At 42.3% G+C, this 115,343-nt stretch carries 98 protein-coding genes, 1 other RNA gene, 1 pseudogene and 1 other annotated feature (2 of these 101 running past the window's edge); of the genes and pseudogenes, 12 read left to right on the top strand and 88 right to left on the bottom strand.

Features of this window, described 5'->3' with window-relative positions; translation table 11 throughout:
• The 14 genes from ilvA to DXB15_RS03105 form a co-directional block, all read right to left on the bottom strand.
• Window positions 1-568, bottom strand: partial view of a threonine ammonia-lyase gene (ilvA, locus tag DXB15_RS03170; protein ID WP_109216129.1) — the beginning only. It extends 644 nt beyond the left edge of the window; only the first 568 of its 1,212 coding nucleotides appear in the window; its start codon is at window positions 566-568; its stop codon lies off the left edge, out of view.
• 1 nt (window position 569) lies between these two features.
• The gene (ftsY, locus tag DXB15_RS03165) at window positions 570-1,517 is read right to left on the bottom strand and encodes a signal recognition particle-docking protein FtsY (RefSeq protein ID WP_109216117.1); all 948 of its coding nucleotides are present in this window, start codon (window positions 1,515-1,517) and stop codon (window positions 570-572) included.
• A gap of 152 nt (window positions 1,518-1,669) precedes the next feature.
• A complete protein-coding gene (gene smc / locus DXB15_RS03160) occupies window positions 1,670-5,239 on the bottom strand; it encodes a chromosome segregation protein SMC (RefSeq protein WP_118702000.1) in 3,570 nt (1,189 codons plus the stop codon).
• Window positions 5,240-5,301: 62 nt separating this feature from the next.
• Window positions 5,302-5,994, bottom strand: a complete 693-nt coding sequence (gene rnc / locus DXB15_RS03155) for a ribonuclease III (RefSeq protein ID WP_118701999.1) — start codon at window positions 5,992-5,994, stop codon at window positions 5,302-5,304.
• An 85-nt stretch (window positions 5,995-6,079) separates the two neighbouring features.
• A complete protein-coding gene (gene acpP / locus DXB15_RS03150) occupies window positions 6,080-6,307 on the bottom strand; it encodes an acyl carrier protein (RefSeq protein ID WP_109216114.1) in 228 nt (75 codons plus the stop codon).
• 21 nt (window positions 6,308-6,328) lie between these two features.
• Window positions 6,329-7,339, bottom strand: a complete 1,011-nt coding sequence (gene plsX, locus DXB15_RS03145) for a phosphate acyltransferase PlsX (RefSeq protein WP_118701998.1) — start codon at window positions 7,337-7,339, stop codon at window positions 6,329-6,331.
• Window positions 7,340-7,453: 114 nt separating this feature from the next.
• Window positions 7,454-8,311 carry a patatin-like phospholipase family protein gene (locus DXB15_RS03140; RefSeq protein WP_118701997.1) on the bottom strand — a complete coding sequence of 286 codons (858 nt, stop codon included), beginning with the start codon at window positions 8,309-8,311 and terminating at the stop codon, window positions 7,454-7,456.
• Window positions 8,312-8,483: 172 nt separating this feature from the next.
• Complete coding sequence (locus tag DXB15_RS03135) at window positions 8,484-8,741, bottom strand: hypothetical protein (RefSeq protein WP_118701996.1); 258 nt, start codon at window positions 8,739-8,741, stop codon at window positions 8,484-8,486.
• Complete coding sequence (locus tag DXB15_RS03130) at window positions 8,738-9,055, bottom strand: hypothetical protein (RefSeq protein ID WP_187119638.1); 318 nt, start codon at window positions 9,053-9,055, stop codon at window positions 8,738-8,740. The genes DXB15_RS03135 and DXB15_RS03130 overlap by 4 nt, the downstream gene beginning before the upstream one ends.
• Window positions 9,056-9,147: 92 nt before the next feature.
• Window positions 9,148-9,420, bottom strand: a complete 273-nt coding sequence (locus tag DXB15_RS03125) for a helix-turn-helix domain-containing protein (protein ID WP_118701995.1) — start codon at window positions 9,418-9,420, stop codon at window positions 9,148-9,150.
• Window positions 9,421-9,589: 169 nt separating this feature from the next.
• The gene (locus DXB15_RS03120) at window positions 9,590-9,799 is read right to left on the bottom strand and encodes a hypothetical protein (RefSeq protein WP_118701994.1); all 210 of its coding nucleotides are present in this window, start codon (window positions 9,797-9,799) and stop codon (window positions 9,590-9,592) included.
• An 18-nt stretch (window positions 9,800-9,817) separates the two neighbouring features.
• A complete protein-coding gene (locus DXB15_RS03115) occupies window positions 9,818-11,167 on the bottom strand; it encodes an NUMOD1 domain-containing DNA-binding protein (protein ID WP_118701993.1) in 1,350 nt (449 codons plus the stop codon).
• Between the two features lie 348 nt (window positions 11,168-11,515).
• Window positions 11,516-11,695: a 50S ribosomal protein L32 gene (rpmF, locus tag DXB15_RS03110; RefSeq protein WP_109216099.1), complete on the bottom strand. Its 180-nt coding sequence runs from the start codon at window positions 11,693-11,695 to the stop codon at window positions 11,516-11,518.
• A gap of 281 nt (window positions 11,696-11,976) precedes the next feature.
• Window positions 11,977-13,167, bottom strand: coding sequence for an acetate/propionate family kinase (locus tag DXB15_RS03105; RefSeq protein ID WP_118701992.1), 1,191 nt, complete (start codon window positions 13,165-13,167; stop codon window positions 11,977-11,979).
• Between the two features lie 358 nt (window positions 13,168-13,525).
• Between DXB15_RS03105 and DXB15_RS03100 the strand changes: the two genes are divergently transcribed.
• Both DXB15_RS03100 and DXB15_RS03095 read left to right on the top strand, forming a co-directional pair.
• Window positions 13,526-14,830 (top strand): tRNA(Met) cytidine acetate ligase, encoded by a 1,305-nt coding sequence (locus DXB15_RS03100; RefSeq protein WP_118701991.1) that lies wholly within the window; start codon window positions 13,526-13,528, stop codon window positions 14,828-14,830.
• A 437-nt stretch (window positions 14,831-15,267) separates the two neighbouring features.
• Window positions 15,268-18,732, top strand: coding sequence for a pyruvate carboxylase (locus DXB15_RS03095; protein ID WP_118701990.1), 3,465 nt, complete (start codon window positions 15,268-15,270; stop codon window positions 18,730-18,732).
• Between the two features lie 491 nt (window positions 18,733-19,223).
• On the opposite strand, the gene DXB15_RS03090 is transcribed toward DXB15_RS03095, so the two are convergent.
• The 6 genes and pseudogenes from DXB15_RS03090 to DXB15_RS03065 form a co-directional block, all read right to left on the bottom strand.
• Entirely contained in the window at window positions 19,224-20,486 is a 1,263-nt protein-coding gene (locus DXB15_RS03090; protein WP_243115590.1) for a DNA polymerase Y family protein, read from the bottom strand.
• 146 nt (window positions 20,487-20,632) lie between these two features.
• A pseudogene (locus DXB15_RS17835) lies at window positions 20,633-20,812 on the bottom strand (AlbA family DNA-binding domain-containing protein); the annotation flags it as partial.
• Between the two features lie 25 nt (window positions 20,813-20,837).
• Window positions 20,838-22,325 (bottom strand): hypothetical protein, encoded by a 1,488-nt coding sequence (locus DXB15_RS03080; RefSeq protein WP_118701989.1) that lies wholly within the window; start codon window positions 22,323-22,325, stop codon window positions 20,838-20,840.
• A 125-nt stretch (window positions 22,326-22,450) separates the two neighbouring features.
• Window positions 22,451-23,443 carry an aldo/keto reductase gene (locus tag DXB15_RS03075; protein ID WP_118701988.1) on the bottom strand — a complete coding sequence of 331 codons (993 nt, stop codon included), beginning with the start codon at window positions 23,441-23,443 and terminating at the stop codon, window positions 22,451-22,453.
• A gap of 31 nt (window positions 23,444-23,474) precedes the next feature.
• On the bottom strand, window positions 23,475-23,705 hold the full coding sequence (locus DXB15_RS03070; RefSeq protein WP_147404753.1) for a hypothetical protein: 231 nt from the start codon (window positions 23,703-23,705) through the stop codon (window positions 23,475-23,477).
• The gene (locus DXB15_RS03065; RefSeq protein WP_118701986.1) at window positions 23,666-23,860 is read right to left on the bottom strand and encodes a hypothetical protein; all 195 of its coding nucleotides are present in this window, start codon (window positions 23,858-23,860) and stop codon (window positions 23,666-23,668) included. The genes DXB15_RS03070 and DXB15_RS03065 overlap by 40 nt, the downstream gene beginning before the upstream one ends.
• A gap of 271 nt (window positions 23,861-24,131) precedes the next feature.
• Here DXB15_RS03065 and DXB15_RS03060 point away from each other — a divergent pair, with 271 nt between their 5' ends.
• Complete coding sequence (locus DXB15_RS03060; RefSeq protein WP_118701985.1) at window positions 24,132-24,500, top strand: PadR family transcriptional regulator; 369 nt, start codon at window positions 24,132-24,134, stop codon at window positions 24,498-24,500.
• A 2-nt stretch (window positions 24,501-24,502) separates the two neighbouring features.
• Entirely contained in the window at window positions 24,503-25,822 is a 1,320-nt protein-coding gene (locus tag DXB15_RS03055; protein WP_118701984.1) for an FtsW/RodA/SpoVE family cell cycle protein, read from the top strand.
• A gap of 157 nt (window positions 25,823-25,979) precedes the next feature.
• Here the strand turns inward: DXB15_RS03055 and DXB15_RS03050 are convergent, their stop codons facing one another.
• The 16 genes from DXB15_RS03050 to DXB15_RS02975 all read right to left on the bottom strand — a co-directional run bounded on the left by DXB15_RS03050 (window position 25,980) and on the right by DXB15_RS02975 (window position 44,281).
• Entirely contained in the window at window positions 25,980-27,158 is a 1,179-nt protein-coding gene (locus DXB15_RS03050; protein WP_118701983.1) for a phosphoribosylaminoimidazolecarboxamide formyltransferase, read from the bottom strand.
• 20 nt (window positions 27,159-27,178) lie between these two features.
• Window positions 27,179-27,895, bottom strand: a complete 717-nt coding sequence (locus DXB15_RS03045) for an IMP cyclohydrolase (RefSeq protein ID WP_109214726.1) — start codon at window positions 27,893-27,895, stop codon at window positions 27,179-27,181.
• Between the two features lie 405 nt (window positions 27,896-28,300).
• Window positions 28,301-29,665: a PFL family protein gene (locus tag DXB15_RS03040; RefSeq protein WP_021737672.1), complete on the bottom strand. Its 1,365-nt coding sequence runs from the start codon at window positions 29,663-29,665 to the stop codon at window positions 28,301-28,303.
• A 114-nt stretch (window positions 29,666-29,779) separates the two neighbouring features.
• Entirely contained in the window at window positions 29,780-30,064 is a 285-nt protein-coding gene (locus DXB15_RS03035) for an ACT domain-containing protein (RefSeq protein WP_109214737.1), read from the bottom strand.
• A gap of 133 nt (window positions 30,065-30,197) precedes the next feature.
• The gene (locus tag DXB15_RS03030; protein WP_118701982.1) at window positions 30,198-30,995 is read right to left on the bottom strand and encodes an MBL fold metallo-hydrolase; all 798 of its coding nucleotides are present in this window, start codon (window positions 30,993-30,995) and stop codon (window positions 30,198-30,200) included.
• Between the two features lie 71 nt (window positions 30,996-31,066).
• Window positions 31,067-31,729: a dephospho-CoA kinase gene (gene coaE / locus DXB15_RS03025; RefSeq protein WP_330427450.1), complete on the bottom strand. Its 663-nt coding sequence runs from the start codon at window positions 31,727-31,729 to the stop codon at window positions 31,067-31,069.
• Between the two features lie 378 nt (window positions 31,730-32,107).
• Window positions 32,108-34,741 (bottom strand): DNA polymerase I, encoded by a 2,634-nt coding sequence (gene polA, locus DXB15_RS03020; protein ID WP_118701981.1) that lies wholly within the window; start codon window positions 34,739-34,741, stop codon window positions 32,108-32,110.
• 1 nt (window position 34,742) lies between these two features.
• Window positions 34,743-36,536 carry an aminopeptidase P family protein gene (locus DXB15_RS03015; RefSeq protein WP_109214719.1) on the bottom strand — a complete coding sequence of 598 codons (1,794 nt, stop codon included), beginning with the start codon at window positions 36,534-36,536 and terminating at the stop codon, window positions 34,743-34,745.
• A gap of 150 nt (window positions 36,537-36,686) precedes the next feature.
• A complete protein-coding gene (yqeC, locus tag DXB15_RS03010; RefSeq protein WP_109214718.1) occupies window positions 36,687-37,292 on the bottom strand; it encodes a selenium cofactor biosynthesis protein YqeC in 606 nt (201 codons plus the stop codon).
• 245 nt (window positions 37,293-37,537) lie between these two features.
• Window positions 37,538-38,641, bottom strand: a complete 1,104-nt coding sequence (tnpB, locus tag DXB15_RS03005) for an IS200/IS605 family element RNA-guided endonuclease TnpB (protein WP_118701980.1) — start codon at window positions 38,639-38,641, stop codon at window positions 37,538-37,540.
• Window positions 38,642-38,658: 17 nt separating this feature from the next.
• Entirely contained in the window at window positions 38,659-39,063 is a 405-nt protein-coding gene (tnpA, locus tag DXB15_RS17665) for an IS200/IS605 family transposase (RefSeq protein WP_109214716.1), read from the bottom strand.
• Window positions 39,064-39,173: 110 nt separating this feature from the next.
• Entirely contained in the window at window positions 39,174-39,992 is an 819-nt protein-coding gene (gene yqeB / locus DXB15_RS02995) for a selenium-dependent molybdenum cofactor biosynthesis protein YqeB (protein ID WP_118701979.1), read from the bottom strand.
• Window positions 39,993-40,132: 140 nt separating this feature from the next.
• Window positions 40,133-41,092: a trigger factor gene (gene tig, locus DXB15_RS02990; protein ID WP_022035704.1), complete on the bottom strand. Its 960-nt coding sequence runs from the start codon at window positions 41,090-41,092 to the stop codon at window positions 40,133-40,135.
• 241 nt (window positions 41,093-41,333) lie between these two features.
• Window positions 41,334-42,014, bottom strand: coding sequence for a YoaK family protein (locus tag DXB15_RS02985; RefSeq protein ID WP_021737662.1), 681 nt, complete (start codon window positions 42,012-42,014; stop codon window positions 41,334-41,336).
• Window positions 42,015-42,073: 59 nt separating this feature from the next.
• The gene (locus DXB15_RS02980; protein WP_118701978.1) at window positions 42,074-43,414 is read right to left on the bottom strand and encodes a threonine/serine ThrE exporter family protein; all 1,341 of its coding nucleotides are present in this window, start codon (window positions 43,412-43,414) and stop codon (window positions 42,074-42,076) included.
• Between the two features lie 69 nt (window positions 43,415-43,483).
• Window positions 43,484-44,281: a DUF4866 domain-containing protein gene (locus DXB15_RS02975; protein WP_021737660.1), complete on the bottom strand. Its 798-nt coding sequence runs from the start codon at window positions 44,279-44,281 to the stop codon at window positions 43,484-43,486.
• 162 nt (window positions 44,282-44,443) lie between these two features.
• On the opposite strand from DXB15_RS02975, the gene DXB15_RS02970 reads away from it, so the two are divergent.
• A complete protein-coding gene (locus tag DXB15_RS02970) occupies window positions 44,444-45,337 on the top strand; it encodes a LysR family transcriptional regulator (RefSeq protein ID WP_021737659.1) in 894 nt (297 codons plus the stop codon).
• A gap of 140 nt (window positions 45,338-45,477) precedes the next feature.
• Here DXB15_RS02970 and DXB15_RS02965 read toward each other — a convergent pair whose 3' ends face one another.
• The 9 genes from DXB15_RS02965 to DXB15_RS02925 all read right to left on the bottom strand — a co-directional run bounded on the left by DXB15_RS02965 (window position 45,478) and on the right by DXB15_RS02925 (window position 55,818).
• Window positions 45,478-47,235 (bottom strand): ammonium transporter, encoded by a 1,758-nt coding sequence (locus tag DXB15_RS02965; RefSeq protein WP_109214712.1) that lies wholly within the window; start codon window positions 47,233-47,235, stop codon window positions 45,478-45,480.
• A 439-nt stretch (window positions 47,236-47,674) separates the two neighbouring features.
• Complete coding sequence (locus tag DXB15_RS02960; protein WP_118701977.1) at window positions 47,675-48,562, bottom strand: LysR family transcriptional regulator; 888 nt, start codon at window positions 48,560-48,562, stop codon at window positions 47,675-47,677.
• A gap of 18 nt (window positions 48,563-48,580) precedes the next feature.
• Entirely contained in the window at window positions 48,581-49,522 is a 942-nt protein-coding gene (locus DXB15_RS02955; protein WP_118701976.1) for a thiamine pyrophosphate-dependent enzyme, read from the bottom strand.
• A gap of 11 nt (window positions 49,523-49,533) precedes the next feature.
• Window positions 49,534-50,715 carry a transketolase C-terminal domain-containing protein gene (locus DXB15_RS02950; RefSeq protein ID WP_118701975.1) on the bottom strand — a complete coding sequence of 394 codons (1,182 nt, stop codon included), beginning with the start codon at window positions 50,713-50,715 and terminating at the stop codon, window positions 49,534-49,536.
• Entirely contained in the window at window positions 50,715-51,020 is a 306-nt protein-coding gene (locus tag DXB15_RS02945) for a 4Fe-4S dicluster domain-containing protein (RefSeq protein WP_109214708.1), read from the bottom strand. Before DXB15_RS02945 ends, DXB15_RS02950 begins: the two co-directional genes overlap by 1 nt.
• 12 nt (window positions 51,021-51,032) lie before the next feature.
• Window positions 51,033-51,611, bottom strand: a complete 579-nt coding sequence (locus tag DXB15_RS02940) for a 2-oxoacid:acceptor oxidoreductase family protein (protein ID WP_022035698.1) — start codon at window positions 51,609-51,611, stop codon at window positions 51,033-51,035.
• A gap of 381 nt (window positions 51,612-51,992) precedes the next feature.
• On the bottom strand, window positions 51,993-54,179 hold the full coding sequence (locus DXB15_RS02935; protein WP_118701974.1) for a DNA topoisomerase III: 2,187 nt from the start codon (window positions 54,177-54,179) through the stop codon (window positions 51,993-51,995).
• A gap of 61 nt (window positions 54,180-54,240) precedes the next feature.
• Entirely contained in the window at window positions 54,241-54,717 is a 477-nt protein-coding gene (locus tag DXB15_RS02930) for an LURP-one-related/scramblase family protein (RefSeq protein ID WP_021737650.1), read from the bottom strand.
• Window positions 54,718-54,909: 192 nt separating this feature from the next.
• Entirely contained in the window at window positions 54,910-55,818 is a 909-nt protein-coding gene (locus DXB15_RS02925; protein ID WP_118701973.1) for an AraC family transcriptional regulator, read from the bottom strand.
• Between the two features lie 110 nt (window positions 55,819-55,928).
• On the opposite strand from DXB15_RS02925, the gene DXB15_RS02920 reads away from it, so the two are divergent.
• The gene (locus tag DXB15_RS02920) at window positions 55,929-56,516 is read left to right on the top strand and encodes a DUF1349 domain-containing protein (RefSeq protein ID WP_118701972.1); all 588 of its coding nucleotides are present in this window, start codon (window positions 55,929-55,931) and stop codon (window positions 56,514-56,516) included.
• A gap of 54 nt (window positions 56,517-56,570) precedes the next feature.
• Entirely contained in the window at window positions 56,571-57,719 is a 1,149-nt protein-coding gene (locus tag DXB15_RS02915; protein WP_118702041.1) for an MFS transporter, read from the top strand.
• 67 nt (window positions 57,720-57,786) lie between these two features.
• On the opposite strand, the gene queA is transcribed toward DXB15_RS02915, so the two are convergent.
• The 16 genes from queA to DXB15_RS02835 form a co-directional block, all read right to left on the bottom strand.
• Window positions 57,787-58,812 (bottom strand): tRNA preQ1(34) S-adenosylmethionine ribosyltransferase-isomerase QueA, encoded by a 1,026-nt coding sequence (gene queA, locus DXB15_RS02910; protein ID WP_118702040.1) that lies wholly within the window; start codon window positions 58,810-58,812, stop codon window positions 57,787-57,789.
• Between the two features lie 31 nt (window positions 58,813-58,843).
• A complete protein-coding gene (pheT, locus tag DXB15_RS02905; protein ID WP_118701971.1) occupies window positions 58,844-61,261 on the bottom strand; it encodes a phenylalanine--tRNA ligase subunit beta in 2,418 nt (805 codons plus the stop codon).
• A gap of 74 nt (window positions 61,262-61,335) precedes the next feature.
• Window positions 61,336-62,355, bottom strand: coding sequence for a phenylalanine--tRNA ligase subunit alpha (gene pheS / locus DXB15_RS02900; RefSeq protein ID WP_118701970.1), 1,020 nt, complete (start codon window positions 62,353-62,355; stop codon window positions 61,336-61,338).
• Window positions 62,356-62,475: 120 nt separating this feature from the next.
• Window positions 62,476-62,701: a binding site (T-box leader), on the bottom strand.
• Window positions 62,702-62,797: 96 nt separating this feature from the next.
• Complete coding sequence (locus DXB15_RS02895) at window positions 62,798-63,664, bottom strand: YihY/virulence factor BrkB family protein (protein WP_109214702.1); 867 nt, start codon at window positions 63,662-63,664, stop codon at window positions 62,798-62,800.
• Between the two features lie 139 nt (window positions 63,665-63,803).
• A complete protein-coding gene (locus tag DXB15_RS02890) occupies window positions 63,804-65,756 on the bottom strand; it encodes a SpoIID/LytB domain-containing protein (RefSeq protein WP_158582182.1) in 1,953 nt (650 codons plus the stop codon).
• A 481-nt stretch (window positions 65,757-66,237) separates the two neighbouring features.
• Window positions 66,238-66,418, bottom strand: a non-coding RNA gene (ssrS, locus tag DXB15_RS02885) — 6S RNA.
• Between the two features lie 385 nt (window positions 66,419-66,803).
• Complete coding sequence (locus DXB15_RS02880) at window positions 66,804-67,259, bottom strand: cytidine deaminase (RefSeq protein ID WP_242979780.1); 456 nt, start codon at window positions 67,257-67,259, stop codon at window positions 66,804-66,806.
• Window positions 67,195-67,845 carry a deoxyribose-phosphate aldolase gene (gene deoC / locus DXB15_RS02875; RefSeq protein WP_118701967.1) on the bottom strand — a complete coding sequence of 217 codons (651 nt, stop codon included), beginning with the start codon at window positions 67,843-67,845 and terminating at the stop codon, window positions 67,195-67,197. Before deoC ends, DXB15_RS02880 begins: the two co-directional genes overlap by 65 nt.
• Before the next feature lie 354 nt (window positions 67,846-68,199).
• Window positions 68,200-68,562: a hypothetical protein gene (locus DXB15_RS02870; protein ID WP_109214698.1), complete on the bottom strand. Its 363-nt coding sequence runs from the start codon at window positions 68,560-68,562 to the stop codon at window positions 68,200-68,202.
• An 8-nt stretch (window positions 68,563-68,570) separates the two neighbouring features.
• The gene (gene thrC, locus DXB15_RS02865) at window positions 68,571-70,064 is read right to left on the bottom strand and encodes a threonine synthase (protein WP_118702039.1); all 1,494 of its coding nucleotides are present in this window, start codon (window positions 70,062-70,064) and stop codon (window positions 68,571-68,573) included.
• 129 nt (window positions 70,065-70,193) lie between these two features.
• Window positions 70,194-70,688, bottom strand: coding sequence for a 3-isopropylmalate dehydratase small subunit (locus DXB15_RS02860; RefSeq protein ID WP_118701966.1), 495 nt, complete (start codon window positions 70,686-70,688; stop codon window positions 70,194-70,196).
• Window positions 70,688-71,962, bottom strand: coding sequence for a 3-isopropylmalate dehydratase large subunit (gene leuC, locus DXB15_RS02855; RefSeq protein WP_118701965.1), 1,275 nt, complete (start codon window positions 71,960-71,962; stop codon window positions 70,688-70,690). Before leuC ends, DXB15_RS02860 begins: the two co-directional genes overlap by 1 nt.
• 310 nt (window positions 71,963-72,272) lie before the next feature.
• Window positions 72,273-73,295, bottom strand: a complete 1,023-nt coding sequence (gene ilvC / locus DXB15_RS02850; protein ID WP_022035425.1) for a ketol-acid reductoisomerase — start codon at window positions 73,293-73,295, stop codon at window positions 72,273-72,275.
• A gap of 29 nt (window positions 73,296-73,324) precedes the next feature.
• On the bottom strand, window positions 73,325-73,825 hold the full coding sequence (gene ilvN, locus DXB15_RS02845; RefSeq protein ID WP_021738992.1) for an acetolactate synthase small subunit: 501 nt from the start codon (window positions 73,823-73,825) through the stop codon (window positions 73,325-73,327).
• 100 nt (window positions 73,826-73,925) lie between these two features.
• Window positions 73,926-74,567, bottom strand: a complete 642-nt coding sequence (locus DXB15_RS02840) for an HAD family hydrolase (RefSeq protein ID WP_109214695.1) — start codon at window positions 74,565-74,567, stop codon at window positions 73,926-73,928.
• A gap of 60 nt (window positions 74,568-74,627) precedes the next feature.
• Window positions 74,628-75,962: a uracil-xanthine permease family protein gene (locus tag DXB15_RS02835; RefSeq protein ID WP_118701964.1), complete on the bottom strand. Its 1,335-nt coding sequence runs from the start codon at window positions 75,960-75,962 to the stop codon at window positions 74,628-74,630.
• A gap of 215 nt (window positions 75,963-76,177) precedes the next feature.
• Between DXB15_RS02835 and DXB15_RS02830 the strand changes: the two genes are divergently transcribed.
• The 3 genes from DXB15_RS02830 to DXB15_RS02820 all read left to right on the top strand — a co-directional run bounded on the left by DXB15_RS02830 (window position 76,178) and on the right by DXB15_RS02820 (window position 79,287).
• Window positions 76,178-76,942 carry an alpha/beta hydrolase gene (locus DXB15_RS02830; protein ID WP_118701963.1) on the top strand — a complete coding sequence of 255 codons (765 nt, stop codon included), beginning with the start codon at window positions 76,178-76,180 and terminating at the stop codon, window positions 76,940-76,942.
• Window positions 76,943-77,120: 178 nt separating this feature from the next.
• Window positions 77,121-77,882, top strand: coding sequence for an esterase family protein (locus DXB15_RS02825; RefSeq protein WP_118701962.1), 762 nt, complete (start codon window positions 77,121-77,123; stop codon window positions 77,880-77,882).
• A gap of 148 nt (window positions 77,883-78,030) precedes the next feature.
• Window positions 78,031-79,287 carry an ATP-grasp domain-containing protein gene (locus tag DXB15_RS02820; protein WP_199670974.1) on the top strand — a complete coding sequence of 419 codons (1,257 nt, stop codon included), beginning with the start codon at window positions 78,031-78,033 and terminating at the stop codon, window positions 79,285-79,287.
• A 266-nt stretch (window positions 79,288-79,553) separates the two neighbouring features.
• Here DXB15_RS02820 and DXB15_RS02815 read toward each other — a convergent pair whose 3' ends face one another.
• The 11 genes from DXB15_RS02815 to DXB15_RS02765 all read right to left on the bottom strand — a co-directional run bounded on the left by DXB15_RS02815 (window position 79,554) and on the right by DXB15_RS02765 (window position 91,815).
• Window positions 79,554-80,408: a hypothetical protein gene (locus tag DXB15_RS02815; protein ID WP_118701961.1), complete on the bottom strand. Its 855-nt coding sequence runs from the start codon at window positions 80,406-80,408 to the stop codon at window positions 79,554-79,556.
• Window positions 80,401-81,306, bottom strand: a complete 906-nt coding sequence (locus DXB15_RS02810; protein ID WP_118701960.1) for a hypothetical protein — start codon at window positions 81,304-81,306, stop codon at window positions 80,401-80,403. Before DXB15_RS02810 ends, DXB15_RS02815 begins: the two co-directional genes overlap by 8 nt.
• Before the next feature lie 14 nt (window positions 81,307-81,320).
• Window positions 81,321-82,598: a hypothetical protein gene (locus DXB15_RS02805; protein ID WP_118701959.1), complete on the bottom strand. Its 1,278-nt coding sequence runs from the start codon at window positions 82,596-82,598 to the stop codon at window positions 81,321-81,323.
• Between the two features lie 30 nt (window positions 82,599-82,628).
• Window positions 82,629-83,504, bottom strand: a complete 876-nt coding sequence (locus tag DXB15_RS02800; protein ID WP_118701958.1) for a hypothetical protein — start codon at window positions 83,502-83,504, stop codon at window positions 82,629-82,631.
• Between the two features lie 132 nt (window positions 83,505-83,636).
• Complete coding sequence (locus tag DXB15_RS02795; RefSeq protein WP_118701957.1) at window positions 83,637-84,965, bottom strand: hypothetical protein; 1,329 nt, start codon at window positions 84,963-84,965, stop codon at window positions 83,637-83,639.
• Between the two features lie 94 nt (window positions 84,966-85,059).
• A complete protein-coding gene (locus tag DXB15_RS02790; RefSeq protein WP_109214691.1) occupies window positions 85,060-85,683 on the bottom strand; it encodes an ABC transporter ATP-binding protein in 624 nt (207 codons plus the stop codon).
• Between the two features lie 357 nt (window positions 85,684-86,040).
• Window positions 86,041-86,865 carry a hypothetical protein gene (locus tag DXB15_RS02785; protein WP_118701956.1) on the bottom strand — a complete coding sequence of 275 codons (825 nt, stop codon included), beginning with the start codon at window positions 86,863-86,865 and terminating at the stop codon, window positions 86,041-86,043.
• Window positions 86,866-87,203: 338 nt separating this feature from the next.
• Window positions 87,204-88,664, bottom strand: a complete 1,461-nt coding sequence (pdxR, locus tag DXB15_RS02780) for a MocR-like pyridoxine biosynthesis transcription factor PdxR (RefSeq protein WP_118701955.1) — start codon at window positions 88,662-88,664, stop codon at window positions 87,204-87,206.
• 6 nt (window positions 88,665-88,670) lie between these two features.
• A complete protein-coding gene (locus DXB15_RS02775; protein WP_109214684.1) occupies window positions 88,671-90,341 on the bottom strand; it encodes a glutamine--tRNA ligase/YqeY domain fusion protein in 1,671 nt (556 codons plus the stop codon).
• Between the two features lie 126 nt (window positions 90,342-90,467).
• The gene (locus tag DXB15_RS02770) at window positions 90,468-91,298 is read right to left on the bottom strand and encodes a rhomboid family intramembrane serine protease (RefSeq protein WP_118701954.1); all 831 of its coding nucleotides are present in this window, start codon (window positions 91,296-91,298) and stop codon (window positions 90,468-90,470) included.
• Window positions 91,299-91,584: 286 nt separating this feature from the next.
• Window positions 91,585-91,815: a LysM peptidoglycan-binding domain-containing protein gene (locus DXB15_RS02765; RefSeq protein WP_109214682.1), complete on the bottom strand. Its 231-nt coding sequence runs from the start codon at window positions 91,813-91,815 to the stop codon at window positions 91,585-91,587.
• 258 nt (window positions 91,816-92,073) lie between these two features.
• Between DXB15_RS02765 and DXB15_RS02760 the strand changes: the two genes are divergently transcribed.
• Window positions 92,074-96,333 carry a 2-hydroxyacyl-CoA dehydratase gene (locus DXB15_RS02760; RefSeq protein WP_118701953.1) on the top strand — a complete coding sequence of 1,420 codons (4,260 nt, stop codon included), beginning with the start codon at window positions 92,074-92,076 and terminating at the stop codon, window positions 96,331-96,333.
• A gap of 308 nt (window positions 96,334-96,641) precedes the next feature.
• Here DXB15_RS02760 and DXB15_RS02755 read toward each other — a convergent pair whose 3' ends face one another.
• The 11 genes from DXB15_RS02755 to DXB15_RS02710 form a co-directional block, all read right to left on the bottom strand.
• Window positions 96,642-97,763 carry an aldo/keto reductase gene (locus DXB15_RS02755; RefSeq protein WP_109214680.1) on the bottom strand — a complete coding sequence of 374 codons (1,122 nt, stop codon included), beginning with the start codon at window positions 97,761-97,763 and terminating at the stop codon, window positions 96,642-96,644.
• Window positions 97,764-97,891: 128 nt separating this feature from the next.
• Window positions 97,892-98,491 carry a TetR/AcrR family transcriptional regulator gene (locus tag DXB15_RS02750; protein ID WP_199670973.1) on the bottom strand — a complete coding sequence of 200 codons (600 nt, stop codon included), beginning with the start codon at window positions 98,489-98,491 and terminating at the stop codon, window positions 97,892-97,894.
• 144 nt (window positions 98,492-98,635) lie between these two features.
• Window positions 98,636-98,794, bottom strand: coding sequence for a hypothetical protein (locus DXB15_RS16875; protein ID WP_158582181.1), 159 nt, complete (start codon window positions 98,792-98,794; stop codon window positions 98,636-98,638).
• A 248-nt stretch (window positions 98,795-99,042) separates the two neighbouring features.
• Window positions 99,043-99,474 (bottom strand): hypothetical protein, encoded by a 432-nt coding sequence (locus DXB15_RS02745; RefSeq protein ID WP_109214679.1) that lies wholly within the window; start codon window positions 99,472-99,474, stop codon window positions 99,043-99,045.
• A gap of 86 nt (window positions 99,475-99,560) precedes the next feature.
• Window positions 99,561-100,901, bottom strand: a complete 1,341-nt coding sequence (locus DXB15_RS02740) for a tripartite tricarboxylate transporter permease (protein ID WP_055288980.1) — start codon at window positions 100,899-100,901, stop codon at window positions 99,561-99,563.
• Between the two features lie 12 nt (window positions 100,902-100,913).
• Entirely contained in the window at window positions 100,914-101,396 is a 483-nt protein-coding gene (locus DXB15_RS02735; protein WP_118701952.1) for a hypothetical protein, read from the bottom strand.
• Window positions 101,397-101,443: 47 nt separating this feature from the next.
• Window positions 101,444-102,706: a hydroxymethylglutaryl-CoA reductase, degradative gene (locus DXB15_RS02730; protein ID WP_118701951.1), complete on the bottom strand. Its 1,263-nt coding sequence runs from the start codon at window positions 102,704-102,706 to the stop codon at window positions 101,444-101,446.
• 107 nt (window positions 102,707-102,813) lie between these two features.
• Complete coding sequence (locus tag DXB15_RS02725; RefSeq protein ID WP_118701950.1) at window positions 102,814-103,776, bottom strand: hydroxymethylglutaryl-CoA lyase; 963 nt, start codon at window positions 103,774-103,776, stop codon at window positions 102,814-102,816.
• 321 nt (window positions 103,777-104,097) lie between these two features.
• A complete protein-coding gene (locus tag DXB15_RS02720) occupies window positions 104,098-105,681 on the bottom strand; it encodes a sigma-54 interaction domain-containing protein (RefSeq protein WP_146190170.1) in 1,584 nt (527 codons plus the stop codon).
• 52 nt (window positions 105,682-105,733) lie between these two features.
• Window positions 105,734-106,912, bottom strand: a complete 1,179-nt coding sequence (locus DXB15_RS02715) for an aldo/keto reductase (protein WP_118701949.1) — start codon at window positions 106,910-106,912, stop codon at window positions 105,734-105,736.
• 141 nt (window positions 106,913-107,053) lie between these two features.
• A complete protein-coding gene (locus DXB15_RS02710) occupies window positions 107,054-108,052 on the bottom strand; it encodes an acyltransferase family protein (protein WP_118701948.1) in 999 nt (332 codons plus the stop codon).
• Window positions 108,053-108,588: 536 nt separating this feature from the next.
• Between DXB15_RS02710 and htpG the strand changes: the two genes are divergently transcribed.
• Window positions 108,589-110,646 (top strand): molecular chaperone HtpG, encoded by a 2,058-nt coding sequence (gene htpG / locus DXB15_RS02705; protein WP_118701947.1) that lies wholly within the window; start codon window positions 108,589-108,591, stop codon window positions 110,644-110,646.
• A 301-nt stretch (window positions 110,647-110,947) separates the two neighbouring features.
• Here the strand turns inward: htpG and DXB15_RS02700 are convergent, their stop codons facing one another.
• From DXB15_RS02700 to addA, 5 genes are all read right to left on the bottom strand, one after another.
• On the bottom strand, window positions 110,948-112,195 hold the full coding sequence (locus tag DXB15_RS02700) for a M23 family metallopeptidase (protein WP_118701946.1): 1,248 nt from the start codon (window positions 112,193-112,195) through the stop codon (window positions 110,948-110,950).
• Between the two features lie 27 nt (window positions 112,196-112,222).
• The gene (locus tag DXB15_RS02695; protein ID WP_147404752.1) at window positions 112,223-113,215 is read right to left on the bottom strand and encodes a peptidylprolyl isomerase; all 993 of its coding nucleotides are present in this window, start codon (window positions 113,213-113,215) and stop codon (window positions 112,223-112,225) included.
• A gap of 26 nt (window positions 113,216-113,241) precedes the next feature.
• The gene (locus DXB15_RS02690) at window positions 113,242-113,505 is read right to left on the bottom strand and encodes a glyoxalase (protein WP_109215151.1); all 264 of its coding nucleotides are present in this window, start codon (window positions 113,503-113,505) and stop codon (window positions 113,242-113,244) included.
• Between the two features lie 377 nt (window positions 113,506-113,882).
• The gene (locus DXB15_RS02685) at window positions 113,883-114,443 is read right to left on the bottom strand and encodes a Maf family protein (protein ID WP_109214930.1); all 561 of its coding nucleotides are present in this window, start codon (window positions 114,441-114,443) and stop codon (window positions 113,883-113,885) included.
• Between the two features lie 20 nt (window positions 114,444-114,463).
• On the bottom strand, window positions 114,464-115,343 hold the end of the coding sequence (addA, locus tag DXB15_RS02680) for a helicase-exonuclease AddAB subunit AddA (RefSeq protein ID WP_118701944.1). It continues 2,675 nt past the right edge of the window; only the last 880 of its 3,555 coding nucleotides appear in the window; its start codon lies off the right edge, out of view — the gene reads right to left on this strand; it ends in the stop codon at window positions 114,464-114,466.

The raw sequence follows: 115,343 nt of genomic DNA, 5'->3' as shown, positions 1-115,343 counted from the left end.
TTGCCAGTGTGGATACACCGGTTGCAAGTCCGCCGCCACCAATCGGCACCAGAATATACTCTACTAACGGAAGTTCCTGGAAAATCTCCATTGCGATAGTTCCCTGACCGGTTGCTACTGCCGGATCATCAAACGGATGGATGAATGTATATCCGTGCTCTTCTGCCAGCTCGTATGCTTTTGCACAAGCCTCATCGTATACATCTCCGTACAGAACGACCTCTGCACCATAGCTCTTAGTACGGTTTACTTTGATCAGCGGTGTTGTGGTCGGCATTACGATGGTTGCCTTTGCACCATAACGTTTTGCAGCATAAGCCACACCCTGTGCATGATTTCCTGCGGATGCAGTGATCAGACCACGCTGACGTTCTTCCTCTGACAGTGTGCTGATCTTGTAATAAGCACCACGTACTTTGTATGCGCCGGTAAACTGCATGTTTTCCGGTTTCAGATATACTTTATTGCCGGTCTGCTCACTTAAATACTCACTGTAAACCAGCTTTGTTTCCTGTGTTACTTTTTTGACGATTTCACTGGCTTCCTCAAAACGATCCAGTGTCAACATTTCACTCATTTACGCTCTCCTTCTGAAACAACGCATCTACAAACTGATCCGCATCAAATTTCTGCAGATCATCGATGCTCTCTCCTACACCAATATATTTTACCGGAATGCCAAGTTCGGAATGGATTGCAACGGCAATACCTCCCTTGGCAGTTCCGTCCATCTTGGTCAAAACAATACCTGTGATCTCGGCAGCTTCACTGAACTGCTTTGCCTGAACCAGCGCATTCTGTCCGGTGGTGGCATCCAAGACTACTAATGTCTCACGATATGCCTCCGGATATTCCTTTTCCAGAATACGGTTGATCTTCTTCAGCTCTTCCATCAGGTTTTTCTTGTTGTGCAGACGTCCTGCGGTATCACACAATAACACATCTGCTTTACGGGCTTTCGCTGCCTGTACCGCATCATATACGACAGATCCCGGATCAGATCCTTCCTGTCCACCAACGATTTCTACGCCAGCACGGTTTGCCCACTCAGTCAGCTGTTCTCCGGCTGCGGCACGGAAGGTATCAGCAGCACCCAAAATTACTTTTTTGCCCTGGTTTTTCAGTTTTCCGGCTAATTTTCCAATGGTTGTTGTCTTTCCAACACCATTTACACCGATTACCAGAACAACGGATTTTTCTTCTTCAAAACGATATGCAGTATCACCCACATACATCTGCTCTTTGATACTGTTGATCAGCAGCTCCCGGCAGTCTGCCGGTTCTTTGATGTGGTTTTCTTTTACTTTCTGCTTCAGATTTTCGATAATTTCCTCTGTGGCACGGATTCCGATATCACCCATGACAAGGATTTCTTCTAATTCCTCATAAAAATCGTCATCGATATGGGAAAATCCGCTAAAAATAGAATCAAATCCGGACACGATATTGTCACGGGTCTTAGTCAGTCCGCTGACTAAACGCTTAAAAAAGCCTTTTTTCTCTTTTCCTTCTGCCATACGTCTCTTCCTCCCTCAAATATAGTTGAAATCAAATTTTCTTTGTTCGTTCTTATAATAATTATCTGCAAATTATTTTCTCACAAAAAAAACAATCGTACTTTGCAATACTTCAAATCCAGAAATGCTCTTGACACTCTTACTTTGAATTCTTATGCATCCAATTCTTTTTCAATCAGGTTTACAGAAACCAGTGCAGACACACCTTTCTCCTGCATGGTGATACCATACAGACGGTCTGCCGCCGTCATTGTTCCACGTCGGTGGGTAATGACAATAAACTGTGTATTTTTTGTCAGCTTATGCAGATAATTTGCAAAACGGTCAACGTTGGAATCATCCAGCGCCGCCTCAATCTCATCCAACAGACAAAACGGTGACGGTTTTAAGTTCTGGATGGCAAAAAGCAGCGCAATGGCGGTCAGCGCTTTCTCTCCGCCGGAAAGCTGCATCATATTCTGCAGTTTCTTTCCAGGCGGCTGTGCAATGATTCGGATGCCGCATTCCAGAATATCCTTGGTTTCTTCCTCGCCGGTCAGTTCCAGAGAACCTTTTCCGCCGCCAAACAGCTCCTTAAAGGTTTTATCAAACGCTGTCTGAATATCCGCAAATTTCTCTGCAAACTGCTTACGCATTCCCTCATCCAGATCCGTAATGATCTTCTCCAGACTTGCTTTTGCTTCCTCCAGATCCGCATGCTGTGCATGTAAGAACTCATAACGCTCGGAAACTTCCTTGTACTCCTCAATGGCATTGACATTGACATTTCCAAGCTTGCGGATCTCGTTTCGGATCTCTGCGATCTGTTTTTTCAGATCCGATACATTGATCTCTTCCGGAACTTCCTGCTCTTTTGCCGCATGATAGGTGATCTCATATTCTTCCCACATGTAGTTATTCAGGGATTCCTGTGCATTTTCCGTCTTTTCTTTCTGCTGGTTCAGTCGGAACATCTCTTTGTCCAGATTGCTCATAATCTGGGAGAGTTCTTCCCGCTGGGTAAAGAAAGTTTTCTGTTCTGCCAGCATCGTCTCTTTTTCCCCACGGATAGCAGCTAACTTTTCATCCAGTTCTGTCTTCTGCTGAACGGTCTCTTCTGACTGCTCCTGCAGCTGTCTGATCTGGGCTTCCCGTTCTTCAATGACAGATTCACTGTTGGCACTGTCATGCAAAATCTGCGCTTTTTCCTGTTCCAGACGGCGGATTTCCTCCGCGATTCGCTGGATATTCTGCTGCTGGAAGGATTTCTGCTGCTGTTTTTGAGCAATCTCCAATAAAATCTCATTCAAATCCTGCGAAATACTCTCGATTTCCAAGTTTTTATTTTCTACCTGCTGTGACAGTTCTTTGTTCTGCTCATTGATATTTTTTTCCTGATCAACAGACAGCTGCATCTGCTCTGCCATCTGTTCCTGCTCTGCCGTCCATGATTTTTTGTCTGCATCAATTTTTGCGATTTCTTCATGAATACCGGTGTAAGCTGCTTCCTGTTTCTCCTGTTGCTCACGAATATGCCCGGTTTCCATTTCCAATGTATTTTTATGTAAATATGCCTGTTGCAGATTGACCTGCAGTTCCTCATAATCATCTTTTAAAAGCGCATTTGCAGTCTTGACATCTTCCATACGACTGCGGATTTCCTGCGCTCGTTCCTTACATTCTGCAATCTGTTTTTCCAGCACTTCAATCTCACGATTTCTTCCAAGCAGATTGCTGTTGTTACGGAACGCACCACCTGTCATGGAACCGCCCGGCTGCAGAGACTCACCCTCCAGCGTCACAATACGCAGAGAATAGCAAAATTTTCGTGCCACATTCACTGCATGCTCAATGGTATCCATTACCAGCACACGTCCAAGCAGATGTCCGGCAACGCCTTCGTACTGTGGCTCCGTATGCACCAGACTGCTTGCAATTCCGATAACCCCTGTTTCGCCAAGTGCTTTTTCCGCCTGCACATGTTCCGGTGCAGACACACTGGTCAATGGTAAAAATGTGGCACGGCCATAACGGTTCTTCTTCAGATATTCGATCATCTGGCGGGCCGTATCCTCGTTATCAGTTACGATATTTTGGATACTTCCGCCTAAAGCAGTTTCAATAGCTGTCTCATACCGCTTGTCCACCTTGATCAGATCAGCAATGACACCATGAATGCCCGGTGTATCCGCCTTGCGCTCCATAATGCGGCGAATACTGTTTCCATAGCCGTCATAACGTTCCGCAATATTGCGCAGGGATTCCAGTCTGGAACTATCCTTGTGGAACTCTTCCTTGCACTGATCCATCTTTCCGCGCAATTCCTCAAACTGCTGCCGCCAGTTGCTTCGTTTCTGCTCCATGGAAGCTTTTTCTTCTTCCATGGAAGCGATGTTTTCTTTTAATTCAGCCAGCTCTTTTTCCTGCTTTTGCAGCAAGCCACTGACATCATTTCCGCCGCTTTTCTGTTCCAGCAGTTCTTTATTTAACTGCGCCCGGCGGATGGAAGCCTGTTCCTGCATCGTTTTCAGACGCTGCTGCTCTGCTTTCATAGAAGCACGGGCATTCAACAGATGTAAAATCTCTGCTTTGCCATCTTCGATCTGCTGCTCCATAGCGGTCGTTTCTTTTCGCAGATTCTCCAGACGTTCCGTCAAAGTTGCCTTTTTCTGCTCCGTCTCCCGGATTTTTTCTTCCAGTTCTGCCTGTTTGCTGCTATATTCTTCACCGGATCTGCGCTGACGCTCCACGTCTGCTTCCAATGCTTCAATACGGCTCTTCACATGTTCTTCATTCTGCTGTGCCGTATGAATCTGCTCCCGCAGTACGTTGATCTGACCTTCCAGTTTTTCTCTGGAAACACCAGTCTCGTTCATGCGCTGCTGCAGTTCACCGATCCGTTCATCCGCTTTTGCAACATTTTCTTCCAGTTCTTCGTATCTGGTCTTTGCTTTTTCAAAATTCTGTGTCGTTTCCTTCTGCTGATGCTCCGTGATGCCACATTTCTGCTCTAATTTCCGCAGTTCGGTATTCATACGATCCATCTCAATCAAAAACAGGTTTCGATCACAGTCTTTTAATTCTTCTTTTTTCTTCAGATAAATTTTGGCATGTTCTGCCTGACGCTCCAGCGGTCCTACCTGACGTTCCAACTCTGATAAAATATCGTTGACACGCACCAGATTCTGCTGTTCGTCTTCCAGTTTTTTCAACGCCGTTGCTTTTCTGCGCTTGAATTTTACAATTCCTGCTGCCTCGTCAAACAATTCCCGACGTTCTTCCGGTTTTCCACTCAGGATTTTATCAATCTGTCCCTGACCGATGATGGAATACCCCTCTTTACCAATACCGGTATCATAAAAAAGCTCATTCACGTCCTTCAAACGACACTGTGTGCCGTTAATCAGGTACTCACTCTCACCGGAACGATATACCCGTCGTGCCACTGTCACTTCATTATAATCCAGCGGAAGTTTGTGATCGGAGTTGTCCAACGTAATTGCCACATAGGCAAAGCTAACCGGTTTGCGGTTCTCCGTTCCTGCAAAAATAACGTCCTGCATACTGGAACTTCGCAGCTGTTTTACTTTCTGCTCACCAAGCACCCAACGCACCGCATCCGCAACATTACTTTTTCCACTGCCGTTTGGCCCTACAATACCGGTGATTCCGTTATGAAACTCAAATACAATTTTATTGGCAAAGGATTTAAAACCGTGTACCTCGATTGATTTAAGATACATACATTCCTCCGTTTACTCTTTCGATACGTTCAAAATCTCACCTTTGATTCTGCGTGTATCCCTTACTTGTCCTTCTTTCTCAGCGCCAGAATTGCCTGATATGCAGCTTCCTGTTCTGCTGCTTTCTTTGTATGACCTTCCCCGCAGCCGTAGCTCTTATTTCCAATGCGGGCTTCCACGGTATAGTTCTTGTTGTGATCCGGACCACTCTCATCTACCAGCACATACTCCAGCTTTCCGCTATGCTCATCTCCCTGCACGATTTCCTGCAGGATAGTCTTGCTATCATAAAAGAGCTGCATATGCTCTACATTATTCAGCACAAAACGGTGAATAAACTCTTTTGCATTAGCAAAACCACCATCCAGATAAATAGCTCCGATAATTGCCTCAAATGCATCCGACAAAATAGATTTTCTCTTTCTGCCACCGGTCTGATCCTCACCTTTTCCAAGGAAAAGATAATCTCCCAGGTTCAGTGTTCTGGTACAAAAAGCCAATGTCTGCTCACATACAATGCTTGCACGCACTCTGGTCAGTTCTCCCTCCGGTACATCTGTATGCTCATGATATAAAAAGTCACTGGTTACAATTTCCAGTACTGCATCACCCAGAAACTCCAGACGCTCGTTGTCGGATAATTTCTTCATCCGATGCTCATTGGCATAGGAGCTGTGTGTCAAAGCCTGACGAAGCAAGCCTTCCTGCTGAAACTGATAACCGATTTTCTCCTGAAACTCTTTGATCTGTTCCATATTCTTCCTCCTGTTTAATCCACAAATGGATGCTGCTGCAAAAATACTCACTGCAACAGCATCCATTTTCCTGTTATACTGATTCTTACAATGCTTTCTTAATCTGCTCTACAGCATCGCCAACAGTTGTAATTTTTTCTGCTTCTTCTGTCGGAATCTCGATCTCAAATTCTTCCTCGATTGCCATAATAATCTGGAAAATATCCAAGGAATCTGCTCCAAGATCATCCACAAAAGTAGTCTCTTCTGTAATACCGTCAGCATCGATGCTTAACACTTCACTGATGATATTTTTAATTTTATCAAATTCCATGACGCAAATCCTCCCTCCCTGTTATTTTTCTACAATAATATGCTCTTTGATCTTACCATTAATGTCCTGCTGCTTGAAGGTCACACACTGAAGAATGGAATTCTTCACATCACTTGCCTTCGCACTGCCGTGTGTCTTGACCACCAGACCATTCAGTCCAAGCAGAGGAGCTCCACCGTACTGGGAGGCATCAAAGGACTTCAGTGTCTGTTTTAATGCAGGTTTAATCAAAAGTGCTCCAATTTTAGACCGGAGAGATGACATTAGTCCCTCTTTTACCTTGGAAAGTAACGTTGCTGCCACACCTTCGTACAGTTTCAGTACGATATTTCCCGCGAATGCCTCACAGACGATAACATCTGCGCCACCATGTGGAATCTCGCGTGCTTCGATACTTCCGATAAAATTAATACCAGGACATTCTTTCAGCAGTGGGAATGTCTCCTTCACCAGCTGATTGCCTTTTTCTTCTTCTGCTCCGATGTTCAGGATCGCCACTCTCGGATTCTTAATTCCGACAATGTTCTCCATATAAATAGATCCGATCTGGGCGAATTGCACCAGATGTGACGGACGCGCATCCACGTTTGCTCCACAGTCAATCAGAAGTGAAACTCCCTTCTCTGTCGGAACTAACGGCGCCAATGGCGGACGCTCAATGCCTTTAATTCTTCCAACCAGTACCTGACCTCCAACCAAAGTTGCTCCGGTACTTCCTGCGGTCACAATGGCATCTGCTTCCTGATGCTTAATCATATTCATTCCGATTACCAGAGATGACTGTTTCTTCTTACGAATCGCATTTACCGGCGGCTCTGCCATCTCAATGACTTCCTCGGCATGTACGACTTCGATTTTTTCCTTATCATATGTGTATTTCTCAAGTTCTGCATTGACAGCATCCTGTCTGCCTACCAGAAATACTTTGATATCATTTTCTGCCTGAACTGCTTCCACGGCACCTTTTACGATTTCTCCCGGTGCGTTATCGCCGCCCATGGCATCCACTACTACGCGGACTGTTTCGCTCATACTTTTTCCTCCGTCTCTTGTCCATCCACTAAAAAATATACACTATGTCTATGTATAAATCAACCGATTTTTCTTATCCAGATGTAAAACTTTTTCCCGTTTTTTCAGTAAATATTACACTGTAAGAAAAGTTTTCAACTGAGCCTCGCCATCATGAAAATCCTTCATTCCAAGATCATATAATTGCTGCTCTACTTCCCGATCCATGGTGTATGTACTCATTTTCGGTGGGTTGCTCGGTGCAAAAATAAATGCCTTGCCTTCCTTCTCCAGATCAAACAGCTGCTTCTGGCATTTGCCATACATGATATGACGGTTATCCAGCGCTTTTACTGTATTCGGGAATTTACGGCACATTCTGCTGTATAAGAAACGCATACCCTCCGGTTTTTTCACAAAACTTCTCGGTTTTGATAAAATCGCAACGATCTTGTCACAGCCGTCATCCAGGGCACGCTGTACCGGAATCGCATCCGTCACGCCGCCGTCATAATACAGTTTTCCATCGATTTCAATCGGTTTGCATGCTGCCGGCAATGCACAGGAAGCCATAATGCAGCGGTAATCATCCTGTTTCATGGCACTTCCCGGAAAATACACCGGTTTTCCGGTTGACGCGTCTGTCGCAACGATCCAGTATTCTGTCGGATTCGCACAGATTGCCGGAAAGTCAATCGGATCCACACCGGTAGAATTGGTCATATCGCCATAAATGTGCTGCAAGCCGAACAAATTCCCGGTTTTGATAAAACTCTTTATGCCAAAATATCCCGGATCTTTGATCCAATCCGTATAATATCGAAGATTACGACCACGCTGACCTGCCAAAAAAGATGCCACATTGGCAGACCCTGCTGATACACCGATTGCATAGTCAAATGTAATATCTTCATCTATAAAAGCATCCAGAATACCTGCACTGTAAGCGCATTTCATCCCACCGCCTTCTACAATTAATCCTATTTTGCTCATATGTTCTGTCACCTTTTCATTCTCTCAACATTTATAGAACGCTGCTTATAAAACAATTTTTAAGACACAACGCTTTGTTAATCTACCAGTCAATCGTTCTGTTAATCTATTGTGCCAGCATTCTATAAATCGGAAGTAAATTCACTTTGTGAATTAATTATTAATGTCTATCCTATTTTATCAGAGATAAAACAGATGTCAATGAACGATTTTCCATAAATGTTTTCATAAAAAAATCGACTGTATATCTATTTTCCGATAAACAGTCGATTTTTCGCATTTTTTCCTTATCCTTTTTTCGGTTGTATGCCTTTCCATTTGGCATTGTTCTGATTACAGGATTCAAACCATCCCAGGTGCGTCGAAATCCTGCGTAATATTTTTTCTGCGCCTTCTTGCTGCGCTTATCTAATGATATATATTTTTTCATGCTACGTTTTCCTCCATTCCATTTTGAATTACCCCTGTAATCTCTTTGCAAATATCCATATAATCGGTATGACCACATAAAAGCATTTTATCCGGTAATTTTTCTAATACTTTTTCAAATCTTACACATTCTTTCTTCCTAACTTTGCAAAAAACAATGCGATATGGGGTTCCCTCTTTCACCATTTCTTGCAAAAATCGCACCTGAATCTGTTCCTGTATAAATAATGCATCTGCCAGATAATCTTCATGATCAATGTATGCATACAAAACCGAAAATGGTCTGAAATCCTTCAATTTCCAAAAATTCGTCATGAATATACCTCCCAATCATTCCATACTTTTTATATGTGCTGATCTGATTGTCAGTATATCATCTGGGTAATTTTTGTCACTAAACTGTTAGTTTATATAAAAACAATGTAATAACTCCATAAACGAACAATATCCCCGTCAATGACGAGGATATCTTCTATATTGGTGTGCAATAATCTGCTTAAAATAATGAAATTGTCAATGCTTGGTAACGATCTGCCAGCCAGCCATTTGTATACAGCCTGTGGATTTTCAAATCCCATGGCTCCCTGAACATCTTTGACCGTGTAACCATTCTCTTTCAGTAATCTCTTGATACGATTACCTGTTTCTTTTTGTTGAATTGATACGTACATTGGTTGCATTTTTGATACCTCCGTAATCTTCTCCATCCCGAAACATGATGTTCTATTAGTGTAACACTTTTCTGGAAATAGTTCCAGATATTTTTTTCGATGAGGCTACACCTTTAACTTAATATATTATATATGGATAGGGCAAAAAATGCATTGAACCATCAGTTTAAAATCCTGTCTAATCTTTTAACAGCCATTCTCGAACTGCCTGCACATCTACTTTCAAAATTTGAGCAATCTTCTCCACAGGCATACTAGCGTTAGACAAACTTTTCGCTGTATCTTTCTTTTCAGCCAAACGTCCTTCCTCGACACCTTCATGACGGATTTCTTCCATTTCACGACACATCTGCTCCACTCCTTTTTCATTTTCTATTGCTTCATGCATTTATTAATACCATTCAATTTAAGATTCTAGTACATCTATCTTTGCTTTATTTGTTTGGTGATTTCCCTTTGTTTGATTATATCCATTATTAAAGGAATCAAAATGAGCTATATAATATGTTTCCGCATCATTTACATTAAATATGTCTATATCTTTCCACCCCACAACAATTTGCTCTACATAGAATTTAATACCTTTCAAATATGACTCATATATTCTATCTTTTGAAGTTCCATCAAAATGTTCTTTTATTCTACTATAATTATCTCTATTACTTTGCCCAACATACCTTCTCCCGTTTTCATCACATAACACATATACACACACTCCAGCGATTTCTTTCGTATCAACAAATGTTTTGATAAAATCGCCAATAGGCATCATGAAATGTACCCGCTTATCCAAAACAGGTTCTCTCCTTTGATATTGATGTTGCAATTCATAAATATCTTTTTTTAACGCTATGGTATCTATATAATATTTCTCATTGTTCTTTCTTAATTCTTCTACTTCATGCAGTAATTCATTATTTTTACACCTTAAATTCCGATTTTCCAAAGCGACAGAACAGGTCTCCGCCTCAGTTTTTTTACAACTATTCATACATGTTTTATCATCTCCCGTTGTTGCGCCAATTATTTCAAACGCAAAACCTGCAAATTTTCCACTTGGTTTACATTTTCCATTACACCAATTACTAACAGAAGTAGCGGAAATATTCAAAGCCCTTGCTACATCCTCATAAGTATCATATACCCCTATTTTATCTTTTTCTTGATTATATACTTTCACCTGTACTATTCTCTTTAAATAGTTTTTATAGGCATTTTCAAAAACTTTATCACAATAATCCACTTTAAAAAACAGAAAATACTTTGCATTTTGCGGAGGTACTTTTCTTTTACATGCTTTTGTTATAGTTGCATATGTGTACCCCAAATTTGTTTGAGCCTCTCCAATAGTTTGATATTCAGCAATTACTTTTCCATCAAATCCCACTTGTATAACTTTTTTTGCTGATCCATTACTTTTCAGCTCTGAAACTTCCACTTTTTCATCTGCAAAACGCCATTGAAATCCCTCAAATCGTGTTACTTTTCCATTACATGCCTCAATCACTTTCGCACGCATTTTCTTACTTTTCTTCGAATCAACCGGATAACATTCATATACATTTTTATAAATATGAACTAAATTCCCATGTACATCATACTTACACACTCCCCTCAAGAAATCAGAATTACGTATCCTATTTATGTTAATTTTTCGAATCTCTACATTACAAAATTTACATTGATTATCAACAATAATCATACGTTGTCCACATATCGGACACCGATTTTGATCCACAATACATATTTTTTCCACAATCGCCACCTCCGTATATTATTATAACATTTTTGATACCCCTGTCAATTTACAAGTATACAAACGAAAAAAGATGCCGCCGATATTAATTTTCTGACAACATCTTTTTCTTCTCTATTATTTTATTTTTTACAACACTCCCGTATCGCCTCCACCATCAGTTTCATCTGCAATATTTTCGGCAAATGTGTATTCATTCTCGCTTCCACACACCTTTTTGCATCTTCTTCATTTCTACATTTAAAGAATCCCCTAAACCAGATTAAAAGATGAATCATGTGTTATTTACACGAAAAAAAGGAGCTGAGATTTCTCTCAACTCCTTACTTTCATTACATATTTCGACAATTAGTCAACTGCGATGATCTCTTTTTTATTGTAAGAACCACAGGATTTGCATACTCTGTGTGGAACCATAAGTTCGCCACATTTGCTGCATTTTACTAAAGTCGGAGCAGACATTTTCCAGTTTGCTCTTCTTCTATCTCTTCTACCTTTGGAAGATTTATTTTTTGGACAAATAGACATTTCGTTACACCTCCAATTTATCTGAATCTAAGTGAATTGTTCTGAATCACACTCAGTTGATTATACACAGAACATCATCCTTTGTCAACAGATTTTTTGTATTTTGTGTAATAAAGTTTCAGTTCACACGCGCCATTCGCAAAACGCCCTTCGGGCTTCTCCGTAGCTACGCTCCTATTTTTGCTCATAAAAAGGCGCTCCCTTCATCACTATGTATTCAGGTAATTCCTCATGCAAGCATGATCATTACCTGAATACATGTGATGAGTGAACTGAAACAATTACTTTACTAATGCTACTGTCTCTCTTGCGATTGCAAGCTCTTCGTTTGTCGGGATGACACAAACTGTAACTTTGGAATCCGGAGTAGAGATTACGATGTCATCGCCTCTCTTGCCGTTTGCTTCCTCATCTACTGTAATTCCGAGGTATCCAAGGTATGCTAATACTTTAGAACGAACGATCGGAGCGTTCTCACCGATACCTGCTGTAAATGCGATCACGTCTACACCGTTCATTGCTGCTACATAAGAACCGATGTATTTTGCTACGCGGTAGCTGAATACTTCGATAGCTGCTGCTGCACGCTCATTTCCAGCTTCCATACCTTCCTCAAGGTCACGGAAATCACTGGAAAGTCCGGAAATACCCTGTACACCGGATTTTTTATTTAATACATTCATAACACCTGCGATATCAAGGTTCTCTTTTTTAGCGATGAACTCCATGATAGCCGGATCGATATCACCGGAACGTGTTCCCATTACAAGACCTTCCAATGGTGTAAGGCCCATGGATGTATCTACGCATTTGCCATTTAATACAGCACTGATGGAAGCACCATTTCCAAGGTGAGCAACGATGATCTTGGAATCGTTAAGATCTTTGCCAAGAAACTCAGCAACGTGTTTGGATACGAAGCTGTGGCTTGTTCCGTGGAAGCCGTATCTTCTTACTTTATATTTCTCATAGTACTCATATGGAAGTCCATAGAGATATGCTTTCTCTGGCATTGTCTGATGGAAAGCAGTATCAAATACACCTACCATCGGTACGCCTGGCATCAGATCCTGGCAAGCACGAATACCGATTAAGTTTGCCGGGTTGTGAAGCGGTGCAAGATCGTTACACTCTTCTACTGCTGCAAGCATCTCTGGTGTGATAACTGCTGAAGAAGCGAATTTCTCACCACCGTGTACGATACGATGTCCCACTGCATTTACTTCTGCAAGGCTTGCGATTGCACCTGTTTTCTCATTTACAAGAGCGTCAAGTACAAGCTGGATAGCCTCTTTATGTGTAGGCATTGGAGCCTCTGTAATCTCTTTGTCAAGACCTGCTTTCTGATATGTAAGTCTTCCGTCAATACCAATTCTCTCGCAAAGACCTTTTGCAAGTACTGCCTCTGTATCAGAGTTGATCAGCTGATATTTCAGCGATGAACTACCACAGTTAATTACTAATACGTTCATTATTTATGTTCTCCCTTCATTTTCACTTTGACTTTCCGTCAAAATACCTGTCTTTTCTATTATATCTCAAATTTTCTGTTTCGCAAGAGGTTACCAACTGGTTTTTTGTAAGTTTTTTCTATTGCATTTGTTTTCATACATAATATTACCTGTTACAATTCACTCATCAAGGGGGTTTTACGAATGGCTCGTGTGAACTTAACATACGTTTTCTTGCAAATTTTCCTCACAATTTTATTTGTTTTTCTGTATGATTCATGCTATGCTTTTTCTTATCCAAAAGTACTGTGGTGCGCTCTGGTAATACTTACATTGCCCACAATACAATTTTTTTCAAAACTCAGGAGTATCAGATACTATGAACGTCACCGGAATCATTGCAGAATACAATCCGTTCCATAACGGACACGCATTTCATATAGAAGAAACACGGAAAAATACAGATGCCGATTACTGCATTGCCGTCATAAGCGGAGACTTTGTCCAGCGTGGTGCCCCTGCCCTGTTAAACAAATACGATCGTGCAAAAATGGCTCTGGAAAATGGAATCGACTTGGTCATTGAATTGCCGGTAATCACCGCCACTTCCAGTGCGGAAAATTTTGCACAGGGTGGTGTCTGCCTGTTGAACGCGCTTGGTGTCGTGTCTCAGATCAGTTTTGGCGCAGAAGCAAACACAGCTTCTGATGTCAATCTGCTTGGCAGATTAGCTGACTTTTTTGCATTTGAGCCGCCTATATTTCAGGAATATCTGGATCAGGCCTTAAAATCCGGTTGTAGTTTTCCGGCAGCCCGGGCAAAAGCTGCACTCACCTGTCTGCAGCAAGCCAAGCATCATTCAATGGACAGCCAAACGCTTGCTCAGTTTGAACAGTTGCTTGCCTCACCAAATAATATTCTTGCCATTGAATATATGAAAGCAATCCGTCGGCATAACTGCAAACTGACACCATCTGTCGTTACCCGAACCGGTGCAGGCTATCATGATGCGGATACAGATACGGCGCTTGCCAGTGCTTCTGCCCTGCGTAAATTTATTTTTCAGGATACCTCTGACCAGAAAAACAATTTTGATACGTTGAATCAAATGCTGACACGCACGGTTCCTGATTCCGTTCGCGAACTGCTGCTGACTGCATATGAAAGCCATGCATTTTTACAGGAAGATGATTTTTCTGACTTGTTATATTATGAACTTCAGCGACAACTTCTGCATCCGACTGCATCTGACGCCGATACCACACGTTCTGATCTGACACAGCGCATTGCAAATAAACTGGAATCATTTACCTGCTGGTCTGAATTTGTGTCCGATTTAAAGACCAAAAACCAGACCTACACAGCCATCAGCCGCTATTTGCTGCACGCCTTACTTGGCATTGATGGTGAACTTCTGAATGCTGCCAAAACTTACTATTATGCGCCGTATGCCCGCATCCTTGGTTTCCGAAAAGATGCTTCACCTTTACTGAAGGAATTGCAGGCACACAGTCAGATTCCGCTTCTGCGCAAAATTGTAAAAGAACGCCAGAACTTAACGCCAGAACAGCAGAAACTTCTGGATCTCGATGTTTATGCAGCTAATTTATACAACCGGATTCTTTTTAAGAAATCCGGTATCCAACGAAAAAACGAATACCGCGAACCTTTAATTATTTTATAATTTCTATACTAAATGCGCTGTGATTCTGAACATTTACCCCAATTCACATTTGTCAGAGTCACACGCATATTTTCATTTACATTCACTGTAAATTTTACATCGTATCCTCCAAAAGCAACGAATTCTTCTCTTGTTTTTCAACAAATCTTTTGCATTTTCATCATCGTTTCATGCATTTTCTATGGCATCATCACGTTACTATCATGCAGTAAATCTTGCATAGTATACATTTTTTACTTTATTTTTTGAATTATCCAGCATTATTTCCTGCATTTTTCCTTGTTATTTATTTAACATTATCATTTTTTCATACTTTTTTGAATTTTTTCACTTTTTCTCTTGCATTTTTCTTTCAACTTCCATATACTTTTAAACATGGTGTCGTTCTAAGACACTAAGGGGAAAATTATTTCAATTGATAAAAAGGAGTATGACACATGAACAATCAGGTACAGATCAGAAAGTTCAAAAAAGTTCTGGTAGCAAATCGTGGTGAAATCGCCATTCGTGTATTCCGAGCCTTGAACGAGCTGGAAATTACAACCGTCAGCATTTATTCCAAGGAAGACCGTTATGCACTCTTCCGTTCCAAAGCAGATGAATCCTATCCGCTGAATCCGGAAAAAGGACCGATCGACGCATATCTTGACATTGATACTATCATCAAGATTGCTCTGGCAGCAAACGTTGACGCTATCCATCCGGGATACGGATTTTTATCAGAGAATCCGGATTTTGTAGATGCCTGTGAAAGAAACGGCATTGTATTTATCGGACCTTCCAGTCAGATCATGAATGCAATGGGTGACAAAATTTCTTCCAAGAAAATGGCAATCGATGCCCAGGTACCGATTATTCCTGGTGTTGACTACGCAATTAAAGATATTGATACAGCAACAAAAATCGCAGCAGAGGTTGGTTTTCCAATCATGCTGAAAGCTTCCAACGGCGGTGGCGGACGTGGTATGCGTATCGTAAACGCGATGGAAGATCTGGAAAAAGAATTTAACGAAGCAAAAAATGAGTCTAAAAAAGCGTTTGGTGATGACAAGATCTTCATTGAGAAATATCTGCGCGCGCCAAAACATATCGAAGTTCAGATTTTAGGCGATAATTACGGAAACGTTGTTCACCTTTTTGACCGTGACTGTTCCGTACAGAGACGTCATCAGAAAGTCGTTGAGTATGCACCGGCATTTTCCATTCCGGAAGAAACCCGTAAAACAATTTTTGACTCTGCCATCCGCCTCTCCAAAGCAGTTGGCTACCGCAACGCCGGTACACTGGAATTTCTGGTTGATGCAGACAACCATCCATATTTTATCGAAATGAACCCGCGTATTCAGGTAGAGCATACCGTCAGCGAAGAAATTACAAATATCGATCTGGTACAGTCCCAGATTCTGGTAGCGGAAGGATATCCGCTGGATTCCGATGAGATCAACATCAAATCTCAGGACGACATCCACTGCATCGGTTATTCCATCCAGACCCGTGTTACCACCGAAGATCCGGCAAACAACTTCATGCCTGATACCGGTGAGATCACTGTTTACCGTTCCGGTTCCGGAAAAGGTATCCGTCTGGACGGCGGTAATGCTTACACCGGCGCTGTCATCTCTCCTTATTACGACAGCCTTCTGGTAAAAGCAATTTCCATCGACCGTACCTTTGAAGGTGCTGTACGCAAATCCATCCGTGCATTACAGGAAATGCGTATCCGTGGTGTTAAAACAAATATCCCGTTCCTGATCAATGTACTGCATCATCCGACTTTCATTGCCGGAAAATGTTATACCACTTTCATTGAGGAGACACCGGAGCTGTTCCAGCTCACACAGAGTCAGGATCGTGCGACTAAGATCATTGAGTTTATCGGCGACCGTATCGTTAACTCCCAGAAAGGTGAAAAACCGCACTATGAGAACCGTGTGCTTCCGAAACTGGATCAGTCAAAACCGGTATATGGTGCCCGTGATGAGTTCCTGAAACTTGGTGCAGAAGGTTTCATGCAGAAAATTCTGAAAGAAGATAAATTATACGTTACAGATACTACCATGCGTGACGCTCAGCAGTCTCTGATGGCAACCCGTATGAGAAGTAAAGATTTGTGCGGTGCTGCTTACGCTACAAACGCATACATGCAGAATGCATTTTCTGTTGAGGCATGGGGTGGTGCTACTTACGATACCGCTTACCGTTTCTTGAAAGAATCTCCGTGGAAACGTCTGGAACTTTTAAGAGAACGTATGCCAAACACACTGATCCAGATGCTGCTGCGTGCTTCTAACGCCGTCGGATACAGCAACTATCCGGACAATGTGGTTCAGGAGTTTATCAAAATTTCTGCTGCTCATGGTATTGATGTGTTCCGTATTTTCGACAGTTTAAACTGGGTGGAAAATATGAAAATGCCGATTGAGGAAGCTTTAAAAACCGGCAAAATCGTAGAAGGAACCATCTGCTACACCGGCGATATCACAAGCCCGACAGAGACAAAATATACACTGGATTATTATGTAAAAATGGCTCTGGAACTGGAGTCCTTAGGATGCCATTCCATTGCAATCAAAGATATGGCCGCACTGTTAAAACCGCGTGCCGCAAAAGAACTGGTAACTGCTCTGAAACAGGAACTTCATGTACCGCTCCATTTACATACACACGATTCTACCGGAAACGGTGTCAGCACGGTTCTGATGGCCGCAGAAGCTGGTGTGGATATCGTGGATCTGGCCATTGAGTCTATGTCTTCCATGACAAGTCAGCCTTCTATGAATGCTGTCGTAGAAGCTCTGCGCGGAAGCAAACGTGATACCGGTCTTGATTTTGAAGAACTGGATGAGCTCAGCCGTTACTACGGACGCATCCGTAAAGTTTACGAGCAGTTTGAGAGTGATATGAAAGCTCCGAATGCTGAGATTTACAAATATGAGATTCCTGGTGGACAGTACTCCAACCTGTTAGCTCAGGTTACAAGCATGGGTTCTGCAGATGAATTTGAGTCCATCAAAGCATTATACAAAGATGCCAACGATCTGCTTGGAAATATCGTAAAAGTTACTCCGACTTCCAAAGCGGTCGGCGATCTGGCCATCTTTATGTTTAAAAACGGTCTGACAAAAGAGAATATCCTGACGGCTGGTGCCGGACTCTCCTATCCGGATTCTGTCGTATCCTACTTCCAGGGTATGATGGGACAGCCTTATGGCGGATTCCCGAAAGAGCTTCAGAAGATCGTTCTGAAAGACATTGAACCGCTGACAGACCGCCCGGGTAAATCTCTCCCACCGGTTGATTTTGAGGCAATCAAGAAGCATCTGATTGAGAAATACAATTATGGTGATAAATCCGAAGAAGTTATGAACCAGAAAGCCATCAGTTATGCGCTGTATCCGAAGGTTTACGAAGACTACTGTGAGCATTTCCAGATGTACAATGATGTAACCCGTCTGGAGAGCCACGTTTACTTCTACGGATTACGCAAAGGTGAGGAAACTTACCTGAATATCGGTGAGGGAAAACAGCTTCTGATCAAATATCTGGAGGAAGGCGAACCGGATGAAAATGGTATCCGTACTCTGACGTTCCAGGTAAATGGTATGCTTCGTACTGTCAAGATTCAGGATAAGAACCTTGAAATCAAAGCGGACCGCAAGCTGAAAGCAGACAAGACAAATCCACAGCACCTTGGTTCTTCTATCCCGGGTACAGTTGGAAAAGTGCTTGTAAAAGAAGGCGATGCGGTAACAGAGAATATGCCGCTGCTTACTGTAGAGGCTATGAAGATGGAGACAACGGTTGTGTCCAAGATTACTGGTACGGTCGACAAAATTTATGTACAGCAAGGTGATACGGTATCACAGGATGATCTGTTGATTTCCTTTCATATTGCGAAATAAAGTATGACGTCCGAAAACGGATTAATATAAGAAAACTACACAACAGACACGGGTGCTTTTCTATCTCAACTGCGCCGCTTATTTCCGACTTTCTCCGCGAACTCATACGCAAAACCGGCGTATTCAGACACACTGCGAAAGTCGGGCTAGGCGCAGCTGAGCTTACGAAAATTCACCCTACCGTCTTGTTGTGTAGTTTTCTTTTAACTCCTGTTTTCTACGCTTTCAAGTCGAACGCACGTGAGACTTGGTGCGTGATTCTGGTCAGCGCAAGCTGACATCTTCTTTTCAGAATCACTGCACATCCTCGCGGAGCATTTATCTCAGTCGGAGATTGAACTCCCACTGAGAAATACTTGTTACTACTCACCACTTGCAGAAGTGGGAGTCTCAACTCAGACTGAGATGAAGCGAAGCCACTGGCGCACTAGCTTCTCTCCTAATAAACGAAGCATATCTCCCTTAAACATTACTTATTTATCGAAATTGTACTATTTAGTCTCAGCTCCCTTGTGAATCGCATTGTCCCCATAACGTTTTTTAATCTTTGCAATGGCATCGTCCAGGCTTGCCAGTTTTTTCTGTTTCTGTTCTTCTTTTTCACGTCTCAGTTCTTCCTGTTTTTCCTGCTCCTGGTATTTTCCAAGATCAAACAGACTGATCTGGGTCGGTTCTTCTTCATCCTGCAATTTGGTAGTTCGAATGCCAAGTAATCGGATTGGTTCACCGTCCCAGAGTTCATTAAACAGCTGACAGGCACATTGATAGATTTCCGTTTCTTCTGCTGTCGGAGTCAGTATGGTTGTCTGATGTGATACGGAACGAAATGATGCATATTTGATCTCCGTACTGATCTGCGCCGCAAGAAAATGATGCTTTTTCAGACGTTGTGATACACTGACTGCCAATTCTTTTAATACGGTGTATGCCTCTTCTTCTGTTTCCGCATTGTTGGCCAGTGTTATGGAATTTCCCACTCCCTTTGCCTTTGGTTTTTCTTTTACAACCTGTCCGTCATCGATGCCGTTTGCATAATTCCAGAGCATTCCACCATGACTTTTCAGCCAACTTTCTACCACCGCTTTATCGGTGCGCGCCAGATCTCCGATCGTGCGGATTCCCATTTTCTGTAACAATTTTGCACTGCTTTTTCCACACATATGTAGGGAAGCAATTGGCAATGGCCAAAGTTTTCTCTGGATTTCACTTACATATAAGGTATGAACTAAATTTGGCTTTTTGAAATCTGATGCCATTTTTGCCAGTACTTTTCGGTCCGAAATTCCTACATTTACCGTAAATCCAAAGGTATCATACACGCTGTCCTTAATATAGGTCGCTGCTGCCTCTGGGCTTGGAAATCGCCCTCGAATCGGTTCAAAGGACATATAACATTCATCGATGCTGACCTGCTCAATTTCATCACAAATACTGCGCAGATGACGCATCAGTTTCTGACTCATTTCCCGGTAATAGGTGTGATCCGGAGGAACCATCACAAGTGTCGGACATTTTTGAAATGCACTGGCAACGGTTTCTGCTGTCTGGATGCCAAATACTTTTGCCGGAATGGATTTTGCGACAACGATTCCATGACGTGTTTCCTGATCACCGCCTACAATGGATGGAATCGTGCGCAGATCCTGTGTGCTGCCATTTTGTAATTCCCGCAATGCACTCCAGCTTAAATAGGCGGAATTTACATCAATATGAAATATGATAGCATTATCGTTTACAATCATAGTATCTCCCATTGTCCAGTTCTCTTAGATCCCACTCGACTAATTACATAATCTGTTATCATAGTTTCTGTTAATCGTTGAACAGTTCTTCTTGAAAGCCCTAACAATTCTACCATTCGCTTTTGGGTAATATATGAGTCTTCCTGTATCACAGAACCATCCGGCATTCCACCCGGAGAATACATCTGCCCTTCATCCGCAATTCCAAAAATCAATTTTTCACCTAGCGTATTGGCAAACGCACTGACACTTTTGCACCAGCTTTTTGGTTTCTTTATTTCAACCTCCAGCTTTTTATCATATTCTGTTGCTTCTCCAATCAACTCTCTAATATTCATATGGATACTCACCCTCTACATTTTTTTATAACTGTTCCTTTATCCAAGCAGCTAATTTTTTTCGCTTATATTTTTTAGCAAAATCAATTGGCTGCTTCCCATCAAATGTATACAATTTCAAATCTACTACTGGCAACTTCATCCAAAAATCATATAGCGGCTGTAAATCTTCTTCCGCAAATGGCAACGCCATCATCAGTTCAATTGGAAGTATATTTTTCTCCCCTTCCTGATTAGGATCCGAACCAGCTTTAAACAGTCGATCACAAAGTTCCGCTGTCTGTAAAACATCGCAATTTTTTCTTTGGAATAAAGTATGATATGGTCCATCAAAATCTCTTGTTTTCTTTTCTAAAATACAATTTTTCTTATCCTTATTACATCTTGACAGTAAAAACGAAGATATTTCATAACAGCTCCCCATATCCGAATTAGAAAGTGCATAATATATCAGGCCTCTGTCATAAAAGTACCGCGCTTCATCTTCTTCTTGAAATTTCTGCATAAACTCATCTGTCGTTCCCCACGCTGCAATCCAGGCAATATCACGTTTTATGATGTGTTGTAACTTGCCAGGCGCGTACACTTTCTGAAAAAGCTCATCAGCAAATAACTCTGTATCTACAATACATTTCTTCTTCCCGCTTTCTTTTAATGTAATTTGAGGAATTAAATCTGGAATCTGATTCAGATACCCGTAGTTTTCAGGATAATTTACCAGAAGTCTTCTATCCTGCGTTTGTCCTCGTCGATACAACTCATATTCTTTGCAGAATGATTTTGCATTTGGAAGCGCTAATGTCTCAAATAATTCTGCTCCAAGATAATGCTCTGCCAGAGCAAACAGACCATGCACAAAAATATTCATCACTTTATTGTATTTTTCATTTCCATAACCGATATATGTAGTATTTTCTGTCACCCGCTGTTCTTCTATACAGATTTGTTCTATAAGTTCTGTCAGATTTTCTGTACGTTTTTCCCACAGATCTACAAAATACTGTACGATCAGAAGATCGTACTTGCGCTGTTTTCGTTTTTGAAATTTTTCCACCAATGCAAGAGCTTCACCCATCATAGTTTCATCTTTGTAGAATATTCCCATAAACAGATTCGGAATCGTATCATATGGAACTGCTGTGCCACAAAGGCCAAGACTATACGGCATCGCTTTTTCTACAAATTCCTTGTCATTACAGGCTAACGCGGTTACTGATGCGCCAAAGAAGCGCACATGATTACATCCTCCATCTAAAGTTGCACTTGATGCAAAATTCAGGCGATTTCCCTGATAAATTCCATGGAACATATTGGAAAAATCTCCACTTTCACAGGATAAACAACTTCCCAGATAACTTAATTCATCCGCCGCATTTTGACATTGTTGAAATAATGTACTCTGAAAGCGAAAAGGCTCTGTAAATTCCGGAAGCCGTTCAGATTCTTTTTCCTCTATTGAATGTATGGACAATATTTTCTTTAACTTTTTTGCCATCTCCTCACGTTGTGTCACAGTTTTTCTCCCAACTTTTCAAAATGTAAATTCAGTAACTACCCGAAATCATTTCCGCATACTTTCTCCTTAGTTAGCAACAAAAAGCGACTTATTCCTATCGTTTATCTTAATCAATGTCTTTATTATTCTTCCTGCAAGTTCAGATACCGAATTTCATCCTCAGATAATTCCACTGTAAATGCACGCAGATTTTCTTCCAGCCTGAATGCCTTTGTCGTACTCACAAGCACATACATATTCAGTCCCTGCTGAAACATCCACGCAAGTGCAATCTGTGACACAGTGCAGCCTTTTTTCTCTGCCAGTTCTTCGCAACGGACCAGACGTTTAAAATTATCATGGCAAACATAGCCTTTCACGCAAAATGGATCTAAGATTTCTACCGCCTGTGCTTCCTGACTGCTTTTGATTCTGCCAGCCATTAACCCACGCGCCAGACTGGAATACGCAATGATCGGCATCTGATTTTCCTGATACCAGTTTCTGGCAACTTCATTCTGTTTCCCGGTTATGGTCACACAGTCACCGCCCCATGGATCAGCAACCTGTTCTGCCAAGCCAAAATGAGGACTGGAAACGGAAAATCCCTGAAGATGATGTTCTTCTGCATAACTATTTGCTTCTTCGATTCTCTCATGCGTCCAGTTTGATACACCAAATACTTTGATTTTTCCTGCTTTTTGTAATTCATTTAAGGTATCGATCATTTCACTGACCGGTGTCTTTGGATCATCACGATGTAAAAGATAAATGTCAATGTAATCTGTCTGTAATGCCTGCAGGCTCTCAGCCAGTTCTGTTTCGATCACCTTACGGTTTACACACACGGAACCGTCCGAATCACAATTTCCACATTTACTGATTATCACTACCTGATCTCTGTTGCCACGTCGTTTCATCCAGCTGCCAAGCGATTCTTCTGCCCGTTCATAGCCTCTGGCAGTATCAAATGTATTGATTCCTTTTGTCAACGCTGCATCTAATAGCTCATCTGTATTTTTTCCTTCTATCATCGGACCAATGGCTGTGCCAAAGATCATGCGTGAAACTATTTTTTTCAGTCCTGGTATTTTTCCATAACGACACTCGTTTCCTGCTTTTTGAATATCCTCCATTATTTCTCACTCCTCCACTATATCTATGTTGCTACAAGTTTCTCACCATTCCACGAAGTTCCATTTCCCAGTCATTTCGTTCATGATACCACACGCATCCATAGACTTCCCGTATCCTCAGCCGCATACTGGAACACACTATGATAGGAATTTCCACATTTTGATCCTTCATCTGACCAATAAATACTTCCCCGGCATCTTCGTCGATTCCAGTACCTTTTTTTAGCGGATACTGCATGTCTGTGATTGCCAGATCATACATATCCCCTGCTCTTTAATCTCTTCTATTTTTTTCATACCAGATGCCACATCCGTTACCCAATCGATTTCTGCCTCACATACATCATGCAGCACTCTTGCAATAGCCGTCTGTTTCATGGCATTATCTTCCAGATGTAATATCTTTAAGTATTTCATCTAATCTTCTCCTCTTGCCATACATTCTCACATTCTATTTTTACAGTATAATACAATTTTCTTCATTTTCCAATTCACATATTTTTCTAAATTCCAACCTTGACATATATAGATGCCCGATATATATTATATATAGATAATCTATATATAATTTGATATTAAAATACACGCGTGGATGTAATTGGCTAAATTTAGGTAATACACTTATTTCAAAGAATTTTTACTTGACTAAATTCCGATAACCACATCTATTTCAAAGGAGGATTCACTTATGGCAGTAGACAAAAGTCTGATTTCCGGAAGCACTACAATGCTGATTTTACGGCTTTTGGACGAAAAAGACATGTACGGTTACGAAATGATTGAAACATTACAGGAAAAATCCCAGAATGTATTTCAATTGAAGGCAGGCACTCTTTACCCGCTACTTCACTCTCTGGAAGAAAAAGGCTATGTTTCTTCTTACGAAGATTCCATCGGCCAGAAAACACGAAAATATTATTCGCTGACAAAAAACGGGAAAAATTTTCTCTCTCAGAAAAAAGAAGAATGGAAAGAATATTCTTCAGCTGTTGCTAATATCCTGACAGCTGATCGAAATACCATCTTTCCAGTATTGAAACCACAGATGGAGGGCTAGGTATGAGCAAAAAACGATATATGGAACTGCTGCTGGAACAAATTCGAAACAAACGTGCAAAAGAATTGGTAGCGCATGAAATCACCTCTCACATCGAAGATCAGGAAGAGGCCTACCGTGCTCAGGGACTAACGGCTTATGATGCGGAACGCAGAGCTGTGCTGGATATGGGTGATCCAGTGGAAACAGGTGTGTCACTGGATGCCGTTCACAAACCGAAAATGTCCTGGAGTATGGTCATTCTAACAGCCATGATCTCCGTGTTTGGAGTGTTTATGATTGGAATGATTTGCAAGGGAACTTCGGATTTTTCAACTATTTCACTTTTAAGAAAACAGATTATTTATCTGATGATCGGATTTGGAATCATGCTTTTTATCTGCAAAATAGATTACAGCCGGATTTTTCGATACTCTGGTATACTGGCCATCCTTTATCTCGGATTTCTTTTTTTGCAGGATATGCAATTTGTACACCTCTTTTCCAATGCGGTAACAATTCCTTATCTGCTCAGTATCCCCATTTTTTGCGGATTACTGTACAAATTTCGAAAACGAAGCTGGTATCATCTGCTGATTCCTGTTGGATTTATGCTTGCATCTATCCTGCTAATGCGTTACCAATGGTTCTTTTCATCTTATAAACTGGTTCTTGCATTTATAAGCGCCGTACTCGTTACTGTGGTAATTTGTAACAATTGGTATCCGGTTCACAAAAGAATCGTTTTACCAATACTCTGGGGGTGCGTAGTTGGCATTCCAACACTTTCCTTGCTGGTACCGTATAAATTTCCAAATCTGTTCCCACCGTATGTTTCTGCCCGCATTTCCAACTGGATCTATCCGTTTTCCGTTGAAAATGCAAATCAGTCTATGGTGCATGAAGCAATGACAAGAAGTACTTTATTTGGACACAGTACGACTTTAATCATGGATCTGAATTCCCTGATCAGTGATTACATGGTCGTAAATGTAACATCACGATATGGTATTATTCCAGCCTGTATTCTTGCAGTTTTATTTATCGTATTCTGTGTTCGTCTGTTTTATCTGGCTTTAAACCAGAAAAATCAACTTGGTATGATTATCGGACTAGGATGCAGTCTGGTTTTGACCGTAGAAGTTTTCAAATATTTTCTTATGAACCTTGGTTTCATTCCAATGACATACGGATTTCTCCCACTATTTTCCTATGGTGGAAGCGTTACGATCATTTCCTATATATTTGTTGGTATTTTGCTGAGTATCTACCGAAATCAGAATCTCATTGACGAAACCAGACAGAAACACCTGCGTATCCATTTTACAATTGAGCAGGAATAACGTACAATGTAAAAAACATCCGGCAGATTTCCAGATGCACCTTTGATGCTTCTGACCTCTGCCGGATGTTTTTTTTTATTCTATTTTTGTTCTGTCATTCAAGTCGAACGCACGTGAGACTTTGTGCGTGATTCTGGTCAGCGAAAGCTGACATATTTTAGTGATGGAACAGACGAATACCTGTAAAGCACATTGCCATATTGTATTTGTTGCAGGTAGCAATGACATGATCATCACGAATGGATCCGCCCGGTTCAGCCACATATTTCACGCCACTCTTGTGTGCGCGCTCGATGTTGTCGCCAAACGGGAAGAATGCGTCAGATCCCAGTGCAACATCTGTATTTTTATCCAGCCATGCACGTTTCTCCTCTGCTGTAAATACAGGAGGTTTTACCTTAAAGATATTCTCCCATGCGCCATCCGCAAGTACATCCATGTATTCATCACCGATGTACAGATCGATGGCATTGTCACGGTCTGCACGTTTGATACCATCTACAAACTGAAGATTCAGTACCTGCGGAGCCTGACGAAGGAACCAGTTATCTGCTTTCTGTCCTGCTAAACGTGTACAATGAATTCTGGACTGCTGTCCGGCACCAATTCCGATGGCCTGTCCACCTTTTGCATAGCATACGGAATTAGACTGTGTATATTTCAGAGTGATCAGGGAAATGATCAGATCGATTTTTGCGGAATCCGGAATTTCTTTATTCTCTGTCACAATATTTCCAAGAAAATCGCGGTCGATTTTCAGTTCATTTCTTCCCTGCTCAAAAGTCACACCAAATACCTGTTTGTGCTCAATCGGGTCCGGAACGTAATTTGGATCGATTTCGATGACGTTATATTTACCACCTTTTTTTGCTTTCAGGATTTCCAGTGCTTCCGGCTCGTAACCCGGAGCGATCACACCATCGGAAACTTCACGTTTGATGATTTTTGCTGTACTTGCATCGCAAACATCAGACAGAGAAATGAAATCACCGAAAGAAGACATACGGTCTGCACCTCTGGCTCTTGCATAAGCACTTGCCAGCGGAGAAAGTTCACCAAGATCATCTACCCAGTAGATTTTGCTCTCGGTTTCTGTCAAAGGAAGTCCTACTGCTGCGCCAGCCGGAGATACGTGTTTGAAAGATGTTGCTGCCGGAAGTCCGGTTGCTGCTTTCAGCTCACGTACTAACTGCCAGCCGTTGAAAGCATCCAGGAAGTTGATGTATCCCGGTTTTCCGTTTAATACTTTGATTGGCAGATCTGCACCGTTCTCCATATAAATACGGGATGGTTTCTGATTTGGGTTACAGCCATATTTTAACTCTAATTCGTTCATTCTGATTCCTCCGATAAAAATTAATCCTGATGTTTGTTTACGATACGTGTCTCATAAGTACCATCTGCGATGTTGATATAACGTACAAACAGTGAAACTTTATTATCTGCATTTAAACTCTCCCATAAAAGTTTTGTGTACTCATCAATGTCATCTGCAACATCTACCAGCTCCGGCTCTCCCTCAAAACTTGGCAGCGGGTTGCCATCGTTCATATAAGTATGGATGAAACGTGCCTCGCCTGCAGCCGGTGTCTCATAAGCAAATGTATAACGATTGCATCCCTCCGGATTACCGTTGTTGCTCTTTAAAATAGACATTGCATAGCTGAATTTTCCGTTTTCTACATGCATGATACCGGAAATACGCGGTGTGTAGTTCGGTCCGTCCGGCTCAAACTCACGGCAGCGTAAAGACTGCTCAAATGTCATCTGGCGATCCATCTGATCATAAATAGTATCTGTCTGATCTCCGTTTGTTACGATTGTTTTATTTCCCAATACACGAACCGGTGCGTAGATGATCAGGCTTGGATCTTCCAGTTTGGATGGATCGTATGCCTGTGTACGGATGCCTTCTCCGTCCTCTACAAATACACGGTTTCTGCTGTTTTCACTTCTTCCCATGATAAAGTACGCGGTAACGGCTTTGCTTCCATCGGATGTTTTACCGATGATGATGCCTCTTCCCGGGTAAGAATTCTCCTGTAACTGCTTTGCAATAGAACGCATTTCCATATCATGTCCTCCTTCGTGTGGTACCCCTTGTCATGGTTAATTATCATAGAAATATTCATGGATTCTTTTTTCAAATATTGTCGTGAAATATAGAATCATCCGGTGAATTTTTCTCATCTATTCAAAGTGTAACATGCAGAATATATTTTTACAACCATCGATTCTTATTAATACCATTAATTTATTTACTTATTTTTATTAGAAATATTAATATATATTTTTTCTATAAAATTTGCTAAGGAATATATATGCAATCATTCTTTTAAGGATAACATCAGTAAATATATTTTTCCGGAAAATACAAAAATCCCCACAGCCGGTAAAGCTGTGAGGATGTAAGTATCCATTTTATTTTTCTTGCATACATGATTGTTATCTGAATACAGGTAATAAGTAAACCATAAATTAATTTTTAAAGCTGTGGATTGGAGCCGGAATACGTCCCTGACGATTTACAAAGTTTGCGCAGGAATACTGATTTACCGGCATGATCGGTGCATAACCTAACAATCCACCGAACTCTACCATCTCGCCAACGCCTTTTCCGATGACCGGAATCAGGCGAACTGCGGTTGTTTTCTGGTTTACCATACCAATTGCCATTTCATCCGCAATAATACCGGAAATCGTTGTTGCCGGTGTATCTCCCGGAATGGCGATCATATCCAGACCAACGGAGCATACACATGTCATAGCTTCTAATTTTTCCAGTGTCAACGCATTTGCTTTTACTGCATCGATCATTCCCTGATCTTCGCTGACCGGAATAAACGCACCACTTAATCCGCCGACATAGGAGGATGCCATGATACCACCTTTTTTCACCTGATCGTTCAGCATAGCTAATGCTGCGGTTGTACCTGGTGCTCCGGCATACTCCAGACCGATCTCCTCAAGAATCTCAGCTACACTGTCGCCAACTGCCGGTGTCGGAGCCAGAGACAGATCAATGATTCCGAACGGAATACCAAGCATTTTGGAAGCTTCTTTTGCAACCAGCTGACCAACACGGGTGATCTTGAATGCTGTCTTTTTAATAGTCTCACACAGCACCTCGAAGCTCTCGCCTCTTACTTTTTCCAGCGCAGTCTTTACAACACCCGGTCCGCTGACACCTACGTTAATGATGGCATCTGCTTCTGTCACACCGTGGAACGCACCTGCCATGAATGGGTTGTCATCCGGTGCATTACAGAATACTACCAGCTTTGCGCATCCAAGTGAATCTGCATCTTTTGTATATTCTGCGGTCTCTTTGACGATCTCGCCCATGAGACGTACTGCATCCATGTTGATACCGGTCTTAGTAGAACCAAGGTTTACGGAGCTGCATACACGCTCGGTGCAGGCAAGTGCCTGTGGAATGGAGCGGATCAACAGTTCGTCAGCAGTTGTCATGCCTTTGCTTACCAGTGCGGAATATCCGCCGATAAAGTTGACACCTACTTCTGCAGCCACACGGTCTAAAGTCTGTGCGATTGTTACATAATCTTCCGGCTTTTTGCAGGCAGCCGCACCGATCATAGCGATCGGAGTTACCGAAATTCGTTTGTTTACAATCGGAATACTGTAACGGTTTTCGATGGTTTTACCTGTTTTTACCAGATCTTTTGCTAAGGTTGTGATTTTATTGTAAATGTTCTGATTTACTTTGTCCAAATCAGAATCAATACAGTCTAATAAACTGATTCCCAGTGTAATGGTACGAACATCCAGATTTTCCTGCTCGATCATCTTGTTCGTCTCATTTACTTCAAACATATTTATCATTGGTCGTAATCTCCTTTTTCCAGTGCTGAATCTCTTTTTGAAAACAACAGGATTTCTCGCGTTTTCATTCATTTTCCCGTTGTTTCGTTTAACAATGTCACTTATCCAATATTTTTAGATACGGTGCATCATATCAAAAATTTCTTCTCTCTGGCATTTGATCTTTACGCCAATTTCTTCGCCGATCTGCTCTAATTCTTTTACGCAGTCTGCAAATGGTTTTGCGGAGGTACTCATATCCACGATCATCATCATATTAAAGAAATCCTGTACAATTGTCTGTGAAATGTCAAGTACGTTAATACTGTTACTTGCAAGGTAGGTACATACTTTTGCAATAATACCTACGGTATCTTTTCCTACTACTGTGATAATTGTTCTGTCTGTTGTCTTTTCCATTGTGTTTTCGCGCATATGCGCTCTCCTCTCTCAAAATTGCGGCCACAAAGCTTATACTGATCATCCTCTATGCAATTCTCATCTTGCAAATATGTACTTTACATGGATACCCGTGATGCACGAAAAAGTAACATTAAATCGTCACTAATTCAGAAACCTCATCCCGTTTGGCAACCACCATTGGAAAATCACTGCCCTTGTATGGATTTTCTCCCATGGTCACTTCCAGTCGTACAGTCTCCCATGCAAGCTGTGGATAATTATTCTCTTTGCTCAAATGACCTAAAATCACTTTTTTAAAACCATCATGCAATACCTTGCCAAGCAGCTGCCCGGACAACTCATTTGATAAATGTCCGCGATCACCAAGGATTCTCCGTTTCAACTGATACGGATAAGTACCCGCCTGCAGCATATGTACATCGTGATTGGCTTCTAACAATAATACATCCAATCCTTGCAATTTGTCTACAATATAATCATCATATTTTCCAAGATCTGTGATAATTCCCATGGATTTATCCCCCTGATACATCATATAAGCCACCGGTTCTGCCGCATCATGGGATGTCGGCACCGGGGAAATCCGCATATCTCCGATGGTAAAATCCTCCTCCGGGTGGATCACCTGAAACAGGGATTCGTCCACTTTTCCAATGGATGACTTTTCTTTGATGGCATCAATAGTTCCCTGGGTGGCATACATGGGAAGCCCGTATTTCCGTGCCAGAACCCCAAGGCTTTTGATATGATCGGAATGCTCATGGGTCACAAGAATTCCGTCCATCTCAGCCGTTTTCAGTCCAATCTCATTGAGCCCGGCTTCAATCCGCTTACCGCTGATTCCGGCATCCACAAGGACATGGCAGTGATCCGCGCCTGCGTAAATACAGTTTCCGCTGCTGCCGCTTGCTATACTACATAATTCCATTTATTCCTCCGTTGTCTAACGATTCTGTACATTTTTCTATCAAAAAATATACACTTCTTTGTATCACAGGATCATCCCTGCGTTTTTTCTACCTGACGTGCTTTCATCAACTCATCAATCTGGCAAAAAGCATCTTCCGGCAGATGATTGTTATCAATTTCTGCCTTGCATACTTCCCGATAAGTACTTTCCGGAAGCTGACTGGCAAAAATGTTATCAATTTTTTCATCGGAATACCCGCGGTTTAACTTCAACCGCTCTCTCCGGTTTTCCTCAGAGGTATAAATATACCACAGTTCGTCACAGATTTCATCATAATGTTCTTCAATCAGCAATGCTGCTTCCAGAATCAGCACTTCGTGTGTCTGTGCCGCACGCTCACGGTTCATCTCATCAATGACATACTGTTTTACCTCCGGATGCACGATATCATTTAATGCAAACCGTTTCTTTTCATCGGAAAACAGCACCTGTGCCATCTTTTTCCGGTCAATCTGTCCGTCTGCCTCAAACACCTGATCCTCTGCAAAAAGTTCCTGCAGTTTTCGGTAGCAGTCTGTGCCCGGCTCCATCAAATCATGGGCAATTTCATCTGCCAGCATGACACGGCATGAGTAATTACTCTCAAGATAGGTCAGAATCGCTGTTTTTCCGGCGCCAACTCCGCCTGTAATTCCTATAAAATGCATATCACTATATGTTGATTCAGAGTTGTCCGCATCATTTTTTGACACAGCAACTCTGAATATTTCCTTTCTGAAAAATGAGTCCTGCAATTCAAGTCGAACGCACGTGAGACTTGGTGCGTGATTCTGGTCAGCGAAAGCTGACATATTCTTCTCAGAATCACTGCACATCTACACTTCGTTCCGGTCGGCGCAAAACCATTGTCTCCCAGACAATGTGCGCCCCCACGGAGCGTTTATCTCAGTCGGAGATTGTACTCCCACTGAGAAAGGCTTGTTATTACTCACCACTTGCAGAAGTGGGAGTCTTCTCGACTGAGATAAAATATTGATTCTCGCATCCATTGAAAAATACCCATAATATTCTTCCTGTTTCTGCGATTCTCCCCATTATTTTCAACAGGATCATTTTTTCACATTTCTAATTTAGTGTGCTTCGAACCAGTTTTTACCGGACTGCACATCGACTTCCAGCGTTACCGCCAAATCTGCCGCATGACGCATTTCCTCAGCCAGAAGCGTTTTTACATATTCCTCTTCGTCCGCTGCTGCCTCGATCAGAAGTTCATCGTGCACCTGCAGGATCAGCTTAGATTTTAACTGTTCCCGATCCAGACGCTGTTTTACCCGAATCATGGCAATCTTGATAATATCCGCTGCGGTTCCCTGAATCGGAGAGTTCATGGCAATACGTTCACCGAAGGAACGCTGCATGAAGTTGCTGGAGGACAGCTCCGGAACCGGTCTGCGTCTGCCAAACATCGTCTCCGCATAGCCTTTTTCCTTCGCATCGGTCACCAGACGGTCAAGGAATGTCTTGATACCCGGATAGGTCTCAAAATAACTTGCGATATAGCCTTCCGCTTCTTTTCGTGTGATACTCAGATCCTGGCTCAGTCCAAAAGAACTGATACCATACACAATACCGAAGTTTACCGCTTTTGCATTTCTTCTCTGAAGATCTGTTACTTCTTCTAACGGCGTATGGAATACCTGAGAAGCGGTGATCCTGTGAATATCCTCCGCATGCTGATAAGCCGCGATCAGGTTCTGATCTCCGGACATATGCGCCAACACACGTAACTCAATCTGGGAATAATCCGCATCGATAAATACATAACCATCCTTCGGCACAAATACTTTTCGGATCAGTCTGCCAAGTTCCATACGAATTGGAATATTCTGCAAGTTCGGCTCCGTACTGCTGATACGTCCAGTTGCTGTAATAGTCTGGTTAAAAGTACTGTGAATCCTTCCATCCGGAGCGATACACAATGCCAGTCCATCCGCATACGTGGATTTCAATTTGGTAAGCTGACGGTACTCCAGAATCTCTGATACGATCGGATAATCCGGTGCCAGACGCTCCAATACATCCGCAGCGGTGGAATATCCAGTTTTCGTTTTCTTACCGTTCGGCATCTGCAATTTTTCAAACAGAATGACACCAAGCTGTTTCGGAGAATTAATGTTAAAAGTCTCTCCTGCTTTTTCATAAATGGAAGTCTCCAGTTCCGCGATCCTTCCGGTAAGCTGTGCGCCGTAGCTTTCCAGCTCTGCCTTTTCTGCGCGGACACCTTCCTTTTCCATATCTGCCAGCACAAATACCAGCGGCATCTCGATCTCATCGTACAGCTTTTTCATGCCGTGTTCTTCTAACTGTTCCAATAACTGGTCTTTTACCACGATACAGGTATACGCCTGATAGCAAGCCAGTAATTCCAATGCTTCCGGCTTCTCATCTGCCGCTTTTTTAATCTTCAATTTTCCAAGCAGATCGACCTGAGACGGTACCATCTGTCCCAAAATATCCTTTGCAAGGTCATCGTAAGTATATTCGTTTTTTAACGGATTCAGCAAATATGCCGCAATTGTGGTATCGATGCAGTTTTTTGTCTCTGTCACGCGGACATGTTTTAACAGCCCTTTCAAATCCGGTGTCACCAAAGTATCCAGTCCGTCACAAAGTTTCTGTGTCTGTTCTTCCAGATAGCCTTCTGTCACAAATCCACCGCAGGTCAGATAGGCAACGTTCTGATTGCTTTCTGCCACTGCCAGACCATACACTGTTCCCGCATCTTCAAAGAAAGATACTGCTGCCTCTTTCGCAGAAAATTCGTCAAAAAAGTTCTGGATCTCGTCCAGTTCATGATACACATGGAAATATTTTTCCAGATCGTTCTGTGACATATCGTCTGAAAAACGGGTCAGCATGTTTTTGAACTCCAGACGCTTCATATATACATACGCTTCCGGTGTGTACAGATCCGTCAGTTTTGCCGCTTCCATGTCAAATTCGATCGGTGCATGCACTTCGATGGTAGCCAGTGTCTTGCTCATCTGCGCCATATCGTAGTGCTCTTCCAGATTAGTTTTCGCACGTTTCGGTGAGATCTCTTCCAGATGCGCATAGGCGTTTTCAATGCTTTTATAAGCAACAATCAGATTGGTGGCGGTCTTCTCTCCGATACCCGGAACACCCGGAATATTATCAGAGCTGTCACCCATCAGTGCCTTGACATCAATAAATTCTTTCGGAGTCACCTGATAACGCTCCACCACATCTGCCGCATAATAATCTTCAATCTCCGTACCGGTTCGTTTTGTTTTCGGAATCCGAATTTTTACCTTATCTGTCGCCAGTTGAAGCAAATCACGGTCACCGGAAATAATGCTGACATCCATGCCCTGTGCTTCTGCCATCCCGGCAATGGTTCCAAGCAGATCATCCGCTTCATAACCCGGTTTTTCCACAATCGTGATTCCCATAGCCTGCAAAACTTCTTTCATGACAGGCACCTGCTCCCGCAGTTCCTGCGCCATCGGTTTTCTCGTTCCCTTGTAGGCATCAAACATCTGATGGCGGAAGGTCGGCTCGCTACGGTCAAATGCCACCGTCAGATAATCCGGTTTTTCCTCATCCAGAATCTTGAACATAATATTTAAAAATCCATACACCGCATTGGTATGCAGCCCTTCGGAGTTCGTCAATGGTGGAACTCCGAAAAAGGCACGGTTTAAAATACTGTGTCCATCAATCAGTACGATTTTTTCACTCATGCTAAATCTCCCTTGTGTACTCTTTGAGCCACTCGCGCTCATCGTCATTCAGATACGGAGATATTTTCTCCCATACCCTTCTGTGGTATGCATTCAGCAGTTTTTTCTCACGTCCGGTCATTTCCTCCGGAATAATTCCGTCCAGATCGATCGGTGCATAAGTAATATTTTCAAACTTCATAAACTGACCATACTCGTTTTTCTCTGCTTTCACACAGATCAGCTCGTTCTCGGTACGGATACCGTACTCGCCTTCCAGATATACACCCGGCTCGTCAGTAGTTATCATACCCTCTTCCAGTCTGCCGCTGTCATTACGCTCTGCAACAACTCTCCAGCGGAATCCGTTTGGTCCCTCATGTACGTTCAGGATATGTCCGACACCATGACCGGTTCCGCATTTGTAATCAATACCCATCTGCCATAACGGTCCACGGCTTAAAATATCTAGGTTTAATCCGCTGCATCCGTACAGGAATTTAGCATCTGCCAAATTCAGGTTGGATCTGCAAACAGTTGTAAAATGCAGTTTCTGTTTGTCAGTCAGAGGTCCAAGGACAAAGGTTCTTGTAATGTCTGTGGTTCCCTCATAATAATGTCCGCCGGAATCCACCAGTAAAAATCCTTCTGGTTTTAATTCCGCTGCTGTTTCTTCTTTTGCGGAATAGTGCATCATGGCTGCATTTGCGCCGTAAGCACTGATGTTGTCAAAACTCAGATCCAGGAAGTGTTCCTGTTCAGCTCGTAAGCTGTCCAGATATTTTCCTGCGGTATACTCTGTGATATATTCTTTTCCGACATGTGTCTTTAACCAGTACATGAATTTTGTCACAGCCACACCGTCTTTTAAATGTGCGATTCTTGTATTTTTTAACTCTGTCTCATTTTTGATGGCTTTCATGCGCTCAGATGGGTTCAGATTATCTACAACTTTTAAGCCTTCCGGAAGTGCCATGCGGATGCGGTAGTTGATGGTGTGCTCGTCCATCAGCATTACTTTGTCTGCTGCAATTTTTTCTGCTGCATCATAAATCTCATCATAAGCACAAACCGTAATGTCGTTGTCTGCCAGATAAGCACGAACTTCATCAGTCAGTGTCTCCGCATGAATAAACAATTTGCATGCATCTTCCTCGATCAACAGGAAAGATAAAAATACCGGAACGTGGGAAATGTCGTTTCCACGCAGGTTTAAGATCCATGCAATGTCATACAGAGAGCTGATCAGATGCGCCTGTGCCCCTTTCTCTTTCATTACTTCACGGATTCTTCCTAATTTGGAAGCGGTAGTCTCTCCGCTGTATTCATCTGTTAAGATCCATACTTTCTCTGTCGGAAGCTGTGGTCTGTCTGTCCAGATCTCGTTTACCAGATCTTTTGCAACGGACAGGCTGCTCTGTTTTTTCTCAGCGATTTTTGCATATGCTGCTCCGTCCGCACTGGAAAGGACTCTTCCATCAAAACCGATGACGCCGCCCTGCGGAAGTTTATCCTCTACAAATTCTTTTACTGTAGGTACGCCTTCCTCAGACATACGGTACAGTGTGATGGTGCTGCCTGCAAGCTGCTGCTCTGCCTGAATAAAATAACGACCGTCGGTCCACAGACCTGCCTCTGTCAAGGTCACTACCAATGTTCCAGCAGATCCTGTAAAGCCGCTCATATAAGAACGTGCTTTGAAATATTCACCAACATATTCTGACTGGTGAAAATCTGCAGTTGGAATCATGTAGATATCCATGTTGTTTTCTTTCATTTTTTCTCGCAAAATTGCAAGTTTTTCCTGAATTGTCATATCATCTATCCTCCATGTTACTTATAATTTTTATCTTATACTCATAGCGATCTGGTTGAACAGATTTTTATGAGATATTAGCGCTATTAGAATGTTGATACTTTTGACGTCAAATGGATATTCGCAATCCTCTCACGTCAGAAACGTCATTTAGTAAAATTCCAACGGTTTCAAATCAAAGAAATGACTGTGGTCTGCCGGGAAAAATCCGATTTTTGCATTTGGGTATTTTTCCTGTAATGGCTTCTGATAGCCTTCCAGATACAATTTTTCAAGGTGTGCTTTTGTCACAAGATCCGTATCTGAAACGCCCAGACACTGTTTTACCAGTTCCAGTCGATGGCTCACCTCGCAAAAGGGATGTCCAATGGCATGCAGTCCCATGACCACCTGAATCTCATTTACGTTTTCCGGGATCACCGGTTCATGCGCTGCCGGAAATTTGATCGGCATATGCTTTGATCCATCTGCCTCTACCAAAACAATATCTGCAAGCTGGCAAGCCTGCTCGTAAATATCTTTCGGTAACGATGCTATTTTTCCTTCTTTCACCGGACTTCCACAAATACAAACGTTTTGTTTTTCCAACTGTTGTCGGATATCTTCCAGATTATCGGATAAAACCATGCCCTGTTCCAGACCCATATGAGTCGTCGTTGTGACCAGAACTTTTTTGCCCTGCTGCACATATTCTTTTGTAAGATTTTTGATTCGGCTTGTCTTACCACCAGCGCCTACAATTGCGATTACATACATTGTTGTATCACCTTTTATTTCATATTAAACATGCATACGACTTGGTATATGATCTTGGGCAGCATAAGATATGCATGTTCTGGTGAACTACCCATTGTCTAAAGCCAATGGGCTTCCTGCTTCATAAACCTCGTTTCTACGTTCCACTCCGGTCGGAGCGGAACAAACATCCACTGGATGTTTTGCTCCCTACTATCTCCACAGGCGTTAATTCGGACAGTCCCTGCCCTATTTATTATTTTTCCTTATGCTATTTGTCTTAGTCCTTCTGCCAGTATATTTTTTGCAGCATTAATATCCCTGTCATGCTTTACTCCACAAACCGGACATTCCCATTTCCTTACTGACAAATCTTTTGTTTCCGTATTCTGATACCCACAAACAGAACATATTTGACTGCTGGCATAAAATGTATCTATTTTGATGTATTTCCTTCCATTCCATTTTGCCTTATACTCTAACTGTCTTGTCAGCTCATACCATGATACATCACTTATGGCTTTTGCCAAATGATGATTTTTTACCATGTTTTTTATCTGCAGATTTTCTGAAACTATCACTTGGTTTTCGCTGATAATCTCATGTGATATCTTGTGCAGATAATCTTTTCTGGTATTTGTTATTTTCTCGTGGCATAATGCTATCTTTTTCTTTATTTTGTAGTAGTTTTGGCTTCTTTTTTCTTTGTGTGCTAACTGTCTTTGCAGTTTTATCAGTTTCTTTTCGTATTTTCTGATGATTTTTGGATTTTTATATTTCTTTCCATCAGAAGTAATACATAACTCTTTAATACCTAAATCTATTCCTGTATTTTGATTTGTATGTGGCAGTTCCATGTGTTCTGTTTCCACTAAAATTGATACATAATATTTTCCACTCGGAACCTGTGATATCGTTGCCGATTTTATCTGCCCACTAAAATTTCTATGCAGTTTTGCTGTTACATCTTTTAATTTTGGCAGTTTTACTCTATTGCTCTCGAAATCTACTGTTATATTACCATTTGTAATATTTGTTGTATATGACTTATGATTGTCGTGTTTGCTCTTAAACTTTGGATAACCTGCATGTTCCTTAAAAAATTTCCGGTATGCGGCATCCATATTGTAAATCGCATTTGTCAGAGCAAATTTATCCACTTCTTTCAGCCATTCATAGTCTTTCTTTAATTGTCTGTTGCAGTAATTGTTACAGTCAGTTTTACTAACTGATTTTTTCTCTTTCTCATATACTTCTTTCCGGTATGCCAGTGTCTGATTATACACAAAACGGCAGCAGCCAAATGTTTTTGCAATCTGCATTCTCTGTTCGCTATTAGGATATATCCTATATTTGTATGCTTTTATCATTGGCTGTCACCACCTTTTTACCCTTGGTTTTCTATATATTTTCTCAGCATCTCTTCTGAAACATTTCCTACACTGCATGCAAAATACCCGTCCGTCCAAAAAGTATGTTCTCTCCAGAAATGTTTTCGTAAATAATTTGGATATCTTTTCCAAATATGATATGTTGTATAACTTTTCATCAGATTTACTATTTTACTGATAGACATTGTTGGGTCTGTTTCTATCATATAATGAATATGGTCTTTGTCTGTCTCCATATATCTAATAATGCTTTTATGCTTTTGACATATCTCATAAGAAAACTGCTTTATATCATCTGATATCTGTTTTGACATCAGCAATTTCTTTCTATATTTGCATACGAAAATAATATGATACTGTAACAAATACTTGTGTCTGTTTTTTGATTTCCATCTTCCCATAACTCAAGTATAGCACAAGCCACCACTTTCGGCTGCCTTACCCCACCGTCTAAAGCCAGTGGGATTGCGGTAGCCCTATTTCAAAATTACTGTGTATGCTCATGTTACGCCTATTTTTCTAATTGCTGTTTTAAGACAAAATACGCTTCCACAACACCGCCTGCAATGCATCTTGCTTTGTCAGAAATCGTAAAACAATTTTCGTATTCGTTCAATCGTGGATCAATGTCCGCCATCTTAAATCCTTTGGTCACCGGATATCCTTCCCGGATCAATCCTCGGAGCAAACCGGAAAGACTTGCCGGAACTTCTGTCCTTGTTCCGTCAGTTTCTTCAATCCATGCGATCGGTTGTCCTTCTTCTACAATATCCGTAATTTTCGCAATATTGTGCAGAATTCCTGCCGCCGGAGCATGAATCACGCGCTCTGCCGCATAGCCGCCGATCATTCCTGGAACACTGGTATTTGCAATGGCTTTTCCTTCATAGATTACTCTGCCAAGTTTATGTCCACGCATAGTTTCAACGACAGCATCGCAATCCTGACCTGCCGTAAAGCCCGGTCCAAGTGCGATTGTGATCGGTGCCATATCACGTGTGGTTCCAAGATTCTTTTTTGCAAGAATCGCATCTACCACTACCACTGGTTTAAAACGTTTCAGACAATTTCCTTTCGGGTCAATGAGCATCGTCAGCTTATCTTCTTTCAGAAAATGCTCTGCTTCATCTTCATCCTTCGCCAGAAAACACTCCATATCCTCTACTTTGGAATGGTCTTCATATACTGCCTCACTGAATGCCACATTTCTGCGGATTGCAGATGGATGTGCGATTTCCAGTATCAATACCGAAAAACCACATTTTTTCAATTTATAAATCGTTCCGGTTGCAATATCCCCACCGCCACGAACGATAATCAGATCTTTCATACTAACCTCGCATTTCTTCCCTCTGATTTTCATCCTTTCTATCTTATCACAAAATCGGCAGATATGAAATAAAGAGATACACCATTTTCATGATATATCTCTTTATTTACTACTTACATAGTTTTAGTTCAGCCGTATTTTTATGCCTCAACAGCCTCTTTTACGATAAACTCAAGTGCCTGTTTAGAAAGGATATCCTCAGCAACCATAGCTACTCCACGCTCGCCCATCATCTCACGCAGCTGCTCTGCCGGCATCTGATAAGACATTGCCATTGCAGCGATTGTCTGATCGACATCTTCATCTGTATAGGAAAATCCCTCTGCTTTTGCGATCTCCTGTAACACTGCCTGACCTTTTAACATAGAAAGTGCATCTTTTGCTGCGTACTCCTCAAACAGTTCTTCTGTTAATCCGTTGTACTGCAAATACTGCTCAAATGTGTTTCCTGCATTGCGAAGCTGTGCAAGAAGGTTATTTTTGAGCTGCTCTTTGCGCTCATCGATGAATTCCTGTGGAACTTCGATTTCAGAAGCCTCTACGATCTGCTCCAGAACTTTGTTTTCTTTCTCCATATCTGCCTGATTCTGTTTGAAATCATGGATGGATTTTCTTACAAACTCCTCAAACTCTGCAACGGTCTTGCACTGGGAGATTTTCTGAACTACTTCATCGGAAAGTTCCGGAAGGAAACTGCTGCGGACACCTTTTACCGTAACTTTGAATGTAGCTTCTTTTCCTGCAAACTCTGCTGCATGATAATCTTCCGGGAATGTAACAACCACATCTACGTTATCATCTTTTTTTGCTCCAACTAACTGATCTTCAAATCCCGGAATGAATGTATTGGAACCAAGTTTTAACGGAAAATCAGTACCGTCTCCACCTGCAAATGCTTCACCGTCAATATATCCGACAAAATCGATCACTGCCTCGTCACCAAGTTCCGCTGCACCGTCTTTGTCCTGAGTCGTTACCGCATACTGTCTTGCACGCTCCAGTTCTGCTTTTACTTCTTCCTCCGTAATGATAATCTCTGCTTTTTTTACCTCTACTCCTTTATAATTTCCAAGAGTAACCTGAATTTTTTTCTCGCTCATCGCTTCCTCCAAAAGTATTTTCATTTTTCAAAATCATTTTTGACTTTGAATGTACGTTTTTTCTGATCAGTTTTTGGCTTTGCCCAGATCCTCATTCTCCAGATTGAAAAGGATCTGCCTGTATTTTTTCAGCCAAATTTTATTCTGATTCATACTTTTCCAAGTATACGATATTTTGCAGCACATTTCCATCACTTTATGATTTTTTCACATATTTCGTCACTATATTCTACGTTTTTGGCTATTTTTCCTGAATAAACATCAGGAAAAATCCAACCATCAGTAAAAAACTGGAAAACCAGATTGTTTGCAGGTTAAAAACTGGAATCAGAATACTGCCAATACCTGCTCCAAATGCAAATAAAATAATGATTCCAAAATAATGAAAAGCTTTGTACAGAATCTGGCGATTATGTGACTGACGATAGGCACAGAGTGCTTCCATTCCGCTGCGGATATTTCCAATACACATGGTGCTTGCAAATGCATAACTGTCAACTTTACGAAACGTCTGTACCTGCATGGCACAGGAAAATGAGACGAAAGCATTTGCCACCAGATCCATTTTCCCCGGTAAAAATCCAACCAGAAATAACATGCTCATTTCTATCAGTATGACAATCTGCCTCCAGTGAATTCGGCCTATATTCTGAAAATGCTGACGAATTTCAGTTGCCGCCGCAACACCAAACATAAAAGACAGTACCGGCATCAGATATCGCATAACATCTGCCCAGTTTCCCGCAAAAATATGCTGGCTGAGCAGCACAATATTACCGGTTTGTGCATTTGCAAATACATGTCCTCTTGAAATATAAGTATACATATCCTGCAAACCACCGGACACGGAAAGAAAAGCTGCTGTCAGAAACGATTCCGACATTTGCTTTTTCGAACAATAATGCATCCGTAATTTTTTCATGTTTCCTCCTAATCCAAATCATCAGGTACCATAACGAAATGTTTCCCCAACCAAAATCATCAGGTACAATAACGAAATGTTTTATCTGTAAGAATTCTGGCAAATATCAACCCTAACGGTAACGCAAAAATAATCAGAAGAGCTGATGCAAACCAGGAAGAGGCTACTGACAGATCCATGTTTCCCAGATTATAAACTGCTTTATACAGATACAGTCCCGGAACCATGATTACAATCGATGGAACCGTAATGGAAATTCTTGGATATCCAACCATTCTTTTCAACGCAGACGCCAGAACTCCTGCAGCAACTGCCCCGGCAAATGCAGCCACCGGCGCCGGGACAGAAGTGATATCCAGCATTTCCAGTCGCAGCGTATTAGATACAGCTCCTATTATTCCAGCCGCAACAGCAAGTTTCCATGGACTGTTGAACATAACAGAAAATCCGAATACACCGCCAAAGCTTGCGCAGATACGCAACACAATCCACTGCCAGAGTCCAAGGCTCATCGTAGTAAATGACAGCGGTTTTAACCCCAGTACCATCGCCAGAACCCAGGCTGTCATAGTCGCAACCGATATAATAATAACGGAATACATCATCCGTTCCATTCCGGATCGCAAATCCAGTTTTGCCAGATCAATCCCACTGGTAATAAAAGGGAATCCCGGTATGATAAAAAGCATGGCACAGATATATCCTGCCTCGTGCTCCACTTTTACAGCAAAGCAGATCTCCAGTAATTTCAGCATAACAGAATAAGAAAGACATGCTGCTGATATTGACACAATAATGCACAAAAACAGCGTATAATGATGTTTCGAAAGCTTACACCGGATATAATTGCCAATTCCTGCACCGGCAAAAGCACACAGCATCTCAATGGGGCCACCGCCAAGCAGAAATGTAAAACAGGCACAGGCCAATGCTGCTGCGACTGCCAGTGTAACAGGTGAATACAATCCATGTATTTCTTCTATCTTATCAAGTATCGTATGTATTTCTTCACAGCTTTTTGTAATTTCCCGTTCTTTAAAATGCATCACAAACTTTTCCAAGCGGTTCAGTTTCGATGTATTTACCCCCGTATTCGTCAGGCATAACGACTGACTGAATGCATCATTTCCATCAAAACAGGTATAATTGATTGACATCAGTCCGATATCCACGGTACATGTCATATCCAGCAAAGCCAACAGCTCATTCATGGAACTGCGCACACGCCAGGCACCTGTCCCACATGACAACATCATAAGTCCAACTCTCCCAACGACAGATGCCTTAGCCGGAAGGTCAGCGTCGACAATCGTTTTTTCTTCGGATTTATCCGCATATTTGTGCCATAAAATATCCATATGATTCTTTTTTACAATACTCTGATCATTGAATGTCCACATACAATGCACTCCCACTGAGATAAATTTGTTATTACTCACCACTTATAGAAGTAAAACACTGTTATCTGATTACAAATCCAGACTGTCCGCACCAGCTACCCGTATCATCTGTTCTCTGCAAGACAGCACAAGTCCGTCGATCATACTTAAATGCTGAAGCATTCTGTTTTCAAACTGATGGATAGGTAACAATACCCCAAGTTCATCAAAAGATTTTCCAGCCTTACTTCCGGTTTCCTGTCCATAATAAACAATTGCAGAATACGCTGCTTTCTGAATCTCTTGAAAAGTATTCCAGACCACATCATAAGCCTGAGCCTCGGAAAGATGTAATTTTTTCGTATCTGGCATAGCATATAAAATCAGGATACCCCGTTCCCTTTTTTCCTTTTTTTCCTCGATATTCATATGTTCCGTATAGTACCTGACCATATCATATCCGTCTGCCAGATATAGTTTCGAACGTGGAGCTGCCACATGCGCCTGATAGATTTCCAGAAATTTCTTATATTCATGTCTGGAAACAACGGATTGCTTTGTATTCAATACTTTTCCATTGATATCTGTCAACAGAACCGGATTTTCCCCTGTTTTTCCATGAAATCTCTTTGGAATCAGATAAGCTTCCTTCAGCAGATCAAACATGCTGCGATTACACAATTCCAGCAGAACCGCACTGACATCACCATTTTCATATGCTTTTAACATAACTTCTGCAAAATGTCCCGGATCAGAATCTATAAAACGATTATCATCACACAGATGGTTATAAAATGTCTCACTGAGACGTTCACATGCATCCCTGGATGCCAGAATGCGTGAAAACATTTTCTCAACTTCCTCTTCTCTTGGTAAAACAAGTGACATACAATCATCTCCTATTCATTTTTTATGACAGTTGTTTTTTCTATTCAAGTCGATTATAATAGGAAATCAGCAATCAGTAAAAGATATTATTGACATGCTTATTATAATATTTTGATATATCTGTTTCCGTCATCAACTATCATTTTTACAGGAGATTTCATTATGAATGTAAATTTTGAATATTACAAAATTTTTTATTATGTAGCCAGATACTGTAATTTTACGAAAGCAGCACATGCACTCCACAACAGTCAGCCAAATATTACGCGGGCCATGAATGCTCTGGAGCAGGAAATCCAGTGCACATTATTTGTGCGCACCAACCGAGGCGTACAGTTGACACCGGAAGGCCAGCAGCTTTATGTACGTGTATCGGCTGCCATGACACAATTGCAGGCTGCGGAAGATGAACTGACGAAAAGTGCAAGTCTGGAATATGGCAGCATTTCAATCGGTGCCAGTGAAATCGCTTTGAATATCTATCTTCTGCATCGATTACGTCAGTTTCATATAGATTATCCAAAAGTACGGCTAAAAATTGCAAATCATTCTACACCGCAGGCTATTCAATCTCTCAAAAGCGGTGAAATTGATTTCGCAGTTGTGACAACTCCATTGACCGTTACTTCACCGCTGATTCAGGTAAATTTGCAGCCTTTTCAGGATATCCTTGTCGGAGGAACTACCTTCCGTCCTCTTCAGCAAAAAATTTTATCGATTTCTGAATTGAAAAACTATCCATTTATCTGTCTGGGGGTGAATACTGCTACCCGGCATTTTTATGATGAGCTTTTTTTCTCTCATGGTCTGCGTCTGGTCCCGGATATTGAAACGGCCACGACAGATCAGATTCTTCCCCTGGTCAAAAATGAGCTTGGACTTGCTTTTCTTCCTGAGCCAATGGTTACGGATGCATTACAGAACAATTCTGTAGTTTCTTTGAAATTGAGAGAGGCACTTCCTACCCGCCAGGTCAGCATTGTGTATGATCAGACTCATCCTATGAGCATGGCTGCACATCGTCTGCTTGAACTTTTGATTCATGATAAAATTTAGATCTACGATAAAAAAACAGATGTTCCAGACAAAAATCCGAAGCATCTGCTTTTTCGTTAAGGTTTTATATAAGGATTTTGAAGAATTACTAAATTACTGAAATTGTATCAGCTTATTATTACTACTATTGCCTTTTACAGTTAGTCCTGAAGTGCATCGTAACCTTCTGCACCGGTACTGATCTTGATTGCATTTTCTACGTTGTATACGAAGATCTTACCATCACCGATATGACCGGTATACAGTGCTTTCTTAGCAGCTTCAATAACAGTTCTAGGAGAAACTTTACTTACTACGATATCAACCTGAATCTTAGGCAGTAAGTTCATATCCATAGTAACACCACGATATTTGCTTGTTCTGCCGTGCTGAGCGCCACAACCAAGGACGTTTGTAACGGTCATACCATTGATACCAATGGCTGCCATTGCCTCGTTGAGGGCATCGAATCTGCTCTGTTTTGCATAGATTGTAATCTTTGTAATGCTTACATCACTGCCAGTTGCGATAGACGGATCCGGAGTACGAACCTGTACCGGAACTGCCTCGTCCATTGGTACTGCATTTTCCGGAAGTTTGACCGGAGTTGCAGAGGAGAAGTTGTTGATGCTGGATGTTAATGCAAAGTCTGCATAAGCACTTGCCAGACCATGTTCTGTCTGATCCAGACCGATGATTTCCTCTTCTTCTGTAACACGAAGACCAATGGTTGCACGGATTACAAGGAATGTGATTGTAATGGTAACTGCTGCCCATGCCAGAACGGTAATGATACCAAGGCACTGCAGACCTAATAATTTAACACCGCCGCCATAGAAGAGGCCGACAAGTTCATTTCCATTTTTATCTGCGATTGCATAACCCGGAGCTGTGTTTGTAGCAAAAAGACCTACTGCGAAAGTACCCCAGATACCATTCATAAAGTGAACTGCGACCGCACCAACCGGATCATCTACATGTAACTTATAATCAAGAAGCCATACACCAAATACTACTAATAAACCTGCAACAGCACCAATTACAATGGCACCTGCTGCATCTGTAACATCACAAGGTGCTGTGATTGCTACCAGACCTGCCAGAGAAGCATTCAAACACATGGAAACATCAGGTTTGCCATATTTTAACCATGTAAATATCATACAAACAACAGTTGCAACTGCCGGTGAAATGGTTGTTGTAAGGAAAATAGAACCTAACTGCTCAATACTTGTTGCTGCTGCACCGTTGAAACCATACCAGCCAAACCAGAGAATAAAACATCCAAGGCAGCCAAGTGCAAGGTTATGTCCAGGAATCGCGTTTACTTTTCTGATTTTGCCATTCTCGTCTTTTGTAAATTTACCGATACGTGGTCCAAGGAGCCATGCACCAATCAGTGCGCTGACACCACCAACCATATGAATTGCACAGGATCCTGCGAAATCATGGAAGCCAAGCTGTGCTAACCAGCCGCCGCCCCAGATCCAGTGAGCTTCGATCGGGTAGATCAATGCGGAGATAACTCCGGAATAAATACAATAGGATAAAAATTTTGTTCTCTCTGCCATAGCACCGGAAACGATGGTTGCTGTAGTAGCACAGAATACTAAGTTAAATACGAAACTTGAAAAACTGAAATTGCTGTAGGATGAGAAAAGATCAAATCCCGGTTTTCCGATAAACCCTAACACATCTTCGCCAAGTAAGAAGGAAAAACCAATCAGGATGAACATTACAGTACCAATACAAAAGTCCATCAAATTCTTCATCAAAATGTTACCGGTGTTTTTTGCTCTGGTGAAACCTGCTTCCACCATTGCGAAACCTGCCTGCATCCAGAATACCAATGCGGCACCTATCAGAAACCAGACACCAAATATGTTGTCACTAATAAAAGTCATAATCTCCTGCGTCATAACTTACCTCCTGGTTTTTGGTTCTGTCGAACCATATTTTAAAACGACACTCAGAAAAAGTTTTGAAACCTTTTCTGTCAAACAAAAAAGGAGCATCATCTGCCGCTAGCCTGCAGATGACACTCCATTGTGTCGCTATCAGAGTTTTTCTATTGTCCGGTCATTTTATTTTGGAAAACAGGTAACTGTTGTTCGCAAGTTCAGTTATCTGTCATCCAAAAATAAATATCCCGGAAAATAGAAAAAGGCACCGGAAGCTTATTCTCCTCAGCACCTTTGCCTTTGATGACTGTAATATTACCCTCATCGTAATAAAAAGTCAATAAAATTTCTTAAATTTTTGTTAATTTATGTAATCTGGCGAATTTTCTCATATTTTGGCACTCTTTTTGTGCAATTCAACCACAGCACAAGGATTGTCAAACTTTTAAATTTCCGTTTAGTCACTCTCAACCATTTTATATTTCTCAATCACATGCTGATACAGCATTTTCACTGCCGGTGCAAGGAAATTCGGGTTTAATGCCGAAATTCCAATGACACGGTATGCTTCCGGCATCATCGGATAACGGTCTACTGCGTATGGAATGTCGTTCATGACCAGTTCTGGCATGATGCAGATGCCAAGTCCTGCGGCCACCAGTGCGATGGTGGACAGATCATCTACAACGTGGTAGTCCATCCGCACGTTTCCAAGTCCGTTCTGTTTCATAAAAATTGCAATATCCGCATCGGTGGTCTCCATCTGTGAGACAAAGACTTCGTCTTTCATTTCATCTGGTGTCATGTATGGAGTATCTTCCCGTTTGCGATAGCCTTTTGGAACAACGCAGAGCAGAGGATCTCGGTACAGTGGCTCGATTGGCAAGTCTCCCGCAGAGGACAGGGACAGAAAACCGATGTCTACAATGCCGTTTTTGATCCAGTAAGACACGTCCGCATAGGTTCCCTGATACAGTTCGATATTAATGTCCGGGTAACGCTGATGAAAGGAATGAATGATGTCTGTCATCCAGTTTGTGCATACGCTGGAAAAACAGCCCACTTTTACATTTCCCATTTTCAGTCCGTTCAGTCCCGCAATTGCCTGCTGCAGGCTTTCGTCACTGTTTAACACCGCATTCACATATGGAAGCAGATGTTCTCCATAGTTGGTCAGGGCTACCCCTGCCTTATTTCTCGTAAACAGGGAAAATCCCAGTTCCTGCTCCATCGATGCAATCGCATGACTGACAGCAGAAGGCGTCAGATTTAAAATCTCTGCCGCCTTCTGAAAACTTCCCTGTCCCACCACTGTCTGAAATACCTGATAGGATAACAAAGTCATATATTTATTCCTCCCGGATTATCGTGCACATTTGTACTGCAGTTCTTCCCAACGACGGTCAACCTCATCCTGGAACTGTGCAATCAGATCTTCATTGCCCGGTTTGAACAGATGTTTGAATCTGCCCTGCTCGCGTAAGAAGTCCTCGATCGGCAGTTTTTTCTTTGGCTCGTATGTTAAGCGCCATTTGCCATGCTCTACCTCAAACATCGGCCAGTAACATGTCTCAACTGCAAGTTTACAGATTTTCATGATATCTGCAGTATCATAACGCCATCCACGCGGACATGGAGTCATGATATTTAAGAAAGCAGCACCCTCTGTGTAGATGGCTTTCTCTGCTTTTTTGTGAAGATCGGAGAAATTACCGATCATCGTTGTCTGACCAACATACGGAACATCATGATCTGCGATAATAGATGCCAGATCTTTTCTGTTCTGCATTTTACCGTTGGACTGTGTTCCAACCGGTGTAGTTGTAGTATCTGCATACATTGGTGTTGCGGAAGAACGCTGAATACCTGTGTTCATGTATGCACCATTATCGTAGCAGACGTATACCATGTCGTGATTACGCTCCATTGCTCCGGAAAGGGACTGGAAACCGATATCATATGTACCACCGTCACCACCGAAGGTAATGAATTTGAATGTGGCATCTTCCGGCAGACGGCCACGTTTTTTCAGTGCTTTGTATGCTGTTTCAACACCACTTAAGGTAGCACCTGCATTTTCAAATGCATTGTGGATATAACTGTCTTCCCATGCGGTATATGGATACATGAAGGAAGAAACTTCCAGACATCCGGTTGCATTACCGATCACGGCCTGATCTCCCTCATGAAGTGCACGAAGTACGGCACGAACTGCGATGGTTGCGCCACATCCTGCACACATTCTGTGTCCCGGAGCCAGACGTTCCGGTTTGCTCATAACTTCTTTAAATTTATATTCGCTCATCACTCTGCCTCCTACTTTCTCAGACCGATATACTGATACTGTGTTACCGGTTTACCATTTTCTACGACATCTGCCAGTTCTGCAAAGACATCTTTTGCATCTTCTACCGTGAAATCACGGCCGCCAAGTCCATAGGTGTAGTTGATTGCTTCCATATAAGTTCTTGTGCGGTACAGACCTGCTGTGATTTCAGAACCAAGCGGTCCACCGTTTCCGTTGTAGCTCTCGCAACGATCCATGATTGCCACTGCTTTGCAGTTTTTGATTGCTTCTACAATCTCTTCTGCCGGGAACGGACGGAAGACACGCAGTTTTAACACGCCGACTTTTTTGCCTTCCTCACGAAGTTCGTCAACTGCTTCTTTGGCTGTTCCTGCTGCCGAACCAATAATTACCATGACATAATCGGCGTCTTCTGTCTTGTATTCTTCAAACAGACCATACTCTCTGCCAGAAATTCCTGCGAACTCTTTTGCTACGTCTAAAATAACCTGTTTTGCATTTTCCAGAGCGATTAACTGATTTTTTCTGCCTTCCATAACGTAGTTGGAAACTGCATACGGTCCGACAGAAACCGGTTTGCCCGGGTTTAACAGATACTCTTCCGGATGATATTCTCCAACAAACTCTTTGACCGGAGCATCCTCTAATAATTCAATATTTTCTACTGCGTGGCTGGTGATGAAACCATCCTGGCAGACCATGATCGGCAGACGGACATCTTTATGCTCAGCAATGCGGTATGCCTGAATGAAGTTATCATATACTTCCTGATTGTTCTCTGCGTAAATCTGGATCCATCCGGTATCACGGGCACCCATACCATCGGTATGATCACAGTTGATGTTGATCGGACCGGACAGGGTTCTGTTTACCAATGTCAGAGCGATCGGCATACGGTTAGAAGCTGCCAGAAGCAGTTCCTCCCACATCAGAGCCAGACCTGCGGAAGAAGTTGCAGTCAGTGTTCTTGCGCCTGCTGCTTCTGATCCGATGCTGGCACTCATTGCAGAATGCTCACTCTCTACCGGGATAAATTCTGTATCGATCTCGCCGTTTGCGATGTATGTGGAAACCATCTGCGGGATCTCTGTGGACGGCGTGATTGGAAATGCCGGCATAACATCCGGATTTACCTGTTTGATTGCGTAGGCAACGGCCTCGTTACCTGACATACGTTCTTTGATTCCCATTATTCTACGCCCTCCTTCATTTTGATTGCTCCAAACGGACATACATTTGCACAGATACCGCAGCCTTTGCAGTGATCTAAGTCAAATGCGCCTCTCTTCTGGTCTTTGACCGGAATGGAACTGTCCGGACAGACTGGTGCGCACAGCAGACACTGTTTGCAATTGTCCTCTAAATAAACTGGTGTATTGTTTCTCCACTCACCGGTTTTGAAATATTTGGATGTTCCTGCAGCAAATACCTGCATTCCCTCGGTCAGCCCTGTATGTGGAGTATGTTCATTGATTTTATTAATATCTGTTCTCATTTTCTGTCTCCTCTATGCTTCCTCTACGGCTGCAAAAGCCATCTCCAGTGCTTTCATATTTCCATCGATAACTTCCGGTTTCTTTGCAAATTTATGTTTGTAAGAAGCACGCATCTCATGTAAAAATGTCTCTTTCGGCATAACACCTGTGGTTGCAACAACTGCTGCCAGCATCGGGGAGTTCGGGAAATATTTTCCAAGTGCCTCCTCGGAAATGGTTCTGGCATCAATGGTAACCACGCGACCTTCGTATCCGTTTAACTGCGGCATAATTTCTTCTTTGGATTTTGCAGTATTGACAATGATCGCACCCTCTTTTTTCAATCCGGCTGTCACATCTACGGTATGTAATAATGTTTCATCAACGACTGCAACAAAATCCGGATCATAAATATTGGAATGAACGCGGATCACATCTGAGCTGATTCTGTTATAAGCAGTGATCGGTGCGCCCATACGCTCCGGACCGTACTCCGGGAAACCCTGTACATGTTTTCCGGTTTTAAAAGCTACATCTGCCAGAAGCAGTGCTGCTGTCTTGGCACCCTGACCGCCACGGCCATGCCATCTGATCTCAATTCCGTTTTTCATGATCTATCTCTCTCCTTCTTATGCAACTGCGCAAGCAGCGCAGTAAATAACATTTACTTATGAAATAAATTTCTTATTTTCATCAACTTTTAACATTATATCGGTGTACTTTTTGAATGTAAAGAGATGAAATGACTTTTTTTCATTTTATAGATGAAACAAATTCATGTATAATTTTAAAAAGTGAATAAAAATGCAAATTGTGTATCAATAAGTGCAAAAAAGGCGAAAATTCACGTTTTACCGTATCTTTTCGCCCTTTTAATTATTGTTCTCTGACTACTTTATTTCATTAAATTTCTATCTTGAATCAATTTCTGCCGTTACTTCTGATTTTTATATTCTTCACCTGTATTTTGTTCAGAAATTCTATTCGTCGACTTATAATTTAATGTTTTTCAGTGCATCCAGCATTGCATTGCTGCCAGTCTCCTGCTTTGCCTCTTTCTGCTGTTTCTTCAGATAATTCTGTACATCACGCTTGGAAACTCCTGCGCCCTCTTTTTTCCGGCGCTCCTGAAATTTACTCAGACGTTCCTTATATCCACACTTGCATACAAAAGAAGCATTCTCACCGCTGCCGATCAGTTCCATTCGTTTATGACACTGCGGACAGCGTGCGTTTGTAATCTTTGCAATGGTTTGACGATAGCCACACTCCCGGTCCTGACACACAAGCATCCGACTGTTTTTGCCGTTTACAGCTAACAGGCGCTTTCCACAGTTCGGGCAAAGTTTATTCGTCATATTATCATGACGGAACGTTCCTTCCGCTGTCTTGATTTCTTTGACCAAATCTGTTGAATACGTCCGAATCTCATTCATGAATTTCCGGTCAGAAAGTTTGCCTTCTGCGATCTTTGACAATTTCATCTCCCATTCTGCCGTCAGTTCCGGCTTACGAAGATCTTCCGGAACCAGTTCCAGAAGCTGGCGTGCTTTTGCTGTAGTATAAATGTCTTCGCCTTTTTTCTCTAACAAAAAGCTGGAGAACAATTTTTCAATAATATCCGCTCTGGTCGCAACCGTTCCTAAACCGCCGGTCGCGCCAAGTGTCTTTGCCATTTCTTTATTGCCACTTTCCATATAACGCACTGGATTTTCCATAGCAGCGATCAGAGTGCCTTCGGTAAATCGTGCCGGTGGCTTTGTCTTACCTTCTGTAAGGCGGATATTGGAGATAGAAAATTCCTGCCCTTTTTGCATCACAGGAAGATTCTGGCGTTTTAACTCCTCCTCTTCCTCATCTTCGGACTGATTTTCATAAACCGCTTTCCATCCCATATGCAGCGAACGGGTTCCTCTGGCATAAAAATGTTCCCCTGCCACTTCTCCGGTCAATACAGATTCTTCGTATTCATACGCCGGATACATAACTGCCAGGAATCTGCGCACTACCATGTCGTAGATTTTTCGCTCTTCATTGCTCATATGGATATAATTTGGTGCCTGCTCCGTCGGAATGATGGCATGGTGGTCGCTGACTTTTGCATCATTGACAAATGCAGGTTTCTTCGGCAGTTCCCGTCGGATCAGCGGAGCTGCAAACTCCCGGTAAGCGCCTGCATTGATGGCCTGCAGACGCTCTTTGATCGTTCCCATGACATCTGCGGTCAGATAACGGGAATCCGTTCGCGGATAAGTCAGGACTTTATGATTTTCATACAACCGCTGCATGATATTCAGTGTTTCTTTTGCCGAAAAGCCAAATTTCTGATTCGCTTCCCGTTGCAGCTGTGTCAGATCGTATAATTGTGGTGCGCCCTGCTTTTTCACTTTTGTATCCGCTTTTATGATCTGAAGTTTCTTTCCAGACAGTTTCTTCTGAATATTCTCTATCCGTTCTTTCTGAAAACTGCGATAACTGCCACTTTTTTCATCTTTCCAGGTAAATACCACACCCTCTGCCTGCAATTGCAGCCCATAGTATGATTTTGGAACAAATTTCCGAATTTCTTCTTCCCGCTTTGCAATCATGGCTAGGGTCGGTGTCTGCACACGACCACAGGACAACTGCGCATTGTATTTGCAGGTCAATGCTCTGGTGGCATTTAATCCCACCAGCCAGTCTGCCTCTGCACGGCAGACTGCCGCATGGTACAGATTATCGTATTCTTTTGCGCTTTTCAGATGCTCAAATCCCTGACGGATTGCCTTATCTGTTACAGAAGAAATCCAAAGACGTTTGCATGGCTTATGATTGTCCGCTTTTTTCAAAATCCAGCGGGCAACCAACTCTCCCTCTCGGCCAGCATCGGTGGCAATGACGATATCCGATACATCCTTACGGTAGATCTGTCGTTTTACTGCCTGATATTGCTTCCCAGTCTGCTTGATGACCTCAATATCCATTTTCCCCGGAAGCATCGGAAGATCTTCCATTTTCCAGTCTTTGTATTTTTTATCGTAATGCTCCGGATCTGCCAGCGTAACCAAGTGGCCTAATCCCCAGGTTACAATATACTGACTGCCTTCCAAAGCTCCGTCAATTTTCTTTCCACACTTTAAAACTCTGCCGATATCCCGCCCAACGGAAGGTTTTTCGGCAATGACTAATGTTTTTCCCATATTCTTGCTAATTCTCTTTCTACTTTTTGTTCTATTCCTTCAGCCTTTGTAAAACGGACATTTAAGAATTATTCTGTGAACAGTTTGCCGCATCAATGGCCAATACCAGTAATAATGCCGGAATTTCATGCTTCGGATCATCAAACTCGATGGCGTAGGTGTCGCCCCAGCTCAGAATTTTTTTATGTACGTGAACGACTGCGCTGCACGCTTCATACACATCGTAATCCCAGCCCATGAAATCACCTTCTGCGCGCCACCCCATGAAATCCACATCATATTTTGGGCGGAACAGAGCAAATCTCTGCTCGATGTGTCCCATCAACTGTCCGTTCCATTCGATTTCAAAAGTCGGAAGTAAGCAGAATAGTTTCTGTTTGATAAATCCAATTTCATTATGCGCCGCATCGTATACATGCAGGCGATGTCCTAATGAGATAAGTTCATTTTTTACAAAATACTTCTGATTTCCCTGTTCATCGTAGATATCATATGTATCTGACCAGGAAAATACACGTTGTTCAATTAATAATTGCATATGTTACTCCTTCTTATTCTTAACAGTCTCTAAGGGTCTCTTAAGAGACCTTGAGAGACTCTTGGAGACCTGTAAATCTCAGTATCGTCATGTAAAGCGGACATTCGCAATCCGCTTTCGCTACTTGCCAGCTGCTATAGCCTCCGGCAGGATTGCAGAGGCATTCTTGAATATAGTTGACTCATCCAGCGATCACTTACTGCTATACTGTTTTAAGCATGCGCAACGATATTCTGATGGTGTTAAATGATAACGTTTTTTAAACAATCTGCAAAAATAGTCGACATTACGGAATCCACTTTCATAGGCGATGGTTTTTACTTTTTTATTCGTATTTTTCAATAGCCAAGAAGCTGCCTGCAGTCTATATCCTATCAAATAACTGACCGGTGTAATATGTAAAAATCGTTGAAACAAATTAAGCGCAGTACTTTTGCTGATTCCGATATGTGAAGCTATTTCATCCAGTGACAGCTCATGATTATAGTTTTCATGTATATATTGCATCATCAACTGAACTCTTTTCTGTGCAGTCTCGTCAACTGTTTGCATTTTTTCTTTATCCAATAACTTTACATTTTCGTAAAAAATCAGCCATAAATCCTGCAACAAGGACAACGTAGAAAGCTCCCTTATTTTCTCATTCTCCTGTGTTTTCATTATTTTTATCATGATTTGTATAATCCTTGCCTGCCATGGTTCAGCAATCTGAAAACACTGAAAAGACATATTCGATGAAATGATTGGTAAAATATATTTTTTATAAACCAAACTATTCTCTGGTGCAATAAATTCAGGCATACATACAAAATTAGGAATGACACCACCTGATGATGCATAAAACCGATGCAATATTTTAGAATTGATAAAAATTGCATCTCCTTCTGACAATATAATCTGTTTTTCACCTATTCCACATATAATTTGTCCAGACTCAACATATAAAAACTCAAATTCTCTGTGCCAGTGCCATTCAATACAATGAAAATCAAATAACTCCAGATCATCATAATAATACTGAAATGGATAATCACTGGTTCCGTGCTGCTTGATTTCCATAAAGTCCTCGTCTGTAAGTATTTTATTATAATCCATCTCCATATCACATTCTTTCCTTTTACGATATTATACAGTATTCTGGTGATTTAATTCAATGCATATGTTTATTGTTTGCTATATAATCAAACAAAAAAAGGAAAAGAGGTATTCGTATGATTTTTAAATGGATGAATGAAAGTGAGATCAGCATTGAAGGAGACAGAATTGAAATAACCGCACCACCAAAAACAGACTTTTTTTGTGGCAGCATTGACGAATGTGAAGAAGGTATTTTGCCAGAATCACTTTGTAATGCCCCATATTATTATACTGAAATTAATGGAGACTTTGTTCTTAAAGTAAAAGTATCCCATGAATTTAAAGAAATCTATGATTCTGCTTCTGTAATGGTAATGGCAGATGAGAGTCATTGGGCAAAATGTTGTTTTGAACTGACAGATTTTGGAACCCATGCAGCTGTAAGTGTTGTTACCAAAGGCGATTCTGATGATGCAAACAGCTGTAACATTGATAGTAATTCTGCCTGGCTTCATGTATGCAGAGTAGGAAATAATTTTGCATTCCATTATTCAGCAGATGGTACAAACTTTTACATGATGAGGTATTTCCATTTGCCGTCTAAACCAATCATCAAAGTCGGATTACTTGCTCAGGCTCCAAGTGGAAATGGTGGAAAACGTATTTATGAACATCTTTCTATTGAGCATAAAACTGTTAAAAATATTCGGAGTGGGAAATAGAAAGTGAATGTTGTAAAGAAAAATGACTATCATAAGACAAAAATTGCCTGTTATATGGGATTTATCACGCAGGCTATTGCTGCAAACTTTGCACCGCTTCTTTTTTTGAAATTTCACAATGACTATCATATTTCTCTCGGTAATATTGCTTTGATATCCACTTTCTTCTTTTTCGCACAGCTTCTGGTTGATCTGTTCTGTGCCAAATTTGTAGATTATATCGGATATCGTATTTGCGTTGTTGCATCAGAAATATTTGCTTCACTTGGTCTGGTTGGACTGGCATTTTTACCTGATCTTTTACCTGATCCTTTCATTGGAATTATATGCAGTGTCGTTGTTTATGCTATCGGAAGTGGTTTAATCGAAGTACTTTGCAGCCCTATTATTGAAGCCTGTCCATTTGAAAACAAAGAAGCAACGATGAGCCTGCTCCATTCCTTTTACTGTTGGGGAGCTGTTGGAACAATTTTGATTTCCAGCTTGTTTTTTCTGATATTCGGCATAAACAGCTGGAAATGGCTTGCCGTGATATGGGCACTGATTCCTGCTGTTAACACTTATAATTTCATGACCTGTCCGATTGAGCATCTGGTTGATAATGGCACTGGGATGGGAATTAAAAGTCTATTTGCCAAACCTTTTTTCTGGGTTGTGATATGTCTGATGGTATGTTCTGGAGCTTCTGAACTTGCAATGGCTCAATGGGCATCTGCTTATGCCGAATCTGCACTGGGATTGTCAAAAGCACTGGGAGATTTAGCAGGTCCATGTATGTTTGCAGTCACCATGGGCATCAACCGCATAATTTTTGGGAAATATGGAAAACAGCTGGATTTAATGAAGTTTATGGGTGGTTCCGGCATATTATGTGTTATCTGCTATCTTCTTTCTGCCTTGTCATCTAATTCGATTATCGGACTTATCGGTTGTATAGTATGTGGATTTTCAGTTGGAATTATGTGGCCGGGAACGATCAGTATTTCCTCAAAAACGTTTCCAAAAGGGGGGACAGCTATGTTCTCTCTCCTTGCCATGGCAGGAGATTTAGGCGGCAGTATCGGGCCTGGAATTGTTGGCCGTATCACTCAGAACGCCGGGAATAATATTAGGAGCGGCATGAGATGCGGGCTTATTTTTCCAGTAATTCTATTATTCATGCTCTTTCTTCTATATCGAAAAAATCAGCAATCGCAAAAATAGCACCCGCGACAGCACACACGCTGTCACAGGTACTATTTATCCCACTATATTTTCTTAGAAATTCTTTCTACTGAATAAACATCGCATCCCCGAAGGAGAAAAATCTGTATCCTTCCTTCACTGCTTCCTCATAAGCCGCCAACACATGCTCTCTTCCTGCAAGTGCAGAAACCAGCATCAGCAACGTTGACTCCGGCAAATGGAAGTTTGTGATCAGACAATCCAGCACTTTGAATTGATAGCCCGGATAGATGAATATCTCCGTCCAACCGCTGCTTTCTCTCAGCATACCGTTTTCGTCTGCTGCAGACTCAATGGTACGGCAGCTTGTAGTTCCGACGCAGATTACACGATGACCGTTTTTCTTCGCATTGTTGATCTTGTCAGCGGCTTCCTGTGTTACCATATAGAATTCTGAATGCATATGGTGTTCCAGGATATTGTCCACTTTTACCGGACGGAACGTACCAAGTCCGACATGCAGTGTTACCTCTGCAATATCAACGCCCATATCCTTTACCTGCTGAAGCAGTTCCGGTGTAAAATGCAGCCCTGCAGTCGGAGCTGCTGCAGAACCGTCATATTTTGCATAAACAGTCTGATAACGGTTTTTATCTTTCAACTGATGTGTAATGTATGGCGGTAACGGCATCTGACCTAACTGATCCAGAATTTCCTCAAAAATTCCTTCATAAGTAAATTTAATCAGACGGTTGCCCTCTTCCACGATATCAACCACTTCACCGACTAAAAGTCCCCCGCCAAAAATGATCTTTGTGCCGATTTTTGCCTTTTTGCCCGGTTTTACCAGAGTTTCCCAGACATCGTTTTCCTTGCGTTTTAGCAACAGAATTTCAATTTTTGCCTGAGTCCCCTCTTTTTCACCAAACAGACGGGCCGGAATTACTTTTGTATTGTTTAAGACAAGGCAGTCACCTGGTTTCAGGAATTCTGTGATTTCCCGGAATACATGATGAGAATACTCGCCAGTCTCTTTATCCAAGACCAGAAGTCTGGAGGATGACCGATCCTCCAGCGGGTCCTGCGCAATCTGCTCCTGTGGCAGATCAAAATAATAATCTGTTACTTTCATTTCATTTGTATTCAATACAGACACCAACTTTCTACTGGCGCAACTCGATACCAAGACGCTCCAGACCGTTCATTATCTTCTTCATGGCAGCAGTGATATCTGCTTCCTCTAACGTACGGTCTTTTGCACGGAAGGTCAGTTTATAAGCCAGAGATTTGAATCCTGCTTTAATCTGTGCGCCCTCATAAATATCAAATAATTCATAAGACTCAAGAATCTTGCCGCCTCTCTCGTCAAATACCTTCTCAATATCGCCTGCAAGTACATGTTTCGGAACAACCATACTGAGGTCGCGGCTGACTGCCGGGTATTTTGCAATGCCTTCGTATTTGCGGTCAAAAGTTGCACGGGAAACGATTTCCGGCATATCAATGACAGCAACGTATACGCGATCTTTAATGGAGTAATTTGCTGCAACAGTCGGATGAACCTCACCGAGGTAGCCGATTACCTGACCATCATAAATAACATTTGCCTGACGTCCAGGATGTAAGAAGGACAATTCCGACTCCGGATCATACTCCGGTTTCAGATTCATACCTACTTTATACAGAAACTCCTCAATAACACCTTTCATGGTATAGAAATCGCCATCACCGTAGAATCCCAGTGTAAACTGCATACGCTCTTCCGGAAGCTCTGTTACCGGCTCCTGTTTTGGCAGGTAAATATTTCCTAATTCGTACAAACGAACATCTTTGTTTCTACGATTGAAGTTGGTAGAAAGAGAGGTCAGCATTCCATTTAAAGAAACTGTACGCATAATACTGAAGTCCTCTCCAAGCGGATTGGAAATAGTTACGGTGTTACGCAGCTGACTGTCTGCCGGAAGTAATAATTTATCAAATACCTTCGGACTCTCAAAGGAGTATGTCATTCCCTGTGAAAATCCGCAGAACTGGGCAACTTCTCTTGCCACTTCCTCTACACGAAGTTTAAAGGACAGTTTACCTGTTGTGGATTCTCCGGATGGAAGTGTTGTCGGGATATTGTCATATCCGTAGAAACGTGCTACTTCCTCTGCGATATCTGCATCACGGAGCAAATCCTGTCTCCAGGATGGAACGATGACTTCCTGTGTCTCCTCATCAAAACCAAGGTCGATTTTTTTGAAATATCCGATCATTGTCTCTGCAGAAATATCAGTTCCGAGCAGACCATTGATCCAATCCGGATCAAATGCGATTCTTCTGCCTGTCATTTCTTTCTGGTATACATCAACGACACCGCCAACGACTTCACCTGCGCCAAGTTCTTCGATGAGCTGGCAGGCACGGTTCATAGCCTCGATGGCATTGTTCGGATCCAGACCTTTTTCAAATTTGGAAGAGGCGTCGGTACGAAGACCTACTTTTTTGCTGGACAGACGGATGTTTGTTCCATCGAAGCATGCTGCCTCAAATAACATCGTCTGTACATTATCTGTGATCATGGAGTTTTCGCCACCCATGATACCTGCAAGTCCAACGGCTTTCTCACCGTCACAGATCATCAGAATGCTGTCATCTAAGGTACGCTCCTGACCATCTAATGTCACGAATTTCTCACCTTTTGCTGCACGGCGAACACGGATCTCATGACCTGCAATCGTATCCAGATCATATGCATGCATCGGCTGACCAAACTCTTCCATCACGTAGTTTGTGATATCTACGATGTTGTTGATCGGACGGATACCGTGGGAAGCCAGTCTGTGCTGCATCCACTTCGGTGATGGAGCAAGTTTGATATTTTTTACTACACGTGCAGTATAACGCGGGCAAAGGTCTGCATCTTCTACAGATACTTTGATGTAGTCGTTTACGTCCTCTGAATTTCCAGTCTCTGTCACTACCGGAGGAACAAACTCTTTTCCGAAAGTAGCTGCTGCCTCACGGGCAATACCAAGAATGGAGAAACAGTCTACACGGTTGGATGTGATCTCGTACTCTACAACGACATCGTCTAATCCAAGATAAGTGACTGCGCTCTCGCCAACCGGAGCATCTTTCGGTAAAATGTAAAGTCCGTCCGGAGCTGCATCCGGGTACATATCGGTTGTAGAACCAAGCTCTTCGATGGAACACATCATACCATTTGACTCTACGCCTCTTAATTTTCCTTTTTTGATCTTGATGCCGCCTTCTACGACTTTTCCATCATGTCCGCCGGCAACACGTCCGCCGTCTAATACAACCGGAACTTTTGCACCTTCAAATACATTTGGTGCACCGGTTACGATCTGTGTGGTCTCTCCGCCGATATCTACCTGGCAGATCACCAGTTTGTCTGCATCCGGGTGTTTCTCTACTTTTAATACCTGACCGATGACGATTTTTTCCAGATCCTCATCTAATTTTTTATATCCTTCTACTTTTGAACCGGAAAGTGTCATCGCATCCATGTATTCCTGCGGCTCTACTTCTAATTCCGGAACATATGCTTTTATCCAAGATAATGAAGTTGTCATGTTTCTTTCTCCTACTAATCTATTATTCAAAAATGTTATTTCGCTTTGCTCGTGCAGATTCGAAAATCTACGATTTAGAACTGTTTTAAGAAACGATCATCGTTTTCATAAAGCAGACGCATGTCGTCGATCTCATATTTTAACAGTGCGATACGCTCCAGACCTACACCGAAAGCGAATCCGGAATATTCTTTCGGATCAATTCCGCTCATTTCAAGTACGTGCGGATGAACCATTCCACAGCCAAGGATCTCGATCCATCCCTCGCCTTTACAGAAACGGCATCCTTTTCCACCACATTTGAAGCAGGTTACGTCTACCTCTGCACTCGGCTCTGTGAACGGAAAGTGATGCGGACGGAATTTTACTTTTGTCTCCGGTCCGAACAGTTCTTTTGCAAACTCCTGCAGTGTTCCTTTCAGATCTGCAAATGTAACACCTTTGTCGATTACCAGACCTTCGATCTGATGGAAGGACGGAGAATGGGTTGCATCTACTTCATCGGCACGGAATACACGTCCCGGTGCGATCATACGGATCGGCAGTTTACCTTTTTCCATAACACGAACCTGTACCGGAGAAGTCTGGGTACGAAGTACGATCTTGTCATTGATGTAGAAAGTATCCTGCTCATCTTTTGCCGGATGGTTTGCCGGAATATTCAGAGCCTCAAAGTTGTAGTAATCATACTCTACTTCCGGTCCTTCTACGACTTCATATCCCATACCAACAAAGATACGCTCTACTTCTTCCAGGGCAATGGTATTTGGATGACCGTGTCCAACGCGGTTTTTCTTTGCCGGAAGTGTTACGTCGATGACTTCTTTTTTTAGTTTATTCTCCAGTTCCAGAGCTTCCATTTTTTTCTTTCTCTCTTCCAGTTTCTGCTCGATAGCAGCTCTGGTCTCATTTACCATCTGACCAACCAGCGGACGCTCCTCCGGGCTGACATCTTTCATTCCTTTTAATACAGCAGTAAGTTCACCTTTTTTTCCAAGGAAAGCGACACGGACATCATTTAATCCATTTAATCCCTCAGAATTCTCGATAGAAGCAAGTGCTTTTTCTCTGATCTGCTTTAACTTGTCTTTCATCTTTAATCTCCTTCTTTAAATATAAATAATTTCGTTTTATATGAGTGCGCCTCTGCACAAAGTGCTTTTCACAGGAAATCCAGTGTGAGTTATCAGAACATAAAAAAACGCCCCTTCGTAAAAAGGGACGAAAAATTTCCGCGTTACCACCCGGTTTCCCGACATGCATCGGACACTCTAATGCGTAACGTGCATGACCCGTCTGTTCCTACTTGACATTCCGTTGTTCAAAACAGCAGCTCCAATGGGAAGTTCACCAGATGTCTTTCCTTAAGTGTATTCTCAGCCAATGTACACTCTCTCTGTAATCCGATCATCTGCCTACTGACATCTTCTCAGCTTTTAATATATTGTTCCTGATCTGTAATTCAGGAACGATTCAAACATAATCATACATCCGAACCAAAACTAGCATTTATTCTAGCATAGCTTATTTAAAACATCAAGTATTTTTATCCTGCTGCCGTTCTTTTTTTCTACGACGCGCTTCCTGAATCTCCACCAGCAGAATTTCAAACAGATTGTTGACTTCCGCACACACCAGAAAAATATACATGCTGATGTAAAGCCAGAACATCAATAATAAAATCGTGGTCAGACTGCCATACAATGAAAATCCATTAAAATAATTCACATAAATGGACAGTCCAAAGGAAAATACATACCACGCGGCGGAACATCCAACTGCCCCGATCAACTGACTTCTATAAGTAGCGGTGCGGTTTGGCAGCACTTTATAAATAAACATAAAAAATATGATCAGCACAAAAAACAAAATGAGCAGACGCAGTTTTAAAATAATGTCTGTTACAATAGACAAAATCGGTGCGTACTGCACCAGCATGTTTTGAATCTTCTGACCAAACACCAGAAATACCATCAGTAAAATAATGACCAAGATCAATACAAATGTCTCGATCATTGCACGAAAACGCAGCACGAACCAATTTCGTGTCTCATCGGTATCATAAACGATATTCAATCCGTAACGAAGACTCTGGATAGACTTTGCCGCTGAATAAATTGCAAAAATCACCGCGATTGGCAGCACCTTCGCTGAATTTGTATACACTTCGTCTACTATATTGATCAGCATCGGTGTAATCTTAATCTGCCCCGGAACCACCATCTGGATCACGGACAGTACCGTACTCTCGCTCACCGGAGTAAACCGCAGAAGCGACAGAAACACCAACAGAAATGGAATCGCTGACATAATGATAAACAGTGCTGCCTGTGCCGCATAAGCTCCAATATTATCTTTTTTCAATTTCGCCAAAAAGAACCGTATCAAATGCTTATAGTCCATAGTTTCTCCCCTTTGATGCACAAAATGCACCGTTCTCATATGTTTACAATTCGATAGATTACCAGATTTTATCCATTTCAGCAAGTTTTTTCTTCTATTTGCCATGCTCCCTTTGCATTTTCCCTTTCTTTCTGCTCTACTATTTTTCCAAAAAAAGCTCTGTTCCAGGGAAAAAATACTGCAAGATCTCGGCTGCCGTTTTGCCTGCCCGTGCCATGCCATCTGCACCGTACTGACTCATGCCGATCCCGTGTCCCAGTCCTCCGCCCATGATCTCATATCTGCCATTTTCCTGTTCCTGCAACGTAAAAAACGCACTTGGCAGCATGGTAATAGTATTGACATTCTCCCCGTTTTTATCCGTCAGAGACACACAGATCTGCCAAATCAGGTTACGGATGAGATTTTCATTGTATACATGCACCTCTCCCGCATCAAAAATAACTGCCAGATCCGTTACCGCACCGGAATCTGACCTGTCGCAGATCTTAATTCCGGTACAATCGCCAAAGTCGGATACAGACGCCACATGCTGTCCGTTCCGGGACAAAGCTGTCAGTTTCCCATCCTGACGACTTAAAGCTTCTTCAATTTTTTTCATCAGCTGATCCCTGCGCTCCGACACCTGAAGTTCTCCTTTCCACCGGAAAAATCTGCTTTCGCTGTCATATGCCTGCACGGACCAGTCTTTCAAAAAATCATCCACAGAAACCGGCTGTTCCCCGGAAAGCAGCAGACTTACTTTTCCAAGATAAGCCAACGGTTCCTGCTGCCACACTTCCAGACCGGTAGTATAACCGCAGGAAGTTGAAAAATAATAGACCGATGCCAGCCGTCCTTCATAGCTTAAAACTTCACCTGCTGTTGCGTTTACTGCATCTGTCGCCGCCTGATTTTCATTAGCAGGCAGATACACCTGGCATGCGGTCGTATCATCCACATCTGCATGATAAGTTTCATACGTGGTTCCAAGTGCCTGTATGGCAGCATAAGTTCTGGCACAGACTGCCTGCGCCTTCAAAGCCTCCGGTGCAAAGGAAGAAGGCATTTCCCCGGGAACTACACCGCACAGATATTCCTCCATTCCCAATTCATTGACCAGCCATAATCCGGAATCTCCACGATACACATGCAGATTTCCTGCATAGGTTCCTTTTTCGTTTCCATCCGAATCGCATAATTTTAATTTGCCGTCCCCAGAGATTTTGGCAAGCACCTGATCGGTCTGGTGCTCCTCCATCCATACTTTACAGCTTCGTGCTTCTCCTGCAGGAATCACATCTTCCGTTTCTCCGGCACAAAGCTTCCATTCCGCATCACATTTGATCCAGACGTCTTCCCGAAAGACATTCTGCTTCTGATCCTGTGTCAGTAACACCCGGATCGTATCCGGAACTGTGATCTGATCTGTGACTTCCGTCCCCTGTTCTGTCGCCCCGTTTTCCGCCTTTTCACTGTCTTTTCCCTCCGTCTGTTTCTGTTCTTCCTGTGAACAAATTCCAAGGATCAGATTGCCCTGCACATATACCACATATTTTTTTCCATATTCCATCCGGCAGCTTTCCAGATCACAATCATAATTTCCATTATCTGCCATAATCCGTGCTTCTCCGAATACTTTTCCAAGATACTGTAACATAACCTGAGACACCGTATCCTTTACCTGAAGTTTTTCCAGTAAACGCTCATACACCACATTCCACTGCGCCCGGCTTAAGACATCTCCTGCGGCAAGCTGTGCCTGTCCCAGAATTTCTTCCGTATACTCCCCGAATCCCAGTTTTTCAAAAATCAGCTGAATATCCTCTGTTGTCACATATTCCTGCAATTCCGGAAGCAGCAGCCGCCTTGTCTCCTCCGGTGTCAGATTGGCAGCCTGAAGGTATCCAGCCAGTTCTAAAGATCTGACACGATCTGACCATCCACCTGCATCCTCTACTGCCTGCACATTTGGTTTTAACAGAAAAACCAGCACAAAAAGCAAACCAATTCCCATACATAACCATTTATATTTGCGGCGTCTGCGCCTGTTCTTCTGTCTGATCACATATGCCCGTCCATAACTTACCACCGTTTTTTGCTGCCTCATCATTGCCACGCTTCCTCTCTTTTTACCCACTGCCATCCATTTGCCGCATGCTTTCTTTCAAGTCGAACGCACGTGAGACTTGGTGCGTGATTCTGGTCAGCGCAAGCTGACATCTTCTTTTCAGAATCACTGCACTCTACACTCCGTTCCGGTCGGCGCAAAACCATTGTCTCCCAGACAATGTGCGCCCTCGCGGAGCATTTATCTCAGTCGGAGATTGAACTCCCACTGAGAAATACTTGTTACTACTCACCACTTGCAGAAGTGGGAGTCTCAACTCAGACTGAGATGAAAATGAGAATGATCTTTCATCGAATCATTTTGAAAATAGTCCTGTTTGTGTAAAACATCATCTCACATCTGATGTAACACCTTATGGTTTTCCGGGCAAAAAAAGAACCGGATATGACGCATTCACATCATATCCGGTGATTCTCTTTTGTATTTTATGTTTTTATCTTTTGTAACGTAGGTCTTTCTCTTTTGTGATCCCAGAGTGCCGTTCCTGCAATTTTGACTCCTAGCAACGCTAGGGGGGATTCCGCAACCGGTCTTCTGCCTTCCACTGCATATTCGGTGGCCTGGCATCCAGCCGGCGATTTAAGATTCCCATAAAAGAAAATGTAGGTTCAAAATAGCAGGGTTCTCGCACACCCCAGGAATCGCTTTCGCTATAAATGATTATACTTTACTATGTGCATCTTGACAATAAAAAATTCAAATTTTTTTCAGGAAAGTTCTGGCACGGTTTATCTACTACATGAACTTAACGTAAACTTTTTATCTCAGTCGAGAAGACTCCCACTTCTGCAAGTGGTGAGTAATAACAAGTCTTTCTCAGTGGGAGTACAATCTCCGACTGAGATAAACGCTCCGCGGGGGCGCACATTGTCTGGGAGACAATGGTTTTGCGCCGACCGGAACGAAGTGTAGATGTGCAGTGATTCTGAGAAGAATATGTCAGCTTTCGCTGACCAGAATCACGCACCAAGTCTCACGTGCGTTCGACTTGAATTTCAAAAGAACACATAGACAAACGATCATCTACTTCTACTTTTTCATTGAAAAAGCATAAGGCAGCAGTTCTTCTAATGTAACTGTCTTGTAATCGCCCTTGCAGCTTACCATAGTCACTTCAAACTCCGGTCCGCAAAACTCTGCCATCACCTGACGACAGACACCGCAAGGTGACGTTACTTCTTCGCTGTCACTGATAATCGCAATTGCCTGAAATTCACGATAACCTTCTGAAACGGCTTTAAAAATCGCGGTACGCTCCGCACAGTTTGTCGGTCCGTAAGCAGAATTTTCAATATTGCATCCGGTAAATACGGTACCATCTTTGCACAGCAGCGCTGCACCGACATAAAAACCGGAATACGGCACATATGCTTTTTCTTTCGCTTTTGCTGCTTTTTTGATCAGTTCCGTTACATCCATGTTATTCTCCGTCCTGCAGCATGGAAATTGCACTGCTTGTACCGATTCTGCTGCATCCTGCTTCAATATACTGCTCCATATCTTCTTTGGAACGAATACCGCCGGCAGCTTTGATCTTTACATTCGGTCCGATATGCTCTTTCATCAGACGAACATCTTCCAATGTTGCTCCTCCGGTTCCAAATCCGGTAGATGTCTTGATAAAATCCGCTCCTGCTTCTGTAACAGCATGACACATCTCAATTTTTTCTTCTTCCGTCAGATAACAGGTTTCGATGATAACTTTTAAAATTTTATCTCCGACTTCCTGTTTCAGCAGACGAATTTCTTCGGTCACAAGTGGATACTGTCTGTTCTTTACCATGCCAAGATTGATTACCATATCAATCTCGCTGGCACCATCCGCCAATGCCTGACGTGTCTCCATCAGCTTTGCCTCTGTATTCGCATTCCCAAGCGGGAAACCAACAACTGTGCAAATGTTTAATTCCGGAAAATACTCATGTGCACGCTTTACATAACTGCTTGGGATGCATACAGAAGCCATGCGGAAGAAACGCGCTTCCTGACATAACTGCTGAATCTCTTTCCAGGTCGTTACTGCCTTTAATGCAGTATGATCAACAAATCTGTACAATTCTTCTTTCTTCATATCTTTACCTCATTTTTACGAATACATCAATCATAATACATTTTGTACAAAAAATCTATACTTACTGATATTTTCAGAAATTGTCACAACAAATATGCATTTTCCTTCTGTTTCCGGGCAACAATTACTATAACTTATTAATATCATAAGGCAGTCTGTTTTTTTAATTATTGTATCACTTATAATAGAACTTACTTTCAATGCCATCTTGCTTACAGATGTGAATTAATATATACTGTGTTTCGGAAAAATGATCATTAAATTTTTTTCAATAAAAAAAGAAAGATTCAGGAAATGTAAATTACTCCATATTCCCTGAACCCTTCTGTCTGTTTTTACTTCTACATATATTTCTTATCCATATGTTTTCTTTGCTTTGCTAAGCTGAGCCATGTACCATGCAATTCCAACCAGAAAAATACCAATTCCAATCGCTTCTGCCAATTTATTCGTAATAAGAAACTCTGTAATCAGTCCCCATACACCAAAAAGCATACACAAAACACCAAAAATAATGGTCTTTGGTGACATTACTTCACAAAACTCTTTTGGCTGCCGAATATGATACAGTTCCTGTTCGGAAAACAACCATTTTGGAATCTGATGTTCGCATTTCATCTTGCCTGCAGTAAACAGACAGTAAATGCCGCAAATAATCAAAATCACATCTACAATGCTCATAACCCCGTCTCTATTAAGCGCTGCTGCTACAACCATGCCTACTCTTATTCTCCCATTTTAAGAAACTCTTTTACCACCTTCGGCATTTCCGCAACTTCGCATACGGTCTTATGAAGTACTTCCGCACTGCGGATATCCTCGATGGCCTGCGGAACTTTAACGTTCGCAATCCTTGAGAGTTCGTCTACCAGTTCAAAATCTGTCATGGAATCATATTTCTCATCAATAGCATCCATAACACTTCTTGTAAATTTGAACGGGCTTGCAGTAGAAGCGATGACTGTTTTTGTCTCATCCTTTGTCTCTGCTTTATATTTTCCGTATACACCGGCTGCTACTGCAGTATGTGTATCGATGACGTAACCTGTCTTCTCATATAATGCGGAGATTACTTCTGCTGTCTCTTTCTCCGTTGTGTAGTTGCCGTAGAAGCCCTCTAACTGAGCCTTCATCTCGTCTGTGATGACGTATTTTCCATCTTTGGATAATGCTGCCATCAGTTTTGCATTTTCGTCTGCGCTCTCACCAGCGATGCGGTAAATCAGACGCTCTAAGTTGCTGGAGATCAGAATATCCATAGACGGTGAAGATGTCAGGATAAATTCACGGTTTTTGTCGTATTCTCCGGTACGGAAGAAATCGTATAATACTTTGTTCTCATTGGATGCGCAGATCAGTTTTGCGATCGGAAGTCCCATATTTTTTGCATAGAATGCAGCTAAAATATTTCCGAAGTTACCGGTCGGAACTACTACGTTGATCGGCTCACCCTCAGCGATTCTGCCGTTTGCATACATTTTTGCATATGCATATACATAATAAACGATCTGTGGAACCAGACGTCCGATGTTGATGGAGTTTGCGGAAGAGAAACGATATCCTGCCTGAAGCAGTTCCTCTTTCATCTCCGGATCAGAAAACATCTGTTTTACACCTGTCTGTGCCTGATCGAAGTTTCCGTGGATTCCTACAACGAAGGTATTGTCACCTTTCTGGGTAACCATCTGTTTTTCCTGGATTGGGCTGACGCCGTTCTTCGGATAAAATACGATGATCTTGGTTCCTTCTACATCTGCGAAACCTGCCAGTGCTGCTTTTCCGGTATCTCCGGAAGTTGCAGTCAGGATAACGATATCCTCTTTCACTTCATTTTTGCGGGCTGCTGTAATCAGCAAATGTGGAAGAATGGATAAGGCCATATCTTTGAATGCAATGGTTGCGCCATGGAACAGCTCCAGATAATAAGCACCATCTGCTTCTACTAACGGTGCGATTTCCGGTGTGTCAAATTTGGAATCATAAGCACGATCGATACAGTTTTTCAGTTCTTCCTCTGTAAAATCTGTCAGGAATCGGCTCATAACTTCGTATGCAGTCTCCTGATAACTCATTTTTGCCAGTTCCTCTACCGGAATATCCAGTTTCGGGATTTCTGTCGGCACATACAATCCTCCATGCTTTGCCAGTCCGTTTAAAATTGCCTGGGAGGCAGTTACTTTCTCTGATGCATCTCTGGTATTTGCATATAAAATTGCCATAATTTCTTCCTTTCTGTCTGCTGTCTCGCTTTTTCTACTCTCACATAAAATTTTCATCCGGTATTTCCACAATTTTCTCCTGATCATACGCAGAAGCTATTGTTCTGGAAAACACCCGACAGATCACAATTATTTTCGTTTGCTGTTAATATAATTTACCAGACCTTCACTGTCAATGATTTTCTGCATAAATGGTGGAAAAGCCTGTCCCTGATACTCGGTTCCTTTTGTACGGTCATAGATTTTACCACTGTCGAAATCGATTTCTACCTCATCGCCTTCCTCGATCTCACGGGATGCTTCCGGGCACTCAATGATCGGAAGTCCGATATTGATGGAATTACGATAAAAAATACGTGCAAATGTCTCTGCAATAATGCAGCTTACACCTGCGGTCTTTAAACATAACGGTGCATGTTCTCTGGAAGAACCACATCCAAAGTTCTTTCTTGCCACGATAATGTCACCTGGCTGTACACGCTGTGTAAAGGTCGGATCGATGTCAACCATTGCGTGGGTTGCCAGTTCCTGAGCGTCAAATGAATTCAGATATCTTGCCGGGATGATTACGTCTGTATCTACGTTGTCACCATATTTAAATACATGTCCTTTTGCTGCTTTCATTATTTGTCACCTACTTTCTCAGGATTTGCGATATAACCTGCAATCGCACTAGCTGCTGCCACTTCCGGGGATGCCAGATAGATCAGAGACTCTACATCTCCCATTCTTCCGACAAAGTTACGGTTTGTGGTAGATACACATTTCTCACCCGGAGCCATAACACCCATATGACCGCCCATACATGGTCCGCAACTTGGTGTATTAAATGCACAGCCTGCATCGATAAAGATATCAACAAGACCTTCTTTGATACATTCTTTGTATACTTCCTGTGTAGCAGGAACAACCATAACACGTACATCCGGATGAACGGTATGTCCTTTTAAAATTGCTGCCGCCTTTCTCATATCGGAAATACGTCCGTTTGTACATGATCCGATCACTACCTGATCGATCTTGATCGGCTCCATAGCCTCTACTTCATCAATTGTCTTTGCATTGCCCGGAAGATGTGGAAATGCAACCGTCGGACGAACTTCAGACAAGTCGATCTCAACGATCTGATCGTACTGGGCATCTTCATCCGGCTCGTAAGCAGTGTACTGTTTGTCAGAATGAGCATCCATGTAAGCTCTTGTCTGATCGTCTACGACAAAGATACCGTTTTTAGCACCTGCTTCAATGGCCATATTTGCCATAGTGAAACGGTCATCCATGGTCAGGTTTGCGATACCATCGCCGACAAACTCCATAGATTTGTATAATGCGCCATCTACACCGATCTTGCCGATGATGTGGATAATAACATCTTTTCCACTGACATACGGACCCGGTTTTCCAGTCAGTACGAATTTAATCGCGGACGGAACCTTGAACCAGAGTTCTCCGGTTGCCATACCTGTTGCGATATCAGTAGTTCCTACACCGGTGGAAAATGCACCAAGTGCACCATATGTACAGGTATGAGAATCTGCACCGATGATACATTCACCGGCTACAACGATTCCATACTCCGGTAAAATTGCATGCTCTACACCACATTTTCCTTGTACCAGATACCATTTCAGTCCCTGCTCTTTTGCAAAATCCTGAATAGATCTGGAGTTGATTGCGGATTTGATATCCTTATTCGGTGTAAAATGATCCGGTACGAGTACTACTTTATCCTTATCAAATACTTTGTCTGCCATCTGTCGAAAAATCGGCAGCGCCATCGGACCAGTAATATCATTAGCCATAACAACGTCCAGTTTTGCTTCAATTAACTGACCGGCTGTTACAGAATCAAGTCCTGCATGGGCAGCAAGAATTTTCTGTGTCATAGTCATTCCCATTGTATGTTCCTCCTTATGTTTCACAGTAAAATATATTTTATCACTTTACTGTAGTAAATCAACTCATTAAACAATATTTTATCATACACATTTTCAGAATACAAGAGTCAAGCGGATATTCGCAATCCGCTTACGCTACTTGCTCATAACCAAATAGCTGCTATGCCGCTTATCAGAAGGTTATACATTCCCTCCTGATAAAGAGAAGCCCTGCCCTGCTTATTGCTTTACGCAATCAAAGCAGGAGGACTTCCTTCATTTAGTTAAAAAAGAGGGCTGCGCATGCGCAACCCCCGTCTTGTATTTCTGATTAGTTATTGATTAACTTATCTTCGCCATTCCAGCTGTAAAGTTTACGGATTTCAGCACCAACAGCCTCAGACTGATGCTCTGCTGCTAATTTACGCATAGCTTTGAAATGAACCTGACGTCCTGCTGGAGACATATCAAGTAAGAACTCTTTTGCAAATGTACCATCCTGAATATCGGAAAGGATTTTCTTCATTGCTTTCTTTGTATCTTCTGTAACGATCTTCGGTCCTGTAATGTAATCGCCATACTCAGCTGTGTTAGAGATAGAATATCTCATTCCAGCGAAACCTGACTGGTAAATTAAGTCTACGATCAGTTTCATCTCATGGATACACTCGAAGTAAGCATTTCTCGGATCATATCCAGCCTCAACCAGAGTCTCGAAACCAGCCTGCATTAATGCACAAACACCACCACAAAGTACTGCCTGCTCACCGAAGAGGTCTGTCTCTGTCTCTGTACGGAAGGTTGTCTCAAGAACACCGGCTCTTGCTCCACCGATTGCCAGTGAGTATGCAAGTGCAAGATCCATAGCTTTTCCTGTAGCATCCTGCTCTACAGCTACCAGACACGGAACACCTTTGCCTGCCTGATACTCGCTTCTTACTGTATGACCCGGTCCTTTCGGAGCGATCATTGTAACATCAACATCTGCTGGTGGTTTGATGCATCCGAAGTGGATATTGAAACCATGAGCGAACATCAGCATATTACCTGCCTCAAGGTTCGGCTCAATGTCTTTTTTGTACATATCTGCCTGAAGCTCATCATTGATCAGGATCATGATGATATCAGCTTTTTTTGCAGCTTCTGCTGCTGTATATACTTCGAAGCCCTGTGCTTCTGCTTTTGCCCAGGATTTGCTTCCTTTGTAAAGACCAATGATGACATTACATCCGGACTCCTTTGCATTTAATGCATGTGCATGTCCCTGGCTACCATAGCCAATCACTGCGATTGTTTTACCTTCTAAAAGAGAAAGGTTACAATCTTCCTGGTAATAAATCTTTGCGTTTGCCATTGTCTTATCCTCCATTTGCAAATGATTATTTAATCTATAATAGTAACATTCGAAGAACCTCTGCTCAGTCCGGTAATTCCGGTACGAGCCAGCTCAAGAATGTCATATCCTCTCAACAAATCCAAAAAAGCATCAAGCTTACTTTGGCCACCGGTCAATTCAATCACCATGGAGTCATTAGAGACATCCACGATCTTTGCCCGGAAAATATTAGCAACAGAAAGTACTGCCTGACGCTGTGTATCATTGATCTTTATCTTTACAAGGATCAGTTCACGGCATACGGACTCTCCATCCTGAAGTTTTTTAATGTCAATTACATCTTCCAGTTTCGCCAGCTGTTTCTCAATCTGTTCCAGAATCTGTTCATCTCCACTGGAAACTACTGTAATTCTGGTAAATCTCGGATCTGCTGTCACGCCTGCGGAAAAACTGTCTATATTATATCCACGTCGGCTGAACAGTCCGGAAATATGGCTTAAAACACCGGAAGTATTCTCAACTAACAGAGATAACACTTGTTTTCTCATGTGAAAACCACCTTTCTACGTTACTGCACATTCTAGCAACATCTATTTTCTTTGTCAAGGGTATGGTTTACCCGATTTTGTCTATTTTGCGAATATTTTTTCACTTTTTCAATATATTTATAAGTTCCCCAAAAGTATCCAGCTTTCGGTACAGTAACCGGGAAAGTTCCGCATCCGGCTGTGACAGATCCGGGATCATAATGGTACGGCATCCGGCTGCATGTGCCGACATCACACCATTTGGGGAATCCTCCACCGCATAGCAGTTTTCCGGCTGAACCCCTAATACCTCGCAGGCATACAGATACACATCCGGCGCCGGTTTTCCGCGTTTTACCATAGATGCACTGATCACATGGTCAAAAAACGGAAGTAACCCTGCCAGTTTCAGATTGCTGACTGCCTGTTCCTGTGCCGTCGCTGTAACAACTGCCATCGAATATCCCATCTGGCGCAATTTTTCCAGTGTCTGTGGCACCTGCGGCTTCAACGGAATTTCATGTGCCAGCATATCTTTCATCAAATCTACTCTCTCCTGACGGATCGCACGATAATCGACCTCTTCTCCAAACCACTCCTGAAACTGGGCAACATTATACGGGGCACCAAGGCTTCGTAATTTCAGCACCTCTGACGCATCCAGTTCATATCCGGCATCCGCGATTGCCTTGCGCCACGCCCACTGATAATGTTTTTCCGTATCAAATAAAGTTCCATCCATATCAAACAAAATCGTATTCATACTTTTCCTCACTTTTGCACACAGTCCACAGATGTTGCTTCTACTATTTATATTTGCTTTTTACTCACTGATTTTTTCGATCTCCATATTTTTCGGCAGGATCAGGCTCAGAATGATCGCTACCACAAATACAACTGCCACGCAGTTTGCGGAAAATACGTCTTTGACGATCTGCGGGAAAATATTCCAGATCTCCACTTCACTGGTGGATGTAAATCCGATACCAATGGCAAGGGATAATGCCGCAATCGTTACATTTCTCTGAGAAAAACCTGTCTTTGCCAGCATCTGGATACCACTGATCATGATCGTACCAAACATCATAATGGTACATCCGCCCAACACGGACTGCGGCAGACTTGCAAAAAAATTACCGATTGGCGGAAACAGACCTGCAAGGATCATAAATACAGCACCTGTCATAATGGTAAAACGGTTGACTACTTTTGTCATATTGACCAGACCGACGTTCTGACTGAAGGAAGTAACCGGCGGACATCCAAATAATCCGGAAATGGAACTTGCGAAACCGTCACATGCCAGTGCTCCGGAAATCTCTTTCTCTGTAATCTCACGACCAAGTCCACCGGAAACAAGTGCGGTGGAATCACCAATCGTTTCTGCTGCGGATACCATAAAAATAATGGCAACGGAAATGATCGCACTCAGATTAAATTCCGGGCGATACGGAAGCAGGTGCGGCAAAGAGATCAGACCGCCATCCAGCATACCGGACAGATCGACCTGTCCCATGCATAATGCAATAATATAACCTACAATCAGTCCGACCAGCACGGACAACTGTTTTAAATATCCTTTTGCCACGGCATTGAAGATCAGGCAGACTGCCAGTGTCACCAGACCAAGCACCAGATTCTGTACGGAACCGAAATCATCGGTATAGCCGCCGCCAAAAGAACGGGCACCTACGGTAAACAGGGAATAACCAATGGCTGTAACAACGGATGCGGAAACCACCGGTGTGATAAACCGCTTCCAGTATTTTGCGAACAGACCAAGGACACCCTCACAGACACCGCCGACCAAAACGGCACCGATCATCGTCGGATATCCATACGTGCCACCCACGTAACTTAAGATCGTTACAAAAGTAAAACTTACACCCATAACGATCGGCAGTTTTGCACCGACTTTCCATACCGGATACAGCTGGATCAATGTTGCGATACCTGCAACAAACATGGCATTCTGTAACAAAACCGCCAGTTCCTTACCGCTTAAACCGGAAGCCAGACCGATCATGGTGATTGGTGTCAGATTCGATACAAACATTGCAAGCACATGCTGCAGGCCGAAGGGAATTGCCTTCAGCAACGGCACACGCCCATTCAACCGGTAAATATTTCCGATCGTTGCATTCTCTTTTGATTTCATTTTCATACCTCTTATTTTCTTTTTTACATGCTGTCTTTCGACAGACACAAAACACTCTCATCATAACATCTATAGTTTTGTATTGCAATGACAGTCTGTACTTTCTTGCCAATTCTTTGCCACTGTGCTATGATAAATTGTAATAATTCAGAACCAACACATCGATATGTTTCTGAATGATCACACAATTTTTGAATTAATAACGGAGGTTTTTTATGATAGAAAAATGGGATATCACTATTCCGGAACTCACCGGAGACGAAGTGCGAAGTGCATACATCTGTCTGCCAGAAGCATACACATTTGACACCAACCAGCGGTTCCCGGTACTGTACATGTTTGACGGGCATAACCTCTTTTTTGACACTCATGCCACCTACGGAAAATCCTGGGGACTGAAAGAATATATGGAATACACCCATACCCCGCTGATCATCGTTGGCATCGAATGCAACCACAGCCCGGATCACGGACGGTTGCAGGAATATTCCCCTTATGACTTTACTTTACCAAAGGAAGGCAAAATAACCGGTAAGGGCAAGATCACCATGAACTGGCTGACCCGCACCTTCAAACCATACATTGATACACATTACCGAACGCTTCCGGATCGGGAGCACACCTTTATCGCAGGAAGTTCCATGGGTGGACTGATGAGTATTTACGCACTTTTGCACTACAATCAGTTTTTTTCCCGCGCAGCGGCACTCTCCCCGTCCCTGTGGATTGCGCCAAACGACTTTATGCAGATGATCCGGCGTTCCCGCCCGCTTTCTGGAAGCATTTTATACATGGACTATGGAAGCCGTGAAATGAAACAGCATCGAAAAATGGACCAGTCTTTTGGTCAGGCGGTTAATCTTCTTCTGGAGAAAAACATTTATCTGGACTGCCGCATCGTACCGAACGGCGAACATTGTGAGGCAAGCTGGGAAAAACAGATTCCGTTTTTTATGAATACACTGATGTATGATCTGTAATAAAATTTCTTACGATCATCAGTTATAATAACATGAATACAATTTCATGATACCTGTACATACATGCAATCTGTTCACACAAACGCTTAAATAATATAGAAGAAACACAAATTCTACCCACTGTGTCCTAATCACTTTTATGATTGTCCGATACTTATTGGAAGGAGTATTTTTCCACATGAACATACAATATTTTAAAAATTACAGTCCCGCACTTGGCCGGGATATGGAATGCAAACTGTACGGTCAGGGCGGACAGCCGATCCTTTTTATTCCCTGCCAGGACGGACGCTTTTTCGACTTTGAAAACTTCCAGATGACGAATGTATGGGCACCATGGATCGACTCCGGGGAAGTCACCATTTTTACGGTGGATACCATTGATACAGAGACCTGGTCCAATACAAACGGTGACCCGCGCTGGCGCATCTGCCGTCATGAAGACTGGTTCCGCTATCTCACCGATGAGATGGTTCCTTTTATCCATGCAAAAATGAAGGAATACCAATCTGATTACATCAATAAGGGAATCATTGCTTTTGGATGCAGTCTTGGTGCTACCCATGCGGCCAACCTGTATTTCCGTCGCCCGGATCTTTTTAATGGATTGCTGGCCTTAAGCGGTATTTACGATGCGTCCTACGGATTTGGTTCTTATATGGATGATCTGGTTTATATGAACTCACCAGTTCATTATCTGCCAAATTTACCGGCAGATCATCCTTACATGGAGCTATACCGCCACCGCAAGGCAATCATCTGTGTTGGGCAGGGTCCATGGGAAGAACCTGTCAGCACCTATCAGCTTCGGGATATTCTTCAGCAGAAACAAATTCCGGCATGGGTGGACTTCTGGGGATATGACTGTGCGCATGACTGGGACTGGTGGTATAAGCAGGTGACTTATTTTGTACCACATTTGCTGTACGATCCGGTGTAGATAAAAGTTTTTGAACATTTTACGGATTTTATATTTTTAGGATACCGATTTGCACTTATTAATGATATTTTATTGAATACAAAATTGTAACTTTTGCTACAAATAATAAATAAAAAATTAGAACACAACAGATAGAGAGTGAATAACTATGAAAAATGTGATTTTTATTTCTCCGAATTTTCCGGAGAATTACTGGCACTTCTGCCATGAATTAAAAGAAAATGGCATGAATGTTCTGGGTATCGGCGACTGCCCTTATGACGACCTGCGTCCGGAGCTTCAGGAAAGCCTGCAGGAATATTATAAAGTAGACAGCCTCGAAAACTACGATGAAGTCTATGGTGCTGTCGGCTACTTTATCTGGCATTACGGCCGGATTGACTGGTTAGAATCCAACAATGAATACTGGCTGGAGCAGGATGCCCGTCTGCGTACGGATTTCAATATTCCAAGCGGTTTTCACAATGAGGACATGCCGCGTGTCAAGTACAAATCCCGTATGAAAGAATATTATCAGCGTGTCGGTATTCCGGTGGCCCGTTATCACATGGTAGACAACTATGAGGGCTGTCTGAATTTCATTCATGAAGTTGGATATCCTGTTGTTACGAAACCAGATAACGGTGTCGGAGCCTCCCATACGTTCAAAATTTCTTCTGATGAAGAACTTGGCAATTTCTTCGCCAACAAATGGGATGATACCGTTTATATCATGGAAGAATTTATCAACGCTGAGATCAATTCCTACGATGCGATCATCGACTCTTACGGCAATCCGATTTTTGAAGCAGGAAATGTTACACCGATGTCTATCATGGATATCGTAAACAACGCCGACAACGCGCTTTTCTACATTGTGAAAGATCTGGCAGATGACACCCGCCATCTCGGCAGAGAAACCGTAAAAAGTTTTGGTGTGCGCAGCCGGTTCGTGCATTTTGAATTTTTCCGCCTGCTCTCTGACCATGAAGGGCTCGGTAAAAAGGGCGATCTGATGGCACTGGAAGTCAATATGCGTCCTTCCGGCGGATTTACCCCGGATATGATCAATTTTGCCCGTGAAACCGATGTGTATAAAATCTGGGCAGACATGGTTGCCTATGATTCCACACAAAAACCGGTCGGTGCTCACCACTTCTGTGCCTTTGCAGGATTGCGGGATGGCAAGGATTTTGCTATGACACCGGATGCTATTATCGAAAAATACACGGAGCAACTCAAGATGGTAGAACGTATGCCGGATGCATTGGCAGATGCCATGGGAAATCAGATGTATCTGGCTACTTTTGATACCGAAGAAGCACTCAATGCGTTCTTTGCGGATGTAACCAGATTGAAAGAGGTTGATACTTCTGAAGAATCTGAAACAGCAGAAACTATTGTAGTTCAAGTCGAACGCACGTGAGACTTGGTGCGTGATTCTGGTCAGCGAAAGCTGACATATTCTTCTCAGAATCACTGCACATCCTCGCGGAGCGTTTATCTCAGTCGGAGATTGTACTCCCACTGAGAAAGACTTGTTATTACTCACCACTTGCAGAAGTGGGAGTCTTCTCGACTGAGATAAATAAAAAGATGAAATCCCCTGCGCATATCGGCAGGGGATTTCTAATAAGACACTCAGACGGGCTGCGCGTTTCTTTTTTGGTGCACTCGATATAATCTTAATCTTTATACCTCATCTGCAATCTGACACCGCTTTACCAAATACAAATTTGCAAATAGCAATCCAACATTTAATACTGTAAAATACAATGCCGAAATCCATAACGGAACCAACGGCTGCGCATAAAACCTATCAAAATGTTCTCCAAAAATTGCATGCGTAAGCGGAAAAATCCATTTTAATGATTTTATATAAGAAACTGCCGTAGCGCCTAACACTGTAATTCCCATGGCGATCAGTAACCCCAGTTTTCTCCGTTCCATCAGCCGAAACAGACACAAAATCTGAAGCATCACCAGCAAATATGCCAGCATCAGCAACACACCCATCATCATTACACGCACCGGCGTACCATGACTCATCGTTCCGGATTCCAAAAACAAACGGTCATTTTGTCCATAGATTTCCGGAAAACGTTCATAAATGTCTGTCATAAATCCGCTCCACTGATTCTGCCAGACAGCCCCACGCCCAATCCACAGAAAACTTGCTGCAAAAAAGGATCCCAGACAGGTAACTCCAGCCAGCAGTCCAAACAAAAACTGCCCTGCCAGCCAGATTCTACGCGTTGCACGCATCATAACAAAAATATTTCCCCCACTTTTATCCGGAAAGCCAGACAACAGCACAATAAAGATCAACGGTATCACCAGCATATAAAACTGAAAGGACAACACCAGATCCATTGGCTCCAAAATATTGATCGAAAGGCCCGTCTCCTCTGCCACTCTCGCCATATTTGAAAAAATATATTCTCCCAGAAACAGAATGGAAAATAATAAGATCAACATTTTTTTCAGACTGAACCATTTTCGATATTCCATGCCCGCAATCCAGGCAATTTCATGCATTTTACGCATTTCTTCTCCTCACCTGCCAGTAAAACAAGAAGGCAATTCCACCCATCCACAAACTGATGAATATTGCATATCCCCAATAAGAAACCCCAAACTCATACTGAAACGAACGATCATAAAATAAATGATTTGATGGAAACAAAAAATCTACCAGCCGCGCCTTAAACGGCACCGTCAATCCACCGGATTCGTATCGCTCATATACAACACCCACATAACCGGATGCAAGTTTTTTACTGAAATATTCCAGTAACACCAGACTGCTGATTGCAAAAAAACTGTCTCCCAACAACACCGTCAAAACCAATGCCGTTATAGCAAAAACTGCAGCCAACAGTCCTGTGTGCACGATTGCAAGCAACAGCCAACCGATTCTCTGAAGCAGCGTTTCTCCATAAACCATGGCAATCATACTTTCACTTACATCATTGACATACGCATCCAGCGGCAAAAATTTAACAGCAACCAACACAATATAAAGCACAATTCCACTTCCAACACATAAAAATGCTTTCCATGCACTTTCCAGCAAACATTTTCCTGTAAACTGCTTCTTCGTTCCCCGCAATGCAGTCAGATAGAAATTTCCGCCAAACCACACTTCCGAAAACTCAAAAATCCCCGGAACCACTGCCACAAGTGGCAACAGCACAATAAACCACTCCATGTTTCGAAATCCCGCCGCCACAGAATAAATACTTGCCATTTCATCCATTTGCAGTAACTGCTCACGGTCAATATTAAGCCATACTTTCAGCACGGTCTCTTTTTCATCCGGATCACCACTTGGAAACGGACTCAAGAAACACAATAACGCCATTGCTACAATACACAGACAGCAAATCCACAGTTTTCGATTATTTATAACTTTAAGTTTTATCATCTGCCAAATTGTCTTCATCCTGTTTTCCTAACTTAAAATCCCATTGTTGTAATTTCTCCGGTTATCGCATCCACATCAAAATAGAGTCTGCTAAATTCTGAAAGCTGCGTATTTTTGATGGAAAAATGATAACTTGGTCGGCACTGTACTGACTCTACATATCCCAATTGCCTTTTTTTCTCATTCTCATACTGAAACTTTGTCTGATATTCCAACTCTACAGAACTAATGTGAAATACTTTATCCGCTGAGACATATTTGCTCAGCAGTTCACAGACATCCTGCAACGGTAAAATTTTCTCATATGTTTCCTTCACACTTACAGACTCGAAATTCTGACAGCAACTCCAGATAAATCCAAGCCTGTCTTTCTGAAACATCGACACAAAATGATTCGTTCCAAAAGCCTCCGGTTTCAACACATCATCACTTTCGCCCTCCTTCTCTACCTCCGTTGCATCATCGTAATTCAAAGCAAGCCCCTCATAGGAAGTTCCCATATCAAATTCATAATAATAGATCTCATCCGACAGCTGCCGCACATCAATCTGTAACACATGATAATCCAGATATTCTGAACCTACAAAATAATAATCCTCTTTCATATGCTGTTCCACAAACTGCACTGCATCCGTCAACGCAAGCTCCCCATCAGATAACGGATAGCTGATCCCAGTGATATCATCTTTTGACAGATCATATTTCTGAACAGAATGTCCCAGATTCATACCCCGATAACCATAAGGTCTGTTTGAATAATCCTCTTCCTCTCCAGTCAGTGCTGTTGGCACGGAATAATCTCCCAGTTCCAGCATAAAGGTGGAAAATATCACCAGTTCGGAGCAGGTTCCATCGTTATAGCCCAAATATTGCACCTGCTCCTTCTGTTCATCTGTTGCTTCCAAAATTGGGATAATAAGCCGGTCATTCTGTGCCACATCCCAGTACATCAGTGTCATATGCTGCTTCAGATCCACCCTATCATCCAGTCCTTCATACAACCGGATATTTTCCTCAAATTTCTCCACCTGACGATCAAAAGAATCTGTCGATATTGGAAACTCCATCTCATAAACCTGCTGCACATCCGGGATTTTTATCTGTGCTTCCGAAAAGTCCAGATTTTTGTATTCTGATTCAAAATTTTCCGCCTGCTTGCGCGCTTCCTTTAATGTTACTAAATTGTCCTGTGAAACCGTCTCTGTTTTTTCCAATTCTTTTGTTTTTCCAGATTCACAGCCGGATAATACGGTTACTGCAAGCATTGTTCCAATCATCATAACCCCAAGTAAATGTTTTTTATGTTTCATAACACTGCCCCTTTCCTTTATTATTTGTTATTACCTTCCCGCCTGATATTTCTTCGCTGCAAACATGCAGCCAATCATCAATCCCACACAGCTTCCTGCCAGATACAGATAAGATCCCCAGATTGGAAATACCTGCGCCCGCAGATATTTTTCATAATGAACCCACGGAATTGCATGTGCCATCGGAAATAACCACATCCACGCTGCATTTGCTGAGCAGCTTACTGTTCCAAGTACGATTAGTATTCCATCCACCAGAACTCCTACAAACTTCCGATTACACAGTGCTACAAAAAGTAAAATCATTGCCAGCAGAAAAAAATATAAAAACAGCATCAATATAGTGTGTAGTACCGCAGTTGAAAACAACATCTGCTGATACAGATTTTCTGGAAGTAACTGCAAGATATAATCGCCTGTCCGTTCTGGAAAAGTACTGGAATAATACGTTACCGCATTACTGAATTTCATCTGCCAGACACCTTTTCCACTCATCATGATACAAGAAGATACGATCAGAAAAGCTACCAGAAATACAACTGCTTCCAGTGCAAAGAAAATCTGTCCCCAGATCCACGTTTTCTTAGCGCAACGCATTTGATACAAAAAATCAATCCCGCCCTTTTGCGGAAAATCAGATAACAGCACCAGAAACAATGCCGGTAAAATCAACACGATTACACCGGAATTTCCCAACGCCACAAATGCTTCCAATATCGTTACCGGCTCCCCCATACGAACCGCGCAATCCTGTAATGTTATAATAATCTGCATATGTATAAACACCAGCATCACGCCAAGAATGATCAGGCGGCTACTGCGCATCCAGCGCTGAAATTCCACACTGCTGATGTGAAATACTGCTCTGATGTTTCCCTTAATTTTTCCGGTTTCACCACTTTTCACCTCAATCCCCCCTTCCCCACCGCTTAGTGCTCTACGCACTTGAAGCGGGGGAATGCTTATTCTGCGGTAAAATATTCCAATACATCTTTCTTATTTATGTTTTTTATTTTTTGACATGACCTAGTCCGTTATTTACGCATTACCGAACGTATAATATACCGCCCCTGAAATCATATCGACATAGACATTCAACACCTGATTTTTCACAGTATTTACCCCGCTGAATTTCCAGAACGGATAATAAACTGCCGTATCTTCATTAAATCCCTGACCAGTGTCCGTCATATAACTTGCATAACCAATTTTTACTTCCTGCACCTCCAGTTTCAAAAAGGATGCCAGTTTTTTGCTTGCAATATCCAGCGCCTGTTCCACTCCAACCATCTGTGTATCCTGATACAGCGGATGAACCACATCAGACTCTGACGGTCCTTTAAATGTAGATACGCCTGTATCATCAACGACATTGACATATTTCATCGACTCCTCAATTGCATAGCCTTCATAAGAATTTGCAATATCGGTATCCTGCAGATACAGGTAAGGCATATTTTCAAACCATCTTCTGACATTAAAAGTATACATGCAGGTATCAGCCTCCAAGCGATACACACTTACATCCGGAATGTCAATTTTTACTCCTTCTGCCATTGGAAATGGTGTCCCTTTTTCAAAATATTCTTTTACCTGTTTTGCACTTTCCCCAATCTTATAGTCTCCGGAAATGAGAGGATAGACTTCTTCTTTTAGCTCCTCCAGGTTTCCTGACTGAAGCAGTTTAAGATCATATTTCAGATAAATATCGTTGATTGGTTTCGGGTTTTCTCCAAGATACGCACTGAGTTTTCCATCGCTCATCATAAAAATCCCCTCTACGCCAACCATAGCGTAGCACTGTTTCGTATCCAGAAGTAACGCATCTCCACTTCCTAACTGTTCGATTGAAACATCTGACAATAAAGGATAACATTCCGGTGCACCTTTACTTTCATCCATTTCTAAATCAGCTCCTATGACACGTACTTCTTTTTCCAGATCAATCTCTTCCTGTTTTCCGATGCTTACCAGCCAGTTTTCTAATGTCTCAAGCCCTTCCTGCACAGACATTCCATGTGCTGTCGTATAAAATACAGATAATCTCGAAAGTTCTTCTGGAAACGGATCAAATGTACAATCCTCTGTAAAATGAATGTTCGGATAGGATAAGTCCTGAATCTCCTGTATTTCCTGCTCATAGTGATTTGGATATTCTGCTATAGCAATTCTGTTGTCTACGATTTTTTCCTCATACTTTTCCTCAGAAAAATTTATTTTTTTCGTCTCTGCGCTCTGTGACCGCTGGTTCTTGTCTTCCTGCTGACTTTTCGTATTTCCACATCCACATAATACAAATAATAAAAGGAGTAATCCTACGGTCAGCCCACCTAATAATGTCTGTTTAATCGTACCTTTTTCTGTCATAGTAATTCCCTCCCCACATACATATCGACTTCTCCTAAATCATGTTTTCAGCATTCTCTTTCATTTACGTTATTCTCTCTGAATCAACATATGCTTAAATTAACTCTCCCTGTTCCATCTCATGTACTTCATCACAAAGTACACGAATGTCTTCTGCATTGTGACTGGCAATCACAATGATCTTGCGCTCATCTTTCATGAATAGCAACAGCTTTCGAATTTCTTCCACCCCGTTCTTATCCAATCCGTTCATCGGCTCGTCCAGGATCAATACCGACGGATTTTCCATGATTGCCTGCGCCAGTCCCAGTCTCTGCCGCATTCCAAGACTGTATTTTTTCACCGGAAGTTTCAGATCCGGATCCAGCCCGACTGTCTGTATTGCTTCCCGGATTTCCTTTGCAGAAATCTTGTTTTTGATTCCGGCAAGCACTTTCAAGTTCTGAAAGCCGCTGTAATAGGGAATAAATCCCGGTGTTTCGATGATCACTCCAGCATCCGGTAAATAATCCACATCCCGTCCGATCACTTTTCCGTTGGATTCCACCGTACCTTCCGTTGGGCGGATAAATCCACACATGCACTTCATCAGCATTGTTTTTCCGCTGCCGTTATTTCCTACCAGACCATAAATGTTGCCTTCCTTTAAGGTCAGTGAAACGTTGTTTAAAATCTGTCGTTTATTCAAAGCCAGAGAAATATTTTTAACCTCGATCATCGTTTTTGCTCCTCCCCAAATCATTTTATTTTTTTGCATTTACTAATTCCTGTTCATCCTCGCTGGAAACTATTTATATCAAAATTCAAGTCGAACGCACGTGAGACTTGGTGCGTGATTCTGGTCAGCGAAAGCTGACATATTCTTCTCAGAATCACTGCACATCTACACTTCGTTCCGGTCGGCGCAAACCCATTGTCTCCCAGACAATGTGCGCCCCCGTGGAGCGTTTATCTCAGTCGGAGATTGTACTCCCACTGAGAAAGACTTGTTATTACTCACCACTTGCAGAAGTGGGAGTCTTCTCGACTGAGATAAATTCACCTCAAATCACATTGTATTTTTACAAATATTCCATCACTGAACTGTACTTAACTTCATACTGAGATAAAATACATCAATTAATACTAGATAAATGACCAACATCACCACAAACGGAATCAACCAGGTCACACTTCTCGATATATTCATAATCGATTCTGGTCTCACAGCCTCGATCCATGTAACTTTTTCATATTTTTCTGCCACCATACAATCTGACGCCAGTTTTCCAAGTACCTGCTGATAAATATAATTGATCATAAACGGCAAACAGATCAGCATGTATTTATCCCGAAAAGCAATTGCCACACCAATTCCAAACAGGCTGCCCATCATACCATAAAGGAATGCTCCAATCAGACGTTTCACAACTTCCGCCGCAAGCGTGCTTCCCATCAGATAAAACTCCTGTTCTTTCACTGGCAGCGTATTTAACGATGGAAAACGAATCACCATAAGCAACCCGAACACCGCATAACCGATCAGGAAAATAATTCCTCCAGCCAACGCTCCACCGCAAACCTTGGAAATACAATATCGCAATTTTCCGGATCTCATCAGCGCAAATCGGATCTGACCATTCTGCCTTTCCCCGGACAGTGAGATCATATATCCCAATGTCAGAAGCATCGGTGCAAATACGGTCAGCCAGCCTCCGATGCCTGCCCGCCACAATTCAAATGCAGTATGCGGAGTGTTAGTGACTTCTGGTCTTATCAGCAATGAAAAAATAGATATCTGACTGCCGCCAACGTTCATGTCTCCCGTTGCAGTCAGACACAAAGCAATAATTCCTGCCACACCAAGTAATAAATATGGCAAATGTAAAATTTTCTGTACTTCTATCCGTATGTTTCGCATTATAACATCTCACCCCCAAATTTTCCGTTCAGATATATTTTTTGATAAGTGACTCTCCGTATACATTATTCAAGTCGAACTCACGTGAGACTTGGCGTGTGATTCTGGTCAGCGTAAGCTGACATATTCTTCTCGGAATCACTGCACTCTACACTTCTGTTTCATGTCTTTCTTTCTTGTTTTTATTATATAAAATCAATCTGTATTCTTTATGTACTCTGAAAATTTTTTTAAAATTTTCTCAATTTAAGCATAGAAAAACAGCTCCTATGTCACGCGACATAAGAGCTGCTTTCCTTTACTTATTCATTTTTTACCCAAACTTGCATTCCATAGATTCACAGAGTCTGACACGCCATTTCCGCCAAAACCCCATCAATCATCTGCAATCCATCTGCAATCTGTTCCTCTGTCAGCCCGCCATATCCCAGAAGCAAAATCGGATACTCCCGCTTCGGATTCTGACTGATGTAATACTCTGACAATCCGTACACACGAATTTTCTGCTCTGCGCATTTCTGAATCACACCCTGCTCTGTCAGTGTCGTGCCAACTTCCACTAACAGATGCAAGCCGGAGTTTTCCCCCATGATATTTAACACCCATGGATACTTACGCAATTCTGCCAGCATAAAATCATGTTTTGCCTTATAAATCGCACGCATACGGTTGAGATTTTTTTCAAAATATCCCGCTTTCATAAACTGACAGATTGCCTGCTGCATCAGATTCGGCACGGTACAGGCATAAAATCCGCAACATTCCCGAAATCTGGATAACAACTGTTTTGGAAGCACCATATAACTGATACGGGTAGAAGGTGCCACACTTTTGGAAAAGGTTCCCAGATAGATCACACGTCCAAAACGATCAATCCCCTGCAAAGCCGGAATCGGTTTTCCCTTATAGCGGAACTCACTGTCATAATCATCTTCGATAATATAGCGTTCCGGTTCTTCCATCGCCCAGTTTAACAGTTCCAGTCTGCGTTTCATCGGCATGACGATTCCAAGTGGGAACTGATGCGATGGCATCACATAGGCAATGCTGGCATCTGTTTCCCGCAACAGATCCACCCGCATTCCGGACTCATCCAATGCTACTTCCTGCACCGGGAAACCAATATTCCGGAAAGTTTTGTATGCCCTCAGATATGTAGGAGATTCCATTGCTACACAATGTTCTTTTCCAAGCATCTGCGCCAGTAAAAGCTGCAAATATTCATTTCCGGCTCCGATCACGATCTGTTCCGGCACACACCGGACGTTTCGCGCATGAAACAGATAGTCACAGATGGTCTCTTTGAGATTTGCCTCTCCGAAAGCACTTCCGCTGCTCATGATCTGTTCCCCTTCGTCCAGAAGCAGATTTTTCATAATTTTACTTAAGCCATTATAGGGAAAACTCTCCAATGCCAACGCATTCAGTGAAAAATCAATCCGATAGGTTTCCTTTTGATCCTTCTCAGCGGCTATTTCAGATCTGATTTCTGTCAATATACTCTGGCTCTGTGTATCTGCTGTATGAATATCCGTCAGATCATACAGTTCCCGCACATCACAGGCAAAATAACCGCGATATGGTTCGGCATGTATATAACCCTCGGAAACTAACTGATCATAAGCAAGCTCTACAGTACTGCGGCTCACCTGCAGATAATCCGCCTCAAACCGGGTAGAAGGCAGTTTTTCCCCCTGTAAAATACGGCCCTGCAAGATTGCTTCCCGCAGGGCTTCATAAATTTGTTCATATAAAGGCTGTTTTTTTTCTGTATCAAGCGTAATCGCTAATTCTTTCATTTTCTCCTAAGCCTGTGTCGGCAGTTTGTATGAGCTCTTTAAGGATACGATACGATTGAATACCGGATGCTCCGATGTAGAATCTTTTGCATCTACACAGAAGAAACCATTTCTTACAAACTGGAAGCTGTCGTATTTTTCTGCTTTCAGTAAAGATGGCTCCACATAGCAGTTATCCAGTACAGTGAGAGAATTCGGGTTCAGATTCAGACTTCCGTCCTCATTGTATACACCTTTCTCCTCGTCAATGATATTCTCATACAGACGAACCTGTGCTTTCACTGCATCTGCTGCTGATACCCAGTGGATAGTTCCACGTACTTTTCTTCCGTCCGGGCTGTTTCCTCCGCGGCTCTCCGGATCATAAGTACAATGTACTACGGTTACTTTTCCATCTTCGTCTTTCTCAAATCCAGTACAGGTTACAAAATATGCGTTCATCAGACGAACTTCGTTGCCCGGATACAAACGACGATATTTTTTCGGTGGTTCTTCCATGAAGTCCTCACGCTCAATATAAACCTCACGGCCAAACGGAACGACACGTTTGCCAAGCTCCGGATTTTCCATGTTGTTATCTACTTCCAGTTCCTCGGTCTGCCCTTCCGGATAGTTATCAATTACCAGTTTGATCGGATCAAGTACTGCCATAGCACGGGAAGCTTTTAATTTCAGATCCTCACGGATACAGTACTCAAGCATTGCATAATCCACAGAACTGTTGCTCTTTGAAATACCGCACAGCTCTACGAACTTTTTGATAGAGGATGGTGTAAATCCTCTTCTTCTCAGTGCTGCAATGGAAACCAGACGCGGATCATCCCATCCGTCTACAATGCCATCTTCAACCAATTTCTTGATGTAACGTTTTCCGGTTACCACGTTAGTCAGATACAGTTTTGCAAACTCGATCTGTTTTGGTGGATGCGGATACTCCAGCTCTCTTACTACCCAGTCATACAGAGGACGGTGATCTTCAAACTCCAGTGTACAGATAGAATGGGTAACACCCTCAATGGCATCCTCGATTGGATGAGCGAAGTCATACATCGGATAAATGCACCATTTGTCTCCGGTACGATGATGTGTCATATGAGCTACACGATAGATGACCGGATCACGCATGTTGATGTTCGGGGAAGCCATATCGATTTTTGCACGTAATACTTTCTCGCCATCCTGATACATGCCATTTTTCATATTTTCAAATAATTCCAGGTTTTCTTCTACACTACGGTCACGGTATGGGCTGTTTTTACCCGGCTCTGTCAGAGTTCCGCGGTACTCACGGATCTCCTCTGCAGACAGATCGCAGACGAACGCTTTTCCTTTTTTGATGAGTTTTACGGCAGCTTCATACATCTGGTCAAAATAATCGGATGCAAAGAACAGTCTGTCCTCCCAGTCAGCGCCAAGCCACTCAATATCTGCTTTGATGGACTCAACAAACTCTACTTTTTCTTTTGTCGGGTTGGTATCATCAAAACGCATGTTGAATTTTCCATGATATTCCTGAGCAAGTCCATAGTTTAAAAGGATAGATTTTGCATGTCCGATGTGAAGATATCCGTTCGGTTCCGGTGGAAAACGGGTACATACGGTCTCACATCTGCCCTCCTCTATGTCCTTGTCAATAATCTGCTCAATAAAATTTCTGGAAATTGCTTCATTTTCCATAATCAAACCTCTCTCTCCTGTATTTTAAGTAAGAATCTTATCTGTCATAATTCCCACAAAACTGCCCTTAAACTACTTAAGCTAGCATTTCATTTAGTATTTTTACCAGGAAATGAAATGCATCTATTATTTTACATGTTCATGGGTAAACAGATGATCCTGACAATATTCATAATTTCCATTGCATTTGGAACAAAAACGGAACTCCAGATTCGGATCATCCAGTTCCGTCCGTCCACAAATCGCACATTTGTGGCGTGTGACACCTTTCGGTTGCTGTACCTGACGGTGATACGTCCGCTTCCTGTGTACTTCTTTTGGCGATACACTGCGATAGTTGCGTGTACTGAAAAAGAAAATCAGGAAATTCAGAATAGATGCGATAATAGCAACTCTGCCTCCCCAGCTTGAGATAATCATACTGTAAATGATCAGTGCTGCATAAAAACCTGCCATCCATTTCATTTTAATCGGGATAATGAACCAGAGCATGATTCGCATATCCGGATAACACATCGCAAATGCGAGGAAAATTGTCATGTTAATGTAATATGTGCTGAAGCTGGATCCCATTGGTATCGGTGTATTTACGCCATAGATCACATACAAAAGTAATGCTCCAAGCACCGTAAAAATCATTCCGCCAAAAATGTAAACATTAAATCGAAATGCGCCCCAGGTGCGCTCCAGCGCAGTACCAAGCTGATAATAAAGCACAACCATGATCAGCATAAAAATAATATTTCCGGTTGGTGGTGGAATCAATACCCAGGACACCAGTCGCCAAACCTGTCCGTAATGGAAAATCATAAACGGCTCCAGCGTCAGAAAACCATACGCCTGCGGCGCAAGAATATTGATCAGGTAGCCTGCCACATAAAAGAGAATGATATATTTCATCAATCCCTGAATGGCAAATTTTCCAAACTTGCGTTCCATTTTATTCAAAAAATGCATGCTGTTTCCTACTTTCGTTTTATTTTTAGCACTTTTTTCGCTGATTCATTTGCCTTTCGCAAGCGTTCCATACAAATATTTGCGAGAAAAAGATGGCTATCTTTTGATTATATAGAGCGACTATCACTTTGTCAACTTGGCAAACTTTGAAATTTTGGTGTCCGATTCACCTGCCACAGCCATTTTTCATCATCCCATTGTTTGTTCTTGGAACATACAGACAACACAAACTTCGTCACACTCTGACAGGTAAATCGAGCACCTTGCTACCATACACATCTACTACTTATGCTTCATCCCGCATGATCTTTTTTCCAACCGGAATGCACAATTCGTCTCCGATCTGCAGATTATATACGTTCACATACGGATTTGCCAGCAATATATCTGTCACACTCACATGATGATACTGCGAAATTTTATATAAAGTATCCCCCTCTTTTACCACATGAATCAGCCCCGGGCAGCCGTGCATCATGCGGGATTCTCCATATTCGGATTCGAAATAAGGATTCATAACGATTTCCTTTTTCTTTTAGAATATGCGTTTTTCTTAAAATTGCACCGCTTATTTTATTGGTTTCGGGTTTTAAATAGGAACCATTCTCAATTTGTTAAAATATTATAAAAAGATTGTATTTTGCTATTTCCTGTCGTATAATGAAGTTCGCTTGTAATCTGACAGGTGTTATACATATAATATGAAACTTCTGAAATCCGTTTTTACTGAAAATCAACGATTTCAGACAATCAATCAACATATATAGGTGGTAAAATGGATAATTTAAAATTACACAAACTTGGAATTGATATCGGATCAACTACGGTAAAGATTGCAATTTTGGATGATCAGAATACGTTAGTTTTTTCCGATTATGAGCGCCACTTCGCAAATATCCGCGAAACGCTCACCGATCTGCTTCATAAAGCATACGAAAAACTCGGACAGATCCAGCTCTGTCCTATGATCACCGGTTCCGGTGGTCTGACACTGGCAAAACACCTCGGTGTACCTTTCGTACAGGAGGTTATCGCCGTATCTACCGCTCTGCAGGACGCAGCTCCACAGACAGACGTAGCCATCGAGCTTGGTGGTGAGGATGCCAAGATCATTTATTTTGAAGGCGGCAATGTTGAGCAGCGAATGAACGGTATCTGTGCCGGCGGTACTGGTTCCTTTATCGACCAGATGGCTTCCCTGATCCAGACAGATGCCAGCGGTCTGAACGAATATGCGAAAAATTATAAAGCAATCTACCCGATTGCTGCCCGTTGTGGTGTATTTGCAAAAACAGATATTCAGCCGTTGATCAACGAAGGGGCAACCCGTGAAGACCTGTCTGCTTCTATTTTTCAGGCAGTCGTAAACCAGACCATCAGTGGTCTTGCCTGTGGTAAACCGATCCGTGGTCACGTTGCATTCCTTGGCGGTCCGCTTCATTTCTTATCCGAACTGAAAGAAGCATTTATCCGCACACTGAAACTGGATGAGGAGCATACAATTGTTCCTGAAAACTCCCACCTTTTTGCAGCTATCGGTTCTGCTTTAAATTACAAGGAAGAAAATCAGGTATCCTTAGAAGATCTTCTTGGCAAATTAAAAGGTGAGATCCACATGGAATTCGAAGTAGAACGTATGGATCCGCTGTTTGCAGATCAGGCCGCTTACGACGAATTCACTGCTCGCCACAATGGCGCATGTGTAAAAAAAGGCGATATTTCTACATACAGTGGTAACTGCTATCTTGGAATTGATGCAGGTTCCACTACAACAAAAGTTGCTCTGGTTGCAGAAGATGGTACCTTGCTGTACTCCTTCTACAGCAGCAACAACGGAAGCCCGCTGGCCACTTCCATTATTGCTATCAAAGAGATTTACGAACAGCTTCCGGCAGATGCGCACATCGTATCTTCCTGCTCCACCGGTTACGGCGAGGCACTGGTAAAAGCTGCTCTGATGCTGGATGAAGGTGAAGTAGAGACCGTTGCTCACTACACCGCTGCTGCTTTCTTTGATCCGAAGGTTGACTGTATCCTCGATATCGGTGGTCAGGATATGAAATGTATCAAGATCAAAAATAACACCGTTGACAGCGTACAGTTAAATGAGGCATGTTCCTCCGGTTGTGGTTCTTTCATCGAAACTTTTGCAAAATCTCTGAACTATTCCGTACAGGATTTCGCAAAAGAAGCATTATTTGCGAAAAACCCGATCGACCTTGGAACACGTTGTACTGTCTTTATGAACTCCAAAGTAAAACAGGCACAGAAAGAAGGCGCATCTGTTGCTGATATTTCCGCAGGTCTGGCTTACTCTGTTATCAAAAATGCATTATTTAAAGTAATCAAGCTGTCCGATCCGACAGAACTTGGTCAGAACATTGTTGTTCAGGGTGGTACCTTCTACAATGACGCTGTACTGCGAAGCTTTGAGACTATTTCCGGATGCAAAGCAATCCGCCCGGACATTGCCGGTATCATGGGTGCATTCGGTGCCGCACTGATTGCCCGCGACCGTTACGAAGGCAAAGAGACAACCATGCTGTCCATTGACCAGATCAACGATCTGAAATTTGAAACAAAACTGGCCCGCTGTGGCGGATGTACCAACAACTGCCTACTCACCATCAACAAATTCTCCGGAAACCGTCAGTACATTACCGGAAACAGATGTGAGAAAGGTATCGGTAAAGAGAAAAACAAAGAACAGATCCCAAACCTGTTTGAATATAAGCTGCATCGTATCTTTGACTACGAACCTCTGAGTGAGGAAGAAGCAACCCGCGGAACTCTCGGTATGCCAAGAGTCCTGAACATTTACGAAAACTATCCGTTCTGGGCAACATTTTTCAAAGCACTGAAATTCCGTCTCGTACTCTCTCCGGCTTCTACCAGAAAGATTTACGAACTTGGTATTGAGTCCATTCCGAGTGAGTCCGAGTGTTATCCGGCAAAACTTGCCCACGGACATATTACATGGCTGATCAAAGAGGGCATCGACTCCATCTTTTACCCATGTATTCCTTATGAACGTAAAGAGTTCCCGGATGCAGGCAACAACTACAACTGCCCGATTGTTACTTCTTATGCAGAAAATATCAAAAACAACGTAGATGACATTACATCCGGAAAAGTAAAGTTATACAATCCATTCATGTCATTCGCAGATGAGGAAACTTTAACAAAACGTCTCGAAGAAATCATGAAAGAAGATTTTGATATTCCGGCTTCTGAAGTAAAAGCTGCTGTACACGTTGCATGGCAGGAACTTGCAAACGCCCGTAACGATATGCGCAAAAAAGGCGAAGAAACCATCCAGTGGTTAAAAGACAACAAACGCCGCGGTATCGTACTTGCCGGCCGTCCATATCATATTGACCCGGAGATCAACCACGGTATTCCGGAACTGATTACATCCTACGGATTTGCAGTTCTGACCGAAGATTCCATCTCCCATCTGCATCAGGTAGAACGCCCGCTGATCGTACTTGACCAGTGGATGTACCACTCCAGACTGTATGCAGCTGCAAATTATGTAAAAACGACCGACTTTTTGGATCTGATCCAGTTGAATTCTTTCGGTTGTGGACTGGATGCTGTTACCACCGATCAGGTCAGCGATATCCTGACTCATTCCGGCAAGATTTACACCTGCCTGAAGATTGATGAGGTAAACAACCTTGGCGCTGCACGTATCCGTATCCGTTCTCTCATCGCTGCCATCCGCACCAGAGAGAAAAATCCGAAAGAGCGCAAGATTGTTCCTTCCAGCTACCAGCGTGCCGTCTTTACAGAAGAAATGAGAAAGACGTATACAATCCTTGCTCCGCAGATGGCTCCGATCCATTTTGAACTGTTAGAGCCTGCATTTAAGGCTTCCGGCTACAACTTAGTTGTTCTTGGAAATGACAACAAAGCTGCTGTAGACGCTGGATTAAAATATGTAAACAACGACGCTTGTTATCCGTCCCTGATCACCGTTGGTATGTTCATGGATGCCGTAACTTCCGGCAAATACGATGTCGACCATCTGGCGATCATTATGTCACAGACCGGTGGCGGATGTCGTGCTTCCAACTATGTCGGATTCATCCGTCGTGCACTGGAAAAGGCCGGATATCCGCAGATTCCGGTTATTTCACTAAACCTGAGCAGTCTTGAATCCAATCCGGGATTTAAGCTGAATGCTTCTCTGATCCAGAAAGGTATGTACTGTCTGGTATTCGGTGATATCCTGATGCGCTGTATCTACGCAACTAGACCGTATGAAGCAGTTCCGGGTTCCACAAATGAACTGCACAAGAAATGGGTACAGAAAATCACTGATTTCGTATCCACAGACAAGCTGATCCGTCATAAAAAATATAAACAATACTGCCGTGAAATGGTACATGATTTCGATGTACTGCCAAGACTCGATATTCAGAAACCAAAGGTTGGTATTGTAGGGGAGATTCTTGTAAAATTCATGCCGATGGCAAATAACTATCTGGCAGATCTTCTGGAATCCGAAGGTGCTGAGGCTGTAATCCCTGATTTACTGGACTTCTTCCTCTACTGCTTCTACAACAATAACTTCAAGACAGACGTCCTTGGATTTAAGAAATCTACCAAGACAAAATCAAATCTTGGTATCTGGGCGATTGAAAAACTGCGTGGAGTTGCGCATAAAGCACTGGAAGAAAGTAAGCATTTCACACCGCCGGCAAATATTTACGAGACTGCAAAAAATGCAGAATCCATTGTATCTCACGGTAACCAGACCGGTGAGGGATGGTTCCTGACCGGCGAGATGGTGGAACTGATCAATTCCGGCGTCAACAACATTGTATGCTGTCAGCCGTTTGCCTGCCTGCCGAACCATATCGTAGGTAAAGGTGTTATCAAAGAGCTGCGTCATCAGTATCCGATGTCCAATATCGTGGCGATTGACTTTGATCCGGGTGCCAGTGAAGTAAACCAGTTGAACCGTATTAAACTGATGCTGTCTACAGCGCAGAAAAATCTGAAAAAGTCACAGAAACAGGACGCGTAAAAGAATAGTTTCTTTTGTGGCTAAACTTTAGGGTATAGAAAGTGGGAGTGCTTCATTTTTCTCCGCGGCTAATAATCGCCTGCTGAGAAAAATGAAGCACTCCCACTTAATTTACACACGCAACTACGATACACTGTTTCATCTATTGTTTCGCATACAATAGTGCACTATCTGTAGTGTATTGGCATTTACTATTACTTTATATATACGTAAACGGCGCGCCCGGTGATTTTTTCTTGGAAAGCGATTGTTAGCTGACAAGACAAAAGCACCGGGCGCGCCTTCATTAAATTATATCTATTATTTAATTATTTCAGAAGATTTTCGCTTACGCGCTCAAGTTCTGCACGAATCTGAATATGCTGCGGACATGCTTCCTCGCATTTTCCACATTTTACACACTCATTTACACGTTTCAGTCCATGGCCACCTACCAGCCAGTTTTCCTGATGTACCGCCATATCTTTATCGCCGTACAAAGTCAAATAATTCATTGCTGTGAAGGAACCTGAAATACCAATCTGCATCGGACAGACTTTTGCACAGTAATTACAGGTTGTACATGGAATCAACGGAATTTTATTCAGTTCTTCCTGCGCCTGTTTTAAGGTCTGCAGCTGAGCATCATTTAATTCATTAAAATCTTTCATATAGGACAGGTTATCTTTCATCTGCTCTATGTTGCTCATACCGGATAATACGGTGATAACGCCTTCTAAGTTTGCCGCAAAACGAACAGCCCAAGACGCAACAGATGACTCCGGTTCCGCATCTTTTAATACTTTTACTACGGATTCCGGCGGAGTTGCCAACATACCACCCTTTACAGGCTCCATGATGATGACTGGTTTGCCATATTTTCTTGCTACTTCATAACAGCCTCTGGACTGAATGGCCGGGTTCTCCCAGTCTGCATAGTTGATCTGAAGCTGTACAAATTCCATCTCCGGATGTTCTTTTAAAATTGCTTCCAGCTCTTCCGGTGTGGAATGGAAAGAAAATCCTACGTGTTTGATCAGACCTGCTGCCTTTTTCTCAGCCACCCAGTTCCACATATCAAATTTGTCAAAATATTCGGTTCTTGCCTCACCCAGATTATGCAGCAGATAAAAATCAAAGTAACCTGCACCGGTCTGTTTTAAAGAGGTGTCAAACTGCGCATATGCTTCCTCTTTTGTCTTACAGTTGATCCATGCCGCATTTTTTGTCGCAAGCTGGTAGCTTTCACGTGGATAACGCTCTACCAATGCCTGACGGATGGCATCTTCGGAACCTGCGTAAGCCCATGCGGTATCAAAATAAGTAAATCCTGCATCCATAAACAAGTCTACCATCTCTTTGGTCTGCTCCACATCAATGACACCGTCTGTCTGCGGCAGACGCATCAGACCAAAACCAAGTTTTCGAATGTTTTCACCTAAATAACTCATAATCTCTTTTCCTCCTGCTATTTTTTATACACAAAGCTTCTCTTTCATCTATAACAAACATATCTGAATCACTGTAATTCATACAAATAGATAATGAATTTTATATAAAATTGAAACAGCTTTTATTTTTATATCAGATATGGTTGTATCAATATCATCAGATAGTTTTTACAATATTCCTGCGTGCGTTCCCTAAAACTGTACGCACCGTCGCTCATACACCAACAAAGCATTTCTCCATACAGAACATCCACCAGCATTTTTGCAAAGTCTTCCACCGGAAAATCTTTTTTCAGCAATCCACATTCTATACCATAGAAAAATAATTCCTGCATGTCTTTCAGATCTGCATGCAGCTTATTTTTGTCAAAGGAATCCGTCACCAGATTGGGATTTACCACGTTTTTCACCCATTCCTGTGCCATCTGCACACTTCCCTGCTCGATATAACCGGAAAAATTCACCATGTAAAATTCCAGTTTTTCTAAGAATGTGCCTTCCAATGACTTTGCCTGTTCCAGAATTTCCCCGAACATGCCTCGACTGAGTGCCAGTACGATATCTTCTTTTTTCTTAAAATACGTGTAAAAAGTGCCTTTGGAAACACCGGCAGTTTCTGTGATCTGTTCCACCGAAGTGTCATTTAATCCTTTTTCACAGATCAGCTTTTGCGCTGCCTCCATCAACTTTCGTTTTGTTTCCAAAGCTGCCAGTTGGCGATTGTTCATAATGATTTCCTCTCTTGTGATCGCTTTACTATACTTATTATATCTTTTCATTGACTGTCAGTCAATGAATTTTAAAACAGACTACAAAAAATATCCGCATCTTTTGACACGGACATTTTCTATATGACATTACATTATGCTTCTTTATTTTTTTCTGTATAATCTTCCATCTTTTTTTACAGAAACGCCAGTGGGCAAATGCTCTGGCGCAAACACCCGATTTACTTTTTGAATCAGCCCTGCGGATTCATCCATTTCAAGTTCTGCCACAGGTATGTTCTGATGCATAAAAATATATTCCATTGCGATATTCTCCCTCCTTTCACATTCGTCGTATTATTATTTGTTGTTACAATATCAGTAATGCGAAAGGGTGTCAATAAACCAATGATATACAGGCAGCTTTTCATTCTTGTTTAATATTTTTCACTTTTTGGAATTGAAAAACTGCCCGCATCGTCTGATACGGACAGCTTTTTTGTCTAGCACGTATTCTTTTTTGTAATCCCCTCCCATACTCGATTGATTATTTTTTTTAATGGGTATGCAATTTACTGTACGATTCCGCACTCCAGACACTCTTTTCCAATGAGCTGCACTGCATAGCGCTCCAGTTTGATACAGTCCGCTTTCGGGGCTCTTTTTCTTGTTTTTCCTAACATATAACACAGATATACTTTTCCGATCGTTATATTTTTATTTTGAAAACGAAATCCATATCGCTCCGGGTGCTTAATCGCATCGCAAAATCTGGCATAACACTTTGCATCCGCACGCAATGTTTCTCCGGCATTCTCATAAATCTGTCCTACCATACGGCTCATGCCATCCACATAGCATTCTACAAATTCATCATCCGTCAGTTTTTCATGCTCTGCAAGCTCCAGTTTTTCCCTTACTGCCTCACCAAACAGATGAATGTTCTGGTCAATGAGATCTACAAAATACTGATACGTGTTTTCCTTTTTTGATGCGAATATCATAGTGTGCCTCCTCATACGTCTTCTTTTTACTGGCAATTTTTATGTCAGAGCTACATGTTCCACATCACATATAGCCCTGATTATTTTTATATTGCCAGTGCACAAACTGAGATCAGTGTAGTTACGATCCAGCCAGATGCATAATATGCCATAAACTGTACACCGGTATGGATTCCATAATGGTTGTTTAAGAATCCACCAAATACACCGATTACCAGTGCAGTGATAATACCAAATAAACCTGCCTCATGGAAAGCCAGCATACAAACCAGTCCCATAAATGCGCCGATCAGTGCCTCATGACTGATGGAACGGAACATCTTTTCAGACCACTTACGGGCTTTTTTGATTGCCATCGGATATGCAAACATACAACCGAAGATAATACCGATAAATCCGTAAATGAAGTAATCTGACATGGTCAGATAATCATGTAAATTAATCTGGTTGAATAACGGAGATGCCGGCCCTAAAGCCACCGGACTCAGCGGCAAACCAAATGCGATCATCGGGATCAGAAGTTCTCCCAGATAAGTTGCATTGGAAACCGCATCCTGTACACCAAGGGTTGTGGTGACACGGTCAAATAACTCTTTCTTTCTGGATGCTACCAGCTCACCCAGCATAACCGTCATACCAACCGGGGAAAATGTAAATGTGCAGGCTGAAATTGCAGAACAGCCGGCAACGTAACCTATGGATGATTTACCAAAAAATTTAAATGGGTTCGGGAAAAATGGCATTTTTTCTTTGGAATCCGGTGCAAGCCAGATCTCTGTCGGTTTTTCCCTGCGATTCTCCGCACGTTTTGCAGGAATCATAATGTTGAAGATTTCTGCGATCATCGGGCCAATGGTAATTCCCATGAAAATAGATGTAAATAATGTCTTACCTACTGCTTCTGTGGAAATTCTCTGCAATCCCTGAATCAGGAACGCAAACGGAACCAGTGCTACCACTGCTCCGATCTTCGCCTGTGACATAAATGCGATGACGCATGCCGCAATGGTAAAGATCAGTCCGCTATACTGTGTGATAATATCGCTTAATGGTGCCAGAATCTGTGCAAACAGAATAGCGATCGGTAAACCGATCAGGGATCCGATCATGGATCCGGCGGACATTTTTCGCATGGAAATATGCGGAATACCAAGTTTTTTACCGATGTTACTGTTTTCTACCATGGGTACTGCCATGGTGGAACCCGGAAGAGCCGCCATCGCTGTCGGTATCGTATGTGTGATCTGCATCGCAACCAAAATTGCGATAAACCATGCAAAAATAACAACCGGTTCAAATCCCATTAAGACAAGGATCAGGGTAATTGGTGCCATGGTCGCTGTCTCATCTGTACCAGGGATAATTCCGATAATGGAGAAGATGATTCCTCCGATAATTGAAACAATAATTGCCTGTATAATCAGCATGTTGTCTACCTCCTATGCATCTTTTTTGCTCTGACCTCCCGCCAGTTCTCTGTATTCCGGCTTGTAATTGTTTGCTCCTTCCGGAATCAGTGCCAACAGACCGTACAGTTCCAGATCTTCCAGTTCTTTGATTACATCCGGTCCGACCTTTGTCAGTGCCTCGCCTTCCTCTTCCGGTGTCATATGTGCGTATTCCAGTACTTCTGCAATATCTGTCGTACTGTCAAGTTCCGCAACAAGACGTTTCGGTCGGAAGGATTTCGCAGAGATTACGGCTGCAATAAAGCAGCCGGCAATCCCTATAAAAAGAGCATATCCTTTCGCAAGATTCTCTTCAATCGTTCCCATACTCATGAAGATCTTACGTCCGATCAGGTAGAAACACATGGTAAAAATAACCCCTAAGATAATCGATATCGCCAATTCCTTGATATTAACGGTATCTCCCCATACTTCCGTCAACACTTTTTCTTTTTTCTCAGGTTCAGTATTCATAAATACGCTCCTCCTGTATTTTTGTTTTATTTTCAATATGTCACATATTATTTGCTGTATTTTTCAAACAGTTCCTGTGCATATTCCAGACGAACTTTTTTCTCGGAAACCATCTGTTTTACAATTGCTTCCAAAACTTCGCCTTTTGCTCCTACGGTAGAAGCCAGATTTCTTGCATGCAGTGACATATGCCCTCTCTGGATGCCTTCTGTCGCAAGTGCTTTCATCGCTGCCATGTTATTTGCCAGACCAACTGCTGCAATGATCTGTCCCAGTTCTGCTGCTGTCTTAACGCCAAGCATTTTTACAGCTACCTGTGCGGTCGGATGAATCTTTGTCGCTCCACCTACTAATCCAACTGCCATCGGCATTTCGATTGTTCCAACCAGATCGCCGTTTGCATCTTTCTCCCAGGTTGTCAGGGAAGTATATCTGCCATTTCTGCTTGCATAAGCATGTGCGCCTGACTCAATGGCACGGGTATCGTTTCCTGTTGCCATAACAACCGGGATAATTCCGTTCATGATACCTTTGTTGTGTGTTGCTGCACGGTATGGATCTGCTGCTGCAAATGCATAAGCGTTCAACATCTTATCTACTACTTCCTCGCCGCCGATTGCCTCTTTTTTGAATACGGCACGGGCTGTTACCAGTCTGTGATCTGCAAGGTTGGATAAAATACGAAGCTCTGCGGTTCCACCAGTAATTTCTTCCAGGTATGGTGCGACTGCTTCTGCCATTGTATTAACTGCATTTGCACCCATTGCATCCAGTGTATCAACCAGCAGATGAACGATTAGCATCGGACCAACCATAGAATCAATGACACGTACTTCTACGTCTCTTGCTCCGCCGCCAAATTTCACAAGTACCGGATCTTTCTCATTACACTTCTGGATAATCTCATCTTTGTGCTCCAGAATCATGCTCTTTGCTGCAAATGGTGTCGGAACATTCAGAAGCTGAATCTGGGAAATCATAACTGTTCCGGAAGAATGTGTCGTAAATCCACCGCCAACGCGTGCCATCTTTGCTGCGTTTGTGCAGGCTGCAACTACGGAAGGCTCCTCAGAAACCATCGGGATAACATAATCTTTGCCGTTGATCTGGAAGTTGATTGCCACACCAAGAGGAAGTGCAAAACGTCCGATTACATTCTCGATCATATGATCCGCCTTGTCCATATCCAGACTGTCCGCATCCTGCAGCACTTTCTGGTCTTCTTCTGTCAGATTTGCAAACTCTGCAACTTCTTTCATTCTGTCCTCAACTGATAATTTGAAAAATCCTGAATATTTACTTGTTTTCATTGTCTTATTCTCCTTTACCCTTACCGATACAAATTACTGATGTATTTCTCTCTATTTTCTAAAATTTATAAATGATTTGCTGTTTCTTGTCTCTTTCTCAAAACACACTATCGAATGGAACTTGTAAATGAACTTAATTCTCTTCCCAAAATACGTTCTACCATCGTTGCTATTTTATAACATTTCTGCTCATCAATACCAGTCTCAATTCCCATCTGGTTCAGCATTGTCACAAAATCACAGGTCTCTACCAGACCGGTTCTGCGTGTGTCAAAATAATAGTCTCCGATTCCTTTTACCGGAACGTTATCAACGATATTTGCCACCTGACCACCAATGCCACCCATGGAACAGTCAAACATTGTCACGCCGGCTTCCATTGCTACATAGTAGGCTGTTAAGCCCATGCCTCTGATATCATGTACATGGAAACTGTGTGCAGACGTATCCGGATATTTGTCCAGTACAGTGGAAAAATATTCAAATACTTTCGCCGGATCTGCAATTCCATCCGGATCGGAATGCTCAATCTCATCAAATCCGATATCAAAACATCTGTCGCAGAATTCATATGCCTTTTCCAACGGCACTTCCCCCTGAATCGGACAGCCGAAAATGGTACCGATGTTTGCAAATACTTTTTTAACACCATGATCATGTAAAAACTTTACATTCTTTTCTGCTTCCGCAAACAGCTCTTCGTGTGTACGATTCATATTTTTTCTTGCATATGCTTCACTGGTTGCAAGCTGTCCGCATAAAACGCGGTCAATCTGTGCTCCGTCTTCCAGTGCCTGAACGGTACGCTCACATGCTTTTGTATTCAATGCCAGTACTGTGTACTCTACATTTTCATTCTTTGGCAGTCCCTTTAATACTGCCTCGATATCCTTAAACTGCGGAACATATTTGATATGACTGAAGGTTCCGACTTCGAACTTTGTAAATCCCGCGTCAATCAGTTTGTTTGCGATCCAGAGCTTTGCTTCTGTCGGTACAAACATTTCCTCATGCTGGAAACCATCTCTTAAAGTAACATCCATTACTTCCACTTTTTTTGGTAGTTTCATCTGTTCTTCTCCTTTTCTATCTTCCTGCAGGTTTGTGACCTATTATATTGCAAAGCCGATGCCAGTTTTGTTGTGATATCTGGCAAATATGTGATTTATGCTCATTTATGTTTGTTTTTTTAAAAAACAGGCAAAATCAATTCGCATTTCGTGTTTTTGGGATTAAAAAAGGAACATGACAATTCCATCATATCCCTTTCTAAACTATGTTCGTTTTTGTATAGTGTCATTTTTGGCACTTTCATTTTTATATATGGGTGCAACATTTGGCATATATGCCATTTATGGCACTATTCTGTTTTTTATGCATATTCTTTCAGCTCAAGATAATCCATACTCCGCCAGTTTCCGGTAAAACGTCCGTCTTGACACTTTCAATTCCTGAATTACTGCATTACGATTCCCCTGACATCTCTCCAAGGCCGCCGCGATCACATGTTTCTCGTAAGCCTCCACCTGTTCCTTCAGACTGTCAAAATGCATGCCGTCTTCCAGCATCGAAAGTTCCTTCGTCTGCGCATCCTGCTGCACGTTTTCTTCCGCAGCAACACCGGAAATATACTCCGGTAAATCTCCCGCACCAATGGAATCCGACATCGTCAGTACCACTGCACTTTCCACCACATTTCGCAGTTCTCGGACATTTCCCGGCCATTTATAATTCATCAGTGCCTGATACGCACTTTCTTTCATATGTTTTTCTTTCTGATATTTGTGATTAAACGTATCCAGAAATTCATTCGCCAGCAATATCACATCACTGCCACGTTTTCTGAGAGGCGGTATCTCAATGGAAATAACGTTCAAACGGAAATACAGGTCCATTCGAAAAGTTCCATCCTCGATCATCTGCTCTAACGGCTGATTTGTCGCGGCAATCACACGCACATCGATCGGCACACTTTTTTGTCCACCGACTTTTTCAATCTCGCCTTCCTGAAGTACACGCAACAGCTTTGCCTGCATTGCCATCGGCAGATCGCCGATCTCATCCAGAAAAATCGTTCCTCCATGAGCCAGCTCAAATTTTCCGGCGCGACCACCTTTTTTAGCCCCGGTAAAAGAACCTTCCTCATAACCAAACAATTCACTTTCGATCAGGGCTTCCGGAATTGCCGCACAATTTACCTTAATAAATGGCTGATTCCTTCTGGCACTGTTTTCCTGTACGATCTTGCAGATGACTTCTTTACCAGTTCCGTTCTCGCCACGAATCAACACTGACGCATCTGTAGACGCCACCATCATCGATTTTCGAATGCAGTTCAGATAGACTTCACTCTCACCGATAATATGATTCGTTTTCAAAAAATCTCTGGCACGGATCTCCTGATTGTATTCTTCTGCCACCTGAGAAATACGCTGCACCTCACTGGTCAGATGATTCAGCTCCGTAATATCTGTAAACAGAGAACACGCCCCTATGAACTCTCCCTGCTGATACAATGGAAACATATTTACCGATACATATTTCTGCACTGACTGAATCAACTGTTTTTCACGACGTTTTGGCTTCTGTGTTTCCAATACTTCCAAAAGAGCTGCATCTTTTTCAATCTGATTCATATAACGACCGATAATTTTTCCCGGCGCGACATTCAAAATATCCGAATAAGCTGGATTTACATAGAAAATCCGACTTTCTTTGTCCACCGCAATCACGCCAATACTCAGATGCTCCAGAATCTGAGCCATATCCAGCGTCTGATTCCACTGATAAATAAAACGCAGACGCTCCACCTGAATAGCTCCCAGCATTTCGCCATTTTCATCCACAATACCGATATATTTTTCTTCTGTATTCAGTACGCGCTGATCAATATCCCGGATTCGAATTCCTGCTGGAAGAAAACTCTTTGTCTCAACATTCTTTCGATTCGGGTTCATAAAACGCGTAATTTCCATTGTTCCCACCAACTTTCTATCTTCTGCCTTTATTTTTAATCCACCTGTAGTGTTACCACAACTTCAACAGTCGAATTGCCTTCCCCGCCAGCTTATACGTCACGTTTTCCAATTCTTTTGACGCATTCTTCAGTTCCTTTCGAATTGGAATCCCCTGCGGGCAGTGCTGCTCACATTTTCCACATCCCACACACTGAGAAGCACTGGTCGGTGTCTGTCGGAAAATTGTACACTGCATATATCCCTTTCGCGCCGTCTTTTTATTCTCGCTGTAAATCAGATTGTAAAAACTGAAGGTACCCGGAATATCCACATTTTTCGGACATGGCATACAATAACCGCAACCGGTACATCCTACCTTCATACTGTGATTGATTGCATCCTTTAACTCATTGACAAACGCTGTCTCTTCCTCTGTAAAAGCTCCCGCCTTCGTTTCAGACGCAATCCGACAGTTTTCCTGCACCATCTCAATGGAATTCATACCAGAAAGCACCGTTGTCACCTCCGGCTGGTTCCAAAGCCAGCGAAATGCCCACTCTGCTGCACTGCGTCCGGATGGATGTGCTGCCACCTTCTGTTTTGCTTCTTCCGGCAGCAGATTCACCAGCTTGCCGCCCCGCAGCGGTTCCATGATCATCACCGGAAGTCCCTTTGCCGCAGCATACTGTAATCCTTTTCGTCCCGCCTGACTGTTTTCATCCAGATAATTATACTGGATCATACAAAAATCCCAGTCATAGGCATCCACCAGCTCACAGAAATCCTTGGTATTGCCATGATAGGAAAATCCGATCCGGTGAATCTCCCCGGAAGCTTTCTTCTTCGCGATCCATTCCTCGATGCCAAGACCTTTTAGTTTTTCCCATGTTTCCAGATTGGTCAGCATATGCATCAGGTAAAAATCAATGTAAGTCGTCCGTAATCTGCGCAGCTGCTCCTGAAACGTCTTTTCCAAACCTGCCGCAGATTTGATCAGATAATGTGGCAATTTATCTGCAATGTAAATCTGCTCCCGGCAGTGATTTTTTTCAAAAATCTTTCCCATGGCCTCTTCACTGCCGCTGTAAATATATGCGGTATCAAAATAGTTGACACCAAGCTTCATGGCCTCCAGAATCTCAGCTTCTGCTTTTTCCAGATTGATTTTTCCATTTTCTTTTGTAAAGCGCATGCAGCCATAAGCCAGCATGGATACTGGATTTTTTTCTTTGTCATATCGATATTGCATATTCATGCTCCTAATTTGCAAGTGATTCGCTCGTTTGTTTATCTTTCTTTTCTATATATTCTGAAGTACAATTCGTAATTACACACAACTCACGTTTCTGTAGAATCATATTCCATAATTCCTTTTTTAACAGAATTATACTTACTTCTTCTGATTTCCATAATACGGAATCGCAATTTTTCGCAGCAACCGTTCAAATCCATTCCAGGAAAGTCCCAGTGTCAGTCCCACCGAAATCAGCAGCTGCCAGCCAATCTTATTAAATATCCAATCATTAAACGGCGTATACATCAGAATCAGAATTACAATCGTATGTAGCAGATATACACTTAATGTATTTTTTCCGATGACTTCAATCACCGGAATCCGTCTGGTCGGCACCCACACGATCAAAACCCAGATCCACAAAAAGGCGATAATCCATGCCAGGATTCGTGTATACCAGGTATATACACCTCCATCAAAGCTTTCCGTTCCCCAAAATAACTTTCTTGTGCTCAGTCTGCTGACCAGAATAAATCCCATAATAATTCCAACTGCAAGAAACGCTGTTGCAATTTTTGCCTCTTTCGGATTTTTCTGTTTCCCATATCGAAGGAAAAATCCACCGTCTTTTTCATAATATCCCGCCAGGAAAAACGGTAAAAAGTTCATAATTCTGGACATTGCCATAAAGTTCTCCGTATCTGGATTGTAACCGATCACAATGCCAAGAATCATAGATAAAAGCAGATATGCCACCCGGTGCCGCTTATTTTTCGTGTCAAATACCGGCAACAAAAGCTGATAAATGATCATCGCCACCAGATACCACAGTGTCCAGCGCGGTGTAAAAAACTGCATATCGATTTTCACCGGATGTCCCCATTGAATGCTGTCCAATATGAAATCCAGCAAAAAACGAAGCAGCTGAAATACGATGTACAGCGGAAAAATCCTGGATAAAATCTTCTTCGGATCAACTTTCGCAAAATAACCGGATACAAATATGAACGCCGGCATATGAAAACTGAATATGATTTTATAAATAACATCTACTTCCGGCGTATCCGCAAAGGTACTGATCATGTGCCCGAATACTACCAGAAAAATCAACAAAGCTTTTATATTATCAAAATGATAATTTCTCTCTCCTGCTATGTCTGTTCACTCCTGTTCCTTCTATAAAAATAACATCTTCAAGAATGCTCCGGCATTCTTGTTGCGAGGTGCGTGTCATGCAATTGCATGACATACTTCAACTGCGCACCTCTGTAATCCTGCCGGAGGGTATATCAGATGGGGGATTGGCTCCCACCACTGATACTAACTTGTTTCTCACCACCTATAGAGGTGGGAGTCATCTCCCATCTGATATAATCACAACTCTTACTTCATTATCATCAGGAAATACCGTTACAACCTTTCGCAACCATACCCCTGATTTTTGCATCCTAGTGAGTATACCTTTTTTTTACAGAAACCGCAATAAGTAAAACAGATCACAATGTTTTTTACACTTTTTTGTTTTTGTTAGCACTCATTTAAAAAGAGTGCTAATTTTCTATTGACTTTTTAATTTTGGAGTATTATAGTGTATTTATGCTTTCAGAGACCCTTATTTTTTATCAGGATTTCTGAACCAAATACGCTAATTTTTCAAAAATATTTATAAAGAAGAAACAGGAGTGATAAGTATGAGTAACAAACACGGAAGTCTTTCCATCAACAGTGACAACATTTTTCCGATCATCAAAAAATGGCTGTATTCCGACCACGACATCTTCTATCGTGAACTTGTATCCAACGGATGTGACGCCATTACAAAACTGAAAAAACTTGATATGATGGGCGAATACACACTGCCGGATGATTACGAAGCAAAAGTGGAAGTACGTGTCAACCCGACAGAGAAAACCTTAAAATTCATTGATAATGGTCTTGGAATGACTGCAGATGAAGTTGAGGAATATATTAACCAGATTGCATTTTCCGGAGCAACTGATTTCCTTGAGAAATACAAAGATAAATCCAACGACGATCAGATCATCGGTCATTTCGGCCTTGGATTCTACTCCGCATTTATGGTAGCTGATGAAGTTCATATCGATACTCTCTCTTATAAAGAAGGCGCTACACCGGTTCACTGGGAATGTGACGGCGGTACAGAATTTGATATGAAAGACGGTAACAAAACAACCGTTGGTACCGAGATCACCTTATTCTTAAATGAGGATTGCCTAGAGTTTGCCAACGAGTACCGCGCAAGAGAGGTCCTGAATAAATACTGCTCTTTCATGCCGACAGAGATCTATCTGGTAAACGAAACTGCAGAACCGGAATATGAAACCATCCTTCCGGAAGAAAAAACAGACAAAGATACCGTTATTGAAACCATCATCGAAGATGCCAAAACAGAGGAAAAAGAAAACGAGAACGGTGAAAAAGAGATTGTAGAAGTATCTCCGCGTACCGAGAAGTTAAAAATTTTAAAACGCCCGGTTCCGATCAACGATCCTCATCCACTCTGGACAAAACATCCAAATGAGTGCAGCGATGAAGATTACAAAGAGTTTTACCGCAACGTATTCCATGATTACAAAGAGCCGTTATTCTGGATTCATCTGAACATGGACTATCCGTTCAACTTAAAAGGTATCCTCTACTTCCCGAAGATCAATACCGAGTATGATTCCATTGAAGGAACCATCAAGCTTTACAACAATCAGGTATTTATCGCAGACAATATCAAAGAGGTTATTCCGGAATTCCTGATGCTCTTAAAAGGTGTTATCGACTGCCCGGATCTGCCGCTGAATGTATCCAGAAGTGCACTTCAGAACGACGGCTTTGTAAAGAAAATCTCCGAGTACATCACCAAGAAAGTGGCTGACAAGCTCACAGGTATGTGCAAGACAGATAAAGAAAGCTATGAGAAATACTGGGATGACATCAGCCCGTTCATCAAATTCGGCTGCTTAAAAGATGAGAAATTCTGTGACCGTATGAACGATTACATCCTCTTCAAAGATATCAATGACAAATACATGACACTTCCGGAGCTCTTAAAAGAGAAAGAGGAAAAAGAGGCAGAAGCCAAAGATGAGAATGCTGAGGATAAAGCTGATAACACTGATGCAGACAAAGATACCCGCGAGACGATCTACTATGTAACAGATAAAAATCAGCAGGGACAGTATATTCGTATGTTCAAGGAATCTGACATGAACGCCGTTATCCTTGACCACAACATTGATACTTCCTTCATCACTCAGTTAGAGCAGCGGAATCAGCATTACAAATTTATGCGTATCGATGCTGATGTAACTGATGCACTGAAAGAAGAAGTATCTGAAGAAGATATGAAATCTGCACTGGATACTCTGACAGAGACTTTCCGCACTGCTCTTGGCAAAGAGAATCTGGATGTAAAAGTAGAAAAATTGAAAGACGCTTCTATCTCATCCATGATCACACTCTCCGAAGAGGGACGTCGTATGCAGGATATGATGAAGATGTACAATATGTACGGCATGGATCCGTCCATGTTTGGCGGCAATGAGACATTGGTTCTGAATGTCAACAACAAACTGGTTCAGTATATTCTTGATCACAAAGATGGCGAACATGTACCGATGTTCTGTAAACAGCTTTATGATCTGGCTATGCTTTCCAACCAGCCGCTTTCACCGGAGGCTATGACAGCGTTCATTAACCGAAGCAATGAGGTTATGATGATTTTGGCTGATAAATAAATTTTAAGAGCAACTTTATAGGTAATATAAGGAATCCTCTTATTTTGCATCACGCAGGCTAAGACGCCTGCTTTGATGAAAAATAAGAGGGTTCTATTTACACTTTGGTACTTTTTCACCTTACATCATTATAGGATTTTCTTCATAGTCTCTTAAAAATGTTTCATTAACATTTTCTGATCTATAAAAACGTATAAGGTTCTATTTTTTGACATTTCTCAAAAAAAACTGAGCCATCTTTCTTCGATGACTCAATTTGCATGTTTTCATTGTAATTTATTTTTTGGTGTTGGCAATGCTGCTATTTCGGCGTCACCATTGTTAATGGATCAACATATGTTCCAGATACTTTGAATCTGAGATCCAGATGATTTCCAGTTGCATCACCTGTCATTCCAACATATCCGATCACATCTCCCTGTGATACCTTTTGTCCTACGGTCACATTCAAGGAAGAACAATGCAGATACATTGTATGTACGCCGTTTCCGTGATCAATTTCGATATTATTTCCAAAACTGCTGCTGTATTCCGCTTTGATCACCGTTCCGGCTGCACAAGCCTGAATGGATGTGCCCGATGGTGCCGGAATATCAATTCCATTATGAAACTCCTGACCATGATACGGGCAGATACGGCTTCCAAATGAAGAACTGATTGTTTTATAACCTGTCAGCGGCCATACATAATCTGCTTTATTTTCACCCGAATCTGTATACTGCACTTTTCCGTCGATTACCTGGCAGTCTATGCCATTCCAACGCGCGGTTCCATTATAGGAAAAATCGACTTTTCCGTCCACCAGATACCAGATTCCGTTTTCATTTTCTGCAGCGCCAGTAAAATCAAAGTTTACTTTTCCACCTTCAATGCACCACCAGCCGTTTTCATTTTTCGCTACTGTGTTTGCTGAAAAATCCACTTCTCCTTCTCGGATCAGCCACCAGCCATTCTCGTTTTTTGCCACTGTATTCGCAGTAAAATCTACTTTTCCTTCCCGGATCAGCCACCAGCCATTTTCATTTTTCGCTACTGTATTTGCAGTAAAATCTACTTTTCCTTCCCGGATCAGCCACCAGCCATTTTCATTTTTCGCTACTGTATTTGCAGTAAAATCTACTTTTCCTTCCCGGATCAGCCACCAGCCGTTTTCATTTTTCGCTACTGTATTTGCAGTAAAGTCTACTTTTCCTTCTCGGATCAACCACCAGCCGTTTTCATTTTTCGCTACTGTATTTGCGGTAAAATCTACTTTTCCATCTCGAACAAACCACCAGCCATTTTCATTTTTCGCCACACCAGTGTAATCAAAATCCACATCACCGTTTGTAATCTTCCACCAGCCATTCTCATATTTACTGATGGTATTAGCTGTACGGTCAATTTTTCCATTCACATACAAATGCCACTGATTTGTCTGCGGATCTTTGCAGACACCCTCTAACACCTTTGTCTCAGTTGCGGCATTTGCAGACACAGGCGCCATCGCACCTGTCAGCACTGCCCCAGTTGCCAAGGCCAGAGCAGCTATTTTTTTCCATCTGTTCATTTTCACTCTACTCTTTTCCCTGCTTGTTTACTGTTGTTCTGTCTCAAAATACTGTGCATATACTTCCATAAAAGATGCGCTCTCAAGTTTCAGGGAAGTATCTACCGTTACTTCCGACCATACATCCTGATTCTCTTTGGAACTTAACTGACTCATATAATCTGCATACGTATCGGTCACCGCATCTGACATGCGCTGCTCTAACACATCTTTCTTATGCTCATCCGTCAGCTCTGCATCAAACGCACTGCTGCAGTAAAAAATATAATATCCATTGTCTGCCTCGATAATGTCAGTGATCCCACCATCCGTCAATGCAAATAATTTTTGAATGATTTCATCAGAAAATGTCGAACGGTTTACGGTTATATCCACCGCATCTGCCTCATTGACAGTCTGCGCCAGTGTCTCAAAATCCGTTCCACCCTGAAGCTGTGTCAGATAAGACTGCGCTTTTGCCTGATCCGTTATATAAATCTGTTTTACACGCATCACCCGCGCTTCATCATCACTGACCTCCTGATTTACATCTGTTTTCAATGATTCATAGAGCTTATCTGCCAGCAAATAACGTTCGAATAATTTTTCTGTCTGTTTCTCATTCACACCAACATACTCACGTTCCGCATCATCCAGTCCATCCAGATACGTTTTCGCTGCTTCCGTCACTTTTTTCTGTTCTTCTTCGGAAAGTGTCACTTCTTTTTCAGAAGCGATGATATCCAATGTATAAACCTGTGCCATCTGCGCCAGTGTCAGATCTTTGATATAGTCTTCCAGACTCTGCTCCTGTCCGTAATCGTGCTCCCACATGTCGATGCCGTACAAATTACTGTACTCTTTCTGGTAATTCATCAGGATCACTTTTGCATCGTCCTTGCTGCAGCTCTCACTGCCAACCTTAAATACCGGCTTTGCAATGACTGCTTCCAACGGATTTCCACAGGCACCAAGCATTGCAGAACAAGCCAGAACAACCGCCAGCGCTCCCGTTTTTTTTCTCATATTTCTACTTTTCAATCAACTGTTCTCCTCTTAACGTTTTCTTAGGCATCTACAACCAGATAACGTCCGTCCGGCAGTTTGAACACTTCATCTGCCTGTTCCAGTTCTTCTTTGCTCATGCCGGCAATATCTGCTCCGGTTTCGTCAAAATATTCCCGTACTTCTTTCATATTTTTGCATACAGCTGCCATGCACATATCCAGAAAATCTTCTGCTTCTTCCGGTGTCTCTGCTACTTTCTCCGGAAAAAGTTTTAACTGGTCTTTTAAAAATGTTTCAATACATACTTTATCGTATTCGCCCATTCTACTGTTCTCCATTTCAAAATTTTCGTTTCCATATCAAGCGGCTTCTCTCCATTCTATCTGTCAAAACCAGACACCGCTATTTTTAATATACCATTGTTGTGGATTTCCCGCAACAAAAAAAGATGTTCACCAGCGGCGTTCAAGTTTTAAACAAATTTTAATCCTGCTCAACACCTGTACGAAAGACATTCAAGTCGAACGCACGTGAGACTTGGTGCGTGATTCTGGTCAGCGAAAGCTGACATCTTCTTTTCAGAATCACTGCACATCCTCGCGGAGCATTTATCTCAGTCGGAGATTGAACTCCCACTGAGAAAGACTTGTTACTACTCACCACTTGCAGAAGTGGGAGTCTCAACTCAGACTGAGATGATCTATTTCTTTAATTCATGGTATAACCGTGCGATCGGTAAACCAACCACATTGTTGTAATCCCCATGAATTTCGCGGACATAGAGACCGCCCACGCCCTGAATTCCATAAGAACCGGCTTTATCCATCGGTTCTCCGGTAGCTACATACTGATCAATTTCTTCCTCTGTCATCGGATAAAAGACCACATCCGTTTTTTCAAAAAAGCAACGCACATCTTCTGTTCCATTTTCCTTTTTCCAGATACACACGCCGGTATACACCTGATGTTTCTTGTCCTGCAGCATGCAAAGCATCCGTTTTGCATCTTCCGCATCCTTTGGTTTTCCAAGAATTTTCTGGTCATAAACTACGACTGTGTCCGCCCCCAGAATCCATGCATCTCCTTCGGTTTTTACTGCAATCTCCGCTGCTTTCTGCTGCGCCAGCTCCATCACGGCACGCTCCGGCAGCACTTCTGTAATTTTTTCTTCTCCCTGTGACGGGCATACTTCAAACTCCATTCCCATCTGAGCCAGCAGTTCCCGACGCCGCGGGGATGCTGATGCTAAAATAATTCTCATATACAATTCTCTCCATTTATTTAAAGTAATATTGTCTCTGCCAGCGCAAAGGAATAAATCAAAATCTCCTTCACCGGCTTTTCATCCGAAAATCTGCTCAGTGCATCCGCATAAAGCTCCAACTGCTTTTTATAACGGCGCACCAGTTCCTGCGCATTGTCTACATGATCTGTCTTATAATCCAGCAAAACAATCCCATCTGCTTCTTCCCAGAACACATCGATGATACCCTGAATCAGCACATCTTCTTCCGGACGGCTATCCTCCCAGACCAGATTTGCCGGCACTGACATTACAAACGGTTTTTCCCGCTCTAAAGCACCCTGTTCTGCTGCCGCACGCATTCGTTTTGCAGTATCACTCTGTAAAAATCCAAGCAGCTGCTTCCAGTTTAACCGTTTTGCATCCGCTTCCTGCATACGTCCAAGGGCACACAATGCATCAATCTGCTGTTTTACAAAATATAGTCCCTGCTTTTCATCTGCAAAATCCGGAAGTCCTGCGAAATCCAGACATTCCAGAAAACGGTGTACCATGGTTCCATACAGTGCGCCTGCATTTTCCTTTACTTCCTGCACAAACCGCGGCACATACGGTGTCGCAATTTCATCCGGGAACAATGGTTGTGCGGTATTCAAAGTCTGTTCTGCCGACTCACTCCGTTCTTCCATTGCCCGATGCTTTAATTCTGACACCGACACTTTCTGCTTGTGTGCGCCTTCTTCTTTCCATGCATATTCCCATGAAAACGTCTCTTTTAGCTGCGCCAGTTCCGTTTCTGATACGTTCTGCAACGCTTCCAGAAGTGTCCGATGTTCCAATGCTGTATCCTGTAATTTTCGCTGTTCTTCCTGCTGCATCCGCGCCTCATCCCAGATCACGTAACGGTAATCCGGATTC

The organism is Roseburia sp. OM02-15 (genome assembly GCF_003481835.1).
Lineage (GTDB): Bacteria > Bacillota > Clostridia > Lachnospirales > Lachnospiraceae > Eubacterium_I > Eubacterium_I ramulus_A.
This window is presented reverse-complemented; position numbering and strand designations above follow the sequence as displayed.

What these genes read in the sequence shown, in the direction of transcription:
- htpG (WP_118701947.1), top strand. Translation starts at nt 108,589, where the DNA reads ATGAGTAACAAACACGGAAGTCTTTCCATCAACAGTGACAACATTTTT.
- tig (WP_022035704.1), bottom strand. Translation starts at nt 41,092, where the DNA reads ATGAGCGAGAAAAAAATTCAGGTTACTCTTGGAAATTATAAAGGAGTA.
- DXB15_RS02870 (WP_109214698.1), bottom strand. Translation starts at nt 68,562, where the DNA reads ATGGTTGTAGCAGCAGCGCTTAATAGAGACGGGGTTATGAGCATTGTA.
- DXB15_RS03055 (WP_118701984.1), top strand. Translation starts at nt 24,503, where the DNA reads ATGAGCAAAAAACGATATATGGAACTGCTGCTGGAACAAATTCGAAAC.
- DXB15_RS02950 (WP_118701975.1), bottom strand. Translation starts at nt 50,715, where the DNA reads ATGGGAATCAAAGAACGTATGTCAGGTAACGAGGCCGTTGCCTACGCA.
- DXB15_RS02790 (WP_109214691.1), bottom strand. Translation starts at nt 85,683, where the DNA reads ATGATCGAGGTTAAAAATATTTCTCTGGCTTTGAATAAACGACAGATT.
- DXB15_RS03095 (WP_118701990.1), top strand. Translation starts at nt 15,268, where the DNA reads ATGAACAATCAGGTACAGATCAGAAAGTTCAAAAAAGTTCTGGTAGCA.
- ftsY (WP_109216117.1), bottom strand. Translation starts at nt 1,517, where the DNA reads ATGGCAGAAGGAAAAGAGAAAAAAGGCTTTTTTAAGCGTTTAGTCAGC.
- deoC (WP_118701967.1), bottom strand. Translation starts at nt 67,845, where the DNA reads ATGAAGAAAGAAGAATTGTACAGATTTGTTGATCATACTGCATTAAAG.
- DXB15_RS03075 (WP_118701988.1), bottom strand. Translation starts at nt 23,443, where the DNA reads ATGGAGGATATTCAAAAAGCAGGAAACGAGTGTCGTTATGGAAAAATA.
- DXB15_RS02830 (WP_118701963.1), top strand. Translation starts at nt 76,178, where the DNA reads ATGATAGAAAAATGGGATATCACTATTCCGGAACTCACCGGAGACGAA.
- DXB15_RS03040 (WP_021737672.1), bottom strand. Translation starts at nt 29,665, where the DNA reads ATGATAAATATGTTTGAAGTAAATGAGACGAACAAGATGATCGAGCAG.
- DXB15_RS02775 (WP_109214684.1), bottom strand. Translation starts at nt 90,341, where the DNA reads ATGGAAAATGAAGCAATTTCCAGAAATTTTATTGAGCAGATTATTGAC.
- DXB15_RS02925 (WP_118701973.1), bottom strand. Translation starts at nt 55,818, where the DNA reads ATGGAGATGGATTATAATAAAATACTTACAGACGAGGACTTTATGGAA.
- DXB15_RS03050 (WP_118701983.1), bottom strand. Translation starts at nt 27,158, where the DNA reads ATGAACGAATTAGAGTTAAAATATGGCTGTAACCCAAATCAGAAACCA.
- pdxR (WP_118701955.1), bottom strand. Translation starts at nt 88,664, where the DNA reads ATGAAAGAATTAGCGATTACGCTTGATACAGAAAAAAAACAGCCTTTA.
- DXB15_RS02935 (WP_118701974.1), bottom strand. Translation starts at nt 54,179, where the DNA reads ATGGGAAAAACATTAGTCATTGCCGAAAAACCTTCCGTTGGGCGGGAT.
- DXB15_RS02915 (WP_118702041.1), top strand. Translation starts at nt 56,571, where the DNA reads ATGGGATTTATCACGCAGGCTATTGCTGCAAACTTTGCACCGCTTCTT.
- DXB15_RS02895 (WP_109214702.1), bottom strand. Translation starts at nt 63,664, where the DNA reads ATGGACTATAAGCATTTGATACGGTTCTTTTTGGCGAAATTGAAAAAA.
- DXB15_RS02685 (WP_109214930.1), bottom strand. Translation starts at nt 114,443, where the DNA reads ATGAGAATTATTTTAGCATCAGCATCCCCGCGGCGTCGGGAACTGCTG.
- DXB15_RS02970 (WP_021737659.1), top strand. Translation starts at nt 44,444, where the DNA reads ATGAATGTAAATTTTGAATATTACAAAATTTTTTATTATGTAGCCAGA.
- ilvN (WP_021738992.1), bottom strand. Translation starts at nt 73,825, where the DNA reads ATGAGAAAACAAGTGTTATCTCTGTTAGTTGAGAATACTTCCGGTGTT.
- DXB15_RS03060 (WP_118701985.1), top strand. Translation starts at nt 24,132, where the DNA reads ATGGCAGTAGACAAAAGTCTGATTTCCGGAAGCACTACAATGCTGATT.
- rnc (WP_118701999.1), bottom strand. Translation starts at nt 5,994, where the DNA reads ATGGAACAGATCAAAGAGTTTCAGGAGAAAATCGGTTATCAGTTTCAG.
- DXB15_RS02770 (WP_118701954.1), bottom strand. Translation starts at nt 91,298, where the DNA reads ATGCATTTTTTGAATAAAATGGAACGCAAGTTTGGAAAATTTGCCATT.
- leuC (WP_118701965.1), bottom strand. Translation starts at nt 71,962, where the DNA reads ATGGGAATGACTATGACACAGAAAATTCTTGCTGCCCATGCAGGACTT.
- DXB15_RS02735 (WP_118701952.1), bottom strand. Translation starts at nt 101,396, where the DNA reads ATGAATACTGAACCTGAGAAAAAAGAAAAAGTGTTGACGGAAGTATGG.
- DXB15_RS02825 (WP_118701962.1), top strand. Translation starts at nt 77,121, where the DNA reads ATGAACATACAATATTTTAAAAATTACAGTCCCGCACTTGGCCGGGAT.
- DXB15_RS03140 (WP_118701997.1), bottom strand. Translation starts at nt 8,311, where the DNA reads ATGAGCAAAATAGGATTAATTGTAGAAGGCGGTGGGATGAAATGCGCT.
- DXB15_RS02930 (WP_021737650.1), bottom strand. Translation starts at nt 54,717, where the DNA reads ATGCAATTATTAATTGAACAACGTGTATTTTCCTGGTCAGATACATAT.
- DXB15_RS03035 (WP_109214737.1), bottom strand. Translation starts at nt 30,064, where the DNA reads ATGGAAAAGACAACAGACAGAACAATTATCACAGTAGTAGGAAAAGAT.
- DXB15_RS16875 (WP_158582181.1), bottom strand. Translation starts at nt 98,794, where the DNA reads ATGGAATATATTTTTATGCATCAGAACATACCTGTGGCAGAACTTGAA.
- DXB15_RS02740 (WP_055288980.1), bottom strand. Translation starts at nt 100,901, where the DNA reads ATGCTGATTATACAGGCAATTATTGTTTCAATTATCGGAGGAATCATC.
- DXB15_RS03135 (WP_118701996.1), bottom strand. Translation starts at nt 8,741, where the DNA reads ATGAAAAAATATATATCATTAGATAAGCGCAGCAAGAAGGCGCAGAAA.
- plsX (WP_118701998.1), bottom strand. Translation starts at nt 7,339, where the DNA reads ATGAGCGAAACAGTCCGCGTAGTAGTGGATGCCATGGGCGGCGATAAC.
- DXB15_RS02960 (WP_118701977.1), bottom strand. Translation starts at nt 48,562, where the DNA reads ATGACTTTGTTATCCTATCAGGTATTTCAGACAGTGGTGGGACAGGGA.
- DXB15_RS02750 (WP_199670973.1), bottom strand. Translation starts at nt 98,491, where the DNA reads ATGAACAATCGCCAACTGGCAGCTTTGGAAACAAAACGAAAGTTGATG.
- DXB15_RS02725 (WP_118701950.1), bottom strand. Translation starts at nt 103,776, where the DNA reads ATGAAACTACCAAAAAAAGTGGAAGTAATGGATGTTACTTTAAGAGAT.
- DXB15_RS03045 (WP_109214726.1), bottom strand. Translation starts at nt 27,895, where the DNA reads ATGGAAATGCGTTCTATTGCAAAGCAGTTACAGGAGAATTCTTACCCG.
- DXB15_RS03125 (WP_118701995.1), bottom strand. Translation starts at nt 9,420, where the DNA reads ATGCAACCAATGTACGTATCAATTCAACAAAAAGAAACAGGTAATCGT.
- DXB15_RS03015 (WP_109214719.1), bottom strand. Translation starts at nt 36,536, where the DNA reads ATGACAATTCAGGAAAAACTTGCAATTTTGCGAGAAAAAATGAAAGAA.
- DXB15_RS02795 (WP_118701957.1), bottom strand. Translation starts at nt 84,965, where the DNA reads ATGACAGAAAAAGGTACGATTAAACAGACATTATTAGGTGGGCTGACC.
- DXB15_RS02745 (WP_109214679.1), bottom strand. Translation starts at nt 99,474, where the DNA reads ATGATATTCGCATCAAAAAAGGAAAACACGTATCAGTATTTTGTAGAT.
- polA (WP_118701981.1), bottom strand. Translation starts at nt 34,741, where the DNA reads ATGAGTGAAAAAATCGTACTGATTGATGGACACAGTATTTTAAACCGT.
- DXB15_RS02890 (WP_158582182.1), bottom strand. Translation starts at nt 65,756, where the DNA reads ATGATGAGGCAGCAAAAAACGGTGGTAAGTTATGGACGGGCATATGTG.
- DXB15_RS03100 (WP_118701991.1), top strand. Translation starts at nt 13,526, where the DNA reads ATGAACGTCACCGGAATCATTGCAGAATACAATCCGTTCCATAACGGA.
- DXB15_RS02720 (WP_146190170.1), bottom strand. Translation starts at nt 105,681, where the DNA reads ATGGAAATTACGCGTTTTATGAACCCGAATCGAAAGAATGTTGAGACA.
- DXB15_RS03070 (WP_147404753.1), bottom strand. Translation starts at nt 23,705, where the DNA reads ATGTATGATCTGGCAATCACAGACATGCAGTATCCGCTAAAAAAAGGT.
- yqeB (WP_118701979.1), bottom strand. Translation starts at nt 39,992, where the DNA reads ATGAAAGATCTGATTATCGTTCGTGGCGGTGGGGATATTGCAACCGGA.
- DXB15_RS02975 (WP_021737660.1), bottom strand. Translation starts at nt 44,281, where the DNA reads ATGTCACTTGTTTTACCAAGAGAAGAGGAAGTTGAGAAAATGTTTTCA.
- DXB15_RS02815 (WP_118701961.1), bottom strand. Translation starts at nt 80,408, where the DNA reads ATGCGTAAAATGCATGAAATTGCCTGGATTGCGGGCATGGAATATCGA.
- tnpA (WP_109214716.1), bottom strand. Translation starts at nt 39,063, where the DNA reads ATGGGAAGATGGAAATCAAAAAACAGACACAAGTATTTGTTACAGTAT.
- DXB15_RS02715 (WP_118701949.1), bottom strand. Translation starts at nt 106,912, where the DNA reads ATGCAATATCGATATGACAAAGAAAAAAATCCAGTATCCATGCTGGCT.
- DXB15_RS02840 (WP_109214695.1), bottom strand. Translation starts at nt 74,567, where the DNA reads ATGAATACGATTTTGTTTGATATGGATGGAACTTTATTTGATACGGAA.
- DXB15_RS03090 (WP_243115590.1), bottom strand. Translation starts at nt 20,486, where the DNA reads ATGGGAGATACTATGATTGTAAACGATAATGCTATCATATTTCATATT.
- smc (WP_118702000.1), bottom strand. Translation starts at nt 5,239, where the DNA reads ATGTATCTTAAATCAATCGAGGTACACGGTTTTAAATCCTTTGCCAAT.
- DXB15_RS02755 (WP_109214680.1), bottom strand. Translation starts at nt 97,763, where the DNA reads ATGAGTTATTTAGGTGAAAACATTCGAAAACTTGGTTTTGGTCTGATG.
- DXB15_RS02785 (WP_118701956.1), bottom strand. Translation starts at nt 86,865, where the DNA reads ATGCGAAACATACGGATAGAAGTACAGAAAATTTTACATTTGCCATAT.
- acpP (WP_109216114.1), bottom strand. Translation starts at nt 6,307, where the DNA reads ATGGAATTTGATAAAATTAAAAATATCATCAGTGAAGTGTTAAGCATC.
- DXB15_RS02810 (WP_118701960.1), bottom strand. Translation starts at nt 81,306, where the DNA reads ATGAAGACAATTTGGCAGATGATAAAACTTAAAGTTATAAATAATCGA.
- DXB15_RS02965 (WP_109214712.1), bottom strand. Translation starts at nt 47,235, where the DNA reads ATGACGCAGGAGATTATGACTTTTATTAGTGACAACATATTTGGTGTC.
- DXB15_RS02765 (WP_109214682.1), bottom strand. Translation starts at nt 91,815, where the DNA reads ATGAATCCTTATTTCGAATCCGAATATGGAGAATCCCGCATGATGCAC.
- tnpB (WP_118701980.1), bottom strand. Translation starts at nt 38,641, where the DNA reads ATGATAAAAGCATACAAATATAGGATATATCCTAATAGCGAACAGAGA.
- DXB15_RS03030 (WP_118701982.1), bottom strand. Translation starts at nt 30,995, where the DNA reads ATGGAATTATGTAGTATAGCAAGCGGCAGCAGCGGAAACTGTATTTAC.
- DXB15_RS02730 (WP_118701951.1), bottom strand. Translation starts at nt 102,706, where the DNA reads ATGAAAACAAGTAAATATTCAGGATTTTTCAAATTATCAGTTGAGGAC.
- thrC (WP_118702039.1), bottom strand. Translation starts at nt 70,064, where the DNA reads ATGGCAATTTTATATGCAAATACCAGAGATGCATCAGAGAAAGTAACT.
- DXB15_RS02760 (WP_118701953.1), top strand. Translation starts at nt 92,074, where the DNA reads ATGGATAATTTAAAATTACACAAACTTGGAATTGATATCGGATCAACT.
- DXB15_RS03065 (WP_118701986.1), bottom strand. Translation starts at nt 23,860, where the DNA reads ATGAAATACTTAAAGATATTACATCTGGAAGATAATGCCATGAAACAG.
- DXB15_RS02920 (WP_118701972.1), top strand. Translation starts at nt 55,929, where the DNA reads ATGATTTTTAAATGGATGAATGAAAGTGAGATCAGCATTGAAGGAGAC.
- DXB15_RS02700 (WP_118701946.1), bottom strand. Translation starts at nt 112,195, where the DNA reads ATGAACAGATGGAAAAAAATAGCTGCTCTGGCCTTGGCAACTGGGGCA.
- DXB15_RS03105 (WP_118701992.1), bottom strand. Translation starts at nt 13,167, where the DNA reads ATGAACGTATTAGTAATTAACTGTGGTAGTTCATCGCTGAAATATCAG.
- DXB15_RS02940 (WP_022035698.1), bottom strand. Translation starts at nt 51,611, where the DNA reads ATGAAAAACGGAATTGAGATCAGATGGCATGGCCGTGGCGGTCAGGGT.
- DXB15_RS02955 (WP_118701976.1), bottom strand. Translation starts at nt 49,522, where the DNA reads ATGAGCGAATATAAATTTAAAGAAGTTATGAGCAAACCGGAACGTCTG.
- DXB15_RS03130 (WP_187119638.1), bottom strand. Translation starts at nt 9,055, where the DNA reads ATGACGAATTTTTGGAAATTGAAGGATTTCAGACCATTTTCGGTTTTG.
- DXB15_RS02980 (WP_118701978.1), bottom strand. Translation starts at nt 43,414, where the DNA reads ATGTGGACATTCAATGATCAGAGTATTGTAAAAAAGAATCATATGGAT.
- ilvC (WP_022035425.1), bottom strand. Translation starts at nt 73,295, where the DNA reads ATGGCAAACGCAAAGATTTATTACCAGGAAGATTGTAACCTTTCTCTT.
- DXB15_RS02945 (WP_109214708.1), bottom strand. Translation starts at nt 51,020, where the DNA reads ATGAGAACAGATATTAATAAAATCAATGAACATACTCCACATACAGGG.
- DXB15_RS02835 (WP_118701964.1), bottom strand. Translation starts at nt 75,962, where the DNA reads ATGAAATCAAAAGAGAATGCAACGATCGGAAATATTTACCGGTTGAAT.
- queA (WP_118702040.1), bottom strand. Translation starts at nt 58,812, where the DNA reads ATGAAAGTAACAGATTATTATTTTGATCTGCCACAGGAGCAGATTGCG.
- yqeC (WP_109214718.1), bottom strand. Translation starts at nt 37,292, where the DNA reads ATGTATGTAATCGCAATTGTAGGCGCTGGTGGTAAGACAAGCCGAATC.
- DXB15_RS02805 (WP_118701959.1), bottom strand. Translation starts at nt 82,598, where the DNA reads ATGAAACATAAAAAACATTTACTTGGGGTTATGATGATTGGAACAATG.
- DXB15_RS02985 (WP_021737662.1), bottom strand. Translation starts at nt 42,014, where the DNA reads ATGAAAAAATTACGGATGCATTATTGTTCGAAAAAGCAAATGTCGGAA.
- DXB15_RS03120 (WP_118701994.1), bottom strand. Translation starts at nt 9,799, where the DNA reads ATGCATGAAGCAATAGAAAATGAAAAAGGAGTGGAGCAGATGTGTCGT.
- DXB15_RS02860 (WP_118701966.1), bottom strand. Translation starts at nt 70,688, where the DNA reads ATGAAAGCAGCAAAAGGACATGTATTTAAATATGGTGACAACGTAGAT.
- DXB15_RS02690 (WP_109215151.1), bottom strand. Translation starts at nt 113,505, where the DNA reads ATGGGCGAATACGATAAAGTATGTATTGAAACATTTTTAAAAGACCAG.
- pheT (WP_118701971.1), bottom strand. Translation starts at nt 61,261, where the DNA reads ATGACAACTTCATTATCTTGGATAAAAGCATATGTTCCGGAATTAGAA.
- DXB15_RS02820 (WP_199670974.1), top strand. Translation starts at nt 78,031, where the DNA reads ATGAAAAATGTGATTTTTATTTCTCCGAATTTTCCGGAGAATTACTGG.
- rpmF (WP_109216099.1), bottom strand. Translation starts at nt 11,695, where the DNA reads ATGTCTATTTGTCCAAAAAATAAATCTTCCAAAGGTAGAAGAGATAGA.
- pheS (WP_118701970.1), bottom strand. Translation starts at nt 62,355, where the DNA reads ATGAAAGACAAGTTAAAGCAGATCAGAGAAAAAGCACTTGCTTCTATC.